We start from the raw sequence: 115343 nt of genomic DNA, 5'->3' as shown, positions 1-115343 counted from the left end.
GGCGTCGCGACGCTCTGGACCGGCTTCGCGGTGGGCTTCTGGACGCTGTTCGCCGCACGGGCGCTGCTCGGACTGAGCGAGGCGGCGGCCTTCCCGACCGCCACCCAGGCGATGAGCCGGTGGATCCCCCGTGACCGCAACGGCTTCGCGCAGGGTGTCGTGCACTCGGCTGCCCGTCTGGGGAACGCCCTGGCGCCGCTGGTGGTGGCGTACTTCATCGCGGTGAGCGGCTGGCGGCTGGCGTTCTTCGCGACCGCGGTGCTGTCGTTCGCGTGGGCCGTCGTCTGGTTCGTCTGGTTCCGCGACAAGCCCGAGTCGGCGAAGGGCATCACGCAGGTCGAACTGTCCGAGCTGCCGCCCGTCGAGACCCGTGCGACGCGGCCGCCCGTGCCGTGGCGCCAGATGGCGAAGCAGATCCTGCCGGTCACCTTCGTGGACTTCGGCTACGGCTGGACGCTCTGGGTGTTCCTGACCTGGCTGCCGACGTTCCTCAGCTCGACCTACGGCCTGGAGATCGGCGACTTCGCCCTGTTCACGACGCTCATCCTGTTGGCTGGCGTCGTCGGCGACACCGTCGGCGGCATGCTCAGCGACCGGATCATCCACCGCGGCGGGAACACGCGGAACGCGCGCCGGACGATCCTGGTGATCGGGCTGGGCGGCTCGCTGCTCTGCCTCATCCCGCTCGTCATCGGGCAGGGGCTGCTCGTCGCCACGATCTCGCTGGCGCTCTCGTTCTTCTTCCTCGAGCTCTGCAACGCGAACCTCTGGGCGATCCCGATGGACGTGGCCCCGCAGTGGTCGGGGACGGCCTCGGGGTTCATGAACACCGGCTTCGGCATCGCCGGTGTCCTGTCGCCGATCGTCTTCGGCTTCCTGATCGACGCCAGCGGGTGGCAGCTCCCCTTCGCCCTGTCCTGCGCCCTGCTGTTCGCCGCGGCGGTCGTCGCCTGGTTCATGAAGCCGCTGCGGCTCACCTCGCCGAACGGGGTGCTGGAGATCGGGACGCCGAAGGCGGAGCGGCCCCGGATCTGATCCGGACCTGGGGACGGACGGGAGGCCCGTGGCGGTGTCGCCACGGGCCTCCCGTCCGTCTCGGGGTCAGGGACTCAGGCGCGCGCCGCGCGTGCCGCGCGGGACGACAGCGACGGGCGGCCGGTCAGCGGCACGCTGAGCGGCGTCCAGCGGAACACCTCGGTCAGCGCCACCGACAGCACGACCACGAGCAGGTACGTCACGAGGGTGAGCCAGGGCTTCGGCACGAGCGCCTCGAGCGGGCTGGAGCCGTAGAGCAGCAGCCAGATCACGAGCGGGTGGCTGAGGAAGATGCCGAACGACCGGTCGGACGCGTAGTCGACCACCTTGGCGAGCCGACTGCCGGCGACGCGGCGGTCCGCCCAGGCCGCACCGATGGCCAGGAACGCGACGAAGACGACGGTGCTCCACACGGCCTCGACCGGCTGCAGCGGCGTGCCGGCGGCGTACGGCGAGTCGCCGGTCGCCATCTGCAGGACGAACACACCGATCGTCAGGACCGCGCCGCCCAGGAACGCCCACATGATGCCGCGCCGGTGGGTCCGGACGAAGCCGAGGAACCGGTCGGCGTGGTCGGCGGCGATCGCACCGGACACGATGAAGAACACGTACGAGAAGAAGAACTGCTTCTGGTACCCGTTCAGCCACGCGTCGCTCGCCGGGAAGTACTTGTACCCGGCAAAGACCACGAGCTGGACCACGAGCGCGACCACGAGCACCGTGACGTGGTGCCCGCGCGACTTCCGGACGAGCCACATGATCGCGGGCAGCAGCAGGTAGACCTGCATCGTCACGAGCAGGAAGTACAGGTGGTACTTCGCGGTCCCGGTGACGACCCCGGTGGCGAACGTCGTCACCAGTGCGGGCACGTCACCGCGCTGCCCCGGGTCGAGCAGCCAGGCCGAGGCCACGTACACGAACGACCAGGCCAGGTACGGCACCCCGACCAGCAGGAACCGCTTCGGCCAGAACACCGACATCGGCTTCGGCCGGATGGCGTAGCTGTAGACCAGGACGAACGCGGTCAGGGTGAAGAACACCAGCCGCGTGAAGTGCAGCAGCGCGAGCAGCCCGGCCAGCCCGACGTCGTCGGATGCCATCGTGTGGCTGGTGGTGTGCACGCCGAGCACGCACGCGAAGGTCAGGATCCGCAGGACGTCGACCTCGTACAGGTGTCGAGGTCGGCCGGCGGCGGTGCGGGTCGGCGTCTGCACGCCCGTGGGGGCGGGCTGGTCCCCGGCGGCAGCACGCGCCTGGGTCTCGGCCTGGGTCACGACGTCGCCGCCATCCCCCGCACGCGGGCACGCTGGATCTTGCCGGTGGGGGCGCGCGGCAGGTCCGGCACGACGACGATCTCGACCGGCCGGCGGAACCGTGTGAGGGACCGCTCGGCGCGCGCGGTCAGGTCGGCGACCAGCCCGTCGTGGTCGAGCGGCTCGTCCGGGTCCGGGTGCGGGATGACGTACGCGATCGGCACGCTGCCCAGCACGTCGTCCGGGCGTCCGACCACGACGGCCTCGAGCACCCGGGGGTCACCGAGCAGCACGTCCTCGACCTCGGACGGGTACACCTTCTCGCCGCCGCGGTTGATGACGTCGTCGGACCGTCCGGCCAGGGACACCCAGCCGTCCGCAGAGACGGAGCCCACGTCGCCCGTGGACAGCCAGCCGTCGGCGTCGAAGCGCTCGGCTGCTCGGCCGAACAGGTAGCCGTGCACGATCCCGGGGCCGCGGATCCAGAGCGCCCCGACCTGGCCTGCGGGCAGCACGGCACCGTCCTCGTCGCGGACCTGCACCTGGCTGCCGACCGGCACACCGACCGTGCCGGGTCGGGCGGGCGCGTCGAGCGGGGTCGCGGTGATCTGGCTCGCGCCCTCGGTCATGCCCCAACTGACCACGAGCGGGACGTCACCGAGTGCGGCGCGGACGGGGTCCGGCAGGGGCGCCGAGGCACTGCGTACGAAGCGCAGGCCATCGGGGAAGTCGAGGGGGCCGGTCTTCGCGAGCACGGCGAGGATCGCGGGCACCGCGTTCAGCCACGTGACGCGCCGTTCGGCCAGGAGCTCCCAGAACCCGGTCCGCCGGAACCGGCGGTCGAGCACCAGGGTCGCGCCGGCCACCAGCGTCGCCAGCAGTCCGACCACTTCGGCGTTCACGTGGAAGAGCGGCAACGAGTTGAAGCCGCGGTCCTCGCCGGTCAGGCGGTTGTGGTCCACCACGGCCCTGGCCACGAAGAGCAGCTGGCTCTCCGGCAGCTCGACGCCCTTCGGCGTGCCCGTCGATCCGGACGTGAACAGCACCACCGATCCCTCGCCGGGTGCGTCCGGAGCATCGGCGGGCAGGTCGCCGTCGCGGACGTCGGACGGGAGGCCCGTGGCCGGGTCGACGCGCGCCGCCGGCGCCCCGGGGACGGTCGCGTCCTGGTCACGGTCCGACACCACGATCGACGCCCCGCCGAGCAGGTCGGCGAGCCGCGCCGGCTCGGTGGTCGGCTGCCCGGTGTCCACCGGGACCGCCCGGCGGCCCGAGGCGAGCGCAGCGAGGTGGACCACGGCGAAGGCCAGCGGGTCCCCGACGTCGACCAGCACGGCACCCGAGTCGGCGATGCCGATCACGTCGAACGTGGACGACCAGGCGTCCACCGCGGCACCGAGCGCACCGTAGGTCAGGACCCGGTCGGAGCGGGCGTCTTCCAGGTACACGCGGTCGGCGTCGACCTGGGCGCGGTGCCGGATCAGCGCCCGGAGGCGCTCGGGTGGTGTTCCGCCGTCGTGCTGCATCACCTCAGACTAGGACGGCTTGCTATGACGCGCCGGAGGATGCGCGCACCGGCGCGAACCGGTGCAGCAGCCACTGCCAGAGGCCGAGCATGCGGGGCTGGCCCTCGGCGTCGAGCGGTGTCGTGTCCTTGATGGTGCGCGAGTGCGACTGGTCCGGCGTCCCGACCTGGATGTCCGTCAGGATCGCGTGCGGGTCCCAGCCCGCCGGGGGCGCCGCAGTGTCCGTGCGCCACGGTCCGTCCGGGCCGCCGTCGGTCGCGGGACCGTCCAGGCCGAGCACTGTCCACGACCCGCGGATCCGCGGGCCGAACACGTCGCGGACGTCGTCGATCGCGTACATCCGCGACGGTGGTGTGCGCCCGGGACTGTCCATCCAGGCGGCGTGGACCGGTCCGAGGGACTCGACGGGCGACGAGAACATCAGCGCGCCACGCACCGCTCGGATGTGGGCGATGAACGCTGCCTCGCCGCCGCCCTGGGAGTGCCCGGCGACGACGACGTCCTGCCATGCGATGTCCTGGTCGCTCGTGACGAAACGGCCCCACCCGCCGTTCGGGTCGACGTCGTCCAGGTGGGTGATGGCATCGCGGAAGCGGGACACGATCGACCCCGCGGACGACACGTCGCTGAACTCGGACGGCCGCGTGCCGTCGAAGCGGTTCCGCTGGACCTGGCCGTAGCACTCGGCGTCCGCTTCGCAGGTGCCCGACAGGGTCTTGCCGAGGTTCCAGTAGTCGAGCCCGAGCACGTGGTAGCCGTCGCCGAGCGCCGTCGTCAGGAAGCGCTGGTACTGCGCGGGCTTGGCGCGGGTGGCGGGCAGGAACAGCAGCAGGGGGCCGTCGTTCGCGGTCCGTGCAGCGAAGTCGTCACGGTTCGGCTCGAGGCGTTCGCCGTCGATCGCGCCGAGCCGGAACCGGTGGAACTCGTCAGCCGGGCCGTGCTGGTCGCCGTGTGCGGGGGCAGCAGCGGGTTCGCGGCCGTGCTGCTCGACCCGTTGCTCGGCCATGACGTTGGCGGCGACGAGCGTGCCACCGCCGATGGCGACGAGCACGATCGCGGCGAGCAGGAGCAGGAAGCGGTGCTTCATCCGACCAGGCGCTGCCAGACGGTGTCGGCCGAGGCGATGGTCTGCTCGATCGTGCCGGTGGCGTCGACCACGTGGTCCGCCAGGGCGAGCCGTTCCTGGTCCGACGCCTGCGCGGCGATCCGGCGCTCGGCTTCGGCCCGGGGCATCCCGCGGTGCTCGACGAGTCGGTCGGTGCGGACCGCCGCGGGCGCGTCGACCACGACGACCGCGTCGAACCGGAGCGGCCGGGACCCGCGGGCCTCTGCCAGCAGCGGCACGTCGTAGACGACCACGGCGTCCGGATCGGCGGCCCGGGCCGCGTCGAAGGCCTGTTGCGCGAGTCGCCACACCTCGGGGTGGGTGATCCCCTCGAGGTCCTTGCGGGCTGCGGCGTCCGCGAACACCACTGCGCCGAGCGCGGGGCGGTCGAGCGAGCCGTCCGGAGCGATCACGTCCGGACCGAAGCGCTCCGCGACCTGCGCCAGCCCGGGACTACCGGGAGCGACGGCGTCGCGTGCGAGCCGGTCGGCGTCGACGACGACCGCGCCGAGTTCCGCCCAGCGGGCGGACACGGTCGACTTGCCCGCGGCGATGCCGCCCGTGAGTCCGATGATGCGCACGACACCGAGCCTATGGGCGTTGTCTGCCGGAATGCCGGAAGCCCGGCACCCACGAAGGGGTGCCGGGCTTCCGGTTCGCGCAGGACTCGATCAGTTGGTCGAGCTGAGCTTCTCGCGGAGCGCCGCGAGCGAAGCGTCGTCGGCCAGGGTGCCCTGACCGGCCTGCTCGCTCGTGGTCGACGACGACGAAGCGGTCGCGGGGAGGTCGAACGTCCCCGATGCCTCGTCGGTGAGGGACTTGGCGACCTGGGCCTTGTGGGCCTCCCAACGAGCCTGGGCGGCCGCGTACTGGCCTTCCCATGCCTCGCGCTGGGTGTCGTAGCCCTCGAGCCACTCGTTGGTCTCCGGGTCGAAGCCGTCGGGGTACTTGTAGTCACCCTTGTCGTCGTACTCGGTCGGCATGCCGTAGAGCGCCGGGTCGAACTCGGTGCTCTCCGGGTCGACGCCCTCGTTGGCCTGCTTGAGGCTGAGCGAGATGCGGCGACGGTCGAGGTCGATGTCGATGATCTTCACGAAGACCTCGTCGCCGACGGAGACGACCTGCTCGGCGAGCTCGACGTGCTTGTTCGAGAGCTCCGAGATGTGGACCAGGCCCTCGATGCCGTCCGCGACGCGGACGAAGGCACCGAACGGCACGAGCTTCGTGACCTTGCCCGGTGCGATCTGACCGATCGCGTGGGTGCGGGCGAAGACCTGCCACGGGTCTTCCTGGGTGGCCTTGAGCGAGAGCGACACGCGCTCGCGGTCCAGGTCCACCTCGAGGATCTCGACGGTGACTTCCTGACCGACCTCGACGACCTCGCTGGCGTGCTCGATGTGCTTCCAGCTGAGCTCGGAGACGTGGACGAGACCGTCGACGCCGCCGAGGTCGACGAACGCACCGAAGTTGACGATCGACGAGACGACGCCCTTGCGGACCTGGCCCTTGTGGAGGTTGTTGAGGAACGTGGTCCGGGACTCGGACTGCGTCTGCTCGAGGAGCGCACGGCGCGACAGGACCACGTTGTTGCGGTTCTTGTCGAGCTCGAGGATCTTCGCCTCGATCTCCTGGCCGAGGTACGGCGTGAGGTCGCGGACACGGCGCAGCTCGATGAGCGAGGCCGGGAGGAAGCCGCGGAGACCGATGTCCACGATGAGGCCGCCCTTGACGACCTCGATGACGGTGCCGGTGACGACCCCGTCGGATTCCTTGATCTTCTCGACGTCGCCCCACGCACGCTCGTACTGCGCGCGCTTCTTGGACAGGATGAGGCGGCCTTCCTTGTCCTCCTTCTGGAGGACCAGGGCCTCGACCTCGTCACCGACGTTGACGACCTCGTTGGGGTCGACGTCGTGCTTGATCGAGAGCTCGCGCGAGGGGATGACACCCTCGGTCTTGTACCCGACGTCGAGGAGGACCTCGTCGCGGTCGATCTTCACGACGGTGCCGGAGATGAGATCGCCGTCGTTGAAGAACTTCAGGGTCTTCTCGACCTCGGCCAGGAAGTCATCAGCCGAACCGATGTCGTTGATGGCGACCTGCTTAGGAGCCTTGGTCGTAGTGGTTGTCATGTAGAGATTGCTCCGAACGGACATGAGTCGGGCCAGGGCGGCGCAGGAGTCTGTGTCCTGAGCGGTGCCGCCGTGGCGGATGGTGTGTGGCGCGGATTGCGCCGCACAAGTCTAACCGGGTGCGGGATGCCTCACAAGCACACCCCGCCGCCGTGTCGTGCTGTCTCGCCTGCTGGCCTGCGGTCAGTCGACGAGCGCCGACCGCAGGGTGTCGAGCCCGACCCCGCCGAGTGCGAGCGCCCGGTGGTGGAACGCCTTGAGGTCGAAGGCGCTTCCCTGGCGGGCGGCGACCTCGTCGCGGATCGACTCCCAGACGCGCTGCCCGATCTTGTACGACGGCGCCTGGCCGGGCCAGCCGAAGTAGCGGGCGACCTCGAACCGGATGAAGGCGTCGTCCATGTTGACGTTCTGCCGCATGAAGTCGAGCGCGTACTCCCACGTCCAGCCACCGCCGTCGGGGTTGGTCTTCTGCAGGTGCACCCCGATGTCGAGCACCACACGCGCGGCACGCATGCGCTGGCCGTCGAGCATGCCCAGGCGGTCGCCGTCGTCGTCGAGGAACCCGAGCTGCTCCATCAGCCGCTCGGCGTAGAGCGCCCAGCCCTCGACGTGCCCCGAGGGACCGGCGAGCTGGCGACGCCAGGTGTTGAGCTCGCCGCGGTTGTAGACCGCCTGGCTGATCTGCAGGTGGTGCCCGGGGACCCCTTCGTGGTAGACCGTCGTCTTCTCGCGCCAGGTCCCGAACTCCGTCACTCCCTGGGGCACGGACCACCACATCCGGCCGGCGCGCGAGAAGTCGTCGGACGGGCCCGAGTAGTAGATGCCGCCCTCTTGCGTCGGCGCGATCCGGCACTCCAGGCGCTTGATCGGGTCCGCGATGTCGAAGTAGGTGCCGTCCATCGCGCGGATCGAGGCGTCGCTGGTCTCCTGCATCCACCGTCGCAGGGCGTCGGTGCCGTGCAGGGTGCGGGCGGGGTCGGCGTCGAGGACCTCGATCGCGCGGGCGACGGACGCCCCGGACTCGATCCGTTCGGCGATCCGCTCCTGTTCGTCCCGCATCCGCGCGAGCTCCTCGATCCCCCACTCGTAGGCCTCGTCGAGGTCGACGACGGCGCCGAGGAACCGTCGCGAGTGCAGCTCGTAGGCGTCACGTCCCACGGCGTCGACGGGGGTGGCGAGCGGCATCAGCTCGTGTTCGAGGAACCCGCTCAGGGACCGGTACGCGGCCGAGGCGACCTCGGCGCCGCGCTGCAGGTCCGCCCGCAGCGACTCGGGCAACGGCGCCCCGTCGTCGAGCGCGGCGCCGTCGGCGAGCTGGCGGAAGAACCCGTCCGGTGCGCCGCTGCGTGCGGCCTGTTCCGCGACGAGCTCCACCTGGCGGCGTGCCGGCGTCACCCGCTCGCGCGTGCCTTCGAGCAGGGTCTCGCGCCATCCCTCGAGCGCGTCGGGCAGCGCGGCGAACCGGCTGGCGATGTCACGCCAGTCCGACTCGGTGGCGGTCGGCATCAAGTCGATCGCGTCACGCAGGGACTGCGGCGGACTGGCGATGACGTTGAGGTCGCGCAGGTGCAGCTGGCGGTCGTACGACTCGACGACCAGGTCGAGCTCGGCGCCGAGGTCGGTCTTCGTGACGCGGTCGACGTCGTCGGCCGGCGCCGCGGCGTCGAGTGCGGTCTTCGCGGACCGGGCGGCGGACGCCATGGCCGCGGCCCCGGCGGGCGAGGTGTCGCCGTACTCGCCGGTCCGGCCGGCGACACCGATGTAGGTGGCGATCGTCGGGTCGAGGTCGACCAGGGTGTCGACCCAGTCCTCGGCGACGCGGTCGACGGCGGACGGTTGGCGGACGGGGCGTTCATCGGTCATGCCCCGACCCTACCGAGCCGGTCCGACCACCGCGGTGCAGCGGTGGTCGTCACCCGGCGTCAGTGGGCCGCGGCCTCCCAGTTGGCGCCGAGACCGACGGAGACGTCGAGCGGGACCGTCAGTTCGGCGGCAGCGCCCATGCGGGTCCGGAGGATCTCCTCGACGCGGTCCTGTTCGCCGGGCGCGACCTCGAGGATGAGTTCGTCGTGCACCTGGAGCAGCAGGCGCGTGCCGAGGTCACCGTCGCGCAGGTCCGCGGCGACGCCGAGCATCGCGATCTTCATGATGTCGGCGGCCGAACCCTGGATCGGGGCGTTCAGCGCGGCCCGCTCGGCGTTCTCCCGCAGGACCCGGTTCGGGCTCTTCAGGTCGGGGAACGGACGACGGCGCCCGAAGATGGTCTCGGTGTAGCCGTCCTCGCGTGCCTGTTCGACCACGTTGCGCAGGTAGTCGCGCACCGCACCGAACCGGGCGAAGTACTCGGTCATCAGGGTGCGGGCTTCGCTCTGCTCGATGCGGAGCTGCTTGGACAGGCCGAACGCGCTGAGCCCGTACGCGAGACCGTAGGACATGGCCTTGACCTTGGTGCGCATCTCGGCGGAGACGTCGGCCGGCTCGACGCCGAACACCCGGGCTCCGACGAAGCGGTGCAGGTCCTCGCCCTCGTTGAAGGCCTGGATGAGCCCCGGGTCGCCGGACAAGTGCGCCATGATCCGCATCTCGATCTGCGAGTAGTCCGCCGTCAGCAGGGTCGTGTACGGCTCGGCGACGGCGAACGCCGACCGGATCCGGCGCCCCACGGCCGTCTTGACCGGGATGTTCTGCAGGTTGGGGTCGGTCGACGACACACGGCCGGTGCTGGTGCCGGTCTGCTCGTACCGCGTGTGGATGCGCCCGTCGACGACCGCGGCGTCGAGGGTGTCGACGATCTGCCGGAGCTTCGTCGCGTCGCGGTGCTGCAGCAGCAGCCCGAGGAACGGGTGCGGGTGCTGGTCCTGCAGGTCCGCCAGGCTGGCGGCGTCGGTGGAGAAACCGGTCTTGGTCTTGCGGGTCTTCGGCATCGCCAGCTCGGTGAACAGCACCTCTTGCAGCTGCTTCGGCGACCCGAGGTTGACCTCGTGGCCGATCTCGGCGAAGGCCTGCTGCGCGAGCTCGGCGGCCCGCTCCCCCAGCTCCTTCGACAGTCCGGTGAGCACCGGGCGGTCGATGCCGACGCCGGTGGTCTCCATCTGCGCCAGGACCGACACGAGCGGCAGTTCGATGTCGTCGAGGACACGGAGCGAGCCGGGGTCGATGCGGGCACGCAGTGCGGTCGTGACGCGGAGGCCGTACCAGGCTTCGACGCCGACGTTGACGGGTGCGGTCTCGGGGACCAGCTGGTTCGGGTCGGCGGTCGGCAGTTCCTCGCCGAGTTCCTGGTAGACCAGGTCACCGAGCGGCTGCCCCTGCTTGCCCGGGTTGGCGAGCCAGCCCATGATGCGCGCGTCGCCCGCGATGCCGTTGACGACGATGCCCACGGTGCCGAGCGCCTTGACGGCGGCCTTGGCGTCGTGGAAGTGCTTCGGCGCGTCCGAGGCGAACCACGCGGTCAGCTGCTCGTAGTCCTTGGCGCCGCTGCCGCCCGGCACGAGCACGGCGTCGTCGTGGGTGGCGATGCCGATCGCGCTGAGACGACCGTCGATCATCTCCACCGCGACGCCGTACCCGTTGTCGGCCGCCGCCGCGTTCCGGCGTTCGAGCCAGTAGCCGAGCTCTTCGTCGATCAGCGTCTTGACGGGCGGCGGTGTCACACCCGGGTCCGGGGCCGAGCCCTCGGCGGTGGAGTCGGCGCCCTCGCCGCCCCCGACGACCTTGAACACCCGGTCGAGCAGCGTGCGGAACTGCAGCTTCGCGAAGAGCTCACGCACCGCCGCTTCGTCGATCGGACGGAGCGCCACGTCGGCGGGGCCGACCGGCAGCGCGACGTCGGTGACCAGGCGGTTGAGCCGGCGGTTCAGGACCGCCCGGTCGCGCTGCTCGCGCAGGTTGTTGCCGACCACGCCCTTGATCTCGTCGGCGTGCTCGAGCACCCCGTCGAGCGAGCCGTACTGGGTGACCCACTTGACGGCGGTCTTCTCGCCGACCTTGTCGATGCCGATCAGGTTGTCGCTGGTCTCGCCCACGAGTGCGGCGACGTCCGGGTACTGGTGCGGTTCGATGCCGTAGCGCTCGTAGACCTTGTCGCGGTCGTAGCGCGTGAGTTCGGAGACCCCGCGGACCGACGGGTACAGCAGCGTGACGTCGTCGTTGACGAGCTGGATGGAGTCGCGGTCCCCGGACACGACGTAGACCTGGTACCCCTGGGCGGCGCCCTCGGACGACAGGGTGGCGAGGATGTCGTCGGCCTCGTAGTCCTCCTTCGTGACGGTCGTGATGCCCATCGCTTCGAGGGCCTGCTGCAGGAGCGGGATCTGCCCCTTGAACTCGGCCGGGGTCTCGGAGCGGGTGCCCTTGTACTCCGCGTACTCGCGGGTGCGGAACGAGAACCGCGAGATGTCGAACGCGACCGCCAGGTGGGTGGGCTTCTCGCGCTGCAGGAGCATCAGCAGCATCGAGATGAAGCCGTGGATCGCGTTCGTGTGCTGCCCGTCGCGGTTGACGAAGCTGTCCACCGGCAGTGCGTAGAAGGCCCGGAAGGCGAGCGAATGGCCGTCGATGACCATGAGGGTAGGCTTTGCGGAGTCCGACACCCGGACAGCCTACCGACGCCATCCGACACAGGAGTCAAGCGCGCGTGACCGACGAAGCGACCACCACCGGCCCCGTCGACGAGCGGCTCACCGACCGCGGCACGGGCGAACTCGGCGACAAGATGGGCATGGTCATCAGCGAGCTCACCGCCGAGCGCGCGGTGGGCACCATCCCGGTCGAGGGCAACCGTCAGCCGGCCGGGCTGCTGCACGGCGGCGCCTACGTGGTGCTGGCCGAGAGCCTCGGGTCGGCCGCGGCGAACGTGCACGCCGGGCCCGGACGCTACGCCGTCGGCATCGAGCTGAACGCCTCGCACTCGCGCAGTGCGACGAGCGGCACCGTCACGGGCACCTGCACCGCGATCCACCTCGGCAACACGCTCACCACGCACGAGATCGTGCTGACGGACGACCAGGGTCGCCGGTGCTCGACCGTCCGCATCACCAACATGATCCGCGAGCGGCGCTGAGCCCTCGCACGGCCACAGGGAGTCCGCCATGGACTGGAAGATCGAACTCGTCATGGTCCCCGTCAGCGACGTCGACCGCGCCCGCGACTTCTACGACCGCATCGGCTTCACCATCGACCACGACCAGCGGGTGTCCGACGACGTCCGCTTCGTGCAGGCGACGCCACCCGGGTCGGCCTGCTCGATCGCGTTCGGTGACGGCATCATGTCGCCGGACGTCGAACCCGGTTCCCTGAAGTCGATCCAGGTCGTCGTCCCCGATGCCGACCAGGCGTTGGCCGACCTGCGCGCGCTGGGGGTCGACGTCGTCGGGGTGGACGAGCTGGCCTGGGGCCGGTTCGTCTTCTTCACCGATCCCGACGGCAACGCCTGGACCCTGCAGCAGCTGCCACCCCGCCCCTGACACGACGACCCTGACACGACGACGCCGCCACCCGGATCGGGTGGCGGCGTCGGCAGCGCGTCGGTGCGTGACTACTTCTTCGCGCTGAGCTGCTCGATGATCGCCTTGGCGACGTCGTGCATGGTCAGCCGGCGGTCCATCGAAGCCTTCTGGATCCAGCGGAAGGCCTCGGGCTCGGTCAGGCCCATCTTCTCGTTGAGCAGGCCCTTGGCGCGGTCGACGAGCTTGCGGGTCTCGAAGCGCTCGACCAGGTCGGCGACCTCGGACTCCAGCGTGATGATCTGCTGGTACCGCGAGAGGGCGATCTCGATCGCGGGGAGCAGGTCGTTCGGCGTGAACGGCTTGACGACGTAGGCCAGCGCACCGGCCTCGGTGGCACGCTCGACGAGTTCCTTCTGGCTGAACGCGGTCAGCAGGACGACCGGAGCGATGTGGTTCTTCGACAGCTTCTCGGCGGCGGAGATGCCGTCGAGCTGGGGCATCTTGACGTCCATGATGACGAGGTCGGGACGCAGGTCGGTCGCCAGCTGCACGGCCGTCTCGCCGTCACCCGCTTCGCCCACGACGTCGAACCCGTTGTCGCGGAGGATCTCGACGATGTCGAGACGGATGAGCGATTCGTCCTCGGCGACGACGACTCGACGGGGTGCTGTTGCGGTTGTTGCTTCTGCGTCACTCACGCCGGAGAGCCTACTAGACGCGAGCAGTGCTGGCCGCAGCGGATGGCTGGTCGGTGAACAAGTCACCTTGGTACGAGTGGCGGGACGCGGTGAGCCGGACCAGCCCCGCACGCCGTGAGCGCCCTTGGTACGAGTGGCGGGACCCGGTGAGCCGGACCAGCCCCGCACGCCGTGAGCGCCCTTGGTACGAGTGGCGGGACGCGTGAGACCGGAACTGCCCCGCACGCCGTGAGCGCCCTTGGTACGAGTGGCGGGACTTGAACCCGCACGCCGTGAGGCAGAGCATTTTGAGTGCCCCGTGTCTGCCGATTCCACCACACTCGCAAGCACGCCGATGCTACCAGGCCGAGCCGGGCCTCCAGGCAGGTCAGCGGACCGTCAGCGGCCCTCGATCGCCTCGACGGCGGCCACCAGCCCCGCCCGGCGCGGGGACCGCGGCGGCAGCACGCCGAGCAGTGCACGGAGCACGTGCGTGTCCTCGGCGCCGTCGGGGGTGCGGGACCACGCGAGCAGCGCGTCGGCGGACCCGTCGGTCACGACCGCCTCGCGGAAGCGGCTGCGGACCAGGTCGCGGAGCGCGTCGACCCCCGGCGCGTCCGACCCCGGCAGGACCGGTCCCGGGTAGCGGCTGACGGCCTGGAGGCGCGCCCCGCGGTCGAGCGCCCGCAGCACGCCGTCGACGTCGGTGCGTACCCCGCCCACCCGGTACGGGCGCGAGGCCAGCGTCACGCAGGGAGCGCTCGTCGCGAGGACCCGGCGCAGGCGGACGAGCTCGGCGCGGAGCGTGGTGGTGGCGCCCGCGTCGCCGTAGACGGCCGCGGCGAGGTCGGCGGCGGGCAGCCCGCTCGTGGCCGTTGCGAGCACGGCGAGGATCTCGGAGTGCCGTGCGGACAGTGCCACGGTGCGGCCGCCGGCGCGCAGCACGGCGGTGTCGGCGCCGAGCAGCACGAGCTCGGCGTCCTCGGGCGTGGTGGTCCGGGTGCGGTCCGGCCGGCGCAGGGTCGCGAGCGCGAGCTCCGCCTCGGCGGCCGCGACGGTCGCGGTCACCAGCGGCAGGGTGTGGCGCTCGACGGCACGGTCGTCGCCGGTGACGTCGACGACGCCGATCGGCCGGCCGCCGGCGTCGTGCACGGGGACCGCGCTGCACGAGAACGGCTTGACGGCGGTCGCGTAGTGTTCCTCGCTGCGGATCTGCACGGGGCGGTCCAGGCGCAGGGCGGTGCCGGGCGCGCTGGTGCCGACGTGCTCCTCGGCCCAGTCCGCGCCCGCGACGAAGCCCATGTCCTCGGCGGCGCGGCGGGCTCCGGGCGCGCCGTCGACGAAGACGAGCCGGCCGGCCGCGTCTCCGACCGCGACGATGCACCCGGCGGCGCGCGAGTCGTCGAGCAGCAGCCGACGGACGATCGGCAGCAGGGTCGCGAGTGGCCCGCTGCGCCGGGCGGCGTCGAGTTCGTCGGTGCCCAGGGTGACCGCGGGCACGCCGTCGGGGTCGACCCGGGCGGACCGGCGCCAGGACTCGGCGACCAGGGGGCGGACGGACCCGGGACGGGGTGCGCGCATGCGTCCTCCGTCCGACCGGGTCCGCCCGTCGCGTCGTCGCGGCAGGTGCGGTCAGCCTACGTCGGCGCGCCCGACGGGACCAGTCCCAGGTCCTGCAGCTCGGCGTCGTCCAGCATGCGGGACCGGGTGAGGAACCGCTTGCCCTCGGGCACCTCGACCGAGAACCCGCCACCGCGACCGTCGACCACGTCGATGGTCAGGTGCGTGTACTTCCAGTACTCGAACTGGGAGCGGGACATGTAGACCTCGACGGGGTCGATGCCGTCGACGTCGACCGCACCGAGCAGCACGTCGCCGGACCCGGTCGTGAACATCCCGACCGGGTAGCACATCGGACTCGACCCGTCGCAGCAGCCGCCCGACTGGTGGAACATCAGTGGGCCGTGCCGGGCGGTGAGGGAGCGCAGGAGCTCCCCCGCCGCCGGCGTCACCGCGACGCGCGCCGTGGGGTGCGGCATCAGAAGAAGCCCATCGGACCCTCGGCGTACGACACCAGCAGGTTCTTCGTCTGCTGGTAGTGGTCGAGCATCATCTTGTGGTTCTCGCGCCCGACCCCGGACTGCTTGTACCCGCCGAACGCCGCACCCGCCGGGTACTGGTGGTAGGTGTTCTCCCACACGCGCCCCGCCTGGATGTCACGGCCGGCCCGGTAGAGCGTGGTGGCCTCGCGGCTCCAGACCCCGGCGCCGAGCCCGTACAGGGTGTCGTTCGCGATCGAGATCGCGTCGTCGTACCCGCTGAAGCTCGTGAGCGCCAGCACCGGTCCGAAGATCTCCTCCTGGAAGATCCGCATCGCGTTGTCGCCCTCGAACACGGTGGGCGTGACGTAGTACCCGCCGCTCAGCTCGCCACCGAGGTCCGCGCGTTCGCCACCGAGCAGCAGCTTCGCGCCCTCCTGCTTGCCGATGTCGATGTAGCTCAGGATCTTCTCGAGCTGGTCGTTCGACGCCTGCGCGCCGATCATCGTCGCCATGTCGAGCGGGTGGCCCTGCTTGACCGCGCGCACGCGGTCGAGTCCGTCGGCGACGAAGCCGTCGTAGATCTCCTTCGCGACGAGCGCCCGCGACGGGCACGTGCACACCTCGCCCTGGTTGAGGTTGAAGAACGCGAAGCCCTCGAGCGCCTTGTCGTAGAACGCGTCCTTCTCGTTCGCGACGTCGGCGAAGAACACGTTGGGGCTCTTGCCACCGAGCTCGAGCGTGACGGGGATCAGGTTCTGCGACGCGTACTGCATGATCAGGCGGCCGGTAGTGGTCTCCCCCGTGAAGGCCACCTTGCGGACGTCGGGGTGCTGGGCGAGCGGGGCGCCGACCTCGAACCCGAAGCCGTTGACGACGTTGAGCACCCCGGCGGGGATCAGGTCCTGGATCAGGTCGATGAGCACGTGGATCGACGCGGGGGTCTGCTCGGCGGGCTTCAGGACCACGCAGTTGCCGGCCGCAAGCGCGGGTGCGAGCTTCCACACCGCCATCAGGATGGGGAAGTTCCACGGGATGATCTGCGCGACGACCCCGAGCGGTTCGTGGAAGTGGTACGCGACGGTGTCGTGGTCGATCTCCCCCGTCGACCCCTCCTGTGCGCGGATGGCCCCGGCGAAGTAGCGGAAGTGGTCGATCGCCAGCGGGATGTCCGCGCCGAGGGTCTCACGGATCGGCTTGCCGTTCTCCCACGTCTCGGCGACGGCGAGCACCTCGAGGTTCTGCTCCATCCGGTCGGCGATCCGGTTCAGGATGTTCGCGCGCTCCGTGATGCTCGTCCTGCCCCATGCCGGGAACGCCTTCCACGCGGCGGCGACGGCCTTGTCGACGTCGGTGGAGTCGCCCCGTGCGACCTCGGTGAAGGTCTTGCCCGTGACCGGGGTCGGGTTCTCGAAGTACTGCCCACCGGTCGGTGGGACGTACTCCCCGCCGATGTAGTGGTCGTACCGCGGCCGGAACGCGACGAGGGATCCGTCCTCGCCCGGAGCGGCGTAGGTGGTCGGCGATGCTGCGATGGTCATGGTGGTGCCCTTTCGACGACGGTGTCGGTGGCCGCGCGGTCGGCGCGTCCGTGCGTGACGCTACGGGCGGGCAGGTTGCGTCCGGTTGCGACCCCGGACGGTAGGGTCCATGCCATGGGGACGGGACACCCGCTGGTGGACGGGATCGGCGACGGCTACGTGGTGAGCGAGTCCGTCCTGCCCGTCGTGGCACTGACGCCGATGCGGGCCGACCTGGTCGTCCGGGCTGCGGCCGACGGACATCGCGTCGTCGTCCTGACACCGGACACCGCGCGGCTCACCGAGTCCTTCCGGCAGGTGCTCGACGGCGCCGACGGCCGGTGGGTCGTCCGTGCCGAGGACGGCACGCTCCGCGACGGGTCGACCGGCACGGCGCTCGCCGGCGTCGCCGATGCGTTCCGGACGCCGACGGCCGCGGATGCCGTCGACCCGCGGTTCCTCGAGGTGCCCCGCCCGGAGCAGGTCCAGTTCGTCGTGTCGGCGTCGATCCGCCACCGTGCCGACGTCGGCGTGCGGCTGGGCCGCGCCTGGGAGACGTTCGCCGCGCTCGGGCCGGGGACGACACCGGTCGGGTGGGGCACGCACGAACCCGTTGAGGACGCCTGGGACAAGGACACGCTGACCGCGGCCGCCCGGGCGCGCATGCCGCACGAAGCCCGGTTCTCGGTCATCGGGTCCGCGGACGCACCCCTGGCCGGCTCGGTCACCGTCCGCCGCACCGACAAGGGTGTCGAGGAGGTCGTCACGGGCCTGGTCGGTGTCGGCGCCCCGGGCACGACCGGGGTGCAGCGTGCGCACGACGCCGCCACCGTCCTGCTCGCCGACCTGTGCCGGAGCGCGCTGCCACTCGTCGCGATGGTGTTCGCCCGCGTCGGGTCGGCGGACCTGACCGTGCGCCCGACCCTCGAGCAGGACCCGGAGCCGGTCGCGATGCTGCTCGGGGCACCGGCGGTGCAGGGCCTGGGGCTCGACGTCGACGAGATGCGGGAGCGCTTCGGTGCCGAGCGGGTCGGCCGACCACGTCTGCCGTCCCTGGTGCTGCGGTTCCGTGACGGGCCCTCGCGACCGGACGCCACCGGGTGGGAACGGCTCCGCCCCGTGGTCGACCACCTGGGCCGCGACGCCGTCGAACGACTCACCGGCCGCGACCTCGGCGCCGGCCCGACCCCGGAGGACGACCCACGTGCCCCGTGAGCTGACCATCCTCGGGCCGACCCTGCTCGGCGACGCCGAGTTCCGACCCGCCGCGGCCGCGGTGGACCCCGGGATCGGCATGCGCCTGGTCCGGGACGGTCTGGTCGCCCGGTTCACCGACGGCGACGGGCGCCTCCTGGCCACGGTCCAGCACCCGCGTCGGGTCCGCTCGACGTCCGAGGTCCGTCGCCTGCTGCCGGACGTGCCGACGCTGCCGCCCGAGGCCGACGGTGGCGGGTGGTGGTGGACGGACGTGTTCGTCCCGTTCGACGACGAGACCGAGCCGATCGGCAGTGCGCTGGCGACGGCGATCGCGGAGCGGGCGCACGGCGTCCTGTCCGCCCAGGACGCGAGGCGACGATGACCGACGACCCCCTCTTCACCAGCCTGTTCGCCGCGATGCAGGCGGCACCCGACGACGTGGCACTGCGCGGACAGGTCGCACAGCTGCTGCTGCAGCGCGGCCGTGCGGCCGAGGCCCTGCAGCACGCCGGGATGGTCCTGCAGCAGGATCCGGGCAACGCGCTCGCGCTGCAGGTCCTGACGGACGCGAGCACCGCACTGCGGCCTGGAGGCCCGGTGCCGGTCACCGAAGTCGCCACCGGCACCGAGCCTCCCGTCCGACCCGCGGAGGGCTTCGACTGGCGACGTGCCGAGGCGGAGCTGGGACGCAGCGTCCCGCCGCCGTTCGTCGAGCCGTCGGCGGACGACGCCGAACCCGCCGAGCCGGCCGAGCCGGCTGACGGACCCGAGAAGATCCGGGTGGAGGGCGACGGCGACCACGCCCTTGACGTCGAGATCGAGCGTCCCGACGTCACGCTCGCCGACGTCGGCGGACTCGAGGACGTGAAACAGCGCATCCGCGAGTCGTTCCTCGAGCCGATGCGGCACCCGGAGATCGCCGCCGCCTTCGGCAAGACCCTGCGTGGGGGGCTGCTGCTGTACGGGCCTCCCGGCTGCGGCAAGACCTTCATGGCCCGCGCGATCGCCGGTGAGCTCGGTGCGCACTTCGTGACCGCACGGATCGACCAGATCCTGGACCCGTACGTCGGCAACACCGAGAAGAACCTGCACGCGGTGTTCCAGGCAGCCAGGACCCGGGCGCCCGCCGTGCTGTTCCTCGACGAGATCGACGCGCTCGGCGCGCGCCGGTCGAGCATCGGCACCGGGTGGAGCGGGCTGCGGCAGATGGTGAACCAGCTCCTGCTCGAACTCGACTCGGTCGGCTCGGAGAACGACGGACTGTTCGTGCTCGCGGCGACGAACAGCCCGTGGGACGTCGACCCGGCGTTCCTGCGCCCCGGCCGACTGGACCGGATGACCCTCGTGCTGCCGCCCGATGCACCGGCACGCGAGGCGATCCTGCGGCACCACTTCGCACGCCGCCCGATCGCCGGCATCGACCTGGGCCAGGTGGTCGCAGCGACCGAGGACTTCTCCGGCGCGGACCTCGCCCACCTGGTGACCTCGGCCGCGGAGCAGGCGATGGCGAAGTCCGTCGCGGCCGGCGAGATCCAACCCCTGGGCATGGCCGAGGTCCGGCACGCGCTGACCCAGGTCCGTCCGTCGACGGGGTCGTGGCTCGTCACGGCGAAGAACGTCGCGGCCTTCGCGAACGCGGACGGACGCTACGACGAGCTCGTCGCCTACCTCAAGCAGAAGCGTGTCCTCTGACACCCCGGCGGGTGCGGCCGGTGCCGATGCCGCCGGTTCCGCGGCGTCCCGCGCAGGGTCGCTCCGCGCGCTCGGGCAGCTGGACACCGCAGAGCGTGTGCTGCGCGACGCACTCGACCGGGCCCCCGGTGACGCTGGACTGCTCGGCGAGTGGGCGGCGCTGCACCAGGCGCGTGGCGACCTGCAGCAGGCCGAGCTGGCCGCACGTGCGGCGGTCCAGGCCGCACCGGACACGCTGCCGCCGTACCTGCGCCTGGTCGCCGTCCTGATCGCAGCCGGTCGCGCGCCCGAGGCCCGGGACGTCACCGCCCGTCTCATCCCGGTGGCACCCGACGTGGCCGGTCTCTGGGCGCAGCACGCGATCGCGAGCATCGATGCCCGGGGACGCCGACTGCCCGAGGTGCGGCAGGCGTACGAGCGGGCGATCGAGCTCGAGCCGGACTCCCCCGACTGGTACGCCGTCGGCGCGGTCTGTGAGCGGGCGCACCGCAACTCCGACCGCGCGCGCGAGCTGGTCGTCGAGGGGCTGCAGCGCGCCCCGCAGCACCCGGGCCTGCTCGCCCTGCGCGCCGAGTACGCACCGGTCGCCGACCAGCCGGACCTGCTGCTCGACCTGCTCGTGACGAACCCGGGCGACGAGGAGTCCCGCGAGCTCCTCGACGCCGCGGTCACCTGGGAACGACGCGCTGCCGCCGCCGTGGCACTCGTCCCGGCGCTCGTGGCCGCCGTGCTGCTCGCCGCAGGACCCGGCGTGGTCGGCGCGGTCGCGACGACCGTGACGGCCGTCCTCGGTGCGGTCGGCGCGTGGGTCGTCCTGCGCCGCTACCGTCGTCGGCGCGACCGCCTCCCCGCGAGCTACCTGGGGACGCTGCCGCGGCGCGGGGCGGCGCTCGGACGGTGGGGCGGGGTCGGCGCCGCCGCACTCGTCGTCGTCGCGCTCGCCCTGCGATGGGCCTCCCCGGTCCTGCCGGGGCCGGACGGACTGCCCGCCGCACTGGCCGCGGGTGGTGCGACCGTGCTCGGACTGGCGTCGGTGGTCGTGCTGCTGCCCGGCGACGACCGCGTCCTGCGCACGGCCAGGAACCGGACCGGACGGGTCGCGTGGGGAACGGCCTGGCAGTTCGGCAGCCTGCGGCAGGAACTCGCGCTCTGGTCCGGGCTGGCGGTCGGCGTGCTCGGGATCATCGGGACGACGACGGCCATCGGCGCTGCTGCGCCGGACGGGCTGATCACCGCCGTCGCGTGGCCACTCGCACTCGTGACCGCGACGATGTCCGTCGAGGCGTTCCGCGCCGGCCGGTTCGCGGCGCAGCGGTACTTCCGGAGCCTGGGGATCCGCTACCGGCTGTTCGCCCTGGTCGTGCTGACGGCGGGACTGATCGGCACCGGCGCAGCCGGGCTGCAGGTGCCCGCGGACCGCGGGACGTCGGACGTGCCGGAGCCGGTGTCGTCGTACTCCGTGCCCGGGGTCCCGGACCGGACGGTGACGCCCGTGCCGGTGCCGTCCTTCTCGATCCCGTCGTTCGACCCGCCGACCGTGCCGCCGATCACCGGCGGGGGCTGACGGACCGGGCCGACCACAGGCCGCTCGTCTCGGCGCGGACCGGGTTCCGATCGTGCCGGAGCCGGCGCAGTACGCTGGAGCCGATGGACTTCACACCCTCGTACACCTTCCTGCAGGCGGTCCAGGTCCTGCATCAGCGGGGCTGGCAGTCGGTGCGGGTGTTCCCCGAGCTGTACGAGATCGGCGACTGGCGGTGCTGGCTCACTGCCTCGGGTTCCGGTTCGGGTCGGCGGCCGTTCCGGATGGCGGTCTACATCGGTTCCGAGGACTGGGAGATGCCGTTCGAGCACGACCCGTCCGAAGCACTCACCCCGGAACAGATCGCCGACGGGCTCGAACCGGGCCTCGACCCGCGAGCACGACTGGCGGACCCGTCCTACGGACCCTGGTTCGGCGAGCTCCTGCGACAGTGCGGCCCCCACGCGCTCCCGGTCTTCCGGGGCGGGGGGCTGGGACGCCGCTCCGGACCCGCCGTGATCGGGCAGGACGGTTCGCTCACCCTGCTCGACATCGCTCCGGAACCCCCCGAACCGATCCGCACGGCCGCCGCCGGCTGAGCCCGCTCCCGGCGAGCGGCCGTCGCGTCAGGACAACTCCGACGCGAACTTGCCGAGCGTCGTCGGTTCTCGGTGGGTCGGCTCGTGGCGGGCGACCAGCTCGGCGCACGCCTGTCGGAGCGCGTCCGGGTCGTCGGTCGCGACGCCGTCGACGAGTTCGTCGAGGACGGTCACGAGCATGCCACGGCGCTCGACCCAGACGTCTCCCACGAGCCGGAAGCGGGACCCGGGCAGGAACACGACCTCGTGTTCGTCGGGGTGCGCCGAGAACGGGGCGATGCTCCGTCCCGTCCGCGAACGGAACGCCACGAGACCGTCGACGCTGTCACCCTCGGTCGCGACGTCGGGGTCCGACGAGGTGGCGGTGAGGCCGCGCAGCGTGAACTCCCCCGCGAGACGGAACTGACCGGGCAGCCCGCCGCCGTGGAACACGATCCCCTCGGTTGCCGGGAGCTTGGACAGCGCCTGCAGCAGCACCTGCACACGTGCTGATGTGTCAACCACCCGCGCCCTCTCGCAGGGTGATCCGCCACTTGCCGTCCACGAGCTCCTTGCTGACGACCTCGAACTGCGTGTGCCGTTGGAACAGCACCTCGTCCTCGCGCATGACGTCCGAGAAGGGCTTGACGTTCACGCCGGTCTTCCCCTCGATCGTCAGCACCGTGTTCCCCGGGAAGGCCTTCGTCGGATCGGTCGACGTGCTGATGAAGCCCTCGTCGCTCCACGGCTTGCCGACCTGCAGGCCGTCCAACGTCGACGTGTCGAACTGCACGCCACGGTAGAAGGTCCCCTCGACGGGCGGGAGCTTCGCGATGGCGTCCGTCGTGCGGGAGATGTCCGCCTCGAGCGAGGCCGCGTCCGCTGGGGAGTGGAGGTCCCGCAGGTGGTCGTTCATGTCGCCGTAGTGCGAGGTCGTGTAGTCGTAGAGACCGAGCACGTCGTCCTTCGTGAGCGTCGGGTAGGCCTCTGAGACCGCGGTGGCCCACTCGTCCTCGGACTTGACGAAGCCGGTGCCGTCGTTCGTGCGGTACTGCTTGTTGACCTCGTCGAGTGCGGGCAACGGGGTGTCCGCCGGTGCTCCGGGCGGGGGTGCGTCGAGGCCGGTGTGCGGGGGGACGTGCTCGGTCGGCGGCGCATCGTGCGCAGCCGGCGGCACATCGTGCGCAGCAGGCGGCGCGTCGTGCGCAGCAGGCGGCACATCGTGCGCAGCCGGCGGCGCGTCATGCGCAGCAGGCGGCGCGTCGCGCGCAGGCGGCGGCGCGTCATGCGCGGCAGGCGGCGCGTCGTGCGCGACCGGAGGCACGTCGTGACCAGCGGGCGGCACGTCGTGCGTCACGGGCGGGACGTCCACCTTGGCAGCGTCTCCGGCCAGGTCGACGCTCGTCGTCGGCAGGTCGCCCTCGCGGGTCACCTTCGCGACGTCCCCCGCGTCCACGCCCTTGGCGACACCGGCCAGGTCCGTCCCCGTGATGCCCTTCGCCGCGTCGACGAACCCGTCGGCGCCGTGGGCAGCCCGGGCAGCGTCGTCCGCGAACCCGCCCGCACGGGCGACGTCGCCCGCGGCATCGGCGGCCGCCGCGGTCGCGTGGGCACCCGCGCTCGCTTCGCCGGCACCGGGGATGAACAGGGTGCCGATGTTGAACGCACTCGCGCCGGCCGTACCGCCCGGGTCGTCGACCCACGACTGCGCGATGTTGTAGCCGTCCCATGACGACGCGTTCCACCACTCGTCGGGGAGCTTCAGCCCGACGAGTCCTCCGACCGTGTCGGCCAGGGCGGTGGTGTCGTCGTGGCCCCAGTCGGACAGGAACTGCTGGGTGTCCTCCGGCAGGAAGTTCCCGAGCGGCGTGTTGCCGAGGGTGTTGACGACGGTGCCGATCGGGGACAGCGCCGACGCCAGGTGGCCGAGGCCGAGCCACGAACCCCCGAAGGTCTGCCCCGCGCGGTCGAACGCGTCGCCGACCATGTCGGAACGGCCGGTGATCCCCCCGGCGATCGCCTCGGCGTACCACGGGATCCCGGTGCCGTCCCAGCCGGTCAGCAACGAGCTCAGGCCCTTGGCCATCCCGCCCAGACCGTCCACGACGACGCCCTTGACCAGGTGCGCGGGGAACCCGGCGGTCTTCTCGCCGCAGGACTCCTTGCGGTCGCCGGTCGACCCCCACGGCGTGACGATGTCCTGCTGCCCGGCCCACGGCATCGACGCCTCGGCCGCCGCCATGACCTGCGCGGGGGTCCCGCTGGCGCTGCCCGGCAACGGAGCCAGGTCGGCGGCCCCGAGGATCGCGTTGGCGCAGGTCTGCTGCGCGGCGAGCCACTGCTCGGCGAGGTCGGCACCGCGGCGGATGAGCCGGTTGTTCTCGGCGACCATGTCCGGGTCCTGGTCCCACGAAGTGATCTCGACCTTGGTGCCGGTGATCAGGCTGACGCCGAGGGTGCTGACGGCCTGTGAGGCGATGACGTACCCGTCGTCCGAGTCCTGCACCTTCGGTTGGAAGTGCTTCGCGCGGTACACGAAGTCCTCGGCGTCGGTGCGCAGGGTGTCGAGCTTCGTCTTGATCGGTGTGACGGTCTCGGCGTACGTCGTGAGCGCCGCTGCGACGGCGGTGAGTCCGTCGCCCAGCGTCGTCGTCGCGGTGCCCACCGGGGTCATGACGTCGTACAGGTGTTCGGCGCCGTCGGACTGGTACGAGCCCGAGATCGCCTGCCACGCACGGACGGTGTCGCCGCCCCCCGTGGTGATCGTCGACCCGAGCGTGGCGACGGTGTTCGCGGAGGTGGTGACGTCGGCCGGCTGCAGCGCGGCACCGGGCAACGCGTCCGGGTCGATCAGGCTCACTGGTCGACTCCCAGGATCGACAGGTCGCCGTCGGCCGCGGCGATCCCGGCGTTGCGCTCCATCGTCGCAGCGATGTCGTCGTCCCCGTGCACCACGGCGTTCGTCGCGGCGACGGCTCCGTCGATCGCCGCCGGCACGTGCCGTGTGATGGTGGTGACGTGGCCCGACATGGCGTCGAAGAACCGGGTCAGCGCGCCGTTGACCAGCTCGGACTGCGCGGCGGTCGCCACGGACTGCACTGCGCCGTCGATCTGACCCAGCGCGTCCATCACGGGTTGGCTCGTCGTGGCCACGTCGGTCAGGACCGTCTTCACCCCCGCGGGGTCGACGTTGTAGGTCATTGCTCACACCCGTCCGCTCGACCGGTCAGGGCTCGAGCGGTCCCCTCGGTGTCGTCAGCCGATGCTGTCGACGGCGCTCTTGGCCTTCTGGATGGTCTGCTGTGCGGTCTGGTCGGTCGACTGCAGCGAGGTGCGGAGGGTCGCGATGATGCCGCGCACCTCGGTTGCGGCGTTCTTCCAGCGCAGTTCCTTCGACTGGTACTCGTCGGAGACACCGTCGGCCTGGTAGTCGCTCATCGCGGCGCGCACGTCGCCGTCGCGCTGGTCGATCAGCGCTTCGAGCTGGGCGGCGACGCGGTTGAAGTTGTCCTGCGCGCTCTGCGAGGCGGCGACGTCGTAGTCGCGGCGGTCTGCCTGGTTGCCTGCCATGGTTCTCCCCCTGGTCTCAGTGGCCGGCGCCGAAGCGCGCAGCGTCGAAGTTGACGGTGCCGGACGCCTGCGTGGCGTCGTCCGCCATCTGCTGGTCGCCCTGCCCGAACGCGGTGTCCATGCCACCGATGCCGCTCAGCACCGCGGCGAGGGCGGCGTTCAGCTCGTTCGCCACCTGGTCCGACTGCGACTTGAACCGGTCGAAGGCCGCGCGGCCCGCACCGTTGAACTTGCCCTGCAGCGGCTCGGCCGCGGCGAGCAGTGCCTTCACCTGGGACCCGAGGTCCTGGGATGCACTGCCGGTCTTCTTGCTCAGCTGGCCGAGTGTGTCGGCCCCCATCGCGAACTTCACGTCTGTTCCCCTCAGTCGGTCATGCGCTCGTGCACCAACGTCCACATTGTTGTCCATCGGAACGGGTCCTGCAAGGCGCGACGGCACGTTCCGGTCCCGACCTCGTGCCGACTGCTAGCCTCTCCTCGCTGCAGTCCTTGCGGATCCACGGGGAGGAACCGATGCCGAGTGCACTCGTCGGCTCGTTGAGCTGTGCCCGGTGCTCGCGCATCCTGGCCGCCGCCGAACGGTTCTGCACCCGCTGCGGTGCACCCCAGGTGGCTGCCGCGACCGGAGCGGCGACCGCGACCGGAGCCGGTCTGCTGGCCGGTGTGCTGCCCGCGTCCCCCACCCGACGTCGGACCGCCGGCGTCGTCGACGTCCTGGCCACGATCCTCCCGGCCGGTGCACTGCTGCTCGCGCTCGTCGGCACCGACCCGGCCGGCGCGGTCGGCGCGGGCCTCGGTCTGGCAGTCGTCGTCGTCCTGGCCCAGCTGGCCCTGCTCTGCCGGACCGGCCGGACCCTCGGACTCGCCGTCACCCGGCTGCGCCGTGTCGACGTGCTCAGCGCGCTGCCGCCCACGGTGACGACCGCGGTCCGCGGCGCGCTCGCGCCCTGGTCGCCGCACGCCACCCTGACCGCCGACGTCCGGCGCGGGCGCGACCCGCTGACACCGGCGATGCCGGCCCTGCACGTGCAGCAGCTCGGCCCGGCGGTCGTGCCCGCGGCACCCGCACCGGCCGAGGGACGTCGCGCCGCTCGCGCGCGTCACGACGGGACGCCCGAGGACCGGCGCGGTGGCCGCCGCCAACCGGCGCCGCACGCCGACGTCCGTCTGGTGCCGGTCTCCGGCGACGCCATCGTCGTGCGTGGCACCGTGCTGGTGGGCCGTCGCCCCGAGGCGGACGGCCCGGACGTGACCGTGCACGCCCTGCCCGACATGGCCCGCACGCTCTCCCGCAACCACGCCGTGCTCGAGTGGGCTGACGACCTGCTCTGGGTGACGGACCTGCACACCACGAACGGCACGACCATCACCTCGCCCGAGGGCGCGGTCCAACCGCTGGTGCCCGGGCAGCGGACGGCCGCGGCGACGGGCTGGCGGGTCGAGCTGGGCGAACGCGAGTACACGGTGACGGCCGGAGGACCGGCATGATGCCCGGACCCCGACGGCACCACCACGAGGAGACGACCGACCGTGCCTGACAACAACGACACGATCCTGCTGGAGTCGGTGCGGACGCACCGGGTCCGCCTGCGCGGGGCCTTCCTGATCGGCGAGCTGGCGGAACGCCGCACGGTCAACGACAACGTCCGACGCCTGGTGGGCAGCGTGGTGCTCGCCGCCGTGGTGTGCGCGGGATGCGTCGGCACCGCGTTCGTCCTCAACGCCATCCAGAACGGGCAGGCCGGGGGCCTCGGCGGGTCCACCGGGACGACCAGCACCGCGGCACCCACGAGCGGGAGCACCCGGTGACCGACTTCACGCGTCTCACCGTCGTCGGCGCCACCCGCCGCGCGACGCTCGTCATCCCGAGCGACGAGACCCTCGGGTCGCTGGTCCCGCGGCTCGTCGAGCTGCTGGACGAGCGGGTCGCCCCGGTCGCGCGACCGCTGACGCTGCTCCGGTCGACCGGCGAACAGCTCGACACCACGGCCTCGGCCGCGGACCAGGGCGTCGCCGACGGTGAGGTGCTGCGGCTGCTGCGACTCGACGAGGCCCCGCCACCGCCCGAGGTCAGCGACGTGACCGATGCCGTCAGCGACGCGCTCGGGTCCCGCTCGGGCCTGTGGGGTCCTGGACCGCGCCTGCTGGTGGGCGGCGTGGGCATCGGCGTGCTGACGCTCGCCGCCGGTGTCGCCGCCCTCGGCGTCCCCGGCCTCGGTGGCGTCCCGGCACTCGCCTGGGCCGTGTGCGTGGTCGCCGGGCTGGGGCTCGCCCTGGCCCGGGCCCGGACCGTGGCCTGGGCACTCCTCGCCGCGGCGCTGGGGCTGGCGTTCCCCACCGCGGTCGGTCTGGAGGCCCTGCTCGGCTCCGCCGGCCCGTCCGGCTCCGTCACGCTGGGACTCGCAGCGCCCACCGCGACCGCCGCCTGGCTCGCACTCTTCCTGGTCGCGGGCCTGGGCCGCCGCTCCGCGCCGGCCGCGCTCGGATCGGCGGTCGGTGTGGTCGGCGCTGGTGTGGCGACCCTGCTCGAGCGGAGTCCGATGACCGGCGCCGAGAGCGCCGGGGTCCTGGCGACCGCCGCGGTCGTCGTCATCGGACTCATCCCCTGGTACGCCATGTCCCTGTCGGGACTGACCGGCCTGGACGACCAGGTGATCACCGGGCGGCTCGCCCGCCGCGAGACCGTCCTGACGACCGTGGACCGGGCGTACCGCACGCTCACGTGGGCCACCTTCGCCGTGGCCGCCACACTCGCCGTCGCCCTCGTCGGCGTCGCCGAGGCGACCGGTCCCTGGGCGCAGTGGCTCGGGGTCGCGCTCGTGACCGTCACCGCCCTCCGGACCCGGGCGTTCCCGCTCGCCGCGCAGGTCGCGGCACTGTGGGCCGCGACGGTGCCGGCGATCGTGGTCGGCGTGACGGTCCACCTGCGCGGCGACGACGGAGCCCTGGCCCCCGCAGTCCTGGCCGGGCTCGCGGTCGTGGTCGCCCTCCTCGTGCTGGTGACCCCCGCCCGGCACCAGCGCGCGTCGCTCCGGCGTCTCGGCAACGTCGTCGAGTCGCTCGCGGTGATCGCGCTGGTGCCGCTGCTGATCGGGACGTTCGGCGTGTACGGCCAGCTCCTCGGGGCCTTCTGATGGGCGCGCTGCGCTCAGTCGTCGGCACCGCGCCCGCTGCGGTCCTCGGTGCCACGGCCTTCGGGACGGGTGTGCTCGAGCAGGCCGACCGTGCGATCCGCGCGCCGCTCGCCCTCAGCCGACGGCTCGGATTCGTGCAGCTCACCGGCGGGGTGGGTGCGTCGACGACGGCGTCGCTCGTCGCGAACCTGCTGGCCCGCCGCCGGACGGGACCGGTCCTGGGCGTCGATGCCGCAGGGGGCTCACGGTCGATGCTCTGGCACGCGGGGCTGCCCGACCTGCCCCCGACGGACGACGACGCCCGCCGGCGCGACCCGGCGAGCACGGCCGACGCCACCGCGGGTCTGGTCCGCGCCGGCTCCGGGCTGTACGCGCTCGACGTCCGCGAAGCCGGCACCGACGACGAGCTCGGGGCACCGCCCCGCCAGGCCACCGAGTCCCGCTGGGCCGAGGCGGTCGCCCCGGTGACGCGGTTCTTCGACGTGGTCTGCACCGACTGGGGCGTCCGGCTGCCGGGCGTCGACCTGACCGCCGTCGCCTACGCCAGCCATGCGGTCTGCCTGGTCGCCAGGACCGACCGGGTGTCGCTCGAGCGCGCGATGGCCGTCGTCGACGCGATCCGGTCGCTCGAGCACCGTCCCATCGTCGTCGTCGCCGCGGTCGACGTCGGCCGGTCCGGCTCGCGCGCTGTCGAGGCCGTCCGGTGGCCGGACGCGACCGTGCTGCGGATCCCGGCCGAGGCGGCACGACTCGCCGCCGTGCCCCGGTCCAGCCGCGACCTGACCGTCGCCACCCGTACCGCCCACGCCCGGCTCGCCGCGGCGCTGCTCGACACGAGGACCGTCGGCGCAACGACGGAACGGAGCGCACGATGACCCGACGACTCGTGCACCGGCCCACGCGCGTGAGCCGCCCGCTCCGCGACGAGCCGACCGAACCGCTCGCCCCGCCGCCCGCGCTACCGGAAGGACCCGTCGGCGGCATCCCGATCCAGACCCTGCTGCCCGTGGTCGGATCGCTGTCGTCGATCGTCATGATCGTCGTGCTGCGCAACGCCAACCCGGTGTTCATGGTGATCGGCGCCGTCGTCCTGGTCGTCGCCCTGGTCGGGGGCGTCGGCATGGCCGTGTCGCAGCGCGGGAACCAGGCGCGCACCCGACGGTCCCAGCGCGAGCGCTACCTCGACTTCCTCGAGCGGACCCGGACCGAGATGCGGTCCCGAGCCCGCGACGTCCGGGCGAAGGCCAGCGTGCTGAACCCGGAGCCGGACGCCCTGATCGAGGTCGTCCGTGACCCGGCGCGGCTCTGGGAACGCCGGCGCGGTCACGACGACTTCCTCGTCGTCCGCGGGGGCGTCGGTGACGTCCGCTGGTTCGACCTGGCGCTGCCCGACGACGAGAACCCGGTGCAGCCCTTCGACCCGATCATGCTGGACGAGGCGCGCACGGTCGTCCAGCACTACTCGACCGTCGCGGGCATGCCGGTGACCGTCGACCTGGACCGCGCCGGCCACGTCGCGGTGATCGGCGACCGGGACCGCGTGCTCGAGGTGGCACGCGGGATGATCGCCCAGCTGGCCACCCTGCACTCCCCGGAGGACCTGCACCTGGCACTCGTGCACCCCGGTGCCCGCGCCGACGACTGGCGCGGGTTCGACCTGCTGCCGCACGCCGTCGACGACGAGCTGCTCGACGGTGACGTGCCGGCGCGACGCATCGCCCCCGACGTGCAGTCGCTCCTCGGCGTCATCGGCGGCGAGCTGGCGGACCGGGCGCAGTTCGCCGCGACCGCCAAGCGCAGCTCGGGGACGAGCGACCAGGCCGAGAACGCCCGGCTCGTGGTGTTCGTCGACGACCACGGGCACATCGCCTCCGACCTGCCGGTGCCCGACGCCGACCTCGGTCTGTCGGAGCTGCAGGTCACGACGGTGCACCTGCTGTCGGACCGCCTGCACGAGCCGTCCGACGTCACCGTCCGGATCGTGGTCGAGGACGACGACGCCACCGTCACCGACGCACGGCGCGAGGCCGACGGCGAGGTCGTCGAGACCCGGTTCCGGATCGACCGGGTACCGGCGACGACCTTCGAGACGCTGGCCCGCGAGCTCGCACCGCTGCGGCTCAGCCTCACCGCGCAGGACGCCGCCGAGTCGGTCGACGGCATCGGTGTGACCGAGCTCCTCGGCATCACCGACCTGGCGGACGTCTCGCCGGAACAGGTCTGGGTGCCGCGGTCCCCGCGGGACTTCCTGCGGGTGCCGATCGGCCTGGACGACTTCGGCGCACCGGTGCTGTTGGACCTGAAGGAGTCCGCGCAGCTCGGGATGGGCCCGCACGGCATCTGCATCGGTGCGACCGGCTCCGGCAAGTCGGAGATGCTCCGGACCCTCGTGCTCGGCCTGGCGCTGTCGCACTCCCCCGAGGACCTCAGCATGGTCCTCGTGGACTACAAGGGCGGTGCGGCGTTCGCGCCGTTCGCGGGCCTGCCGCACATCGCCGGCATCATCGACAACCTCGAGGACGACGCCGGGCTGATCGAACGCGCACGCGCCTCGATCGCCGGCGAGGTCGTCCGGCGACAGCGGGTGCTGCGCGACGCCGACAACGCGCCGTCGATCACGCACTACCGCGAACTCCGGACCCAGCGACCGGAGCTCCCACCGCTGCCGCACCTGCTGCTCGTGATCGACGAGTTCGGCGAGCTGCTGACGGCAGAACCCGAGTTCATCGAGCTGCTCATGACGATCGGCCGGATCGGTCGGTCGATCGGCGTGCACCTGCTGCTCTCGAGCCAGCGGATCGAGGCCGGTCGGCTCCGCGGGCTCGACACGTACCTGTCCTACCGGCTGGGCCTACGGACGTTCTCGGAGGCCGAGAGCTCGACGATCCTCGACCGCCCCGATGCGTTCCACCTGCCGGCGATCCCCGGGTACGGCTACCTCAAGGTCGACACGTCCGTCTACCGGCGGTTCCGTGCCGGGTACGTCTCCGGGCCGGTCGAGGCGACCACCGTGCGGACCGAACCGGAGACGCGGCCGGAACCGGTCCTCCTGCCCGTCTTCAACACGCTCGCCTCCGACGCCGGTGACCACGGACCGGGTGAGACCGAGCTCCGCCGTCCGCAGACCGGACGCGCCCTCGTCGACGAAGCGGTGGAGCGCCTGCTCGACGCCGACCGCACCACCCGGCCGATCTGGCTGCCGCCGCTGCCGACGCGGCTCGCGCTCTCGCGGGTCATCACCGAGCGAGTGGACGACGTCCCGGCGCTCCGCATCCCGCTCGGTCTGCTCGACGACCCGTCCGAGCAGTCACAGCGTCCGTGGTACCTCGACCTCACGCGGGCCGGCGGGCACGCTGCCGTGATCGGCGCCCCGCAGTCCGGCCGTTCCACGATGCTGCGGTCGATCGCCGCGTCGACGGCCCTGACGGCGACCCCACAGCAGGTCAGCCTGTACGGGCTCGACCTCAGCGGAAGCGGGCTCGCCCGGATCGAGGCCTTCCCGCACGTCGGCGGTGTCGCGACCCGGGCGGACCCGGCGCGCATGCAGCGACTGCTCGAGGAGCTCCAGCTCATGCTCGCCACCCGGGAGCGCGCCTTCCGCGTGCACGGGGTGGACTCGCTCGACGCGCTGCGCGCCCGGCACGCGGCCGGCGGCCTGCCGGAGCTGCCGAGTGCCGAGGTCGTCCTGCTCGTCGACGGGTACGGGGCCGTCCGCGACGAGTACGAGCGCTTCGAACCGGTCCTCGGCGAACTGTTGCAGCGCGGATCCGGCCTGGGTGTGCACGTCGTCATGACCATGACCCGGTGGAACGAGCTGCGCATGGCCGTGCAGCCGCTCGTCGGGACCCGGGTCGAACTGCGCCTGAACGACCCGGCCGACTCGGTCGTGGACCGCCGGCTCTCGCAGACCATCCGCGCCGACCAGCGGGGCCGCGCGATCACCGAGGAGCGGCGCTTCGTCCAGCTGGCACTGCCGGTGATGGACGACGTGGACGACGACGACGTGGCGGACGCACTCGAGGCCCTGGCACGGCGCGCTGCTGACAGCTGGTCCGGCCCCGGGGCAGCGCCCATCCGCCTGCTGCCCGCCGACTACGAGCCGGCGGAGCTCCCCGACCCGTTCGCCGAGCCGGACCGCGTGCCCTTCGGGCTGCGCCAGGACACGATGCAGCCGGCGTTCCTCGAGCTCGGCGACCGCGACCAGCACCTGCTCGTCTTCGGTGACTCGCGGTCGGGCAAGTCGACGCTGCTGCGCGGGGTCGTCGAGGGGCTGGTCGACCGGCACTCCCCCGACGAGCTCGTCGTCGCCGTGATGGACAGCCGCGGCGCCCTCGCCGACGTCTGTCCCGACGACTACCTGGGTGGCCAGGCGTCGGGTGCGCTCGAAGCCCGGTCGCTCGCAGCGGCCATCGCCGAGGAACTCGCCAAGCGGCAGGCCTCGGCGCAGCGCGGCTCCGGACCGAGGATCGTCGTCGTCGTGGACGACTTCGACATCCTGGCCAGCGGTGGGACGCAGCCGCTCGAGCCCCTGCTGCCGTACCTGCCGTCGGCTCGTGACCTGCGCCTGCACGTGCTCGTCGCCCGCCCGGTGGCAGGTCTGCAGCGCGCGCTGTTCGACCTGACGCTCCAGGCGCTCCGCGACACCGGGGGCAGCACGTTCCTGATGTCCGGGGAACGGAGCGAGGGGCAGATCGCACCGCAGGTGTACGCCGAGCCGATGACCGCCGGGCGCGGGCGCATGCTGCGGCGTGGCGAACGCTCGTTCATCGCCCAGGTCGCGCACTTCCGCGCTCCGGGACAGCCCGACGAGGTCGACCGGTGACCGTCACCCCCGTCCGGATCGTCGTCGCCGGTACCGCCGGCGGGGTCGGCACGACCACGGTCGCGGCGCTGCTGTTCGAGGCGCTCCGCCGGGCCTCCGTCGTGGGGGCACCCGTGCTGTACGACCACTCGGGCGGCGACCTCGGACTGCGGCTGCCGAACGGCGACGACGTGTCCGCGGTCGAGGACACCGTCGCGGTGCACGACGTCGGGGCGCATGCACTGCGCGGCGGCATCGACGCCCTGGCGTCCCCGGCCGACCTGCTCGTCGTCGTGACCCCCGCCACGGTCGTCGGGCTCGCCGACGCCGCCCGGGTCCTCGAGGTCGCGACCACGCGCTCCGGTCGGACCGCGTCGACCAGGACCCTCGTCGTGGTGAACACCCCGTTCGGGTCCGACGTCGACCGTCGGACGCTCGACGAGTTCCGTCTCCGGCACGACCACAGCAGTGTGCTGCGCCTGCCGTCGGACCGGGCGCTGGGGATCGGCGGACGGATCCCGTCGTCGCGCCTGTCCGCCGCGACCCGTCGGGCACTGGCCGAGTTCGACCGGCGAACGGTCGGCATGCTCGCCACGCAACGTGGGCGCTGATCCCCGGGTACCGTCGGACTCCGACCGATCAGGGGAGGGAGATCACGTGGATTCCCGTGCCGTCCGCACGTTCCGGGCCTTCGTCATCGCCAGTGCCGCCGTGGCGATCGCGCTCGGGATCGTCGCGATCGTCTGGCCCCGACCGTCGCTCGTCGCCGTCGCGCTGCTGTTCGGCGTGTACCTGGTGGTCGCCGGCGTGCTGCGGGTCTTCGCCGCCGTCCGTGGGCACGGCACGTCACCGGTGTGGCGCTGGACGTCCGGCGTGGTCGGCGGTCTCGTCGCCGTCGCCGGGCTGGTCACGCTGCTGGACCCGCTCGTGCCGTTGGTCGTGTACGCCGTGCTGGCAGGACTGGGGTTCGTCATCGAGGGCATCGCGGCGTTGGTCGGCGGGTTCGTCGGACACCCCGGGTCGTCGCGCGTGCCAACCGTGGTGAGCGGCATCCTGTCGATCCTGGGCGGCGTCGCCGTCCTCATCGCCCCCGGGGTCGCGCTGACCCTGTTCATGCTGTTCGCGGGGATCGCGCTGTTGGTCGTCGGCGCGGGGACCCTGTTGCTGCTGCCACCACGAGCAGCAGCGCGCCGCGCCTAGGCTGCGCCCGTCCCGAACAGCAGCCCGAGCAGGTAGGTCACCACGGCGGCACCGAAGCCGATTGCCAGCTGTCGCACTGCCCGACGGAGCGGCGAGGCGCCACTGAGCACGCCGACGACCGCCCCGGTACCGAGCAGTGCGATCCCCACGAGCACCGCCGCGACCGCGATCGCCGCCCAGCCCTCGAGCCCGACCAGGTACGGCAGCACGGGGATGATCGCCCCGGACGCGAAGAAGCAGAAGCTCGAGATCGCCGCACTCATGCCGTTGCCGACCGCCTCGTGGTCGTCGGCGATGCGCGTCGGACCCGTCGCCGGTCCACTGCCCAGGCCCGCCAGCACGTCGGTGGCGTGCGCCTCGGCCTGGTCCTCGGGCATGCCGCGCGCCCGGTACACCAGGGCGAGCTCGTTCGCGTCGACGTCCAGGTGCGCCACGGCGTCGCCGGCATCCGGGTGCGGCGCGGACGCCTCGAGCAGTTCGCGCTGCGACCGGACGGACACGTACTCGCCAGCGCCCATCGACAGCGCCCCCGCCAGCAGCCCGGCGATCCCGCTCAGCAGCACGAAGTGCCGGTCGGCGCCGGCAGCGCTGATGCCGATGATGAGGGCGAGGTTCGACACCAGGCCGTCGTTCGCGCCGAAGACCGCCGCACGGAACGTGCCCGACAGGCGCATCCGACCGCGGTTCGCCAGCCCGCGCACGACCTCGCCGTGGATGCGTTCATCGGCCGCCATCCGCGCGGTCGCGTCGTCGTCGTCGGCGTACGGCGAGCGGTCTTCGGCACGCTGCATCAACGCCAGCACGAAGACGGACCCGAACCGCTTGGCCAGCGCGGCGAGCACCCGGGTGCGCAGACTCCCCCGCAGCGGCCGGCCGGCATCGTCGCCGAGCAGGTCGATCCAGTGCTGTTCGTGCCGGCCCTCGGCGTCGGCCAGGGCGGCGAGGATCTCGCGTTCCTCGCCGTCACGCCGTGCGGCGAGGTTGCGGTAGACGGCAGCTTCCGCGCGTTCGTCGGCCAGGTAGCGCCGCCAGCGACGCACGTCGGCCGGTCGTCGCTGCGCGTCGGTCTGGAGGCTCATGGCACCCATCCTGCCTGCTCACCGGACCGGTGGTCGCCACCACCGCCGGAACGCGACCGGGCGCGGACCGGCGGCTGCGAGCGCGTGGTGCGCCGTGCCTGTGGTCCGCGCCCGGTGGGAGCGTGCGACGCGCGTGTCAGTCGCGCACGTACGCCGGTGCTGCCTCGGCGTGCGCGTCGCCCACGCGGTGCACGCGCAGGTCGTTCGTCGAGCCCTCGATCCCGGGAGGCGACCCGGCCGTCACGATCACGCGGTCACCGGGCGCGGCGAGACCGTTCTCGAGCAGCACGTCGTCGACCTGGCCGAACAGCTCGTCGGTGTGGGTCTTCCGCTCGACCAGGAACGAGCGGACACCCCATGTGAGCGCCATGCGACGACGCGTGGCCTCGTTCGGGGTGAACGCGATGATCGGCAGACCGTGACGCAGTCGCGACATGCGGCGGGCCGAGTCGCCGGACTCGGTGAACACGCAGAGGTAGGACGCGGCGGTGAACTCGGCGATCTCGACCGCGGCGAGCGTGATGGCACCACCGAGGGTGCGCGGCTTCGTGCCGAGCGGTGCGATGCGCTCGAGGCCGTGGTCCTCGGTCGACTCGACGATGCGGGCCATGGTGCGGACGGTCTGCACCGGGTACTCACCGACACTCGTCTCACCCGAGAGCATCACCGCATCGGCACCGTCGAGCACGGCGTTCGCGACGTCGGAGGTCTCGGCGCGCGTCGGGATCGGGGACGAGATCATCGACTCGAGCATCTGCGTCGCGACGATGACCGGCTTGGCCATGCGGCGCGCGAGCTCGACGGCACGCTTCTGCACGATCGGGACGGCCTCGAGCGGCAGCTCGACGCCGAGGTCACCACGGGCGACCATGATCGAGTCGAACGCGTCGATGATCTCCTCGAGGGCGTCGACGGCCTGCGGCTTCTCGATCTTGGCGATGACCGGCAGGCGCTTGCCCTCTTCGTCCATGATCTCGTGGGCGCGGACGACGTCCGAGGCGTTGCGGACGAACGACAGCGCGATCAGGTCGGCGCCCTGCCGAATGCCCCAGCGGAGGTCCGCCTCGTCCTTCTCGCTGAGCGCGGGGACGTTCACGGCGACACCGGGCAGGTTGATGCCCTTGTTGTTGGAGACGGTTCCGCCGACGACGACCTCGGTGCGGACGCGGACGCCGTCGGTGTCGAGGACGCGCAGGCGGACCCGGCCGTCGTCGATCAGCAGCGGGTCGCCGGGCTTGACGTCCTGGGGCAGCCCCTTGAACGTCGTGCCGCAGATGTCCTTGGAACCGGGGACGTCCTCGGTGGTGATGGTGAAGACGTCACCGACGTCGAGGTGGTGCGGGCCGTCGGCGAACCGGGCCAGGCGGATCTTCGGACCCTGCAGGTCGACGAGGATCGCCACCGGCTTGCCGAGTTCCTCGGCGGCACGACGGACGTTCACGTAGTTGGCCTCGTGGACGCTGTAGTCACCGTGGCTGAGGTTGAGTCGAGCCACGTCGACACCCGCCTCGATGATCTCCTTGACGGTCTCGTAGTCCGAGGTGGCCGGTCCGAGGGTCGAAACGATCTTTGCGCGTCTCACTGGATTCCTTCGTGTGTGGTGGTGGGGCCTGCGTGCATGGTGTTCGTGGGGCTTCGCGGTACGAAGAGCGGCCACCAGCACCCTATCGAGTGCTGGTGGCCTGCTGCTCACACGGAGGTGGTCATCAGATGGAGATCGCCCGGTCCGTCGCCTTGACCGGAGCGGGCAGCATGGTCGTTCCCTCGAGGTACTCGTCGACCTTCGCCGCGGCCGCACGGCCCTCGGCGATCGCCCACACGATGAGCGACTGCCCGCGGCCGGCGTCCCCGGCGACGAAGACCCCCGGCTCGTTGGTCGTGTAGTCGGCACCGCGCGCGACGGCACCCGCGTCCGAGACGGGCAGGCCCAGCTGCGGCGCGAGCGTCTCGGTCTCCGGACCCGTGAAGCCCATCGCGATGAGCACCAGGTCGGCGGGGATCTCGCGCTCCGTGCCGGCCTTGGGGACGCGGCGACCGTCGAGGTACTCGGTCTCGGCGACGCGCAGGGCACGGACCTCGCCGGCCTCGTTCGCCAGGAACTCGACCGTCGACGCCAGGAACGTGCGCTCCCCGCCTTCTTCGTGGGCGCTCGTGATCTCGAACACGGTCGGGAACATCGGCCAGGGCTGGTCCTCGGGGCGCTCCTCGGGCGGCTGCTTGCCGATCGCCAGGTTCGTGACGCTCAGCGCGCCCTGCCGGTGGGCGGTCCCGATGCAGTCCGCACCGGTGTCGCCCCCGCCGATGACGACGACGTGCTTGCCCTCGGCCGTGATCTGGTTGTCGACGACCGTTCCGGCACCGGCGCGGTTCTGCTGGACCAGGTACTCCATCGCGAAGTGCACGCCCGCCAGGTCGCGACCCGGGATCGGCAGGTCACGCGGCACCGTGGCGCCGGTGGCCACGACGACCGCGTCGTACCGGGACTTCAGGTCGTCCCAGGTGATGTCGACACCGATCTCGACGCCGGCACGGAAGCGGGTGCCCTCGGCCTGCATCTGGGACAGGCGCGCGTCGATCTGGCGCTTCTCCATCTTGAAGTCGGGGATGCCGTAGCGCAGCAGACCGCCGATCCGGTCGTCACGCTCGTACACGGCCACCGTGTGACCGGCCCGCGTGAGCTGCTGTGCGGCGGCCAGTCCGGCGGGCCCGGAGCCGACGACGGCGACGGTCTTGCCGGTCAGGCGCTCCGGCGGGTGCGGCGTGACCCAGCCGTTCTGGAACGCCCGGTCGATGATCGAGACCTCGACCTGCTTGATGGTCACGGGCGGCTGGTTGATGCCGAGCACGCACGATGCTTCGCACGGCGCCGGGCACAGGCGTCCGGTGAACTCCGGGAAGTTGTTCGTCGCGTGCAGTCGCTCGATCGCCTGACGGCCCTCGCCGCGCCACGTCAGGTCGTTCCACTCCGGGATCAGGTTGCCGAGCGGGCAGCCCTGGTGGCAGAACGGCACACCGCAGTCCATGCAGCGGCCGGCCTGTCGCTTGAGCTGGCCGGACTCCTGCTGCTCGTAGACCTCTTTCCAGTCCATCAGCCGCACCGGGACGGGCCGACGCTTCGGCAGTTCGCGTTCCTGGACCTTCAGGAACCCCTTGGGGTCAGCCATGTGTTGCCTCCGGGGTGTTCGTGGTCGTCGCGGTCTCAGCCACCGGTGACCTCCATGATGCGGTTCCACACGACGTCGCCGTCGGGGTCGAGTCCTTCGTCGACGGCCTGCCTGCGGGTCTCGAGCACCGCGGCGTAGTCGCGCGGCAGGACCTTGACGAACGCGGACAGGTCGCCCGAGTCGAGCAGTCCCTGCGCCACGGTCGACCCGGTCTCGGTCGCGTGCCGCTGCAGCAGGTCGGTGAGGATCTCGACGTCGGCGCTGTCGAGCTGCTCGAGCCGGAGTTCACCGCTGGCGAGCGAGTCGGCGTTCACGTGCTCGTCGCGGAGCCCGAGGACGTACGCCGTCCCACCGGACATGCCCGCGCCGAGGTTCCGGCCCGTCTCGCCGAGGATCACCGCCAGACCACCGGTCATGTACTCGAGTGCGTGGTCGCCGACGCCCTCGACCACGGCGGTCGCACCGGAGTTGCGGACCAGGAAGCGCTCACCGACGATGCCGCGGATGAACATGCTGCCCTGGGTCGCGCCGTACCCGATGACGTTGCCCGCGATGACGTTCTCGCTCGGCTCGAAGCCGCCGCCCTCGGTGGGACGGACCACGATGTCGCCACCGGACAGGCCCTTGCCGACGTAGTCGTTGCTGTCACCGAACAGCCGCACCGTGATCCCCGCGGGCAGGAACGCACCGAGCGACTGCCCGGCCGACCCCCGCAGCGTGATGTCGATCGACCCGGCCGGCAGTCCGTGCTCGCCGTGGCGCAGCGTGACCTCGTGGCCGAGCATGGTGCCGACGGCACGTTCGGTGTTGCGGATCGGCAGGTCGAGGGCGATCGTCCCGCCGTGTTCGATGACGTCGGACGCCTTGTGGATGAGCTGCACGTCGAAGTGGTGCTCGAGCTCGTGGTCCTGATCGCGCTGGTGACGACGGGGCTCGTCGGCCGCGAACGCCGGACCGTGCAGCACCGGCGCCAGGTCGAGGCCGGACGCCTTCCAGTGCTCGACCGCGCGGTCCACGTCGAGCGCGTCCGTCGCGCCGATCGCCTCGTCGAGCGTGCGGAAGCCGAGCTCGGCCAGCAGCTCGCGGACCTCTTGTGCGATGAACTCGAAGAAGTTCACGACGAACTCGGGCTTGCCGGAGAACCGCTTGCGCAGTTCGGGGTTCTGCGTGGCGACGCCCACCGGGCAGGTGTCCAGGTGGCACACCCGCATCAGGATGCAGCCCTCGACGACGAGCGGCGCGGTCGCGAAGCCGTACTCCTCGGCGCCGAGCAACGCGGCGACGACGACGTCACGGCCGGTCTTCATCTGGCCGTCGACCTGCACCACGACGCGGTCGCGCATGCCGTTGAGCATGAGCGTCTGCTGGGTCTCGGCCAGGCCGATCTCCCACGGGGTGCCGGCGTGCTTGAGCGAGTTCAGCGGCGATGCGCCGGTACCACCGTCGTGTCCGGAGACGAGCACGACGTCGGCCAGGGCCTTCGTCACACCCGCGGCCACGGCACCGATGCCCGACTGGCTGACGAGCTTGACGTGCACGCGGGCCGAGGGGTTGGCGCGCTTGACGTCGAAGATCAGCTGCTTGAGGTCCTCGATGGAGTAGATGTCGTGGTGTGGCGGCGGCGAGATCAGACCGACGCCGGCGGTGGCGTGCCGGGTTCGGGCCACCCAGGGGTAGACCTTCTGCGGCGGCAGCTGCCCGCCTTCGCCCGGCTTGGCGCCCTGGGCCATCTTGAGCTGGATGTCGGTGGCGTGCGTCAGGTACATGCTCGTGACGCCGAAGCGCCCGGACGCGACCTGCTTGATCGCGCTGCGACGTTCGGGGTCGAGCAGCCGGTCGACGTCCTCGCCACCCTCGCCCGTGTTCGACCGACCGCCCAGACGGTTCATCGCGATCGCCAGGGTCTCGTGGGCCTCTTTCGAGATCGAGCCGTAGGACATCGCGCCCGTGTTGAACCGCTTGACGATGGACTCGATCGGCTCGACTTCTTCCAGCGAGACCGGCGTGCGCTGCCCGTGCTTGAAGCGGAACAGCCCGCGCAGCGTCATGAGCTGCTCGGCCTGGTCGTCGACGGACTTGGAGTACTCGCGGAAGATGTCGTAGCGGCGGGCGCGCGTGGCGTGCTGCAGACGGAACACCGTGTCCGGGTTGAACAGGTGCGGGGGTCCTTCGCGGCGCCACTGGTACTCGCCACCGGTCTGCAGCCGCTCGTGCGCCAGCACCGCGCCGTCGATCGGGTACGCCTGCGCGTGCCGCTCGGCGTTCTCCTGGGCGATCACGTCGATGCCGACACCACCCAGGATCGACGAGGTACCGGTGAAGTACCGGTCGACGAACTCCTGCGACAGGCCGACCGCCTCGAACGCCTGGGCGCCCGCGTAGCTGGACACCGTCGAGATGCCCATCTTCGACATGATCTTCAGGACGCCCTTGCCGAGCGCCTTGATCACGTTCTTGACCGCCTGTTCCGGCGTGATGCCCGCGAGCATGCCCTGGCGGACCAGGTTCTCGCAGGTCTCCATCGCCAGGTACGGGTTGATGGCCGAGGCGCCGTAGCCGATCAGGGTCGCGACGTGGTGGACCTCGCGCACGTCGCCGGCCTCGACGATGAGTCCGACCTTCATGCGCTGCTCGGTGCGGATCAGGTGGTGGTGCACGGCGGCGACCAGCAGCAGGCTCGGGATCGGTGCGTTCTCGGCGTTGCCGTCACGGTCGGACAGCACGATGAACTGCTTGCCGGACTCGATGGCGTCGTCGACCTCGGCGCAGACGGCCTGGATGCGCTGCTCCATCGCCTGCTCGCCGGCGTCGACCCGGTAGAGCCCGCGGATCGTGACGGTCAGGTGCCGACCGGACTCGGTCTCGAAGTGCTGGACCTTGGCGAGCTGGTCGTTGTCGATGACCGGGAAGTCGAGCACGATCTGCTTGGCGTGCTCGGGACCGGCGTCGAGCAGGTTGCGCTCGGGACCGAGCCCCATGCCCATCGAGGTGATGACCTGCTCGCGGATCGAGTCGAGCGGCGGGTTCGTCACCTGGGCGAACTGCTGCGTGAAGTAGTCGAACAGCAGTCGCGGCCGCTGGGACAGCACCGCGATCGGGGTGTCCGAGCCCATCGCACCGAGCGGTTCGGCGCCTGCGGCCGCCATGGGGCGCAGCAGGACGCGCACTTCTTCTTCGGTGTAGCCGAAGGCCCGCTGTCGACGGGTGACCGATGCCGGGGTGTGCACGATGTGCTCGCGCTCGGGCAGGTCGCGCAGGTTGATGCGCCCGGCTTCGAGCCATTCGCCCCAGGGGCCCGACGTGGCGAGCTCGCGCTTGACCTCGTCGTCCTCGATGATGCGGCCGGCCTCGGTGTCGACCAGGAACAGCCGACCCGGGCGCAGGCGCCCCTTGCGGACGACCTTCGACGCGGGCACGTCGATGACACCGGTCTCCGAGCCCATGACGATGAGTCCGTCGTCAGTGACCAGGAACCGACCCGGACGCAGACCGTTGCGGTCGAGCGTGGCCCCGACGAGCGAGCCGTCCGTGAAGGTGATCGCCGCGGGGCCGTCCCACGGCTCCATGAGCATGGAGTGGTACTCGTAGAAGTCGCGGAGCTCGGGGTCCATGTCGGTCTGGTTCTCCCAGGCCTCGGGCACCATCATCGACACCGCGTGCGGCAGGGATCGTCCGGACAGGGTCAGCAGCTCGAGGGTCTCGTCGAACGAGGCCGAGTCGCTGGCGCCGGGGCTGACGATCGGCAGTAGGGGCGCCATGTCGCCGAGCAGATCGCTCTCGAGCTGCGACTGCCGTGCGCGCATCCAGTTGCGGTTGCCCCGGACGGTGTTGATCTCGCCGTTGTGCGCGAGCGTGCGGAACGGCTGGGCGAGCGGCCACGACGGGAACGTGTTGGTCGAGTAGCGCGAGTGCACGATCGCCAGCTTCGACGCGAACCGCTCGTCGCTCAGGTCGGGGTAGAACGGCTCGAGCTGGAGCGTCGTGACCATGCCCTTGTAGACCATGGTGCGGCTCGACAGCGACATGAAGTAGATCTCCTGCTCGCGCTCGACGCGCTTGCGGAGTCGGAAGGTCTGGCGGTCGAGTGCGATGCCGCTGCGGAGCGCGCCCTGGTCGTCGTGCCACTCGGACACGACGAAGCACTGCTCGAAGGCGGGCATCGCCGCGCGGGCGAGCGACCCGAGCACCTCGGGCCGCACCGGGACCTCGCGCCAGCCGAGCACGCGCAGTCCCTCGTCCGCTGCGGTCGTCTCGACGGCGGCCTTGACCGCCGCGCGGTCGTCGGCGTCGAGCGGCAGGTACGCCGTGCCGACGGCGTACTCCCCCGCAGCGGGCAGCTCGACCGGGGCCACGGCGCGGAAGAACGCGTCCGGGACCTGGCAGAGGATGCCCGCACCGTCACCCGTGCCCGCGTCGGAGCCGACGGCGCCGCGGTGCTCGAGGTTGCGGAGGGCACCGAGTGCCGCGTCCACGATGTCGTGCCCGGGCGTGCCGCGGAGCGTCGCGACCATGGCCAGGCCGCACGCGTCCTTCTCGTTGGCCGGGTCGTACATGCCGACGGCATCCGGGACCGCGGAGAACCGCTGGTGCGCCGGTCGGAGGGCCGACCCGGGGGTCGAGGGGAGCTGGGATGGCAGGAACGCCATGGGGACCGTCCTCAGGAGAGGGTGGAACAGGGACAGCGATGGCCGTGTGCAGCGGTGCTGGGAGTGTGCCCGCTCACCGTCCGACCCCACGGGGCCGGGCCGTCAGGATCGGTCGGCAGCAGTGGCGACCGAGGCGGAACCGGCGGCGATGGGTGCGTCGTCACCGTGCTCGGAGTAGGTGTCCTCGGAGTCTACATCGGACGCGGAACGGGGCTGGCGACCCGGCATGTACGGGCTGATCTCCTTGCCCGTGTGCCGCTTCGACTGCACCCAGAAGATGACGAGGCCGATCAGGATCGCGGCGAACGACGCCCACACGTTGGTGCGGATGCCGAAGAAGGTCTCACTCGTGTCGACGCGGATCGACTCGAGCACCGAGCGACCCGTTCCGTACCAGATCAGGTAGAGCGCGAGGACGCGGCCCCACTGCAGCTGGAACTTGCGGTCGATCAGCATGATGACCGCGAAGCCGATGACGTTCCAGATGATCTCGTACAGGAACGTCGGGTGGAACAGGGTCCCCTCGGGCAGCCCGGTCGGGTAGGCCGCGTTGGACGACTCGATCTGCAGGCCCCACGGCAGGCTGGTCGGCATGCCGAAGAGCTCGTGGTTGAAGTAGTTGCCGAGCCGGCCGAACGCCTGGGCCAGCAGCATCGCCGGGGCGAGCGCGTCGAGGAAGGTGGTGAACCGCAGGCCGACCTGGCGGCAGCCGAAGTACGCCCCGACGGCACCGAGGATCATCGCGCCGAAGATCGCCAGGCCGCCTTCCCAGATGTAGAGGAACGACAGCGGGTCGCGCCCCGGACCGAAGTAGTCGCTGACGTGGGTGAACACGTGGAACAGCCGGCCACCGACGATGCCGAACGGCACGGTCCAGATCGCGATGTCGATGATGATCCACCGTTCGACACCCCGGGCATCGAGGCGGCTGTTCGTGACGACCACGGCCGCGACGATCCCGAGCAGGATGCAGATCGCGTAGGCGTGGATGCGGAAGTCGAGCGGCAGGGACCAGCCGAACACGTCGCGGAGCCAGGCGGTCAGGTCGAAGTACTGCCAGGCCGTGCTGGGGCTCGGGATGCTCAGGAGGGGCATGGAGGTACTGGCGCCTTTCAGTGCAGCTGTGGTGCCGATCCGGTTGCGTCGACCCCGCAACACTGTAGCGCGGGTGGTGCGCTGGTCAGGAACGAGCGAGCGCTGTCTGTGGAAACCGTGATGCGCAGCGGACGGGAGGCCCGGTCGGTCAGTGACGTGACGTCAGCGGCGCGCGGCGCCCGCCGACAGCTCGGCGGCGCGCTGGCCGACACCCGTGACCCCGAGGTCGGCGAGGGCCCGGACGAACGCCGACCCGACGATCGCCCCGTCGGCGTACTCGAGGACCTCGGTCACCTGGTCGGCCGTCGAGATGCCGAGGCCCACGCAGGTGCGGGCGACGCCCGCGTCGCGGAGTCGGGACACGACCGTCCGCGCGGCGACGTCGACGCCGGCACGAGCTCCGGTGACGCCCATGGTGGAGACCGCGTAGACGAAGCCACGGCTGGCGTCGACGGCCTGTTTCATGCGGACGTCCGACGAGGACGGCGCGGCCAGGAACACCCGGTCGAGACCGGTGCGCTCCGAGGCGCCCATCCACTCGCGGGCTTCGTCCGGCACCAGGTCCGGTGTGATGAGACCGGCTGCACCGGCGGCCACCAGGTCGTCGGCGAAGCGCTCGACCCCGTAGCGCAGCACGGGATTCCAGTAGGTCATCACCAGGACGGGCACGTCGGCGCGCTCGGTGATCCGGTGGACCGCGTCGAAGACCTGTGCGACGCGGAAGCCGTTCGCCAGGCTCTCTTCGGCCGCACGCTGGATGACCGGGCCGTCCATCACCGGGTCGGAGTACGGCAGGCCGAGCTCGATGACGTCGACGCCGTTCTCGGCGAGGGCCACGGCCGCGTCGACACTGGTGTCGATGTCGGGGTACCCGGCGGGCAGGTACCCGACGACGGCACCGGCGCGGTCGGTGTTCGCCTGGTCGATCGTCGACGCGACCGTCTTGTTCGTCACAGCTGCACCGCGTTCTCGTCGAGGACACCGAAGTACCGACTGGCCGAGGCGACGTCCTTGTCACCGCGACCGGACATGTTGACCAGGATGACCCCGTCGGGGCCGAGCTCCTTGCCGAGCTTCATCACGCCGGCCAGTGCGTGCGAGGTCTCGATCGCCGGCAGGATGCCCTCGGTCCGGCTGAGCAGGCGGAACGCCTCCATCGCCTCGGTGTCGGTGATGGGCTCGTACTGTGCGCGGCCGATCGACGCCAGGTACGCGTGCTCGGGTCCGACGCTCGGGTAGTCGAGCCCGGCGGAGATGCTGTGGCTCTCGATGGTCTGGCCGTCCTCGTCCTGCATCAGGTACGACTTGGCGCCCTGCAGCACGCCCTCGCGCCCGAGCGTGATGCTCGCCGCGTGACGGCCGGTCTCGACGCCGTCGCCACCGGCCTCGTAGCCGAGCAGCCGGACGTCGGCATCGTCGAGGAACGCCTCGAAGATGCCCATCGCGTTCGAGCCGCCGCCGACGCAGGCCGCGACCGCATCGGGGAGCCGACCGACCAGGTCGAGGACCTGCTGGCGGGCTTCGATCCCGATCACCTTGTGGAACTCGCGCACCATCTCGGGGAACGGGTGTGGGCCGGCGACCGTGCCGAGCAGGTAGTGCGTCGAGTCGACGTTGGCGACCCAGTCGCGCAGGGCGTCGTTGATCGCGTCCTTGAGCGTGCGGGAGCCGGTCTCGACCGGGATCACCTGGGCACCGAGCAGCCGCATCCGGGCGACGTTGAGTGCCTGGCGCTCGGTGTCCACGGCGCCCATGTACACGACGCAGTCCATGCCGAACAACGCGGCCGCGGTGGCCGTGGCGACGCCGTGCTGCCCTGCGCCGGTCTCGGCGATCAGCCGCGTCTTGCCCAGGCGCCGGGCGACCAGGGCCTGCCCGAGCACGTTGTTGATCTTGTGCGAACCGGTGTGGTTGAGGTCCTCGCGCTTCAGGATCACGCGGGCACCGCCGGCGTGCTCGGCAAAGCGCGGCACCTCGGTGATGATCGACGGCCGACCGGTGTAGTCGCGCTGCAGGGCGTCGAGCTCGGCGTGGAAGGCGGGGTCCGCCCAGGCTTCGCGGAAGGCGGCTTCGAGTTCGTCGAGCGCCAGCACGAGGGACTCGGGGACGAACCGTCCGCCGAAGTCGCCGAAGTACGGGCCGTGGAGGTCGCGGAGTGAGGTCACGATGGTGCTCCAGACGAGTCCGGCTCGGGGCCGGACCATCGAGGTGTCAGGCGTCGAGGAACGACGCGAGTGCAGCGGCAGGGTCGGCGCCGGTGACGAGCGCTTCGCCCACCAGGACGACGTCGGCCCCGGCGCGGCGGTAGTGCGCCACGTCGTCGGGGCCCTTGACGGCGGACTCGGCGACACGGACGACCCCGTCGGGGATCCGGTCGGCGAGCGAACCGAACAGGTCGCGGTCGAGGGAGAAGTCGGTGAGGTCGCGGGCGTTGACGCCGAGGATCCGGGCGCCGGCGTCGAGGCCACGCGTGACCTCGTCAGCGGAGTGGGCCTCGACCAGCACGCGCATGCCGAGCTGTTCCGCCAGGTCGTGGAGCTCGACCAGCTGCTGCTGCTCGAGGGCGGCCACGATGAGCAGCACGATGTCGGCACCCGAGGCACGGGCTTCGACCACCTGGTACGGGTCGGCGATGAAGTCCTTGCGGAGCACCGGCACCGACACGCGGGCCTTGACGGCTTCGAGGTCGGCGAGCGAGCCGAGGAACTTGCGCCCCTCGGTCAGCACGCTGATCGCCGAGGCACCACCGCGTTCGTAGTCCGCGGCGAGCCCGGCCGGATCGGTGATCGCGGCCATCGACCCGCGGGACGGGCTGGCGCGCTTGACCTCGGCGAGCACCTTGACGCGCGCACCGGGGGCCAGGAAGTCGAGGGCGTCGAGCGGCGACGCCACCCGGTCGAGGTCGCGTTCGACGTCGGCGTAGGGCCGGTCGAGTCGACGGGCGGCGGCGTCCTCGAGCGCGCCCGCGACGAGGGTCTCGAGCACGTTCGGCATGCGCGACCTACTCGTTGTGGTGCTTGGGGACGAACTTCGGGCCGTTGACGCCGTAGCCGGCACGACCCATCACCCAACCGACGATGAGTCCGACGACGACGATGCCCGCCGCGGCCCAGACGCCCCAGGCCAGGTCGAACCAGAAGCACAGCGTCCCGATCGTGAAGCCCACCAGCATGATGATGACGGACGTCCAGGCTGCCGGCGAGTGGCCTTCGCCGAGTTCTGCGGGCTCAGTGGTGCTCACGGTGCTCCTCGTGGTCGGGTGCGCCGTCGGTCGAACGGCGCGTCTCCGATCCTACCGCGTCGGTCGGGGCCGACCCGGACACGGTGCGGGGCGCGGACCGGTCGGTCACGGCGGCGTCGGTCGGGTCGACGCCCGCGCTCAGGTCGTCCCAGTCGACGATCGCGTCGCGCTGGACGGGCACCTTCGGCGCGGTGGCCTCCGGCGATGCGGCGTACTTGCGGCTGGGACCGGGCCACGAGCCCTGCACGACCAGCACGACGACACCGAGCAGCACGGCGAGCACACCGCCGGCGATCCCGACCACGGGCCACGCCGACACGTCCACGCTGGTCACGACACGGCGCACGGCGGACAGGTCGCTCACACCGGCGACGTCACCGATCGCGCCCTTCGCGGCACCGACCGGGTCCGCGAGCGCACTGATGCCGGAGACGACGATGCCGACGCCGAGCAGGACCTGGATCACGGCCAGCACCACGCGCACGACGCGCCCGGCGATGGTCATCGCCAGGAACAGCGCGAGCGACGCGATGGCGAACGCGGTGAACTGCGGAACGGCCGCGGAACCGTCGGCCACGACGGTCGACGACACCGCTGCGGCCGCGTCCAGGTGCACGGTGAACCAGGTCTGGGTCCACGACAGCATGACGATGCCGGCGACGACCAGCCCGGCCAGGACGACCATCGGTCGTGACCGGAAGCGCTTCACGAGCGCACCTCGCGCATCTGGTTCGCGGTGGCGACCGCGCGGAGCGGTGCCGCGGCCTTGTTGACGGCCTCGGCGTGCTCGGTCGCGGGGTCGGAGTCGGCGACGAGCCCGGCACCGGCCTGCACGTGGGCGACACCGTCCTGGATCAGGGCCGTGCGGATCGCGATCGCCAGGTCGGCGTCCCCCGCGAAGTCGAAGTACCCGACGACCCCGGCGTACGCCCCGCGCGTGGCGGGCTCGAGCTCGTCGATGATCTGCAGCGCGCGCGGCTTCGGCGCACCCGACAGCGTGCCTGCGGGGAACGTCGCACGGAAGACGTCGATGGCCGACTGGTCCGGCCGGATCTGCCCCTCGACACTCGACACCAGGTGCATGATGTGGCTGAACCGCTCGACGGTCATGAACTCGGTCACCGCGACGGTGCCCGGCTCGCAGACCTTCTGCAGGTCGTTGCGCGACAGGTCGACGAGCATCAGGTGCTCGGCGCGCTCCTTCGGGTCCTCGAGCAGGTCCTCACCGAAGCGGACGTCTTCTTCCGGGGTCGCCCCACGCGGACGCGAACCCGCGATCGGGTGCGTGATGGCCCGGCCACCCTGCACCTTCACGAGCGCTTCGGGCGATGCCCCGACGATCCAGAACGGCTTGCCCGCGGTGTCCTGCAGCGACAGGAAGTACATGTACGGGCTGGGGTTCAGCGTGCGCAGGACCCGGTACACGTCGAGCGGGTCGGCGGTGACCCGGTGGTCGAACCGCTGTGAGATGACGACCTGGAACACGTCGCCGTCGCGGATGAAGTCCTTCGAACGCACCACGGACGCCATGTACTCGTCCGGGGTCGTGCGGTGCGTGGGTGTCGGCTCGGCGATGTCGAAGGCCTGTGCCACGGTGGCGACGGTCGGCTGCACCAGGTCGGCCTGCATGCGGTCGAGGCGTTCCTGGGCGCCGGTCCACATCGCATCGGCGTCGTCGGTGCCGTCGTTGAGCGCACTCGCGACCAGCAGGACCAGGCCGGTCCGGTGGTCCAGCGCGACCATCTCGGCGACGAAGGCCAGCGACTGTCCGGGCACGTCGAAGTCGGCTGCGGGGACGTCCGGCAGGTGTTCGAGCTGGCGGACGGCCTCCCATCCGATGAACCCGACCATGCCGCCGACCAGCGGCGGCGTGCCGGGGACGCGCGGCGTGGCCCAGCGTTCGTGCAGTCGTGCCAGGACCTCGAGCGGCTGTCCGTCGAGCGAGCCGACGGCGCGGTCGGCGCTCATCCCGGTGTCGATCCACGCGGCGCGGTCGCCGTCCTGGGTCAGGACACCGAAGCTGCGCACACCGACGAAGGACCAGCGGGACCACAGGCCGCCCTGGCCGGCGGACTCGAGCAGGAACGACCCGGGGCGGCCGTCGGCCAGCTTGCGGTAGACGCCGACGGGCGTCTCGCTGTCGGCGTAGAGCGCACGGACGACGGGGACGACGCGGTGGCCGTCGGCCACCAGGTCGTCGAACTCCGGACGGGAGGTCGTGTGCGGCTTGTCGGGGACCGTTGCGGCGGGCGCGGGGGTCGTCGTGGTCATCGGGTCGCCTCCGTCGCGTCGGCCGCCGGGCTGTCGACCACAGGAGCCGCAGCTGCAGCCTGGGCTGCCGGCGCGGACGCCGTGACCGGGTCGAGCGGGTCGACGTCGAAGCAGCGGTGCGCACCGGTGTGGCAGGCCGCTCCGACCTGTTCGACGGTGACCAGCAGGGTGTCGTCGTCACAGTCCAGCGCCGCCGCACGCACGTACTGGGCGTGACCGGAGGTGTCGCCCTTGCGCCAGTACTCCTGCCGCGAGCGGGACCAGAAGGTCACCCGCCCCTCGGTCAGGGTGCGGCGGAGGGCTTCGCGGTCCATGTAGCCGAGCATGAGGACGTCCTTCGACGATTCTTCTTGCACGACTGCCGGGAGCAGCCCGTCCGCCCCGAAGTGCGCGCGGTCGAGGACCGCCTCGGTGGTGGTGCTGGTGCTGTCGGTCATCAGGCTCCTAGCGTACGGCGTGCCCGGACTCCCGCAGGGCGTCCTTGACGTCGCCGATGGTCATCTCGCCGCGGTGGAACACGCTCGCCGCGAGCACGGCGTCCGCGCCGGCGTCGACGGCGGGTGCGAAGTGCTCGACCCGCCCGGCGCCGCCCGAGGCGATCACCGGGACGCTCGACACCGCGCGGACGGCCCGGACCAGCTCGAGGTCGAAGCCGTTCTTCGTGCCGTCGGCGTCGATCGAGTTGACCAGCAGCTCGCCGGCGCCACGCTCGACCGCCTCGGTGGCCCACTGGATCGCGTCGAGGTCGGACTCGGTGCGCCCGCCGTGTGTCGTGACGACGAAGCCGGAGCGCATCCGGTCGGACCGCTTGACGTCGAGCGACAGGACGACGGCCTGGGCGCCGAACCGGTCGGCGATCTCCCCCACCAGGTCGGGGCGGGCGATCGCGGCGCTGTTCACACCGATCTTGTCCGCGCCGCACTGCTGCAGCCGCGAGACGTCGTCGACACTGCGCACGCCGCCGCCGACCGTGAGCGGGATGAAGACCTGCTCGGCCGTCCGGGTGACGGTGTCGTACATGGTCGATCGGTTCTCGACGGTGGCCCCCACGTCGAGGAACGTCAGTTCGTCGGCTCCCTGCTCGTAGTAGCGCGCGGCGAGTTCGACCGGGTCGCCGGCGTCCTGCAGGTCCAGGAAGTTCACGCCCTTGACGACGCGGCCACCCGAGACGTCCAGGCACGGCACGACGCGGACGGCGACCCCGCCACGACCTGCGGCAGCGGTGCTCGTGACGTCGGTCACAGGCGTGCGGCGTGGATCGGGCTGACCAGGATCGCGCGGGCACCGAGGTCGTACAGCGCGTCCATGATCAGGTTCGCGTCGTCGCGCGGGATCATCACGCGCACCGCGGACCAGTCCCGCCCGTGCAGGGGCGACACCGTCGGCGACTCGATGCCCGAGGCGACGGCCGTCGCCTGTTCGAGCAGGTCGGTCGGGATGTCGTAGTCGAGCATCACGTAGCCGCGCGCGACCAGGACACCTTGCAGCCGGCGGCGCAGGACGTCGATGCCGGGGATGGTCTCGTCGGTGCTGATGAGCAGCGCCGTCGACTCGAGGATGACCGGTCCGAAGATCTCGAGGCCCGCGGCACGGAGCGTGCTGCCCGTCGAGACGACGTCGGCCACCGCGTCGGCGACCCCCAGGCGCACCGCACTCTCGACCGCACCGTCGAGCTTGACGAGCGTGGCGGTCACGCCGTGACGTCCCAGGAACTCGCCGACCAGACCGGGGTAGCTCGTCGCGACCCGGACGCCGTCCAGGTCCTGCAGGTCGCTGTACCGACCGGGCGTGCCGGCGAACCGGAACGTCGAGTCGGCGAACCCGAGCGCGTCGACCTCGTGCGCCTGGGACCCGGAGTCGAGCAGCAGGTCGCGGCCCGTGATCCCGACGTCGAGCGCGCCGGACCCCACGTAGGTGGCGATGTCCCGCGGGCGCAGGAAGAAGAACTCGACGCCGTTGCGCTCGTCGAGCAGGTGGAGGGCCTTCGGGTCGCGGCGGCCGGCGTACCCGGCCTCGCGCAGCATCTCGGAGGCGGTCTCGGAGAGTGAGCCCTTGTTGGGCACGGCGATGCGGAGCATCAGGGTCTGCTTTCTGGTCGGCTGGGTCGGGTGACGGTTCTGTCGGGTGCGCCGGGGCACGTCCTACAGATGTCGCCAGACGTCCGCCGGGGTCAGGCCCTTGGCGATCATCAGGACCTGCAGGTGGTAGACGAGCTGGGAGATCTCTTCCGAGGTGCGCTCGTCGCCCTCGTACTCGGCCGCCATCCAGACCTCGGCCGCTTCTTCCACGATCTTCTTGCCGATCTGGTGCACGCCGGCATCGAGTTCGGCGACGGTGCCCGAGCCCTCGGGGCGCGTGGCGGCCTTGTCGGTCAGCTCCGCGAACAGGTCGTCGAACGTCTTCACGCTCCCAGGCTACCGTCCCGCGAGGGCACGGTGCGCCGCGTCGCGGAGGTCCTGGATGCGCGACGCCGGTTCGCCGCCGTAGACCGCCGATCCCGCGACCAGCGTGTCCGCACCGTTCCGCACCGCGGTCGGGACGGTGTCGACCGCGATGCCGCCGTCGACCTCGAGCCACACGTCGAGCCCCGACGCGTCGACCGCTGCCCGGGCGTCGGCGAGCTTCGGCATCACGTCGGCCATGAAGGACTGCCCGCCGAACCCGGGCTCCACCGTCATGACGAGGATCATGTCGTACGCGTCCAGGTGGGCCAGCACGGGGGCGATCGACGTGCCGGGCTTCACTGCGACGGCGGCACGGGCACCGTTCGACCGGATGGCGCGAGCCGTGGCCAGCGCATCCGTCGCTGCCTCGTAGTGGAACGTGACGCTCGCAGCGCCCGTCTCCGCGTACTTCGGTGCCTGCGTGTCGGCGTCGGTGATCATCAGGTGCACGTCGAGCGGGACGGGCGAGACCTGCTGCAGGCGCTCCACGATCGGCAGCCCCAGGGTCAGGTTCGGCACGAAGTGGTTGTCCATGACGTCGACGTGCACCATGTCAGCGGTGGCGATGCGCTCGAGCTCTCGCTCGAGGTTCGCGAAGTCGGCGGACAGGATGCTCGGCGAGATGCGGATCGTCACCCGCCAACCCTACCGACCACGGCTCAGTGCCACAGTGGGGACGACCTCCAGTCGTCTGGAGCCCCGGTCACCGTGAGTGGCACCTGTCCGGTCGCCGGCCACGATCCCAGGACACGGATGAGGTCGGCGTCCGGTCCGAGCTCGAGCGCACCGCGGAGGTACTGCAACAACGACAGCTGTCCGAAGGCCCGGTTGGTCACCGGAGCGATCGCATCGAGGGCCGGGACCAGACCAGGGGCTGGCAGCTTCGGGCGCTTCGAGTACACGCGGTTGAACAGACGGCCGTGGTGCGCGCAGGCGTTCCGGACGATGTTCAACGCGCGGAGCCACGAGACCAGCTGCGGCGCTCGGAGCCGGAACCGCGCGGCGACCTCCGACTGGACCGGGCTCGGCGACATCATCAGCAGACGGACGAGCGAGCCCCAGTCGAGGACCTCGACCGCGGCCCACACCGGAAGCACCCCGTCGTACGTGATCCGGTGGTGCATGACGAAGTCCTCGCGAGAGGACGCCACCTCGCGATCGAACCGCGCTCGCCAGGTCCGGTAGTCATCGCCCGTGCGCGCCAGCGTCCCGAGCACCTCCGGGCGCAGATGTGCGCAGACATCGAGTCGCCCGAGACCGTGCCCGAGGAACGCCCGCACCGACAGTTCGATCGGTGCTGCGGCTGCGAGGACAGCTGCGCGGAGCCGCTCGTCGAACTCATAGAGGTCGATCACTTCGCGGAAGGTGGCACCGGGCCGGAACTCGTCCAGGCGTCGACCATCACCGACGACACGGAAGGGGTACCAGTAGCCGCTGAGTCGGTAGTAGTTGACCCGCGCGAGCCAGTCCAGTGCCCACTCGCGGTCGTCGACGTACAGGCCCCGCTCCTGCAGGCGATGGAGCTGCTGGTCGTAGGTCTGGAAGGGCTTCGTCCGCCCCATGAACGCCCCCCTCGAACGAAGAGGACCGGCCCTGGACCTGCAGCAGCAGGCGGAACCGGTCTTGTCCCACCAACATATCACGAACGGGCGAGCGGCGCACCCTGGTCGCAAGTGCGTCTTCCTCCGCAGCCCGTTCCACCCGTAGGCTGCGGACATGACGGATGTTCAGCCAGAGTCCATCCTCGTGCAGGTCACGTTCGCCGGGGACGACGGTGCGCCGCTGACCGACGTGATCCGGAACCAGCAGGACGTGCTCGAGGTCCTGGACTTCGCGCTCTTCCTGACGCACGGCGACGTGGTGCGCTGGACCAACGGCGGCGGCCGGGGGCAGATCCGACTGGCGCGACTGGACCACGGCACGCCCGTCACGATGGACCTCGAGCTGGTGATGTCCGGCGGGCTCGGACTCACCCACGCCGACGCCCTGGCAGGTGTGACAGCCGCCGGCACCGTCCTGCTCACGGCCGCGGGCAGCGTGCGGGGTGACGCCGCCGTCGACACGCCGGACCGCTCGGCCCGTCAGACGGCCACGGATGCCGAGAAGCACGTCGTCGAGGCCATGGAGCGCGTCGCCTACGACGCCCGCGGCACGGACATGGCATGGCGGATCCGCGAGGCCGAGGAGCAGACCGTCACGAGCCCCGAGGGCACGACCGGCAAGGGCCTGCGCTTCGTCCGTGCCGCCGGGCGGCTCGCCCGCAGGGACGGGTTCGACTTCCGCGTCGAGTGAGTGCACGGCCGACCGCGCCGACGAAGCGCGGACGGCGTGTCACACCCGGCGGAACAGCGCGATGAACATCGCGTCGGTGCCCACCCGGTGCGGCCAGAGTTGCGCGGTCATGCCGTCCGCGACCTGCGGGTCCCGGGCAGCGACCGACCGCACGACCGCCGCGGTGTCGACCTGCTCGAGCACGTCGCCGTGCCGAGCCATCAAGGCGTCGACCTGCCCGCGCGTCTCGGCCAGGTGCGGCGAACACGTGACGTACGCCAGGGTGCCGCCCGGGGCCAGCACGCGCACGGCGGCGTCGAGCAGTTCCCGCTGCAGCTCGGCGAGTTCCTGGACGTCCTCGGGGACCTTCCGCCACCGCGCCTCGGGCCGACGTCGCAGCGCGCCGAGGCCGGTGCACGGCGCGTCGAGCAGCACCCGGTCGTAGGTGACGCCAGCGCCGTCCTGCCCGTACCGACGGGCGTCGCCCTCGACGACCGTGACCGTGTCGCCGAACTGGGCGAGGGCCTGCCGCACCAGCCCGGCACGTGCCGGGACGAGTTCGTTCGCGACGAGCGTCGCACCGCCCTGGGCCGCCTCGGCCGCCAGCAGTGCGGCCTTCCCCCCGGGCCCGGCGCACAGGTCCAGCCACCGCTCCCCCGCGCGGACCGCGGACGACCGGCTCAGCGCGAGCGCCGCCAGCTGCGATCCCTCGTCCTGCACGCGCAACCGACCCGCCGCGACCCCGGGCACCCGGGCGGGGTCGCCGGTCACGCCGCGGATCCCGACCGGCGACACCGGCTGGGCATCGGCCGCCGCAACGACGTCCGCGTCGGTCCGGACGGGAGGCTCGGCTGCGGCCGCGTCGTCGTCCTGCGCCGCGTCCGCGGTCGCCCGGAGCACCGCGGTCACCTCGGCGACGTCGGCGTCGGTCGCGAAACCGGGCAGCGCGGCGAGCTGGACGCGCGGAGCGACGTCGTCGGCCGCCAACAGCGCGACGAGCTCGTCACGGGACCGCTCGGCCGCCAGGGCATCGCGCAGCGACGCGACCACCCAGGCGGGATGCGACCAGCGCGTGGCCAGGAGCTCGTCGCCGGTCAGGCCGCGGGTGATCTCCGTGTCCCACTCCCCGGGCGTCTTCGCGGCGACCTTGCGCATGACGGCGTTGACGAACCCGGTTGCGCGGTGGGCGCCGACCTCGCGAGTCAGCTCGACGGTCGCGGACACCGCGGCGTGTGTCGGCGTGCGCATCGCGAGCAGCTGGTGGACCCCCAGGCGCAGCACGTCGAGCACGTCGGCCTCGACGTTCGCGACCCGGCGTCCGGAGGCGGCCTCGATGACGGCGTCGTACCGGCCGATCATCCGGATGGTGCCGTAGGTGAGTTCGGTGGCGAACCCGGCGTCCCGCGGTGACAGGGCGGCGCGTCGGATGCGCGTGGGCAGCAGCAGGTTCGCGTAGGCGTCGTCGACCTGCACCGCCCGGATGACGTCGAACGCCACGCGGCGGGCACTCGGGCCGCGCACCGTGCGGGACTGCTGCTCGCGATGCTGGTGGGGGCTCATGCCAGGACCTTCCCGTCGAGCGCGCCGAGGCCCCGGGCCCAGGCGGCGGCGTCCATCGGCTTCTTGCCCGCGGGCTGCACCTCGGTGAGCACCAGCGGACCGTCGGCGGTGCCGACCAGCAGCAGGCCGTTCTGCACCGTCAGCGCGCCCGGCGCGAGCGACGGGGCGGACTGCTCCGGGCCTCCAGGCAGGGAGCGCGTTGCGCGCAGCAGCTTGACGCGCGTGTCGCCCAGGTGCGCGAAGGCGCCGGGCTCGGGCGTGACCCCGCGGACGTGCGCGTGCACCGCTGCGGCGGGCCGGGCGAAGTCGACGTGGCCGTCCTCGATCGTGGTCTTCGGCGCGGTGGTCGGTTCGCCGATCTGCTCGGTGGCGATCGCGGTGCCGTCCGCGATGCCGTCGACGACGTGCGCGACGACCTCGGCGCCCGTGTCGGCCATCGCGGCGAGCACGTCGCCGGCGGTGGCCTCCGGGTCGATGGTGAACGGTTCGGACGCGAACACCGGGCCGGCGTCGAGGGCCTCGACCAGCTGGAAGACCGTGGCCGCGGTGCGGGTGTCACCGGCCATCACGGCGCGCTGGACCGGAGCCGCACCGCGGTACGCCGGCAGGTCGGAGAAGTGCAGGTTGATCCAGCCGTGCCGCGGGGTGTCGAGCGCGGCGCGTCGGAGCAGCGCGCCGTAGGCGACGATGACCCCCAGGTCGACGTCGAGTCCGGCGAGCTGCGCGGTGACCGTGTCGTCGACGCGGACGGCCTGGATCACGGGCAGGCCGAGCTCGGCCGCGACCTGGGCGACGGGTGTCGGAGTCAGGACCCGCTTGCGGCCCTGCGGTGTCGGCGGGCGCGTCAGCACCGCGGCGATCTCGTGGTCCGAGGCCGCGAGCCGACGGAGGGTGGGGACGGCCGCAGCGGGGCTGCCGGCGACGACGAGACGCATGGCCCCGATCCTCCCATGCCTCAGGTCGTCGTCACCGCCGCGCGGGACGCGGTGAACGCCCGGACGCAGGCGTCGATCTGCTCGTCCGTGTGGGCGGCGGACAGCTGGACCCGGATCCGCGCCCGCCCCGTCGGCACCACCGGGTAGCTGAAGGCCGTGACGTACACGCCGCGCGCCTGCATCTCGGTCGCGATGCGTGCCGTCAGCGCCGCGTCGTGGAACATCACCGGCACGATCGGGTGCTCGCCGGGCAGCAGGTCGAACCCGGCCTCGGTCATCGCGCTCCGGAAGCGCTCGGCGTTGTGCACGAGCCGGGCCCGGGCGTCGTCGGACCGCTCGATGAGGTCCAGCGCCGCGACCGTCCCCGCGACGATCACGGGTGCGAGCGCGTTCGAGAACAGGTACGGGCGGGACCGCTGCCGCAGCAGGTCCACGATCTCCTGCCGGCTCGACACGTACCCGCCCGACGCGCCACCCAGCGCCTTGCCGAACGTCCCCGTGTACACGTCGACACGGTCCGCGACGCCGCACAGCTCGGGCGTCCCGCGGCCGTGCTCGCCGACGAAACCGACCGCGTGCGAGTCGTCGACGATGACGAGCGCGTCGTACTGCTCGGCGAGGTCGCAGATCGCCGCCAGCGGAGCGATCGAGCCGTCCATCGAGAACACCCCGTCGGTCACGATCGCGCGGAACCGGGCGTCTCCCGCCGCGACGAGCTGCGCCTCGAGGTCCTGCACGTCGCGGTTGCGGTAGCGGAAGCGCTGCGCCTTGCTGAGCCGGACGCCGTCGATGATCGAGGCGTGGTTGAGCTCGTCCGAGATGATCGCGTCCTCGGCTCCGAGCAGCACCTCGAACAGGCCGCCGTTCGCGTCGAAGCACGACGAGTACAGGATGGTCGCCTCGGTGCCCAGGAAGGCCGACACCCGGCGTTCCAGGTCGAGGTGCAGGTCCTGCGTGCCGCAGATGAACCGCACGCTGGCCATCCCGTAGCCCCAGCGGTCGAGGGCGTCCTTCGCCGCCTCGACCAGGTCCGGGGAGTCCGCCAGCCCCAGGTAGTTGTTCGCACAGAAGTTGAGCAGCTCGGCGCCGTCGGCGCGGATCGACGCCCGCTGCGGCCCCGTGATCCCCCGCTCGTGCTTCGTCAGCCCCGCTGCCTCGATACCGGCGAGCTCGCCCGCCAGGTGGTCCTTGATCGCGCCGTACACCTAGATCTCCGTCCAGTCGATGACGACCTTGCCGCCGTCTGCCGTTGCTGCTGCGTCGAACGCCCGCTCCCACTGTCGTGCCGGGAACCGCTCGGTCACCAGGGACCCGATCCGGTCGCGCAGGGTGCTGCTGCTCTGCAGCATCGAGCTCATGGTCTGCCACGTCTCGAACATCTCGCGGCCGTAGATGCCCTTCACCGTGAGCATGTGCGTGACGACGAGCCCCCAGTCCACCGCGATCGCACTCGACGGCAACCCCAGCATCGCGATCCGGCCACCGTGGTTCATGTTCGCGACCATCGACGGCAGGGCACTCGGCGCACCGGACATCTCGAAGCCCACGTCGAACCCCTCGCGCATCCCCAGCGTGTGCTGCGCCCCGCGGACCACGTCGGCGGGGGTCTGCGTCGCGGTGCCGCGGACGTCGACGGCCAGGTCGGCGCCCATGTCCGTCGCCATCGCCAGCCGGTTCGCGCTGACGTCCGTGCCGACGACGAACCGGGCGCCCGCGTGCCGGGCGACGGCGATCGCCATCAGACCGATCGGGCCGCAGCCGGTGACCAGCACGTCCTCACCGACCACCGGGAACGCCAGGGCCGTGTGCACCGCGTTGCCGAGCGGGTCGAACATCGCACCGACCTCGGGGTCGACCGGACCGTGGTGCACCCAGACGTTCGCACCGGGCAGGGTCAGCAGCTCGGCGAACGCGCCGTCGCGCTGGACCCCGAGGCCCCTGGTGCGGATGCACATCTGCCGGCGACCGGCGCGACAGTTCCGACACGTGCCGCACACGATGTGTCCCTCGCCGGAGACCAGGTCACCGACCGCGACGTCGCGCACGGCCGGACCGACCTCGACCACCTCGCCGCAGAACTCGTGCCCGGGGACGAGCGGTGCCGTGACCGCCGAGGCCGCCCAGTCGTCCCACCGTCGGATGTGCAGGTCGGTGCCGCAGATCCCGGTGCGCAGCACGCGGATCAGGACCTCGTCCTCGGTCGGGACCGGATCGGGTCGTTCGGTCATCACCAGGCCGGGTGCGGCCTCGGGTTTGTACAATGCGCGCATGCGTCCACCTCGTCGTGGGTCTGCTGGTGAGCGACTCGTGATCGCTCACCCCCACCCTTCCACATCGGAACGGGTCCGTCGGCGCATGGGTACGTTCGCATGCATGGCAGACGTCCTCACCTCCAGCACCCGGTACGCGGGTTCCTCCATCCAGAAGGCCACGCTCGTCGTCGGGGTCGTGTTCCTGCTCGTCGGGATCGCGGGGTTCGTCCCCGGCCTGACCACCGGGTCGCTCGCAGGCGCCGGGCACGGCTCGATGGCGATGCTGCTCGGGCTGTTCCAGGTGTCCGTGCTGCACAACGTCGTCCACCTGTTGTTCGGTGTGGTCGGGCTGGTCGCGGCGACCAAGGCGACCGGCTCCCGCATGTACCTGGTCATCGGCGGCATCGTCTACCTGGTGCTGTTCGTCTACGGGCTCTTCACCGCGGGCCACGACTCCGGTGCCAACTTCGTGCCGCTGAACACCGCGGACAACTGGCTGCACCTGCTGCTGTCGGGCGGCATGGTCGCGCTCGGTGTGCTGCTGCCCCGGGTCGGGACGCGACCGGCCGCGCGCGCCTGACGGGACCCTGCTGGTCAGACCTCGGAGAACGGCTCGGCGTCGTCGAGTCGGACCCGCAGCGCCGGTGCTGCCCGTCGGCGGTTGCCGCCGGGCAGCACCCGCCGGGTCGACGACCGCCGGATCACCTCGGCCTTGAGCGTCGCCGCCACCTCGGCACCGTGCGCGTAGGGGAACCGCACGATCGCCCGGACGGTGTCCGGCGTGGGGTCGTCGACCGGCACCGGCCCGAGCACCGGCCCGACCGGGGCCTCGCCCAGGGCCTCGACCGCTGCCGTCACCGCTTGCTCGGTGCCGGTCAGGGTGGCGACACGGACCGCCGGCGGGAACAGGAGTTCGCGGCGGTCGACCAGCTCGTCGTGGGCGGGTCCGTCGAGCTTCCAGAGCGCCATCGCCGTGGCCAGCCGGCCGCCGATCCCGACCAGGTAGGTCTCGGCCCCCGGTGCGCCCTTGGCGGCCGCGTTCGTCCAGAAGCGCAGCACCTCTTCCTGCACGCGCAGGCCCTCGCGCGCCAGCATCCGCTCGCCGTCGAGCAGCAGCACGCACGCGAACCCGCCCGGTGTCGAGGGCTCGGCCCCGCGCGTCGCCACGACGACCGCCGGCTGCGCCGGGACCTCGTCGATCGGCCGTGAGCCGTCGGCGACCATGATCCGGGTACCCGGGAACGCCCGGCCGAGTTCGTCCGCGGTCCGCTGAGCCCCCTGCCCGACGGGCTTGAGCTTGCCGCCGCCGCACGTCGGGCAGCGGTACCCGACGGCCAGCGCACCGCAGAAGCGGCACTGCGGGACGGCGCCGTGCGTGGGGCTGCCGAGCGGTCCCCCGCAGACCCGACAGTGCGCCCGCTCGCCGCAGTCGGCGCAGACGAGTCCGGTGCCGAAGCCCGGGCTGGCGACCTGCACCAGGACCGGCCCGACGCGACTGGCCTCGCGCGCGGCACGCCAGGCGCTGCTCGGGATCCGTGCCTGGGCGGCGAACCCCTCGGCCGAGGCCTGCTGCAGGGTCGGGATGACCTTCGGCACGGCAGCCCGGTACGGCGTGACGTCGTCGAGCCAGTGCAGCTCGACGAGCCGCTGCACGTCGGTGCTGCGGGCGTGCGCCAGGAACAGCAGTGCGGCCCCGGACTGCGCTGCCCGCACGAGTGCGACGTCGCGCGTGTGCACGTAGGGGGCCCGTGGTTCGATGAAGGACGCGTCGCCGTCGTCCCACATCGCGATCAGCCCGAGGTCGTCGGCGGGCGCGTACATCGCCGTCCGGTTGCCGATCGCGACGACCGCGTGCGTCCGCGCCCGCAGCAGTGCCTTGGCCCGCTGCCCGTTCGTCTGCTTGGCGTCGAACCGGACCACCCGGTCGGACGGCAGGACCGCGAGCAGCGCGCGCTCGAGGTCCGTGAGGTCGCGGAAGTCCGGCACCGCGATCACCGCCGAACGCTCCCCCGCGACCGTGCGCGCAGCGGCCTGGGCCAGGGTCGCCGCCCAGCCGGGCACCCACACGGGGTCACCGCCCTCGACGTCGAGCTGCACCGGGTGCGGGATCGCCGACACCGCCGCGCGACCGTTCGAGGCCAGGGTGTCCTCGACCACGCCGGGCGCGTAGCCCGTGACCGCCGGCGGGACCACCGGGTCGGGGACGTGGTCGGGGTCGCGTGCCAGCCAGGCCTTCTCGGCCCGGACCTGCCGTGTCGGCACCGCGAGTCGGAGCACGTCCGAGGCGACACCGGCCGCGCGGTCCGCAACGGCGCGCGCGAGCTCCCAGATCTCCGGCGCGAGCACCGGCACGGGGCTGACGAGCGTCTCGATCGCGCTCAGCTCACCCGGCCAGTCCCCCTCGGAGACCACCTCGACGACGTACGCGTCGGAGATCCGAGCCCCGGTGCGCAACGGCACCTTCACCCGGACCCCGGGCACGCACGCGTCCTGCAGCTCGTCCGTCACCCGGTAGTCGAACAGCCGGTCGAGCTGCGGGAGCGGCGAGTCCAGGACGACGCGCGCGACGGTGGTCACACGGTGCCCTAGACGGCGGCGGTGACGAGTCCTGCGGCCTGGCGGAGTTCGTCGACGCGGTCGAGCTGCTCCCAGGTGAACCCGGGGAGCTCACGGCCGAAGTGGCCGTACGTCGCGGTCTGCGCGTACCGCGGCACGAGCAGGTCCAGGTCACGGATGATCGCCGCGGGACGCAGGTCGAACACCTGGGCGATGGCGGCCTCGATCGTGGCGTCGTCGACGTGCCCGGTGCCGAAGGACTCGACGTACAGGCCCACGGGCTTGGCGCGGCCGATCGCGTAGGCGACCTGGACCTCGAGCCGGTCGGCGAGCCCCGCGGCGACGGCGTTCTTCGCCACCCACCGCAGCGCGTACGCAGCGGACCGGTCGACCTTGGACGGGTCCTTGCCGCTGAACGCGCCGCCGCCGTGGCGGGAGGCCCCACCGTACGTGTCGACGATGACCTTGCGACCGGTGAGTCCGGCGTCGCCCTGCGGCCCACCGATCTCGAACCGACCGGTGGGGTTCACGATGACCTCGACGTGCGCGGAGTCGAGCTCGACCAGGTCGAGCACGGGACGGATCACGTGCTCGGTGATCGCCGCGGTCAGGTCGTCGAGCGTGACCGACGGGGAGTGCTGCGTCGACACGACGACGGTCTCGACGGTCTTCGGCACGACGCCGTCGTACCCGACCGTCACCTGGGTCTTGCCGTCCGGGCGCAGGAAGGGCAGCTCGCCCGACTTGCGGACCGCGGCCAGTCGCTCGGCCAGGCGGTGCGCCAGCCAGATCGCGACGGGCATGTACTCGGGGGTCTCGTTCGTGGCGAACCCGAACATGATCCCCTGGTCGCCCGCACCCTGGCGGTCGAGGGGGTCGACACCGGCGCCCGAACGCGAGTCCAGCGACTCGTCGACGCCCTGCGCGATGTCCGGCGACTGTGCACCGATCGACACCTCGACGCCGCACGTGGCACCGTCGAAGCTGACCTCGGACGAGTTGTACCCGATGCCCGTGATGACGTCACGGACCAGCTTCGGGATCTCGACGTAGCCCGAGGTCGTGACCTCGCCCGCGACGTGCACGAGCCCGGTCGTGACCATCGTCTCGACCGCGACCCGAGCGTGCGGGTCGACGGCCAGCAGCGCGTCGAGGATGGTGTCCGAGATCTGGTCACAGATCTTGTCGGGGTGGCCTTCGGTCACCGACTCGGACGTGAACAGGCGCAGCGTGCTGGACGTCACCGGGCTCAGACGGTGGGCTGCGGCTGCTGCTTGGTGACGGTGAGCTTGTCCTCGTTGATCTCGTGGAGGGCCACCGACAGCGGCTTGTCGTCGATCGTCGAGTCGACGAGCGGACCGACGTTGTCGAAGAGCGAGCCCTCGTGCAGGTCGGCGTAGTAGTCGTTGATCTGGCGCGCACGCTTCGACGCGAAGATGACGAGCGCGTACTTCGACTCGACCTTGGACAGCAGGTCGTCGATGGGCGGGTCGATGATGCCCTGGGGGTTGGCCATGGTGTCTCCTGTCAACGTTCGTGTCGCACCCGATGGGTACAGGGCGCTCCCGGCTAGGGCGCAGTGAACAAGTCTACGACCTGTCGTGCCGCGGTGCCGACATCCGAGTTCACGATCCGCACGTCGAACTCGTCCTGGGCGGCGAGTTCGACCTTGGCCGTCTCGAGCCGACGGGCCTGCTCTTCGCCCGACTCGGTGCCGCGGCCGATGAGCCGCCGCACGAGTTCTTCCCACGTCGGCGGCAGCAGGAACACCAGGACCGCCTCGGGCATGGCGTCGCGGACCTGCCGGGCACCCTGCAGGTCGATCTCGAGCATGACCTTGTCGCCGGCGTCGAGCGCGCGGTCGATCGGCGGGCGGGGCGTGCCGTACCGGTACGAGTTGTGCACGGTCGCCCACTCGAGCAGCTCGCGGTCGCGGATCATCCGGTCGAACTCGGCATCGTCGACGAAGTAGTAGTGCACGCCGTCCACCTCGCCCGGACGGGGCTTCCGGGTGGTGGCCGACACGCTCAGGTTGACGTCCGGGAAGTGCTGCCGGATGTGCGCACTGACCGTGCCCTTGCCGACCGCGGTGGGTCCGGCCAGCACGACGAGCTTCGACGTCCCGCGCTTGCCACCCCGGGCGGCCAACCAGTCGGACAGCGCGCCACGCTGTCGGGTTCCCAGCCCACCGAGCCGCTTCGACGGCGCGATCCGGAGCGCGCCCATCACCGTCTCGGCACGCGCCGGACCGATGCCGCTCAGGCTGGTCAACAGGTCACGGACGCGCAGGGTCTTCTCGGCGGTGGCCGTGTCGTCGTCGCTCCATGCAGCACGGGCCACGTCGAGGGCCGAACGCTCTCCCGAGGCGACCTGGGACTTCACCGCGGCCCGGGCGCGTCGCGCTGCCACGGCGGCACGAGCCGCTGCGGCCCGGTCGACCTCGGGCGGGTTGCGGTGGGCGGGCAGGTGCGCGCGGTCGTCGCTCATGCGGCGGATCCGGTGGTCGTGAGTGCGGCGCGGATGCGGTCGGCGCGGTCGGTCACGCGCGCCGTGACACCGTCGGGCCCGTCACCGAGCAGCCCGCGGGACTCGCTGACCAGGACCTGCTCGGCACGCGACCCGTAGAGCGCGCGGAGGTCCTCGATCCGGGCACCCTGCGCGCCGAACCCGGGCGCGAGCACGGGTGCCGTCCCGATCTCGTGCTCGTCGATGCCGAAGTCCGTCAGGTCGAGGGTGGCGCCGAGCACGAGCCCGACGTCCCCGATGCGCTGGTCGGCCACGGCCGGGTTGTCGTCTGCCACGTCCAGAACGATACCGGCCGCCACGCTCCGTCCGGCGCGCGGCCCCTCGGCGAGCACGGCCGTCTGCAACACACGGGCCTCGGCGTTGCTCGTCGCGGCCAGGACGAACACGCCGGCAGCGTTGGCACGCGCGACGTCGATCGTGCCGCGCAGCGAGCCGTAGCCCAGGTACGGCGAGACCGTCATCGCGTCGGCCGCGAACGGCCCGTCGCGGTCCAGCCACGCCAGGGCGTAGTCGTCACCGGTGCTGCCGATGTCGCCCCGCTTGACGTCGGCGACGACCAGGAGGCCCGCATCGCGTGCCCGACGGATCGTCGCGTCGAGCGCACGGTAGCCGGCCACCCCCGCGGCCTCGAAGAACGCGACCTGCGGCTTCACCACGGCGGCGCGGCCGACGGCCGCGTCCACCAGGACGCGGCCGAACGCGGTCAGACCGGCCTCGTCACGACCGAGCCCCCACGCCGCCAGGGTGGCGGCATGGGGGTCGATCCCGACGCACAGGGCCGACCGCGACCCGATGGCGGCCGCGAGCCGGACGCCGAACGGTGCCGGGCCTCCCGTCGGGGTGGACGTCACCAGCCCGCCCGCTCGAGCGCGTAGTCCTGCAGGCTGCGGACGCTGTGCGCGGTGCCGATCGTCTCGATCGCGGCGACGGCCGCACCGAGCTGCGCGATCGTCGTGAACAGCGGCTTGTCGGCAGCGACGGTCGCCGCGCGGATCTCGTACCCGTCCGCGCGACCCGACGCGCCGCTCGGCGTGTTGATCACGATGTCGACCTCGTTGCGCGCCAGCAGGTCGACGACGCTCTCGCCGCCCTGGCTGTACTTGCCGACGACGTCGACCAGGATGCCGTTGCGGCGGAGCACCTCGGCCGTGCCCTCGGTCGCGGTGATCGTGAAGCCGAGCTGCTGCAGGCGGTGCACCGGCAGCACGATCGCGCGCTTGTCGGTGTCGGCGACGCTCACGAAGACCGTGCCGCTCGTCGGCAGACCGCCGTACGCCGCGATCTGCGACTTCAGGAACGCCCGCGGGAAGTCACGGTCGATGCCCATGACCTCGCCGGTGGACCGCATCTCCGGGGAGAGCACCGAGTCGACGACCTGGCCCTCGACCGTGCGGAAGCGCCGGAAGGGCAGCACGGCCTCCTTCACGGCGACGGGCGCCTGCGCCGGGACGAAGGCGCCGTCGCGCTCGGGCAGCAGCCCCTCGGCGACCAGGGCGTCGACCGAGGTGCCGGTCATGATCCGGGCGGCGGCCTTGGCCAGCGCGATGCCGAGCGCCTTCGAGACGAACGGCACGGTGCGGCTGGCGCGCGGGTTCGCCTCGAGCACGTAGAGCACGCCCGCCGCGATCGCGAACTGCACGTTCAGCAGTCCCCGCACGCCGATGCCACGCGCGATCTTCTCGGTCGCGTCCACGACCGCCTGGATCTCGCCGCGGCCGAGACCGACCGGCGGCAGGGTGCACGAGGAGTCACCGGAGTGGATGCCGGCCTCTTCGATGTGCTCCATGATCCCGCCGATGTACAGGCGCTCACCGTCGAACAGGGCGTCGACGTCGATCTCCACCGCGTCGTCGAGGAACCGGTCGACCAGCAGGGGCAGCTCCGGGCCGATGATCGCCTGGTCGGCCATCCGGGCGAAGTAGTCGGCCATCGCGCTCGAGTCGTAGACGATCTCCATGCCGCGGCCACCGAGAACGAACGACGGGCGGACGAGGACCGGGTAGCCGATCCCCTCGGCCACCGCGGTCGCGCTGTCGAGGTCGTGCGCGGTGCCGTTGCGCGGAGCGAGCAGCCCCGCCGCGTCGAGGATGGCGGAGAACTGCCCGCGCTCCTCGGCGGAGTCGATCGCCGTCGGGCTGGTGCCGAGGATCGGGATGCCCGCGGCCTCGAGCGGCTTCGCGAGCCCGAGGGCCGTCTGACCGCCGAGCTGCACGACGACGCCGACCAGCTCGCCGGATGCCGCCTCGGCCTGGATGACCTCGAGGACGTCCTCGGTGGTCAGCGGCTCGAAGTACAGCCGGTCCGAGGTGTCGTAGTCGGTGGAGACCGTCTCGGGGTTGCAGTTGATCATGATCGTCTCGAACCCGGCGTCGCTCAGCGCGAAGGACGCGTGCACGCACGAGTAGTCGAACTCGACACCCTGGCCGATGCGGTTCGGCCCGGAGCCCAGGATGACGACCTTCTTGCGGTCCGACGCGGCGACCTCGGTCTCGGTGTCGTAGGACGAGTAGTGGTACGGCGTCAGGGCCGGGAACTCACCGGCACACGTGTCCACCGTCTTGAACACCGGGCGGATGCCCATCTGGTGCCGGGTGTCGCGCACCTGCTGCTGGGTGACCGGCCGGTCGGCGGTGCTGCGCAGCGAGGCGATCTGCACGTCGCTGAAGCCGTGCTCCTTCGCCCAGCGGATCGTGTCCGCGTCGAGCTCGGCGGCGTCCCGGACCTCGGCCGCGACCTCGTTGATCAGCACGATCTGGTCGAGGTACCACGGGTCGATCGCGTTCGCGGCGAAGACCTCTTCCACCGTCGCACCGGCGTACAGGGCCTGCTGCACCGTGACGATGCGCCCGTCGGTCGGGACCTTCGACTTCTCGAGCAGGGCGTCCTTGTCGAGCTCGGCCGCCGGGGTGTCCCAGTGGAAGCTCGACCCGCGCTGCTCGAGCGAGCGCAGCGACTTCTGCAGCGCCGTGGTGAAGTTCCGGCCGATGGCCATCGCCTCGCCGACGCTCTTCATCGTGGTGGTCAGGGTGGCGTCGGCGGCGGGGAACTTCTCGAACGCGAACCGCGGGGTCTTCACGACCACGTAGTCGAGCGTCGGCTCGAAGCTCGCCGGGGTGACCCGGGTGATGTCGTTCTGGATCTCGTCCAGCCGGTAGCCGATCGCCAGCTTGGCGGCGATCTTGGCGATCGGGAAGCCCGTCGCCTTCGACGCCAGGGCGCTCGAGCGCGAGACACGCGGGTTCATCTCGATCACGATGATCCGGCCGTTCGACGGGTCCACCGCGAACTGGATGTTGCAGCCACCGGTGTCGACACCGACGCGACGGATGATGTCGATGCCGATGTCGCGCATGTTCTGGTACTCGCGGTCGGTCAGCGTCAGCGCGGGCGCGACGGTGATCGAGTCGCCGGTGTGCACGCCGACCGGGTCGACGTTCTCGATCGAGCAGACCACGACGGTGTTGTCGAAGTTGTCGCGCATCAGCTCGAGTTCGTACTCCTTCCACCCCAGGATCGACTCCTCGAGCAGGACCTCGGTCGTCGGACTCGACTGCAGGCCGTCACCGACGAAGCGGACGAGGTCGGCCTCGTTGTACGCGAAGCCCGACCCGAGCCCGCCCATCGTGAAGGACGGACGGACGACCAGCGGGTAGCCGAGGTCCTTCGCGAACTCCTTCGCTTCTTCCAGCGTGTGGGCGATGTGGCTGCGCGCGACGTCGGCACCGGACTCGAGCACGAGCTCCTTGAAGAGCTGGCGGTCCTCGCCGCGCTGGATGGCGTCGACCTTCGCGCCGATGAGCTCGACCCCGTGCTTCGCCAGGATGCCGGCCTCGTCGAGTGCGATCGCCGCGTTGAGTGCGGTCTGGCCACCGAGCGTCGGCAGGATCGCGTCCGGCTGCTCGATGCGGATGATCTCCTCGATCGACGCGTTCGTGATCGGCTCGATGTAGGTGGCGTCGGCGAAGTCCGGGTCGGTCATGATCGTCGCCGGGTTCGGGTTGACCAGGATCACGCGGATGCCCTCGGCACGCAGCACGCGGCAGGCCTGGGTGCCGGAGTAGTCGAACTCGGCGGCCTGACCGATGACGATCGGGCCGGAGCCGATGACCAGGACGGACGAGATGTCGGGGCGCTTGGGCATCAGTTGCCCTCCTTCGTGACGTCGGCGGCGGGGGTGGTGGCGTCGGCGGTTGCGGCATCGAGCCCGGTGCCGTTGCGGCGGGCGAGCACCATGTCGCGGAAGCGGTCGAACAGGTACATGCTGTCGTGCGGTCCGGCGGCGGCCTCGGGGTGGTACTGCACGCTGAACGCGGGGATGTCGAGCGCGCGCAGGCCCTCGACCACGTCGTCGTTGAGCGAGTAGTGCGAGACCTCGACCCGGCCGAAGCCGCTCGGGGACTCGAGGACCTGGCCGACGGGGGCGTCCACCGCGAAGCCGTGGTTCTGGCTCGTGATCTCGACCTTGCCCGTCGTGGTGTCGAGCACCGGCTGGTTGATGCCGCGGTGGCCGAAGGGCAGCTTGTAGGTGCCGAAGCCGAGTGCGCGTCCGAGCAGCTGGTTGCCGAAGCAGATCCCGAAGAACGGACGGCCGTCGCGCAGGCTCTCCTGCAGCAGTTCGACCTGGGCGTCCGAGGCCGCGGGGTCACCGGGGCCGTTCGAGTAGAACAGGGCGTCCGGGTCGAGCTCGCGCAGGCGGTGGATGTCGACGTCCTGCGGCAGGACGTGCACCGCGAAGCCGCGCTGGGCGAGGTACCGCGTGGTCGACGCCTTGACGCCGAGGTCCAGCACCGCCAGCGTGCCGATCTGCTCGCCGACGGCGTCGACGACGTACTCGGTGTCGGTGGACACGGCGGCGGACAGGCTCTGCCCCGCCATGTCGACCTGCTCGCGGACGGCGGCCAGCTGCTCGTCGGCAGGCAACGCCGCGTCGGCCCCGCTGAACACGCCGCCCTTCATCGCGCCGGCGTCGCGGATGCGCCGGGTCACGGCCCGGGTGTCGATGCCGGAGATCCCGACGATGCCGTCGCGGACCAGGTGGTCGTCGAGCGACGCGGTGGCGCGGTGGTTGGACACCACGCGGCTGGGGTCGCGGACGACGTAGCCGGCGACCCAGATGCGCCGGGACTCCGGGTCCTCGTCGTTCACCCCCGTGTTGCCGATGTGCGGCGCGGTCTGCACCACGATCTGCCCGGCGTAGGACGGGTCGGTCAGGGTCTCCTGGTAGCCGGTCATCCCGGTCGCGAACACCACCTCGCCGAGGGTGCGTCCGCGGGCGCCGTAGGCCCAGCCGTCGTGTCGGGTGCCGTCCTCGAGGACCAGCACGGCCCGTTCGCGTGTCATCAGTTCGTCCCTTCGCCCGCGGTGTGCGGGTGGTTGTGCTTCGTCGACAGTTCCTGCAGGGCGACGAGCGGTGCTCGGTCGTCCTCGGGGAACCGGAAGTAGGTGTCGAGGTCCGTCGCACCTGCGGCGCCGGTCGCCGTCCATCGCAGACGGACCAGTCCCCCGGGTTCGACCACCCGGTCGATGGCCCACGTGGCGCGGTCGGCGCCGCGCAGGTGGTCGGCGGCGACCCAGCGGTCGTCCGCCCCGGCCAGGTGCAGCACGACGCCGTCGGCGTGCACCGTCACGCCGCCGCGGCCACGGAAGCCGAGTCCGCCGGCGGTGATCCGTTCGAGGGGTTCGTCGGCGCGGGTCGTCGCGACGGAGAACCCGTCCCACGATCCGACCAGCGTCCCGGGGGCGTCCGGCACACGGACGGGAGGCACGGCTTCCGTCTGCTTCCTGGCGCGCGTCCGCCAGGTGCGCGCCATGGCGACGAACAGCGCGACCACGGCGAGCAGGATCACCGCACCGAGCAGCCAGCGCGCCGCGTCACCGCTCATGCGGGCACCTGCTCGGAGCGGGCCGCCACGGCGTGTGCGGCGACCGTCTCGGCGTCGAGCAGTGCGCCGTCGAGCACGGTCGGGTACCCCCGGTGGAAGGTCGCGACGACCCGACCGGGCAACGGCATCCCCAGGTAGGGCGAGTTCTGCGACTGGCCGGCCAGGTCGGCGACACTGAACGTGCGCGTGGCGGCCGGGTCGTACAGCGTGAGCTCGGCCGGCGCTCCGGCAGCGATGGCCTGCCCGTGACCGGCGACCTGTCCGATGCGGGCGGGAGCGCTCGACAGCACGCGCGCCACGTCGGCCCAGTCCAGCAGCCCGGGCTCGACGACCGCGGCGTGCACGACGCTCAGCGCGGACTCGAGCCCGACCATGCCGTTCGCCGCCGCGGGCCACTCGCAGCACTTGGCTTCGGACGTGTGCGGGGCGTGGTCGGTGGCGACGATGTCGATCGTGCCGTCGGCGAGTGCGGCGCGCAGGGCGTCCACGTCCTCGCGGGCACGCAGCGGCGGGTTCACCTTGTACCGGGCGTCGTACCCGGAGGCACCGTCGACCCCGGCGATCAGGTCCTCGGTCAGCACGAGGTGGTGCGGGGTCACCTCGGCCGTGACGTCGATGCCGCGGGACTTGGCCCAGCGGATGACCTCGACGCTGCCGGCCGTCGAGACGTGGCAGACGTGCAGCCGGGCGCCCACGTGGTCGGCGAGCAGCACGTCGCGGGCGATGATCGCCTCTTCGGCCACGGCCGGCCACCCGGCCAGGCCGAGTTCGGCGGACAGGCGGCCCTCGTTCATCTGCGCGCCGATGGTCAGCCGGGGCTCTTGCGCGTGCTGCGCCAGCACCCCGCCGAAGCCCTTGACGTACTCGAGCGCGCGGCGCATCAGCAGCGGGTCGGACACGCACGACCCGTCGTCGGAGAACACCCGGACCCGGGCGCGCGAGGTCGCCATCGCGCCGATCTCGGAAAGGTGTGTTCCCCGCAGTCCCTGCGAGACCGCGCCGATCGGCCGGACGGTGACGTAGCCGGCATCCTCGCCCAGGGCCTGCACCTGCTCGACGACCCCGGCCGTGTCGGCCACGGGGCTGGAGTTCGCCATCGCGTTGACGGCGGTGAAGCCGCCGACGGCCGCGGCACGCGAGCCGGAGAGCACCGTCTCGGACTCCTCGGCACCGGGCTCGCGCAGGTGGGTGTGCAGGTCCACGAGACCGGGCAGGGCGATCAGGCCGTCCGCGTCCACGATCGTGGCGCCGGCCGCGTCGAGACCGGACCCGACCGCTCGGATCACCCGGCCCTCCAGACGGATGTCGGCACGCGAGCCGTCGACGAGCTGCGCGCCGCGGATGAGGTGGGCGGTCATGCGACGGACTCCTTCGTGTCGTTCCCAGTCGGCTTCGTGTCGTTCCCGGTCAGCGCCAGGTACAGGACGGCCATGCGGACGCTGACGCCGTTCGCGACCTGCTCGACGACAGTCGAGCGGGGGTCGTCCGCGGCGACGCCGGCGATCTCGAGCCCGCGGTTCATCGGTCCCGGGTGCATGATCAGCGTGCGCTCCGACAGTCGTGCGGCGCGGGACGCCGTCAGCCCGAAGTGGCGGGTGTACTCGCGCTCGTTCGGGAAGAACGCGTCGTGCATCCGCTCCTGCTGGATCCGGAGCGTCATCACGACGTCCGGGTCCTCGGCCAGTGCCGCGTCGAGATCGTGGTGCACCGCGGCGCCGAACGGCCGGTCGACCGCGGGCAGCAGCGTCGGGGGCGCGACGAACGTGACGTGTGCGCCGAGCGTGCGGAGCAGCCAGGCGTTGCTGCGGGCGACGCGGCTGTGCAGCACGTCGCCGACGATCAGGACCCGCACACCGTCGAGTCCCTGCCCCCGCGAGTCGGTGCCGTGCAGGCGGCGACGCATCGTGAAGGCGTCGAGCAGCGCCTGGGTGGGGTGCTCGTGCGTGCCGTCGCCGGCGTTCACCACGGGGACGTCGATCCAGTCCGCGTCCGCCAGCACCCGCGGGGCGCCCGACGCACCGTGGCGCATCACGATCCCGTCGATGCCCATCGCGCCGAGCGTCTGCACGGTGTCCTTGAGCGACTCGCCCTTCGAGACGCTCGAGCCCTTCGCGGCGAAGTTGATGACGTCGGCCGACAGGCGCTTGGCGGCGGCCTCGAACGAGATGCGCGTGCGCGTGGAGTCCTCGAAGAACAGGTTGACGACGGTCTTGCCGCGCAGGGCCGGCAGCTTGCGGACCTCGCGCTGGTTCACCTCGGCCATCTCCTCGGCGACGTCGAGGATGTGCACCGCGTCGGCACGCGACAGGTCGGCGGTGGAGAGCAGGTGCTTCATGCGCCGGTCCCCCGCTCGGTCTGCTCGATGACGACTTCGTCGGTGCCGTCGGTCTCGGTCAGCCGGAGCGTGACCCGCTCGTCGGACGCCGTCGGCAGGTTCTTGCCGACGTGGTCGGCGCGGATCGGGAGTTCGCGGTGCCCGCGGTCGACCAGGACCGCGAGCCGGACGGCCCGGGGGCGACCGATGCCCTGCAGCGCGTCGAGCGCTGCCCGGACGGTGCGGCCCGAGTACAGCACGTCGTCGACGAGCACGACGACCTTGCCGTCGATGCCGCCGGCCGGGATCGTGGTGCGGTGCGGTGCGCGACCGATGCCGTGGCCCAGGTCGTCACGGTGCATCGTGACGTCGAGTGCGCCGACCCGCTCGGTGCCGATGCCGCCGCGGGCCGAGGCCCACTCGGGCTCGATGTCGGCCAGGATGCGGCCGAGGCGCTCGGCCAGGACGGCACCGCGGGTCGGGATGCCGAGCAAGACCAGGTCCGAGCCACCGTGGTTGGCTTCGAGGACCTCGTGCGCGATGCGTGTGAGAGCACGCGTGATGTCGGACTGCTGCAGGACCGTTCTGGTGCCCACGCCGACCTCCTTCCCCGCCTCTCAGGACGGCATTTAAAGGATGCTGACGCGCTCAAGCCTAGCGGGACTCCGGGTCTCCTGCGACCGTCCGACCGGACGGTCCGTGGTCGTCGGCGGCGGCGGTGTCGTGCTCGCCGTCGGCGGGCCCTCGCCCGCCGTCCGGACCTCGCCCGCCGCCGGCCGCACCGCGCCCGCCGCCGGCACGCTCTCGCCCGCCCGCGACGGCGCCGAGCACGCCGTTGACGAACCCGGCGGATTCTTCGGTCGACAGCGACTGGGCCAGCTCGACCGCCTCGGAGATCGCCACGGCGTCGGGGACCTCCGCGTTGAACCGGAGCTCCCACACGCCCATGCGCAGGATGCACCGGTCGAGCACCGGCATGCGCGGGATCGACCAGCCCTGGGCGTGGTCCACGATGACGGCGTCGATCTCGGCACGGGCCTCGTCGATGCCGGTCACGACCTGTCGGGCGTAGTCCCAGCTGGACGCACGCTCGGGCTGGTCGAGGTGGCGGACCGTCTCGGTCGCCAGGACGTCGGCGATCGGCAGCTCACGCACCTCGGCCACGTAGAGCATGTCGAGCGCGCGCTTGCGGGCCTTGGAACGAGCGCTCATTCGTTGACGCGGCCCAGGTAGTTGCCGTCACGCGTGTCGATCTTCACCTTGGTGTCGGTCTCCAGGTACAGCGGGACCTGGATCTGGTAGCCGGTGGCCTTGATCGTCGCGGGCTTCGTGCCACCCGACGAACGGTCGCCCTGCAGACCCGGCTCGGTCTCGATCTCGGTGACGATCGACGTCGGCAGCTCGACGTACAGCGGGTTGCCCTCGTTCATCGCGATGGTGACCATCGCGGACTCGAGCAGGAAGTTCTTGGCGTCGCCGACGACCGTCGCGGGGACCGGGATCTGGTCGTAGGTGTCGGTGTCCATGAACACGTACGAGTCGCCGTCCTCGTAGAGGAACTGGTAGTCGCGGCGGTCCACCGTGGCGGTCTCGATCTTGGCACCGGCGTTGAAGGTGCGGTCGACGACCTTGCCGGAGACGACGTTCTTCAGCTTGGTGCGGACGAACGCACCACCCTTGCCGGGCTTGACGTGCTGGAACTCGACGACCGACCAGAGCTGCCGTTCGATGATGAGAACTGCGCCGTTCTTGATGTCAGTGGTACTGGCCATGGGTGTCGATGTCCAATTCGTGTTGAGGAATGAAGGTGTGCGGGCCGCCGGGGCCCCGGACGAGTGTAGCCGACCGTGTCAGTCGCGCCGTCGAGCCCGCCAGGCGTCGATCGCTGCCCACCCGAGCAGCACGACCGTCGCGCCGCCGAGCAGTCCGCCCGCTGCCGCCGTGCTGAGCACCGCGGCAGGACGACTCGGCATCGTCAGGTAGACGAGCGACAGGATCCCCGCGCCGGAGCCGAGCAGGACGAGCAGGATCCGCCGGATCATGCCCGAGACCGTCCGTCGGTCGCGCTGGTCGGCGAGCAGTCGGATGTTCACCGACAGGCGGTTCTGCTCGATCGCTTCGCCGATGCGGTCGACTCGTCGTGGCAGACGGCGCACCGTCGACACCAGGCCGAACAGCTCGCGCGCGGCGATGCCCCCCAGGACGTTCGGCCGCAGCTGGTCGCGGATCTGCTCGGTCGCCAGGTTGCGCGACTCGTCGAGCAGGTCGAACGACGGCAGCAGCGTGCGGAGCGTGCCCTCGAAGATGGCCAGTGCGCGAGCGGCGGCGACGAAGTCCGGCGGGGGCTTCAGGCGGTAGCGGCCGAACACCTCGACCGCGTCGTCGACGGTCTGCACACCGATGCGGGCGCCCGGGCCGAGCTCGTCCGCGACGAACCGTGCGATGTCACGGCGGAAGTCGGCTTCGTCCTCGGCGCGTCGCACCGGCGCCATGCGCAGCACGGCGTCCGCGATGCGTGTGGTGTCGTTCTGGATGTAGGCCGCGACGAGCTCCTGTACGACGTCGCGCAGGGTCGGGTCGAGTCGTCCCACAGAACCGAAGTCGATGAGCGCGGGTCGGCCGTCGGGCAGCAGCAGGACGTTCCCCGGGTGCAGGTCGCCGTGGTAGATCCCGTCGAACACGACCTGCCGCAGGAACACCCGCAGGATGGCCCGCATCGGTCCGTCCAGGTCGCGGTCGGCCCGGGACGCGCGGATCGCGCTCAGCGTGTCGCCCTCCAGGAACTCCATCACGAGCACCCGACGCCCGGACAGCTCGGGGTAGGACCCGGGGAACCGGACCTCGTCCGGACGGGCACTGCGTTCCTGGGCCGCGCGCAGGGTCTCGAGGTTCCGCAGCTCGGACCGGAAGTCCACCTGCCGGATCAGGTCGTCGGCGTACTGCTGCGCGACGTCCCGCACGCCCACCTGTCGGGCCTCGGCCGAGGTGCGCGCCATGAACGTGACCACCCGCAACGCGATGTCGACGTCACGACGGACGGCGTCGTCGATGCCCGGACGCTGCACCTTGACCGCGACCGCCGTGCCGTCGTGCAGCCGTGCCCGGTGGACCTGCGCGATGGACGCCGCGGCGACGGGCGTCGTGTCGAAGGACTGGAAGAGCTCGTCGACGGGCGCGTGCAGCTCGTTGGCCAGGAGTTCGGCGACCTCGGCCGGGTCGGCCGGCGTGACGCCTTCCTGCAACGAGGCCAGACCGTCGGTCCACTCGTCGGGAAGCAGGTCGTCCCGCGTGGACAGCAGCTGCCCCATCTTGACGAACCCGCCCCCGGCTTCCTCGAGCGCCAGCCGCAGGTGTTCGGCCTGGCTGCGACGCTCGTCGGAGGTCTCCGGGTCGCGCGTGAAGTCGAGTCGGCGGAAGGGCACGAGGCCATGTCGGCGGGCGATGGACAGCAGTTCGGCGAAGCGGCGCGCGCGGGTCCGGAGGGTTCCTGCGTCGACGGCCTGTCCGCCGCCGAGGTCGCTCAGGCGGGGAGGAGTGGGCACCGGTCCAGCATGCTCCCCTGGCCTGGGGTTCTGCAGACGACTCCTCCACAGGCCGGGAGGCCCGGCTCGTCACACACAGGCGGGCCCTGCCCCGGCAGGTGGGCGCCTCCACCGCAGCAGGCTGGTCCCATGGACACAGCACTCATCGCCGCCGTCGTCGCCGCAGCGGCGTCGATCGCGGCCGCCGTCGTCAGCTGGTTCGGCGCGTTCCAGGCTCGTCGTGCGACAGACCGGGACCACGCGTGGAAACGGCTCACCTGGGCGATCCGCGCGACGCGGAACCAGGCGGAGTACGACATCTCGAGAACTGTGTTGCAGCGCCTGATCGACGTACCGTGGGCGCCCAAGCCGGACCAGGAACTCGCACGTCGAGCGCTTCGTCGGCACGTACTCGACGACGACCGACCGGGCCACCATCCCGCACACGACACCGAGGACACCTGATGCCGCTGTTCGCCCCACTCCCCGACCGCCCGCGGTTCGACGTCCACGGCACCGAAGAAGACGACAAAGTGCTCGATGCCTGGCAGGAAGGAGCGACCCTCGACGAATGGAACGAGTACGACCGCACGGGCGTCCTCACCGTGTCGATGCGGGTCAAGTGGTGGTGGCGCCGGACACTGCGGGTGCTGCGGTAGGCAGGGCTAGACACCGACCTCCTGGTATGCGGTGAACAGCAGGTGGTCCTCGGGCCCCTCGAGCGTCACGGGCTTGCCGACCCCGTCCAGCACGATGAACCGCAGCATGCCGGCGCGGGCCTTCTTGTCGCGCCGCATCGTCGCCAGCAGCGACTGCCAGCGCCCGAGGGGGTACGTCGTCGGCAGGGACAGCGAGTCGAGGATCGCGCGGTGCCGGTCCACGGTGGCGTCGTCCAGATGTCCGGTCAGTCGGGCGAGCTCGGCGGCGAAGACCATGCCCACCGACACGGCCGCCCCGTGCCTCCACTGGTAGCGCTCAGCGTGCTCGATCGCGTGCCCCAGGGTGTGCCCGTAGTTCAGGACCTCGCGGCGGCCCTGCTCGGTGAAGTCGTCGGACACCACCTGGGCCTTGAGCTCGATCGCGAGCTCGACGACCCGTCGGAACTCCGGCGTGGTCGGGTCCGTCGCACGCTCGACGTCGGCCTCGATGACGTCGAGGATCTCGGGGCCGGCGATGAACCCGGCCTTGACGATCTCGGCGAAGCCCGTCAGCACGTCGTTGCGCGGCAGCGACCGGACCAGGTCCAGGTCCGCGACGACCGCACGGGGGGCCCAGAAGGCGCCGACCAGGTTCTTGCCCTCGTTCGTGTTGATGCCGGTCTTGCCACCGACGCTGGCGTCCACCATGCCGAGCACGCTCGTCGGGATCGCGACGTACGGCACCCCGCGCAGCCAGGTCGCCGCCACGAAGCCGGCCAGGTCGGTGACGGCCCCGCCGCCGAGCCCGATGACGGCGTCGGTGCGCGTGAAGTCCGACTGCCCCATCACCTGCCAGCAGAACGCGGCGACCTCGACCCGCTTGGCCGCTTCGGCATCGGGGACCTCGGCGATGAGCGCCTGGAGGCCGGCGTCCACCAGCAGCACGCGCAGCTGTTCGGCGCGCGCGCCGAGCGTCGGGGCGTGCACGATGAGCACCTTGGCGACCCGCGGGCCGAGCAACGCCGGCACGGAGCCGAGCAGCCCGTTGCCGACCGCGACGACGTAGCCGTCGTCGCCGCCGACGCGGATCTCGGTGGTGCCCTCGGGCAGGGTCGACTCGGTCACGGTGCTCCTCGTGGTGTTCAGTGTGCGGACTGCAGCCAGCGCAGGACGTCGTCGACGACGTGCGACATCGGCCGCCGCGAGGTGTCCACGACGGTGTGCGCGAGTGCTGCGTAGGTGGCGGCGCGTTCGTCCATGATGGTCTGCCAGGCGTCGATGCCGCCGGACGCCAGCAGCGGTCGGTCGGATCCGTTGATGCGCTCGGCGACGGCCTCGGGTGAGACGGTCAGCAGGACGATGCGTGCTCCGGTCAGGGCGTCCCGGGTGGCGGCGTGCGTGACCGCTCCCCCGCCGACGGCGATCACGCCACCGGTCGCCAGGGCCTTGCGCACCGCCTCGGCCTCGAGCTGCCGGAACGCGGGTTCACCGCGACCGGCGAAGATCGCCGGGATCGGGCCGTGCTCGCGCACGATGACGCGGTCGGTGTCCGTGAACGGCACACCGAGTCGCCGCGCGACGCGCTTGCCGACGGTCGACTTGCCCGCCCCCATCGGTCCGATGAGCACGACGGGCGCCGCGGCCGGTTCGGCGACGTTCACCAGGCCGTGGAGTGTGCTGCCGGCTCGGTGCGACGGGAGCGCAGGGTCTCCGGGATCGAAGCCAGGTAGGACTCGAGGTTGCAATTGGTCTCGGCGACGTTGTCTCCGCCGAACTTCTCGAGCACGGCGTCGGCGAGCGTGAGCGCGACCATGGCCTCGGCGACGACGCCGGACGCCGGCACGGCGCAGACGTCCGAGCGCTGGTGGTGCGCCGACGCGTCTTCGCCGGTGGCGACGTCGATGGTGTGCAGGGCGTGCGGGATGGTCGCGATCGGCTTCATCGCGGCGCGCACGCGCAGCACGGTTCCGGTCGACATGCCGCCCTCGGTCCCGCCCGCACGGTCGCTCGTCCGGATGATCTCGCCGTCCTCGCGGTACAGCTCGTCGTGCGCTTCGGAGCCCCGGCGACCGGCGGTCTGGAAGCCGTCGCCGACCTCGACGCCCTTGATCGCCTGGATCCCCATGATCGCCGCTGCGAGTCGTGCGTCGAGACGGCGGTCCCAGTGCACGTGCGAGCCGAGCCCGGGCGGGACGCCGTAGAACAGGACCTCGACCACACCACCCAGGGTGTCGCCGTCCTTCTTGGCTGCTTCGACCTCGGTCACCATGCGCGCCGAGGTGTCGGCGTCGAAGCACCGCAGCTGGTCCTCGTCGAGCCGGTCGACGTCGTCGGGCTGCGGCAGCGCCGTGCCGTCCGGAACCCGGACCGTACCGACCTGCAGCGTGTGCGCGACCGACCGCATGCCGAGCTCGGCAAGGAACGCCTTGGCGACGGCGCCGAGGGCGACGCGCGCGGCGGTCTCGCGAGCCGACGCACGCTCGAGGATCGGACGGGCCTCGTCGAAGCCGTACTTCTGCATGCCGACCAGGTCGGCGTGGCCCGGGCGTGGCCGGGTCAGCGGGGCACTGCGGCCGCGCGACAGCTCTGTCTCCTCGACGGGCTCGGGGTTCATCACCTCGACCCACTTGGGCCACTCGGTGTTGCCGATGCGGATCGCGATCGGGCTGCCCAGGGAGTAGCCGTGGCGGACGCCGCCGGACACGTGCAGTTCGTCCTGCTCGAACTTCATGCGGGAGCCGCGACCGTACCCGAGCTTGCGCCGTGCGAGATCGGTGCGGATGGACTCGAACGACACGGGGACGCCGGCCGGCAGGCCCTCGAGCATCGCGATCAGTTCGGGTCCGTGGGACTCACCTGCGGTCAACCAACGAAGCATGGTCCCATCCTCCCACAGGCGTCGTGCGTGCGACGCCTGTGGGAGGAGCGGCCGCCTACTGGTAGGACGGGTGCGCGCGGAGCCAGGCCTGGAACTGCTTGACGGCGTCCTGGTGCTGCGCGTAGGTGTCCGAGAACACCGTCTCCCCGGATTCCAGGTCGACCGTCACGAAGTACAGCCAGTTGCCCGTCGCCGGCTGGGTGACGGCCTTGATCGCGATGTCGCCCGGGTTCGAGATCGGCCCCGGGGGCAGACCGTCGTGCACGTAGGTGTTGTACTTGTTGGACGCGTCCTGGCGCTCGGCGTCGGTGGTCGTCACCCGGTGCGTGTTGCCGGTGCCGTACGCCACCGTGGCGTCCGACTGCAGCTTCATGCCCTGGTCGAGACGGTTCTGGAACACCCGCGCGACCTTCGGGTAGTCCGCCGCCAGGCCGGCTTCCTTCTGCACGAGCGACGCGAACACGATGACGTGCTCCTGGTCCGCTTCCGCGACGCCGGCGTCCTTCAGGTGCTGCTTCATGGTGTCGACCATCGACTGGAAGTACTGCTTGGCCGTCCAGCCCGGGTTGATCGGGTACGTGGCGGGGAACAACCAGCCCTCGAGCGACGTGACACCGCTCGGCAGTCCGTACGCCGACACGTCCTGGGCCGCCGCCGAGACCTGCGCCTGGGACAGCCCGGCCTTCGAGACCATGCCGGCCTCGATGTCCTTGAGCACCGTTCCCTCGGGGATGACGATCGAGGCGGTGACCTTGTTGGCCTTGTCCTGCAGTGCGGCAAGGGCGGCCTTGGAGCTCATGTGCTTCTTGAGCGCGTACGAACCGGGCTGGAACTGCACGTCGCTCGACGTCAGCAGCAGCTTGTAGAACGCGGTCGAGGTCTTCACGACACCGCTGCGCTGCAGGGTCTTGGCGACGTCCTCGCCGATGTCACCCTGCTTGATCGTGATCGTCACCTTCGACGTACCCGACCCGGTGTAGTCGTCCGACTCCTGCGCACCGGTGATCGCCCCGATCAACCCCTGCACCTTCGGCGCGGCGAACACGTAGGCACCGATGCCGGCCGCGATCACGACGGCGACGATGACGATCCCGGCGATGAGTCCGCCGCGCGAGCGTCGGCGCGGCTCACGTGACGGTCGGGAGGATCCCCCGCCGCCGCCACGGCGCCCACGTCCGCCGCCTCCCGCGGCGCCACCGCCGTCGGCCGGCCCGCCACCGGCGGGCGCGTCCTGCAGGAGCGCGTGCACCTCGGGGTGGAGCTCGTCGGCGGAGCGGGCGACGGGCGCGTCAGCGGGACTGGCCGGTGCCGTGCGGGCCGGACGGTCCGCGCTGTCCTGCGCCGTGGACCCGGGTACCGGGGCCGACGCTGCAGCCCGAGCACGGGCCTCCCGTCGGGAGAGTGGCTGGACGGCCGCTCCGTCGTCCGCCGGGGTGGTCGGGGACCGGTCGTCGTGGTCGTCGGATCTGCCGTCGACAGCGCGCTTGCCCTGTCGTTCGGCGTCGTTGCCGGAGGCGATGATCGCGTTCCAGTCCAGGTCGTCTGCCAACGGTCCTCGGTCTCTTCGGTGCGGACTCCGCGGCGGCTCCGTCACTTCGGTGATGACGGGAGGGCAGCCTGCTCGGGGAGCGTGGCCCCGGGAGGGGCACCTGACGAACGCTCGTGGTCGAGCGCATGTTGCAGAATGATAACAGCGGCCGCTTGGTCGATCACGGCACGGGAGTTCTTCGTGTTCCGGCCGGCCTGGTGCAGGCCACGCTGGGCCGTCACCGTCGACATCCGCTCGTCGACGAGCCGCACCGGCCGGTGCGCGGCCAGACGTGCGGCGAAGTCGCGGGCATCGGTGGTCGACGCGGTGTCGCCCCCCGACATCGACAACGGCAGCCCCACCACCAGCTCGAGTGCGTCGTACTCGTCCGCGATCGCCAGGATGCGCCGGATGTCGGTCTTGCCGTCGCGCCGGACGGTCTCGACCGGTGTGGCGATCAGACCGTCGCGGTCACACACCGCGACGCCGATCCGGGCGCGCCCGACGTCCACGCCGAGGCGACGCCCGGATCGCATGGTCACCGTCAGCCCGCGAGCCGCGCGGTGACGGCACCGAGCGCAGCCGGCAGTGCCGCCGCGTCCGTCCCACCACCCTGGGCCAAGTCGGGCTTGCCGCCACCGCCGCCGCCAAGGACCCCGGCGGCTTCCTTCGCGAGCGGACCGGCCTTGACGCCGGCAGCGCGTGCGGCGTCGTTCGTCGCGACGATGACCGCCGGCTTGCCGTTGACGACCGCGCCGAGCACGACCACGGCGGCAGCGTCACCGAGCTGGGCACGCACGCCGGTCGCGAGCGCACGCAGGTCGTCGGCGGACTGCAGCCCGTCGACCGACTCGGCGACGACCGTGGTGCTGCCGATCGTCGTCGCGAGACGCGCGATGGCGGGCACGCGCTGCTGCAGGTTCGCCGACTCGAACTCGGCCACGCGCTTCTGTGCGACGCGCAGGTCCTCCATCAGGGACTGCACGCGCGCGGGCAGGTCGTTCCGCGGGGCCTTCAGCGCGCTGGACAGCTGCGAGACGATCGTGCGCTCGACCGCCAGCTCGCGGAAGCCCTCGAGGCCGACCAGGGCCTCGACGCGGCGGTTCGTCGAGCCGACACTGGCTTCACCGACCAGGTTGACCAGGCCCACCTGTGCGCTCGAGGCGACGTGCGTGCCGCCGCAGAGTTCGCGCGACCACGGGCCGCCGATGTCGACCATGCGGACCTCGGCGCCGTACTTCTCACCGAAGAGCGCCTGCGCGCCGAGTTCCTTGGCCTGGTCGAGCGGGAGGATCCGCGTGGACACCGGCAGGTCGGAGCGGATCGCCGTGTTGACGACCTCTTCGATCTCGGAGCGCGTGTCGAGCGAGATGGGCTGGCTCCACGAGAAGTCCAGGCGCATGTAGCCGGCCTTGTTGTAGGACCCGGCCTGCAGCGCCTCGGGGCCGAGGATGTCCCGCAGCGCAGCGTTGACCAGGTGCGTGGCAGAGTGGGCCTGGGTCGCACCGCGGCGGTACTCGGCATCGACCACCGTGGTGGCAGCGTCACCGACACCGACCTCGCCCGAACGGACCTGGACGGTGTGGCTCCAGAGACCGGACACCGGACGCTGGACGTCCAGCACCTCGAGGTCGAAGCCGTTGCCGACGATCGAGCCCTGGTCGGCATCCTGCCCGCCGGACTCGGCGTAGAGCGCGGTCTCGCTGAGGATCACCTCGGCGATGTCACCGGCCACCGCGCGGTCGACGCTGACACCGCCGACGATGATGCCGAGCACGTTCGACTCGGCCTGGAGCTGGTCGTACCCCAGGAAGGTCGTCTCGCCCGCAGCACGGAACGCGCTGTAGACGCTGAGGTCTGCCAGCGCCGTCTTCTTGCTCTTGGCGTCGGCCTTGGCACGGGCGCGCTGCTCGGACATGAGCGTGTCGAACGCGCCACGGTCGACGTGGACCCCGGCTTCTTCCGCCATCTCCATGGTCAGGTCGATGGGGAACCCGAACGTGTCGTGCAGCAGGAACGCGGTGTCGCCACCGATCGCGGGCTGGTTGTCCTGCTTGGCGCGGTCGACCGCGACGTCGAGGATCGTGGTGCCCTGCGCCAGGGTGCGCAGGAAGGTCTCTTCTTCGGCGTAGGCGATGCGCGCGATGCGGTCGTAGTCGGACGCGACCTCGGGGTAAGCGTCGCGCATGGCGTCGCGCGACGCCGGGAACAGCCGGGGGAAGGTCGCCGTCTCGACACCGAGCAGCCGCATGGCGCGAACCGTGCGGCGCAGCAGGCGACGGAGGATGTAGCCGCGGCCCTCGTTCGACGGCGAGACACCGTCGGCGATGAGCATCAGCGACGAGCGGACGTGGTCGGCGATGACGCGCATGCGGACGTCGTCCTCGTGCACCGCGCCGTACTGCCGACCGGACACCGCGGCGGCTTCGTCGAGCACCGGACGGACCTGGTCGATCTCGTACATGTTGTCGACGCCCTGCTTGATGAACGCGACGCGCTCGAGCCCCATGCCGGTGTCGATGTTCTTGTTCGGCAGCTCGCCGGTGATCTCGAAGTCGTACTTCGAACGGACGTCGGCGATCTGGTACTGCATGAACACGAGGTTCCAGATCTCGACGTAGCGGTCGTCGTCGGTCGCCGGACCACCGTCGATGCCGTAGGCGGGCCCGCGGTCGAAGAAGATCTCCGAGCAGGGGCCGGCCGGGCCGGGCTGCCCCGTCGACCAGTAGTTCGTGTCCTTGCCGAGGCGCTGGATGCGCTCGTCGGGCAACGACGAGTGCTGCTTCCAGAAGGCGATCGCCTCGTCGTCGTCCTCGTACACCGTGACCCACAGGTCGTCGGGCGAGAAGCCGAGCCCACCGTCGGACTCGGCGCCCGTGAGGAACTCCCAGGCGTACTGGATCGCCTGTTCCTTGAAGTAGTCCCCGAACGAGAAGTTGCCGTTCATCTGGAAGAACGTGCCGTGCCGCGGGGTCTTGCCGACCTCTTCGATGTCGTTCGTGCGGATGCACTTCTGCACGCTGGTCGCCCGCGGGTAGGGCGCCGGCACGAGACCGGTCAGGTACGGGATGAACGGCACCATGCCCGCGACGGTGAACAGCAGCGACGGGTCGTCCGAGACGAGCGAGGCGGACGGGACGACGGTGTGGCCTCGGTCACCGAAGTACTGGAGCCAACGGCGGCGGATCTCTGCGGTCTGCATGGTGCTTCCTGGGGACGAGAGGGCGGGACTGGAGGACGTGTCAGACGTCGGTGCGGAGCTCGGCTTCACGGGAGCGGTACCCGTCGGCCACGGCACTGCGGAACGCGGTCGTGCGGGCGTCGACCTCGGCGAAGAACGTCGCGCCGACCGAGGTCCTGCTGACACGGTGCGCGACGAGGAACCCGATGACGACGCCGACGACGACGAAGAACAGCTGCTTCACGGTGCCTCCCTCCAGCGCACGCCGAGGCGCGCGTCCGACCAGCCTAGTCGCCGCTCCGGGAACGCCGAACGGCGGGCCGTCCGTTGTGGACGACCCGCCGTTCAGGTTGGGCTGTGGATCAGCTGGAGCCGATCAGCGAGCCGCGTAGTACTCGACGACGAGCTGCACTTCACAGGTCACGGGGACCTCGGCGCGCTTCGGACGACGCACCAGGCGGGCCTGGAGCTTGTCGATCTCGACCTCGAGGTAGCCCGGCACCTTCGGGAGGACTTCCTGGTGGCCACCGGCAGCGGCGACCTGGAAGGGCTCGAGCGACTCGGAGCGCTGCTTGACGTGGATCAGCTGGCCCTCCTTGACGCGGAAGGAGGGACGGTCGACGAGCTTGCCGTCGACCAGGATGTGACGGTGCACGATCAGCTGACGGGCCTGCGAGGTGGTGCGGGCGAACCCGGCACGCAACACGAGGGCGTCGAGGCGCTGCTCGAGCAGCTCGACCAGGTTCTCACCGGTCAGGCCGTTCGTCTTGCGGGCCTCTTCGAAGACGATGCGGAGCTGCTTCTCGCGGATGCCGTACTGGGCGCGCAGACGCTGCTTCTCACGGAGGCGGACGGCGTAGTCGCTGTCCGCACGACGGCGCGTACGGCCGTGCTCACCGGGCCCGTAGGGGCGCTTCTCGAGGTACCGGGCTGCCTTCGGCGTCAGCGGGATGCCGAGCGCGCGAGACAGGCGGGTCTTGCTGCGGGTACGTGACTTGGTAGACACAGGGTCCTTTTCTCTGTACGAACTGAACTGAACACGGGTCTCGGCACGCGCACGTGCCGACGAACCCCGTGAAGGGATCCAGAGGGATGAGCCTGTGGGATCGGACGGCTACAGTCCGAACCTCTGCCCCCGTGCCGTCAGCGGACCGTTGGGTCCTGACGACACTCTGTCCCCGACGCAGCCGCACGCGGGAACCAGGACGTAGGCCCGTCAACGATAGCAGGCTCTGGGCGCGTGCCCAAGCAGCGCCGTCACTGTCCGCGGGTGATCTTCCGGAGACGGTCGAGCCGCGGGCCGACCTCGCGCTCGTAGCCGTTGGTGGTCGGCGTGTAGTACTCGGTGCCCACGAGCGCGTCCGGCAGGTACTGCTGCTCGGCGACCCCGTGCTCGGCGTCGTGCGAGTAGACGTAGCCCTTGCCGTGCCCCAGACGCTTCGCGCCGGCGTAGTGGGCGTCCCGCAGGTGGTTCGGCACGACGCCCATCCGACCGGCCTTGACGTCCGCCATCGCCTGGTTGACGCCGTTGTACGCCGCGTTCGACTTCGGCGCGGTGGCCAGGTAGACCACGGCCTCGGCGAGCGGGATCCGCCCCTCGGGCATGCCGATCAGCTGGACCGCCTGGGCCGCCGCGACGGCGATGGGCAGGGCCTGCGGGTCGGCCATCCCGATGTCCTCGGACGCCGAGATGATGATCCGGCGGGCGATGAAGCGTGAGTCCTCGCCGGCCTCGATCATGCGCGCCAGGTAGTGCAGGGCAGCGTCGACGTCGCTCCCCCGAACGGACTTGATGAAGGCGCTGATCACGTCGTAGTGCTCGTCGCCCTGGCGGTCGTAGCGGAGCAGCGCCCGGTCGACCGCAGCCGCGACGGTGTCCGCGTCGATGACCGGCACCCGATCGGCGTCGGCGGCGCGGCCGTCGCCCTGGTCGTCGGCGTCGGGGTCGGCAGCGGTGTCGTCGGGGTCGGCAGCGGTGTCGTCCGCGTCCTGGTCGTCGGCGTCGGGGTCGTCGGCGTCGTCTGTGTCCTGGTCGTCGTGTCCCTGCAGCGCCCCGGCGGACGCCGCGGCGGCTTCGAGGGCGGTGAGGGCACGGCGTGCGTCACCGGACGCCAGCCGGACGATCGCCGCACGTGCTTCGTCGCCGAGCACCACCGATCCCCCGAGCCCGCGGGGGTCCTCGACCGCGCGGTCGACGAGCATGCCGAGATCGGCGTCCGTCAGGGGCTTCAGCGTCAGCAGCAGCGAGCGGGACAGCAGCGGTGAGATCACCGAGAACGAGGGGTTCTCGGTCGTCGCCGCGATGAGGATCACCCAGCCGTTCTCGACGCCCGGCAGCAGGGCGTCCTGCTGGGCCTTGCTGAACCGGTGGATCTCGTCGAGGAAGAGCACCGTGGTCGATCCGTACAGGTCGCGGTGTGTGAGGGCCTTCTCCATCACCTCGCGCACGTCCTTGACGCCGGCGGTGACCGCGGACAGTTCGACGAACTCGCGACCGGACTGCCGGGCGATCGCCTGGGCCAGGGTGGTCTTGCCGGTGCCCGGCGGCCCCCAGAGGATGACCGACACACCACCGGGGTTGTCCCGCGTGCCCGTGGCGAGCTGGACCAGCGGCGATCCACGACCGAGCAGGTGCTGCTGCCCCGCGACCTCGGCCAGGCTGGTCGGACGCATCCGGACCGCGAGCGGCACGGACCCCTGCGCCAGCCCCGCCCGACCACCCGTCGTCGGCGCGTTCATGCCCGATCGGTGCGTTGCCATGCCCTCAATCGTAGGTCCGCAGACCGACACCGGGCGGCGGGGAGGTCCGGGGTCGGTCCGCTACGCTCGGTGCACACTGCGACGAGAGGGCAGACCAGCACCGTGGCACCGAAGAACCAGGCGCGCGAGACCCGCGAGGCCCGTGAGCGTCTCCGACTGTACGAAGCACGGCAGGGCCTGCACGACCGGCAACGTCGCCGTCGTGTGCGGGACAACCTGATCGGTGTCGGCGCACTGGTCGTCGTCGCGGCCATCGCCACCGGGTCGCAGCTCGCGTTCGCGGGGTCGCACGGCTCGCCGAAGGCGGACCCCAGCGCGAGCGCGACCGCCACCCCGACTCCGTCGGCCAGTGCCACACCGGCGAACACGGGCGACGTGCCGAGCAAGACCATCGCGAAGGGCAGCACCTGGACCGGGTCGCTCACCCTGAACAAGGACGTCCGGCTCGGCATCGAGCTCGACGGCAAGGCCGCCCCGCAGGCCGCCAGCGTCGAGATCGACCTGATCCGCAAGCAGTTCTACGAGGGCACGAAGTGCCACCGGCTCGCCGACAGCGCCGACTTCGAGTTCCTGCAGTGCGGGTCGGCGAACGGCGACGGCACCGGTGACGCCGGGTTCCAGTACGGGCCGGTCGAGAACACGCCGAAGGACGACGTGTACCGCACGGGCACGATCGCGATCGCACGCAGCTCCACCACGTACTCGCAGTCCACGCAGTTCTTCATCGTGTACGGCGACACGAAGCTCGACGGCTCGACGGGCGGCTACACCGTCGTCGGCAAGGTCACCAGCGGGCTGGACGACCTGCAGCGCGAGATCACCTCGAAGGGCATCACCGACGCGGGTGACGACGGCACCGGCACCCCGAAGGTCGCCACGACCATCACCGGCGCCACGATCGAGCGCGAGCAGTAGTCCGCGCGGCCCGGCTGTCCACAGTCTCCCGACCCGCGGACCGCCGAGCCCGCTGGTGCAATAGGGTGGCCTCCTGACCGTGCCGACGGTGACGTCGGTGATGCACGACCACGATCGAGGCGAGACCTGTGGGATCTGACGAAGCAACGACCTGGGGGCGGGTCGACGATGACGGCACCGTGTACGTCCGGTACCAGGACACCGAGCGTGTCGTGGGTGAGTACCCGGACGCCACCCCCGAAGAAGCGATCGCCTACTTCGCGCGCAAGTACGCCGACCTCGAGGGGCAGGTGAAGATCGCCGAGCAGCGCGTCCAGCGCGGGGCATCGGCGAACGACGTGGCCCGCACCGTCGAGCACCTGAGCGCCCTGGTCGCCGAAGCGCGCGTCGTGGGTGACATCAAGGCGCTCGAAGACCGTGTGGCGGCACTGTCCGAGCAGCTCGGCTCGCTCACCAAGGAGCAGGAAGAGCAGGCCAAGCAGGCACTCACCGAGGCGCTCGCGTTCCGGACCGGCCTGGTCGAGGAAGCCGAGGCACTCGCAGCGGTGGACCCGGCTCGCGCGCAGTGGAAGCAGATCACCGCGCAGCTCGACGACGTGTTCGCCCGGTGGCAGCAGCACCAGCACGACGGCCCGCGCATCCCCAAGAACGACGCGAACGAGCTCTGGAAGCGGTTCCGCTCCGCGCGGTCGACCGTTGACCAGCACCGTCGTGCGTTCTACTCCGAGCTCGACGCGCAGCACCGCGACGCCCGCACCCGCAAGCAGGAACTCGTCCAGCAGGCCGAAGCCCTGGCCCCGCGCGGCTCCGACGCGATCCCGACGTACCGCCAGCTGCTCGACGACTGGAAGAACGCGGGCCGCGCCGGCAAGCGCCACGACGATGCCCTGTGGGCGCGGTTCAAGGCCGCCGGTGACGTGCTGTTCGAGCAGCGCCACGCCGAGAGCTCCGCAGAGAACGAGGAGTACTCGGCCAACCTCGAGGCCAAGCAGGCCCTCCTGACCGAAGCCGAGCCCCTGCTGCAGCAGCGCGACCGCGTCGCCGCGCGCAAGACCCTGACGGACATCCAGCGTCGCTGGGACGAGGTCGGTCGGGTCCCCCGCAACGACGTCCGTCGCATCGAGGACCGCCTGCGTGCCGTCGAGGACCACGTCCGTGGGCTCGAGGACGCCCACTGGCGCGAGTCCAACCCGGAGCGCAAGGCCCGCACGACCGGGCTCGCCAGCCAGCTCGAGGACGCGATCGGCAAGCTCGAGGCCGAGCTCGCCTCGGCGCAGGCATCGGGGGACGCGCGCAAGATCAAGGACGCCCGAGAAGCGCTCGACGCCCGCAAGATCTGGCTCGACGCACTGGGCAGCTAGCACCCACCACGCGCGACGAAGCCCCGCGTCCGGATCGGACGCGGGGCTTCGTCGTGCGTGGCAGCCGGCTCAGACCGGCGTCGGCAGCCCGAGCAGCAGCCGGATGTCCAGGTCGTCCTGCCGCATCTGTGCCGCGAGTTCGTCCATCGACGAGAACTTGACCATCCCGCGCACGTAGGACACGAACAGGACCGAGATCGTGTCGTCGTACAGGTCCAGGTCGACGTCGAGCAGGTGTGCTTCGATCTGCTTGGCCGGCACGCCTTCGAACGTGGGGTTGTTGCCGACCGACACCGCTGCCGGGTAGGTCGTGCCGTGGTGCAGCACCCGGGCGGCGTAGACCCCGTCGGCGGGCACGAACCCCTCGCACGCCGGGTCGAGGTTCGCCGTCGGGTACCCCATGGCCCGGCCGCGCTGGTTGCCGTGCACCACGGTGCTGCGGACCGCGTGCTCGCGGCCGAGCAGTCGCGCGGCCTCGGCGACGCGGCCGTCCCCCAGCAGCTCGCGGATCCACGTGGAGGACACGCGCCGTTCCCCGTCCGGGCGGACGTCGTCGATCAGGTCGACGTCGTCGATGAGCTCGACGTCGAAGCCGTGCTGCCGACCCAGGGCCCGCAGGAGCGCGACGTCACCGACGCCCTTGGCCCCGAACCGGAAGTCGCTGCCGACGAACACCAGCCGGGCGTGCAGGGTGTCGACCAGGATGCGGGACACGAACTGCTCGGGCGACCAGGACTGCAGTTCCTCGTCGAAGCGCAGCAGCAGGGTGGCGTCGACGCCGACGGCTTCGAGCAGTTCGCGCCGCTGGGCGATGCTGGTCAGGGCGGGCGGGACCTTGACGGGGTCGATGACGGTGAGCGGGTGCCGGTCGAAGGTCACGACGGTGGAGACGAGCCCCTGCCGTCGTGCGGCCTGCTCCAGGTGCGCGATGACCGCACGGTGGCCGACGTGCACGCCGTCGAACTTGCCGATGGTGACGGCACTCGGACCGAAGGCCTGGGCGACGTCCGCCACGTCTTCGTAGTACTGCATGCTGCTCCCCCGCTTACTCGCCGGCCACCGGGGCGGGCGCGGACTCGGGTGCCGGGGCGCCCGCCGTGCGGTGGTGCTTCCGCAGCCACCACAGCCCGGCGATGGGCAGGACCAGGGGTGCGAAGGCGTAGCCCATGCCGTAGTAGGACCAGATCGTCAGGTCGGGGAACAGCTGGCGGTCGAACAGGGACAGCGTGCCGATCACCAGCACCCCCGTCATCTCGAACACGATCGTGACGCAGGCCACGCGGTACCAGAACCGACCGGGCACGATCAGGGCGATCATCGCGACGATGTAGACGACCGCGGCCACGGCGCTGAGCGTGTACGAGAACGGGGCGAACGAGAACTTCTCGGCGATCTGCACGATGCTGCGACCGGTCGCCGCGAGGGCGAGGATGCCGTACACGGCGATGAGGACGCGACCGATGCCGGTCGCGAGGGAGGACTTGGTCGCCATTGCACCGATCCTACCGATCAGCGCTGACACCACCGACCGCGCCCGGTCAGTTCAGGGCGAACCAGATCTGGTACATCCGGTAGACCATCACGGCCACGGTGAACCCGCCGGCGCCGAGCACCACCGTGCTCCATCGCGTGCGGTCGATGAGCGCCCACACGATCGTCGCTGGTGGGACCAGCAGCACGGACACCGCGTACACCCAGAACTCGAGCACGTTGCCCTTCGGCGGGTTGCCGACCGCCGGGGCGACGAGCGACACCACCAGCTGGGCGATCAACAGCAGCTCGACCAGCACGAGCGACCCGACCGTGTAGTCGTTGGGCTTCCATCCGACGAAGCCGACCACCACCGCGAACAGGCCCACGACGACCGCCAGCACGAGCTGCACCCACATGAACCACTCGATCACGCCGTGGCTCCGTTCGTCGGGAAGTTGGTGATGACGCGCAGCAGCCCACGGCGCACCGAGACCAGGCCGACCAGCCGGTCGTCCCGTGCGGTGACCGCGGCCACGGGACCGTCGGTGTCCGGGTGGTCGGCGCTGATCCGCTTGCCGTCGGCCAGGTCCTTCGCGGCGATCGCGTCGAGTGCGACGACCGGGAACAGCTGCCGGGCGATGTCGGCAGGCCGGGCGAGCGCTGCATGGACGTCGACGGCCTCGTCCTCGAGGTCGATGGCGTCCGCGACCGAGAACGGCCCGACCAGGGTGCGACGGAGCGCGGTCAGGTGGGCACCGGTGCCGAGCGCGGCGCCGACGTCACGAGCGAGGGCCCGCACGTAGGTGCCGGACGTGCAGGACACGACCACGTCGAGGTCGACGACGGCGGTCTCCACACCGTCGACGGTGACGACCCGGTCGTTCCGCCCCGTGACGTCGAACTGCGACACCGTCACCGACCGCGCCGTGAGGGTGACCGCTTCACCCTTGCGAGCGAGGTCGTACGCCCGCCGTCCGTCGACCTTGATCGCACTGACGGTCGACGGGACCTGGGAGATCGGACCACGCTGTGCGGCCACCGCACGTTCGACCGCCTCGTCGGAGACGTCGGCGTCGGCGACACCGAGCGCGGCCACGGGCGTGCCGTCCGCGTCGTCGGAGTCGGTCGCGACGCCGAGCCGGATCGTGGCCGTGTAGGTCTTGTCGAGCCCCACCAGGTGGGTCAGCAGCCGGGTGGACGGACCGGCTCCGAGGAGCAGCAGTCCGGTGGCCATCGGGTCGAGTGTGCCGGCGTGCCCGATCTTCTTCAGGTCGAGGCGACGACGTGCGATCGAGACCGCCCGATGACTGGAGATCCCCTGCGGTTTGTCGACGAGGAGGATGCCGTCGGGAGCGGTTTCGAGCACCCGGCGAGCGTACCAGCGACGCCCAGGCCGCGCCGTCCGACGCGGGCGGTCAGCAGGCGTCGTTCCACTCGCGGCGCGGGTGTTCGGGGTCCGTGACGTCGAGCACCGCCGAGGCGGCGATCTTGACGTCAGCGCGACGCTCGAGCCGGCCGGTCTCCTGCTCCACCCACAGCGACCAGCGCCACAGTCCGCGCGCACCCGTCCCCAGCACCCCGTGCCCGTGGACGACGAGCACGCCCGCGCCGGCGCCCGCGCCACGGAACGGTGCGACCAGCCCGCTGCGCAGTTCGTCGACGTCGGCGGACGGAGCCGCTGCGGCCATCGCCGACACCCCGTGGGACTCGAAGCCCTGCACGAGCCCCGCGGCGACCCGTTCGAGGTCGACGCCGTCCTGCCCGTCGACGCCGATGACGGTGCGGTTGGTGCCGACCTGCGCGATCACCTCGTTCGCGATCGCGGCCATCGTGTCGGTCTCTTCGGGTGCCCAGCGTGCCATGCACCCACCGTAGGCTGTCGTGGTGAACGCGAGCGGAGCCTCCCGGCAGTCTGTGGACGACCCGTCGGGCCGGACCCAGCCGGACGGGCAGTCTGTGGACGACCCGTCGGGCCGGACCCAGCCGGACATCGCGACCCCGTTGGTCGCCTGGTTCCGCGCCGAGGCGCGCGACCTGCCGTGGCGACGGCCCGGCTTCCCGGCCTGGGGCACGCTGGTCAGCGAGATCATGCTGCAGCAGACACAGGTCGCGCGGGTGGTCCCCCGACTGGAGGCATGGCTCACCCGGTGGCCGACGCCGCGCGACCTCGCGGACTCGCCTCCGTCCGACGCGGTGCGTGCCTGGGACCGGCTCGGCTACCCCAGACGGGCGCTCGCGCTGCACGCGGCGGCGACCGTGATCGCCGAGCAGCACGACAACGTGGTGCCGCGGGACGTCGATGCGCTGCTCGCCCTGCCGGGGATCGGGGACTACACCGCCCGGGCCGTGGCCGTCTTCGCGTACGGTGACCGGCACCCCGTCGTCGACGTCAACGTGCGCCGCGTGCTGGCCCGGGCGCTGCTCGGGGAGGGGCAGCCCGGGCCGGCGAACGCCAAGCGGGACCTGCCGCTGATGGCATCGGTGCTGCCCGAGGAGCGCGACGCCGCGGCCGCCACGAACGCCGCCGTGATGGAACTCGGTGCGCTGGTCTGCGTCTCGCGCTCCCCCGCCTGCGACGTCTGCCCCATCGCGGACCGCTGCGCGTGGCGCGCAGCCGGGTACCCGGAGCACGACGGGCCCCGCGCGCCGAAGCAGGCGAGGTTCGCCGGCAGCGACCGCCAGGTCCGCGGGCTGATCATGGCCGAACTCCGCGCCAGCGACGTCCCGGTCAGCCCGGACGAGATCGCTCCGGTGTGGCCGGACGCCGCTCAGCGCGACCGGGCCCTGGCGTCACTGGTCCGCGACGGTCTGGCCGTCGGCGACGACGCGACGGGCTACCGGTTGCCGGACGCCTGAGCGGTCGCTACGAGGCGGGTGCGTCCTCGTCGTCCTCGTCGTCCTCGTCGTGCTTGTACGGGTCGGCGTCGCCCGCGTACGTCGCGCCGGCCGAGGCGCTGCGGACCTGCTCGTCGCGCATCTTCGCCTGGGCCAGCAGGTCCTCGAGGTGCGCCGAGGTGTCCGGCAGGGCGTCGGCGATGAACTCCAGCGACGGGGTGAGCCGCGCCGTGATGTTCTTGCCGACCTCGGTGCGGAGCAGACCGGTGGCGGCCTTGAGCGCTGCGGCGGAGTCGGCGCGTTCCTCGTCGGAGCCGTACACGGTGTAGAAGACCGACGCATGCTGCAGGTCACCGGTGACGCGGACGTCGGTGATCGTCACGAAGCCGAGACGCGGGTCGCGCAGGCCCTTGTCGATCCGGCGGGCGACCACCTCTTTGATGCGGTCCGCCATCTTGCGTGCGCGCTGCGGGTCAGCCATGGGTGCCTCCTGGGGCGGTTGCGGGACGCGGTCCCGCCGGTGGTTCGTGGTCGAACGGTCGTTCGTGGTCGAACGGTGGAACGGGGTGAGCCCCGGCCTCCCCGTGGGGAAGCCGGGGCTCAGGGTCGGTCACACGATCAGTCGCGCGGCTTCTCGACGAGCTCGGTGGTCTCGATCTCGTCACCGGTCTGGATGTCGTTGAACTTGCCCAGACCGATACCCGCCTCGAAGTCCGTCCGGACCTCGGTGACGTCGTCCTTGAAGCGACGGAGCGACTCGATGGCCAGTCCGTCGGCCAGGACCACGCCGTCACGGATGACGCGCGCCTTGGCGTTGCGCGTGATCGTGCCGGAGCGGACGATGACACCCGCGATGTTGCCGAACTTCGAGGACCGGAAGACCTCGCGGATCTCGGCGACACCGGACTGCACCTCTTCGTACTCGGGCTTGAGCATGCCCTTGAGGGACTGCTCGATGTCCTCGAGTGCGTTGTAGATGACCGAGTAGAACCGGACGTCGATGCCCTCACGCGCCGCACGCTCACGGGCCTTGACGTCCGGACGGACGTTGAAGCCGATGACGATGGCGTTGTCGATCGTGGCGAGGTCGATGTCCGACTCGGTGATCGCGCCGACACCGCGGTGCAGGATGCGCAGCTGGACGCTGTCGTCCACCTCGATGTCCAGGAGCGACTGCTCGAGTGCTTCGACAGCACCGGAGACGTCACCCTTGATGATGAGGTTGAGCGAGTCGACCTTGCCCTCTTCGAGTGCACGGGTGAAGTCCTCGAGCGAGATGCGCTTGCGGGCCTTGGCCAGCTGGGCGTTGCGCTCGGCCGCTTCACGCTTCTCAGCGATCTGACGGGCGGTGCGGTCTTCTTCCGTGACCAGGAAGGTGTCACCGGCGCGGGGCACCGAGGACAGACCCTGCACCTGGACCGGACGACTGGGCGTCGCGGCGGTCACCGGGTTGCCGTCCTCGTCCGCCATCGCACGGACGCGGCCGTAGGCCGTGCCCGCCACGATCGCGTCGCCGACGTGCAGCGTTCCGGACTGGATGAGCACCGTGGCGACCGCACCGCGACCCTTGTCGAGTCGGGCTTCGATCGCGACACCGCGGGCGTCCTTGTCGGGGTTCGCCCGCAGGTCGAGCCCGGCGTCAGCGGTGAGCAGCACGGCGTCCAGGAGGTCCTGGATGCCGATGTTCTGCCGCGCGGACACGTCGACGAACATGACGTCCCCGCCGTACTCCTCGGCCACCAGGTTGTACTCGGTGAGCTGCTGGCGGACCTTGGCGGGGTTGGCGCCTTCCTTGTCGATCTTGTTCACCGCGACCACGATCGGCACGTTCGCCGACTGGGCGTGGTTCAGCGCCTCGATCGTCTGGGGCATGATGCCGTCGTCCGCCGCGACCACCAGGATCGCGATGTCCGTCACCTGCGCACCACGGGCACGCATGGCGGTGAACGCCTCGTGACCAGGGGTGTCGATGAAGGTGATGGGACGTTCGATGCCCTCGTGCTCGGCGACGATCTGGTACGCACCGATGTGCTGCGTGATGCCGCCGGCTTCGCCCTCGACCACCTTGGAGTTGCGGATGGCGTCGAGCAGTCGGGTCTTTCCGTGGTCGACGTGGCCCATGACGGTGACGACCGGGGGACGCTGCTGCAGGACGGAGTCGTCCTCGTCGGCGTACTCGGCGTCGATGTCGATGTCGAAGCCCTCGAGGAGCTCGCGGTCTTCGTCTTCCGGCGACACGATCTGGATCTTGTAGCCGAGCTCGTCGCCGAGGACCTCGAAGGTCGCCTCGTCGAGGGACTCCGTGGCGGTCGCCATCTCACCGAGGTGGAACAGCACCGTCACGAGGTTGCCCGGGCTGGCGTCGATCTTGTCCGCGAAGTCCGAGATGCTCGCACCACGGCGCAGACGGACGACCGTGTTGCCGTCGCCGCGCGGGACCTGCACACCACCGAGCGACGGCGCCTGCCGCATCTCGTACTCGGCGCGCTTCGTCCGCTTCGACTTGCGGGCACGGCTCTTGCCGCCACCACGACCGAACGCACCGGCGGTACCACCACCGGGACCACGGCCACGGCCACCGCCACCGGCGGGACGCGGGCCGCTGAAGGCCGGACGCGGGAAGCCACCACCGGCACCGCCACCGGCACCGGGACGACCGCCACCGGGGCCGCCACGACCGCCGCCACCCTGGCCCGGGCGCTGCCCGAAGCCGTTGGGACGGTTGCCCTGACCGGGACCACCCGGACGCGGAGCGCCCGGACGGGGAGCACCGGGACGCGGCGGCTGGGGACGGGGGATCCCGCCAGCACCGGCCGCGCCAGCGGGACGCTGGCCCATGCCCTGGTTGGACGAGTACGGGTTGTTGCCGGGGCGCGGCGGGCGCGAGCCCATGCCCTGGCTCGACGCGTAGGGGTTGTTGCCGGGGCGGGCACCCGGCTTGGGGCCGCCCGGCTTCGGGCCGGCAGCCGCGGCGGCGGGCTTGGCCGCACCGGGCTTGACGGCGTCGTTCTTGGGCGCGCTGTCGGCGTCACCGGAGTCCGAGGGACCCTCGGTGGTCTCGGCGGCTGCGGCCTTGCGTGCCGCCTCGGCCTCGGCCTGTCGCTGCGCGACGGACTTCGGTGCTGGGGTGACGGGGACGTCCTCGGCCGCCTGGGGGGCGACCTCGGGCTCGGGTTCCGGTGCCGGGCGCTTGGGGCCGGGCTTCGGGCCACCGGGCTTCGGTGCGGACGAGGTGGCAGCCGCGGGTGCGGCGGCCGATGCTGCGGGCGCCGCGGATGCCGAGGCACCCTCTGCCTGCAGGGCGGCACGGAGCTTCCGTGCCACGGGGGGCTCGACACTCGAGCTCGGTCCCTTGACGAACTCGCCCAGCTCCTTGAGCTTCTCGAGTGCGGTCTTGCTGTCGACGCCGAGCTCGCTTGCGATCTCGTGTACGCGTGGTTTCGCCACTGTTCTCCTTCACGGGTCCCACCCCGTCAAGGGCAGGACTCACTGGGTGATGGGTCTCATTTCGAGCCGCTCATCAGTTGTCCATAAGCCGTTCAGCCTGTTCTGTCGTGTCCGGGTGCTCTTCCGCGTCGATCTGCTCGGCGAGGTGGGGTTCCACCTCGGGCAGACGCCGCAGGTACTCGAGCACCGCAGACGTGTCCGGTTCACGATCCAGCCGCAGCGCCCGGCGGAAAGCCCGACGCTTGACGGCCAGCTCGTACGCTTCGACCGTCGGTGTGAGCCACGCTCCCCGCCCCGGCATGACTGCCTTCGGATCCGCCACCACACGGCCGTCGCTCAGGGCGACGACTCGGAGGAGGGAAGATCGGGATGCGCGACGACGACTGCCGATGCACGTTCTGACGGCGACCACTCTACTCCCTGCCTCCGATGACCGCGATCCGGCGCGCCCGGATCCGCATCGCCACGGGCGAAACGCCGCACGCGACGCCCCGCCCGATCGGTTCTCTAGGACTCGTCGTCGTCCAGGATCGAGCCCTGACGACCTGATTGGATGTCGATCAGGACTCGTCGTCGTCCAGGATCGAGTCCGGTTGGATGTCGATCCGGGCTCCGGTGAGCTTGGCGGCCAGGCGGGCGTTCTGCCCTTCCTTGCCGATCGCGAGCGACAGCTGGTAGTCCGGCACCAGGGCACGGACCGCCTTGGTCGACGCGTCGAGCACGAAGGCGCTGGTCACCTTGGCCGGCGACAGCGCACTGGCCACGAACGTCGCCAGGTCGGGCGACCAGTCGACGATGTCGATCTTCTCGGTGCCGAGTTCGGTCGTGACGGCACGCACGCGCGCACCGAGCTCGCCGATGCAGGCACCCTTGGCGTTCACGCCGGGCTCGTTCGCCTTGACCGCGAGCTTGGTGCGGTGTCCGGCTTCGCGGGCGAGGGACGTGATCTCGACCACACCCGAGGCGATCTCCGGGACCTCGAGCGCGAAGAGCTTGCGGACCAGGCCCGGGTGGGTGCGGGACACGGTGATCTGCGGCCCCTTCATGCCCCGGCCGACGCTGGTCACGTAGACGCGGATGCGCGAGCCGTGCGTGTAGGACTCCCCCGGCACCTGCTCTTCCGGCGGCAGGATCGCCTCCACGGTGCCCAGGTCGACGTGCACCATCCGCGGGTTCGGGCCCTGCTGGACCACGCCCGCGACGATGTCGCCTTCTTTCCCGCGGAACTGTCCGAGGATCTTGTCGTCGCCGATGTCGCGCAGTCGCTGGTTGATGACCTGCTTGGCCGCGAACGCCGCGATGCGGCCGAAGTCGCTCGGCTGGTCGACGGCCTCGCCGACGACGGTGCCGTCCTCATCGCGCTCGGGCACGAAGACGCTGACCTCACCGGTCTTCCGGTCGAGCTCGACGCGGGACTGCGCGTCGGCCGGCTCGCCGTTCTCGTCGGTGTGCTTGTGGTAGGCCGTGAGGATGGCCGACTCGATGATCTGGACGAGTTCTTCGAACGGGATCTCCCGTTCACGCTCCATGAGTCGCAGGACTGCGAGATCGATCTTCACCGAGGGGCCTCCGTATTCAGATGAGTCGCTCCGGCGCACTGGAACCGCGCAGAAGTCGGCGTCCAGAGTACCGCACTGCGGCGCTCCGCCCTGCGCGGATGGGAGGCACGGTGCCAGCTGGCACCGGGCCTCCCGTCCGATGGGTGGTCGCGTCGACGACGCGAGCCGCTAGATCGCGCGGACCGCCGGCAGCAGCTCGGCGACCGGCACCTCGGTGCGCTCGCCGCTCGCGCGGTTCCACAGCTCGACGATGCCGTCGGCAGCGCCACGACCCGCAACGACGACGATCGGCATGCCCAGCAGCTCGGCGTCGCGGAGCTTCACGCCCGGCGAGACCTTCGGACGGTCGTCGTACAGCACCTGGTGGCGATCGGCCTCGAGCTGCTCGATGATGCTGGCCGCCAGGTCGTACGCCGTGGCGTCCTTGCCCGTCGCGACCACGTGCACGTCGAACGGGGCGACGTGCTTGGGCCAGGCCAGGCCCTTGTCGTCGTTGTGCGCCTCGGCCAGGATCGCCAGGATGCGGGTGACCCCGATGCCGTACGAGCCCATCGTGACGGTGGCGAGCTTGCCGTTCTCGTCCTGCACCTTGAGCCCGAGCGCCTCGGCGTACTTGCGGCCGAGCTGGAAGACGTGCCCGATCTCCATGCCGCGGGCGGTCTCGAGCGGACCGGAGCCGTCGGGTGCCGGGTCGCCGGCACGGACGTCGGAGACCTCGGCGACACCGTCGGCGGTGAAGTCGCGGCCCATCACCAGGCCGGCCACGTGCACGCCGCGCTCGTTCGCACCGGTCAGCCAGCTCGTGCCCTCGACCACGCGGGGGTCGACGAGGTAGCGCAGCCCCGTTGCGCTGTCGGCGCCGAGCACCTGCGGGCCGATGTAGCCCTTCACCAGGCCCTTGTGCTTGCGGAAGTCGTCGTCGCCGGCGGCTTCGACCTCGGCCGGGGCGAAGGCCACCTCGGCGCGCTTCAGGTCGACGTCGCGGTCGCCGGGCAGACCGACCACGACGACCTCGCGCGTGCCGTCCAGGTGGGTGAGCGCGAGCACGACGTTCTTGAGCGTGTCCGCAGCGGTCCACGGTGCACCCTCGCGGGGGGTCACCTGGTTGGCGTGCGCGACGAGCGTGTCGATCGTGGGGGTGTCGGCGGGCGGCAGCAGCACGGCGTCGGGCTGACCGTCGATCGGCAGCGCGTCTGGCACCGGCGTGACGTAGGCCTCGACGTTGGCGGCGTACCCGCCCGCGCTGCGGACGAAGGTGTCCTCGCCGACGGCGATCGGGTGCAGGAACTCCTCGGACTTCGAGCCGCCCATCGCGCCAGCGTCGGCCTTGACGATGACGTGTTCGAGGCCGAGCCGGTCGAAGATGCGGACGTAGGCGTCGCGCATCGTCCGGTAGCTGGCGTCGAGCCCCTCGTCGGTGACGTCGAACGAGTAGGCGTCCTTCATCGTGAACTCGCGGCCGCGCAGCAGACCAGCACGCGGGCGGGCTTCGTCGCGGTACTTGTCCTGGATCTGGAACAGCGTGACGGGCAGGTCCTTGTACGACGAGTACAGGTCCTTGACCAGCAGCGCGAACATCTCTTCGTGCGTGGGGGCCAGCAGGTAGTCGGCGCCCTTGCGGTCCTGCAGGCGGAACATGCCGTCGCCGTACTCGGTCCAGCGGTTCGTCGCCTCGTACGGCTCGCGCGGCAGGAGCGCGGGCAGCAGGACCTCTTGTGCCCCGGCCGCCTGCATCTCGTCGCGGATGATCCCCTCGATGCGGGCGCGGACGCGCAGACCGAGCGGCAGCCAGGCGAAGATGCCCGGGGCCTGGCGACGGACGTACCCGGCGCGGACGAGCAGCTTCGCGCTCGTCACCTCGGCGTCGGAGGGGTCGTCGCGGAGCGTGCGGAGGAACAGATGTGAGAGCCGTGTGACCACGGACGCAAGCCTAGCGGCGGTGGTGGCGGGGCCGCGACGGACGGGAGGCCCATGGCGCGGTCGCCACGGGCCTCCCGTCCGTTCAGTGGTGCCGGCCGGACCGGCGCCCGCTACGAGGTGACGACGAGCGGCTTGCCGGTGCCGGCAGCCGGGCCCATCTCGTCGGCCAGGCGGTTGGCCTCGTCGATCAGGGTCTGCACGATCTCGGCTTCCGGCACGGTCTTGATGACCTGCCCCTTGACGAAGATCTGGCCCTTGCCGTTGCCGGACGCGACACCCAGGTCGGCTTCGCGCGCTTCGCCGGGGCCGTTGACGACGCAGCCCATGACGGCGACGCGGAGCGGGACGGTCATGCCCTCGAGCCCCGAGGTGACGTCGTTGGCGAGCTGGTAGACGTCGACCTGCGCGCGGCCGCAGCTGGGGCAGGAGACGATCTCGAGCTTGCGCTCGCGCAGGTTGAGCGACTGCAGGATCTGCAGGCCGACCTTCACCTCTTGCGCGGGCGGCGCCGAGAGCGACACACGGATGGTGTCACCGATGCCCTCGCCCAGCAGGATGCCGAACGCCGTGGCGCTCTTGATCGTGCCCTGGAACTCGGGGCCGGCCTCGGTCACGCCGAGGTGCAGCGGCCAGTCGCCGCGCTCGGCGAGCTGGCGGTAGGCCTTGACCATGATCACCGGGTCGTTGTGCTTGACCGAGATCTTGAAGTCGTGGAAGTCGTGCTCTTCGAACAGCGAGGCTTCCCACACGGCGGACTCGACGAGCGCTTCGGGCGTCGCCTTGCCGTACTTCTGCAGCAGGCTGGGCTCGAGCGACCCGGCGTTCACGCCGATGCGCAGGCTGACGCCCGCCGCCTTGGCCGCCGCGGCGATGGCGCCGACCTGGTCGTCGAACTTGCGGATGTTGCCCGGGTTCACGCGCACCGCGGCACAGCCGGCGTCGATCGCCTGGAAGACGTACTTGGGCTGGAAGTGGATGTCGGCGATCACCGGGATCTGCGACTTCTTCGCGATGATCGGCAGTGCGTCGGCGTCGTCCTGCGTCGGCACGGCCACGCGGACGATGTCGCACCCCGAGGCGGTCAGCTCGGCGATCTGCTGCAGCGTCGCGTTGATGTTGGTCGTCTGGGTGGTGGTCATCGACTGCACGGAGACGGGGGCGTCGCCGCCGACCAGCACCTTGCCGACCCGGATCTGCCGGGACTTGCGGCGCGGGGCGAGGGTTTCCGGGGCCTTGGGCATACCGAGATTCACAGCGGGCACGTGGTCGACTCTACGCGCTCGGTCCGACAGCGCGACGCACCGGTCGGCGGGCTCACAGCGTGTCGACGACGGTGACCAGCGGCGCGTACAGGCGCATCGCGTCGAGCGCACGGGCGTGGTCGGCGTCGCTGGCCCCGGCGCACGCGTCCGCGACGACGGTCACGCGGACGCCGGCGTCGGCCGCCGCCAGGGCCGTCGACAGCACGCAGCAGTCGGTGGAGACGCCGGCGAGCACCAGGTGCGGGTGCTCCCCCACCACGGCCTGGAGGCTGCTCCCCCACTTGCCGAAGGACGTCGCGGTGACGACGGGGCCGTCCAGTGCCGCCAGCGGCTCGGTCAGGTCGTACACCGGGTCGTCGGCGGGCACCAGGGCGAACGGCCACTCGCGGTAGTAGTCGACCCAGGCGCCGGTCGGGTGCTCGGGGGCGACGAAGCGGGTCCGGACGACGCGGTCGGGGAACCGGCACAGCAGGCGCTCGATCGCGGCGGCAGCCCGGTCGTACCCGGGCGTCGACCAGGGGCTGTCGCCGGTGAACACGTGCTGCATGTCGATGACGACGAGCCAGGCGCCGGTGGTGTCGAGGGGCGCGTCGGTGGCGTCGAGCGGCGCGCCGGTGGTGGTGGGCGGCATCCCGTGGTCCGCGCTCACGCGCTGTGCTCCTGGCGTCGGATCGAGCCCCGTGTGGCGAGGGTGCCGAGGAACCCGACCACCAGTGCGACCAGCACGCCGAGGTTGGCGTACGCCCACGCGCCGGTCCGCCCGCCCAGGCCGAACGGCTCGAGCAGGTAGCCCTGCCAGTTGAGCCACGAGGGCACCCCGTACGTGTTCGTGACGAGGCCCCAGCCCAGGGCGGTCCCGAGCAGGACCAGGCCGATCGCACTCCAGCGGACGTCGCCGTACCGCCCGCGTCGGTCGAACAGCTCGTCCTCGGCGTACGCCGTCCGGCGCAGCAGGACGTCGGCGACGAAGACACCGCACCACGCGGCGACCGGCACGCCGAGGGTGACCAGGAACGCCTGGAACGGCGAGATGAAGTCCGATGCGAAGAACACGACGTAGATCGCGCCGGCGATCATGAACACACCGTCCACCCCGGCGGCGACGGGCCGCGGGATCCGGACGCCCGCGCTCAGCAGCGCCAGGCCCGACGAGTAGATGTCGAGGACCGCGCCGCCGACCAGCCCCAGGATCGCCACGATCGCGAACGGGACGAGGAACCAGACCGGCAGCAGGGTGGTCAGCGCACCGATCGGGTCGGCGCCGATCGCGGTGTTCAGCTGCTTCGACGACCCGGCGAGCAGGACCCCGATGACGACGAGGATCGCCGGTGCCAGGGCGCCGCCGAACGTCGTCCAGCCGACCACGCCGCGCGTCGAGGCCGTGCGGGGCAGGTACCGCGAGTAGTCCGCGGCGGCGTTGACCCAGCCGAGGCCGAACCCCGTCATCACCAGGACGAGGGCCCCGATGACCTGCTGGGCGCTGCCAGCCGGCAGCGCTGCGAGGGCGCCGAGGTCGATGGACGGAGCAGCCAGGACGATGTAGACGACGGTCAGCACGGCGGTGATGACCGTGATCCAGGTCTGCAACCGCATGATCACGTCGAACCCGGCGATGCCCGCGCCGATGACCAGCGCGGCGACGACCACCAGGGCCACGAGCTTCGTCACCACACCGTCGTCCCAGCCGAGCTCGCGGAACACCGTCGACGTGGCGAGCACGGCCAACGAGGCCAGCGCGGTCTCCCATCCGACGGTGAGGACCCAGCTGAGGAACGAGGGCAGCCGGTTGCCGCGGACCCCGAACGCGGCGCGGCTGAGGACCATGGTCGGTGCCGAGCCGCGCTTGCCGGCGATGGCGACGATCCCGCACAGCAGGAACGAGAACACCACACCGACGACCGTCACGATCGTCGCCTGCGCCAGGGAGATGCCGAAGCCGAGCACGAACGAGCCGTAGCTCAGGCCGAGCACCGAGATGTTGGCGGCGAACCACGGCCAGAACAGTCCGCTCGGGCGGCCCTTGCGTTCGGACTCGGCGATGACGTCGGTGCCCTGCAGTTCCACGGTCCGGACGTCGGGCGCTGTGCTCATGCGCCGAGCGTAGTGCTACCCGAACAGGTTGACCGGCCGCACGATGTCGGCGTAGATGAGCAGGGCGCTCATGCCGGCGAGCAGCACGACGACGACCATCGTGAGCGGCATGGTCTTCGCCAGGTCGATGGGGCCCGGGTCCGCCTTGCCGACGAGCTTGAACGACCGGCGCTTCACCGACTCCCACAGGGCGCCCGCGATGTGGCCACCGTCGAGCGGCAGCAGCGGCACCATGTTCAGCACGAACAGGCCGATGTTCAACGAGGCCAGCAGCCCGAGGATCGTGTAGACCTTGTCGACCACCGGGACGCCGCTCATCGAGGACACCGTGCCGATCGCCCGGCCGACGCCGACCACCGACACGGGGCTGTCCGCCGAACGGGCCTGGGACCCGAAGGCCGCGTTCCACACGGCGACCAGGCGCTGCGGCAGGTCGATGATCAGGTGCGCGGACGCCCCGATCTGTGCACCGGTCGCCGGCAGCACCGCGGCGGGCGACTGCCGCACCAGGGTCTGGCCGATGGACACCCCGACCACGCCGACCTGCTGCGTCTTCGCGGTGCCGTCGGCCTGCTCGACGATCTTGCCCGAGGCGTCGTACACGTCGCGCGTCGCGAGCGCCGGCGTGACCTGCAGGGTCTTCCGCTCACCGTCACGCTCGACGACGACCGTGACCTGCTTGCCCGCGGACTTCTGGAAGACGTCCGAGACCTGCGTGATGGTCGGGTCCTGGGTACCGTCCACCGCGACGACGACGTCACCGGCACGGATGCCGGCTTCCTTCGCCGGTGAGACCGCGTCGCCCGACGAGCACCGGGTCGACTGGGTCGTCGGCAGGACACAGTCGACGCTCGACGTGAAGGTCGTGGTGGGGGCGCCGAAGCCGACCAGCAGCACGCCGAACAGGACGACGCCGATCACCAGGTTCATGGCCGGGCCGGCGACCATCACGATGATGCGCTTCCACGGCGTCAGCCGGTAGAACGCCCGCGAGTCGTCGCCACCGGACTCGGCGATCTGCTCGGCGCTGGCCTGGCGGGCGTCCTGGACGAACGCGCTGTACATGCCCGTGTTCGTGATCGCGCGACCGGACGCCCGAGGCTTGAGCATGCCGACCATCGAGATGTAGCCACCGAGCAGGATCGGTCGGATGCCGTACTCGGTCTCACCCCGTCGGAACGACCAGATGGTCTTGCCGAAGCCGAGCGAGTACTGCGTCACCTTGACGCGGAACAGCTTCGCGAAGGCGAGGTGACCGAGCTCGTGGAGCCCGATCGAGACCAGCAGGCCGACGATGAAGACGACCACGCCGAGGACGAAGAGGAGCACGGATCCGACGGTCACCGCAGCAGCGTACGGGACGTTGCCGGTGAACGAGCCGAGCGTGCGCTGCGGGGTCCGCCGGGCCTCCTGTCCGTTGCCGGACCAGCGTCAGCGGGCCAGTGCGCGGTCCGCCGCGTCGCGTGCCCACCGCTCGGCTGCCAGGACGCCCTGCAGCGAGGACTCCCCCGGCGTGTGCGACTCGACGACGCGCTCGACCGTGTCGACGATGTCGAGGAAGCCGATCGCTCCGGCGTGGAACGCGGCGACGGCCTGCTCGTTGGCGGCGTTGAAGACCGCCGGGAACGTGCCGCCGAGTTCGCCCACCCGCTTGGCCAGCGCGACCGCGCCGAACGCATCGGCGTCGAGTGGCTCGAACGTCCACGTGCTGGCGGTGGTCCAGTCGAGCGGGACGCCGACGTCCGGGACCCGGTCGGGCCAGGCCAGGCCGAGGGCGATCGGCAGCCGCATGTCCGGCGGCGACGCCTGGGCGATCGTCGAGCCGTCGGTGAACTCGACCATGGAGTGCACGATCGACTGGGCGTGCACGGTCACGTCGATCCGGTCGTAGGGAACGCCGAACAGCAGGTGCGCCTCGATGACCTCGAGGCCCTTGTTGACGAGCGTCGCCGAGTTGGTCGTCACGACGAGGCCCATGTCCCACGTGGGGTGCGCGAGCGCCTGCGCCGGGGTGACGTCGCGGAGCTCGTCGCGCGAACGGCCCCGGAACGGACCGCCGCTGGCCGTGAGGACCAGCCGCCGGACCTCGGACTCGGCGCCGGACCGCAACGCCTGGGCGATCGCGGAGTGCTCGCTGTCGACGGGGACGATCTGGCCGGGCGATGCCGCGGCCTGCACGAGCGGACCGCCGACGATCAGGCTCTCCTTGTTCGCCAGTGCGAGCGTCGCGCCCGTCTCGAGCGTCGCGAGCGTCGGACCGAGCCCCACCGAACCGGTGATGCCGTTCAGGACGACGTCCGCCTCGACGTCGCGGACCAGCCGCTCGGCATCGGCGGCACCGACAGCGGTCGCCCGGACGCCGAAGGCCTCGGCCTGGTCCTGCAGCAGTGCGGTGTTGCGGCCCGCGGTCAGTCCGACCACCTGGAACCGGTCGGGGTTGCGGCGGACGACGTCGAGCGCCTGGGTGCCGATCGACCCGGTGCTGCCGAGGAGGACGACGCGCCGGCGCTCAGTGGGGGTCTGCATGGGACTCAATGTACCGATGCGGGAGGGTCTATTCGTCTTCTCGGATATCGACTGCGCAAGCGTCGAGCACACCGATATGTTGCCGATGACCAGATCGGTCCTGAGGGAGGACATCATGAACAAGAAACTCGCCGCCGTGACCTGCGCCGCCATCGTCGCCGCAGGACTCGTGATCGCGCCCCAAGCGGCCAATGCGACAGCCGCGACGTCACCGCCACAGGAGGTCAGCATTCGTCTCGCCGTGCTGGCCACGACACAGTCACCAGCCGAGGCGGAGCGGATCCTCACAGGCGGTGGGAGCGTCGAGGCACTCGTCGACCCGGACACCGGCCGGGTCCTCGCAGCGTTCCGGTCAACCGAGCGCGCACTGGCGTCCGTCGGACCGGGATGCACGACCGCGAGCGCGTGCATGAACTCGTCGACCGGAACACCCTACGGGTACACCGGGAGTGGCACGAAGACCGGCACTTGGAGGAACATCGTGCGGGTGAGCGCGGGCGACCGCCGGACGAGCTATTCCGCATCGAACGGAGCGGGCTACAACTACAACCCGGGGGTCTCGGTCAGCTGGAGCAAGCCGGTCACGGTCGTCAAGATCGCTCGCTGACGACGATCTTGAACCAGCAGGGCCGGCGGCGCATCGTGCGCCGCCGGCCCTCAGAAAAGGCGATGTCAGCCCTTGGCGAGGAGATCGACGACGAAGACGAGCGTCGCGTTCTTCGGGATGTTCGAACCTTCTCGGGGGTTGGCGCCGTAGCCGTCCTCGGGCGTGACGACGATCATCACCTGCGAGCCGATCTTCTGGCCGACCAGACCCTTCACGAAGCCCTGGATGAGTCCACCGCTCGAGATCGTGAAGGTCGTCGGGGCGCCCTTCGACCACGAGGAGTCGAACTCCTTGCCCCCCTTGTAGAGCACGCCCTTGTACTGCACCAGCGCGGTGTCGCCCTCGGCGATGGTGGCTCCGTCGCCCTGCTTGATGACCTCGGCGGTGGTCGTGGTCGGTGCGTCGACGTCGGGGATCGTGATCTCCGGCTCGCCGTCCGCCTTGTCCTTCACCGTGGGGAGCTTCGGGTTCTGGGTCTGCGGGGTGCCGGTGGACTTCGTCGGGGTCTGCGCGATGACGTCGGCCACGACGACGATGTTGCCGCCGGTGTTGAAGCCGAGCGCTGCCGAGGCACCGATCGCAGCGATGCGGTCCCCGACGTGCGCGCAGGACAGCAGGGCGCCGAAGCCACTGCCACCGACCGACAGCACCTGGGCGTTGCCCTGGTCGAAGCCCACGGTGCCGAGCTTCTTGACGTCGGACGCCTGGTAGACGCTGTAGGCGACCTGGACGTAGTCGCCCTCCTTCAGGTCGGCGCCGGTGCCCTTGGTCACGGTCGTGGCCTGCGGCGGTGACGCCTTCAGGCCCTTGTCGAAGGTGACCGTGGGCGCGGTCGTGCCGCCGAAGTCGCCCGAGACGTCGATCGCGGCGGACGCCTTGCCGGGCTTCGGGCAGCTGGTGATCGCTGCGGTCGAGGCGCTTGCCGAGGCGGACGGGGACGACGAGGCGCCACCCGAGCCGGACCCCGAACAGGCGGCGAGGCCCAGGACGACGACGGGAACGAGGGCGATCGGGAGCAGGCGGAGACGCTTCACGGGGAGTCAGTCTGCCGCACGTGTCGAAGAGTCCGCTCCGAGTGCCGCGTCGGAGTCCGTCTCCCGCACTCGGACGAGCGCCTCGTGGTGGACCGGGAACGCCACGGAGCGCGCGATGAAGCACAGGCCGTTCGCGGTGGCGTGCGCGGCTTCGGCGTCGGCGACCCGGTCCGGCTCGGCGATCGTGACGACGGGGTGCAGCGTCGCGCCGGTGATCTCTCCGGAGCCGTCGCGGTTGAGGTTGAGCGCTGCCGTGGCACGGTCCTCGTACGCCAGCACCGTGAAGCCCTCGGTGACCGCGACGTGCAGGTAGCTGAGCATGTGGCACTGCGCCAGCGCCGCGGTCAGGAGTTCCTCGGGGTTCCAACGGTCGCGGTCGCCCCGGAAGGTCGGGTCGGCCGAGCCGAGCAGGTCGTGCTTGCCCGACGCGGACACCACGTGGTCACGTCCGTACTCACGGTACCCGGTCGTGCCGGTGCCCCGGTCTCCGGTCCAGCGCACCGATACCTGGTAGGTGTGGTCGTGCATGTCGGCTCCTGTCGTGGCGGTGGTCGTGTCCGTCGTCCGTGCCTGAGCGGCTCGGGCCGCTCGGTACGATCACTGCATGACGGAGAACACCGAGGTCCGCACCGACCGCCATCCTCTCACCGCCGAGGGGTCCGTCGAGCTGGCGGTGCTGGAGCGCTCGGGGTTCGACGAGAGCCGGCACATCGGCGCAGGGATCGTCGTGGACGCCTCGGGCGCGGTCATCGACTCGGTCGGGGACGTCAGCGCGAGCATCTACCCGCGCTCGACCATGAAACCGTTCCAGGCCCTGGCGATCCGTCGCAGCGGCGCGGTGTTCCAGGCCGAAGAGCTGGTCCTGACGACGGCGAGCCATGCGGGCACGCCCTCGCACCAGGCAGTGGTCGAGCACATGCTGCACGCCTACGACCACGTCGAGGACGACCTGGGGTGCCCGCCGGACATGCCGTACGACCGCGCGACAGCGCGGGGGATGACCGGGCCACGGCGCCTGACCATGAACTGCTCGGGCAAGCACGCGGGCATGCTCGCCGCGTGCCGGGTGAACGGCTGGGACGAGTCGACGTACCTGGAGATCGACCACCCGATGCAGCAGGCCGTGCGTGCCACGGTCGAGGACCTGACCGGCGAGACCGTCGACGTGGTCGGCATCGACGGGTGCGGGGCGCCGGTGTTCCCCTTGACCTTCGGCGCCATGGCGCGCGGCATCGCCACCGTCGTGCAGCGTCGTGACGCTGACACCGCCGCGCTGACGGACGCCGTGCTCGCGCACCCGTGGGCGATCGACGGCGTCGGACGCGCGAACACCGTCACGATCGAGCGGCTCGGTCTGGTGGCCAAGCTCGGCGCCGAGGGCGTCATGATGATGGCGATGCCGGGCGGAGCGGCCGTCGTGGTGAAGGTGCTGGACGGGGCCCTGCGAGCTGGCACGCTCGCTGCGCTGACGCTGCTGGAGCGGAACGGCGTCGTCGCAGCCGAGGGGGTGGCGGACGTCATGGACGCCACGGGCGAGAAGGTGCTGGGTGGGGGCGTACCCGTCGGCGCCGTACGGATCGGGGCCGGGCTGCGCTGAGCGGCGCCACGGTTCGGCCGGCGGTGTGGGCCCGTTGGCGGTCGCCGGCGCTGTGTGCCCGTTGGGGGCCGCCGGCGCTGCAGGCGTCACGTGGCGCCTGGTCGTTCGAGGGCGGGCAGCGCGGGCGCGATGCGCTGTCCTCGTGCTGACCGGGGGTCTGGCCGTGCCGAACACCCGTACCGCGTGACGTCGAGCGTGGGGCCGGCCTGCCGCGGGACGGAGCCCAGATCAGGCACCAGGACCACGGAACCGATCCGCACCCCCCGGTCGTCGAGCAGCACCGCCACAGCCGTGCCCGGGCCGAGTCCGGTCGCCGCACGACGGACGGCACCCGGCAGGACTCGGCCGTCGTCCGGCGAGGGCAGGTCGTCCGCCAGGGCCGTCCGGACGTCGTCTGCGGCCGAGGCGCACCGCGCCACGGCGATCACCACCGCGGAGAAGACCGCCACGGCCAGGGCCCCGTGTCCGATCACCACGATGCCCGTCGTGCTGTCGAGGGTGACCGGCGTGCCGTCGTGCTCGAGCCCGACCGGGACCGACCACGGCGTGCTGGACACGCTGGCCCTGGCACGGTCCGATGGGTCCCAGGGCTCGCTGGGCGTGTCCGGATCGTCGATGGGGTCGACCCACGGCACCGGGTCGACGGGGTCGAACCACGGCACCGGGTCGACGGTGTCGACCACCGGTGGCGACCGGTCCTGGTCGTCGGTCCGCACGACCAGGGCGACGAGCCCGAGGACGACGGCGCAGGCGATCACCCCGCCGTGCGCAGCGCCCGCGGTGCGGGTCACGCCGGTCGTGGTCGCGACGATGCTCGGCGCGAATGCGAGCAGGACCGCGACCACGACGAGGGCCACGCGGAGGATCAGGGTCGACACGGGACGATCTCAGCGCAGCGTCACATCCCGGGGCAGGACACCGGCGTCCACGGTGGATGACCGCGGACGCCGGACGGCCTGTGGAGGAAGACCTACTGCACGAGGAAGAACTGCTCGCCGATGTCCACCCGCGCGCCGCGTTCGACGCGGTAGCGGCGTCCGGGTTCGCACCGACGGATCGAGCCGTCGATGTGGCGGATGACCGAGCCGTTCCCGGAGAACCGGTCGGACACCCACAGGTCGTTCCCGTCCCGACCGATCTCCAGGTGGGTCTTGGACACCGACTTGCCGGGGTCGTGGATCGTCAGCAGGTCGTCGAACCGTTCGCCGGGCTCGGCGCGCGGCAGTCGGCCGAGCAGCCCGGTGCCGTGCACACCGATCCGCTCGCCGGTGCTGAAGTGCAGCATGAAGGGGGCCCGGGCCGGGGTCTTCGTGACGATCCGGGTCTGGTCGACGTCCTCGTCCGCGTCTGCGTCCACATCCGCGTCTTCGCCTTCGACTTCGTCCGCGTCTTCGACTTCGTCTTCGTCGAGCTGTGCGGCCTCGTCCGCGTCGGAACTCGACGGGTACGCGTCAGCGGAACGCGTCGGGAGGGCCGGACCGGGCATGCCCGGCACTGGCGGCAGCGGCGCCGCCGTCGGAGCCCAGGCCGCGGGCTCGTCGTCGAGCGGGTCGGTGGACGAGGGCGCGGGTGACGTCGGCATCGGAGGCACGCGCAGCTGGTCGACGTCAGGACGGCCGGCGACACCGGGCTCGGACACCTCGTCGTCGGGCTCGACCGCTTCGTCGGAGTTCGGCTCGTCGAGCACCGCGTCGTCGGCGGTCGATGCGGCCGTCGCTGCCCAGTCCGGCCGCGCGAGCGGCAGCGGCACGACCGGTCCGGTGAACGCCGCGGTCACCGCTGGCCGGACCGCGCCGCACTCGTTGCAGAAGATGTCGTCGGGCTCGAGGTGGTGGCCGCAGACGTGACACGTCGTGGGGTGGGTCGCGGGCTGGACCAGGGGCGTGGGGCGCGGCGCACGGCGCTCGACGAGTGGTTCGACCACCGCGGTGTCGCCGGCGCGCGGTGTTTCCGCGACGGGGTCGGCATCGACCGGGACGTCATCGACGGGTGCGCTGGCGTCCTGCGGACCCGCGTCCGGTGCCGGCGGAGCTCCGTTCCCGGGCGACGCCGGGATCGACGGTCCTGCGGGCGGTGCCGATGCACCCTCGACCGGACCAGCACCGTCGCCGTCGCCGGAGTGAGCATCGGTCGTCGTCGGGGCGTCATCGCCGGGACGGCCGATCCACCACGACGGAGCGCTCGGCGCCGGCGTCGGGTCCTGCGGTGCGGCCCAGAACGGCGCCGACGGCTCGGCAGCGACGGCCGGCGGGGCGACCACGTCGGGTGCCGGGGCCCCGGTCCGTGGTGCCAGACGGGTGACCTCGGGGTCGTCCTCGGGCTGCAGGGGCTCCGCGGGGAACGCGTCGGGATCGAGGGTCGGCTCGTGCCCTTGCTGCGCACCCGACCGGTCCGTCCTGGGTGGTTCGCCGGCGCCGGTCCACTCACCGAGCCCGCTGCCGGCACCGTGCACGTGCGTGGGGGCCGACCGGGGCGCGAACGTGTCCGGGGTCTGCACCGGCACGGGTGCGACGGGCTCGGAGCGGCGGCGGTCCTCACCGGTGAGCCAGGCGCGCGTCGCCGGGTCGAGCGTGGACTCCGGCAACCAGGCTTCGGCCGCGGGGTCCTGACGTCGTCCGTGCTGGTCGGGCTGCTGGAGTGGCGGCGGGGTCGCACGGTCGGCCTGCTCGGGAGCGACGGCCCGTCGGCTGGCAGCGGTGTTCACGGCTCGACCGCACTCACCACAGAAGATCGCTCCGTCGGGCAGCACCGATCCGCAGTGTTCGCATCTGATCACTGGTTGCCTCTGTCCTCATCCGACCCGCTGCGTCGCTCGGCGGGCCTTGCAACATCGTAGCCACCGTCCGCTCCGAGTCCGGCTGACACCCGCGCGGCTCGGCGGTCGAGCGCCCGGTGCAGGCGCGCGACGTGGACCGGACTCCGCAGGGACCGCGTCGACACCGCCGTCCGCCAGCGCTCGCGCCGAGTGCGTCCGGCACCGAGGTGCGCGATCGCGGACTCGGTCGCGTCCCACATCCGGTCAGCGGCGTGGTCGTCGGCGTCGCTCGGCCCGAAGACCGCGCGGTCCGCCAGCGCCGCCAGGCCGCTCCCCCGGTCGCCGGGGGCTCCCACGGCGACCTCGCGCCGGGTGGCGGTGACCGGGACGTCCTGTCCGCGGTCCAGCAGGGCGTCGCGGTACTCGTCCCACGCGCCGATGATCCGTCCCCTGGCGGTCGTGGCCCGGCGACGTCGGCGACGACGGACCGCCTTGATCGCCACGATCACGCCGAACGGCAGGAGCACGAGCGCGACGAACCCCAGTGTGCCGAGGATCCACGGCAGCGCTGCGAGCAGGACCTGCAGCCAGAGCGGCGGCTGGTCCGGGGTGTTCCGGTCGCTCTGCGGTGGTGCCTGGGTGTCCTGGTCCTGCTGTTCGGCGGGGGGCGGCGGCACGACCGTCTGAGGCCGTGTGACCGGCTTCGGGGTCTGCTGCTGCTCGTCGGGGATCGTCCGCACCGTCGGGTTGGGGTTGACCGTCACCCAGCCCCACTGCGCCGTGTCGACCTCGATCCGGGCAGTGACGTCCGATCCGCGGAACGTGGTGGTCCCCGACCCGCCGGCAGTGGTGCTGCCGGTCCCCGAGTCGCCGCCGGCCGCGAAGCCCATCACGACCCGCGTCGGGAACCCGATCTCCTCGGACATCAGCGCGGCGGCCACGGCGTACTGCTCTTGGTCGCCGAGCATGAGCGGCGACGTCAGCAGCTCCTGGATGCGGTCGGCGCCGTGGCCGGACCGGCTGACCCGGTCGTCCCCGACTCCGTGGCTGACGTACCCGTTCCGTTTGAGGGCCTTGATGACGGCCACGAGCTTCGCACCGTCCGACTGCACGTCGCCGGCGGTCGACTCGACGGTGTCACGGACGGCGTCCGGCACGTTGGTCGCCGTCGGGACCGTGGCGTCCCCCGGCCGTGCTGCAGCGAGCTGTTCGTCGGTCGGCTGGTCCGGGACGACCGCGCGCAGGTCGTACCGTGTGCCGTCCTGCACACCTCCGACCACGGCGCCCGTGGCGGTCGAGGCGTTGTAGAAGAAGGCGCCACGGGTGCGATCGGCAGCGCTCCCCCGGAAGTCGACCTGCTCGAGGTCGCCCACCGTGGGCAGCCACACCCCGCGGTACCCGTCGATGCGCACGCCGACGTCGATCGACCGTCCCGTGACGTTGCGCACGTCCACCGAGGTCGGGACGCGCTCGAACGTGCCCGAGGGCGAGGAGCCGTCCGTCCCGCCGACCCGGTAGGTCACGCCGTCGTACGTGTCCAGGGTCGCGATCCGCACGAACCCGTTGCGCGGCAGGCCCGTCACCTGCAGCTGCGCCGCGTCGGCCTCGGTCGACTCCTCGTAGGCGCGGAAGCCGCTGAGCGGGCTGACGTAGTCGCGAGGGTCGAACGGCTTCACGACGTCGGTCCGTGCGACCGTGCGGGCCGTCGTGGGCGGGGCGACGAGTCCCAGGCCCGTGGCGACGACGGCGGCCGCCAGGATGGTCCCGGTGCCCACGAGCGCCGGCCGCAGGACCGAGCGGCGCACGGCCACGGGCGCACCGATGGTGCGCGCGACCGCGGCCGCCCGCCGGACGTGCCGGACGGTCAGCGCCCACACGAGTGCGACCCCGGTCAGGGCCACCGCGACGGCGATGGACGTCTCGAGCCGCGTCGATCCGACCACCACACCGGCCGCGAACAGGACCAGAGCCGGGATGCTCGCGAGTTCCTGCCGGGAGGCCCTGGTCGCGCAGCTGACACCGGTGACCGTGGCCACCAGGAGCGTCAGGAAGAACGGCACCAGCAACGCCTCGTAGGTGCCGACCGGCAGACTGATGGTGACCAGGCGCTTCCAGCCCAGGGCCACGCCGGAGAACAGGTCCAGCAGCCCCTGCCCGGTGGGCAGCAGGCCGGCGGCCTCGCTCGGCACGGCGGCGGGCACACCGGTCACCACGAAGGCCGCGATCGTGGCCACGGCGACCGCGGCGGTCGGGAGCCGGTACACGGCGCCGACGAGGGCGATGGCGGTGCCCGCGACGACGGCCGTGACCGCGGCGACGATCATCCCCTGGTCGCGGTAGACCGGCCACCACGCGACACTGGCGATCGCGAGCAGGACCCAGACGACGACGGTGCCACCGACGAGTCGGACGGGAGAGACCCGGCGAGCGTCACGGCGCGCCTGCCGGCGGGTGTCCCGCCGCGGGCGCGGGGGTGCGACGGGCGGGGCGCTCACGCGGCCGCCGATCGGTGCAGCGCGATCCTCAGGTCGTCGAGGTACCCGATCGTCATCACCGTCAGGCCGGGTACCCGGACGAAGCGCGGGACGGACTCGGGTTCGCAGATGACCGCGACGACCTCGACCCCGATCGGGAACCGTGTCGCGGCCAGGCGGAGCGCGGGCAGCTCGACCGTCGACCCGACGACCAGGAACGCGACGGAGATGCCGGCGGTGTCGGTGCCCACGATCCGGGCGACCTCGGCCACGGGCAGGCAGGCGTCCGCCAGGGCGACGGACGCGAAGTCGTCGAG

Annotated in this window: 104 protein-coding genes, 1 tRNA gene and 1 pseudogene (2 of these 106 only partly in view); 24 read left to right on the top strand and 82 right to left on the bottom strand. The window is 71.5% G+C overall.

What is annotated here, in order from left to right:
• Positions 1 to 1035, top strand: partial view of an MFS transporter gene (locus MT346_RS06920; RefSeq protein ID WP_243562075.1) — the 3' portion only. It extends 291 nt beyond the left edge of the window; only the last 1035 of its 1326 coding nucleotides appear in the window; its start codon lies beyond the left edge, outside the window; the stop codon is at positions 1033 to 1035.
• Between the two features lie 74 nt (positions 1036 to 1109).
• Here MT346_RS06920 and MT346_RS06915 read toward each other — a convergent pair whose 3' ends face one another.
• The 7 genes from MT346_RS06915 to polA form a co-directional block, all read right to left on the bottom strand.
• Complete coding sequence (locus MT346_RS06915; protein ID WP_243562074.1) at positions 1110 to 2309, bottom strand: acyltransferase; 1200 nt, start codon at positions 2307 to 2309, stop codon at positions 1110 to 1112.
• The gene (locus MT346_RS06910) at positions 2306 to 3814 is read right to left on the bottom strand and encodes a class I adenylate-forming enzyme family protein (RefSeq protein WP_243562073.1); all 1509 of its coding nucleotides are present in this window, start codon (positions 3812 to 3814) and stop codon (positions 2306 to 2308) included. The genes MT346_RS06915 and MT346_RS06910 overlap by 4 nt, the downstream gene beginning before the upstream one ends.
• A gap of 22 nt (positions 3815 to 3836) precedes the next feature.
• Positions 3837 to 4901 carry a hypothetical protein gene (locus MT346_RS06905; RefSeq protein WP_243562072.1) on the bottom strand — a complete coding sequence of 355 codons (1065 nt, stop codon included), beginning with the start codon at positions 4899 to 4901 and terminating at the stop codon, positions 3837 to 3839.
• Positions 4898 to 5500 (bottom strand): dephospho-CoA kinase, encoded by a 603-nt coding sequence (coaE, locus tag MT346_RS06900; protein WP_243562071.1) that lies wholly within the window; start codon positions 5498 to 5500, stop codon positions 4898 to 4900. Before coaE ends, MT346_RS06905 begins: the two co-directional genes overlap by 4 nt.
• A gap of 90 nt (positions 5501 to 5590) precedes the next feature.
• Complete coding sequence (rpsA, locus tag MT346_RS06895; protein ID WP_243562070.1) at positions 5591 to 7051, bottom strand: 30S ribosomal protein S1; 1461 nt, start codon at positions 7049 to 7051, stop codon at positions 5591 to 5593.
• 183 nt (positions 7052 to 7234) lie between these two features.
• A complete protein-coding gene (locus tag MT346_RS06890) occupies positions 7235 to 8914 on the bottom strand; it encodes a DUF885 domain-containing protein (RefSeq protein WP_243562069.1) in 1680 nt (559 codons plus the stop codon).
• A 59-nt stretch (positions 8915 to 8973) separates the two neighbouring features.
• On the bottom strand, positions 8974 to 11616 hold the full coding sequence (gene polA, locus MT346_RS06885; protein WP_243562068.1) for a DNA polymerase I: 2643 nt from the start codon (positions 11614 to 11616) through the stop codon (positions 8974 to 8976).
• 149 nt (positions 11617 to 11765) lie between these two features.
• Here polA and MT346_RS06880 point away from each other — a divergent pair, with 149 nt between their 5' ends.
• Positions 11766 to 12113 carry a hotdog fold thioesterase gene (locus tag MT346_RS06880; protein WP_279396816.1) on the top strand — a complete coding sequence of 116 codons (348 nt, stop codon included), beginning with the start codon at positions 11766 to 11768 and terminating at the stop codon, positions 12111 to 12113.
• A 28-nt stretch (positions 12114 to 12141) separates the two neighbouring features.
• A complete protein-coding gene (locus MT346_RS06875; protein ID WP_243562066.1) occupies positions 12142 to 12516 on the top strand; it encodes a VOC family protein in 375 nt (124 codons plus the stop codon).
• 71 nt (positions 12517 to 12587) lie between these two features.
• Here MT346_RS06875 and MT346_RS06870 read toward each other — a convergent pair whose 3' ends face one another.
• The 5 genes from MT346_RS06870 to MT346_RS06850 form a co-directional block, all read right to left on the bottom strand.
• Entirely contained in the window at positions 12588 to 13196 is a 609-nt protein-coding gene (locus MT346_RS06870; protein WP_071300697.1) for an ANTAR domain-containing response regulator, read from the bottom strand.
• A 239-nt stretch (positions 13197 to 13435) separates the two neighbouring features.
• A tRNA-Leu gene (locus MT346_RS06865) sits at positions 13436 to 13520 on the bottom strand.
• A 54-nt stretch (positions 13521 to 13574) separates the two neighbouring features.
• Positions 13575 to 14756 (bottom strand): GAF domain-containing protein, encoded by a 1182-nt coding sequence (locus MT346_RS06860; protein ID WP_243562065.1) that lies wholly within the window; start codon positions 14754 to 14756, stop codon positions 13575 to 13577.
• 56 nt (positions 14757 to 14812) lie between these two features.
• A complete protein-coding gene (locus MT346_RS06855; protein ID WP_243562064.1) occupies positions 14813 to 15214 on the bottom strand; it encodes a DUF779 domain-containing protein in 402 nt (133 codons plus the stop codon).
• The gene (locus MT346_RS06850) at positions 15214 to 16755 is read right to left on the bottom strand and encodes an aldehyde dehydrogenase family protein (protein WP_243562063.1); all 1542 of its coding nucleotides are present in this window, start codon (positions 16753 to 16755) and stop codon (positions 15214 to 15216) included. The genes MT346_RS06855 and MT346_RS06850 overlap by 1 nt, the downstream gene beginning before the upstream one ends.
• 114 nt (positions 16756 to 16869) lie before the next feature.
• On the opposite strand from MT346_RS06850, the gene MT346_RS06845 reads away from it, so the two are divergent.
• From MT346_RS06845 to MT346_RS06825, 5 genes are all read left to right on the top strand, one after another.
• Positions 16870 to 17949 (top strand): DUF6177 family protein, encoded by a 1080-nt coding sequence (locus MT346_RS06845; RefSeq protein ID WP_243562062.1) that lies wholly within the window; start codon positions 16870 to 16872, stop codon positions 17947 to 17949.
• Complete coding sequence (locus MT346_RS06840) at positions 17939 to 18313, top strand: hypothetical protein (protein WP_243562061.1); 375 nt, start codon at positions 17939 to 17941, stop codon at positions 18311 to 18313. The genes MT346_RS06845 and MT346_RS06840 overlap by 11 nt, the downstream gene beginning before the upstream one ends.
• Entirely contained in the window at positions 18310 to 19623 is a 1314-nt protein-coding gene (locus tag MT346_RS06835; RefSeq protein ID WP_243562060.1) for an AAA family ATPase, read from the top strand. Before MT346_RS06840 ends, MT346_RS06835 begins: the two co-directional genes overlap by 4 nt.
• Entirely contained in the window at positions 19613 to 21187 is a 1575-nt protein-coding gene (locus MT346_RS06830; protein WP_243562059.1) for a tetratricopeptide repeat protein, read from the top strand. The genes MT346_RS06835 and MT346_RS06830 overlap by 11 nt, the downstream gene beginning before the upstream one ends.
• Before the next feature lie 83 nt (positions 21188 to 21270).
• The gene (locus MT346_RS06825; RefSeq protein WP_243562058.1) at positions 21271 to 21744 is read left to right on the top strand and encodes a hypothetical protein; all 474 of its coding nucleotides are present in this window, start codon (positions 21271 to 21273) and stop codon (positions 21742 to 21744) included.
• 27 nt (positions 21745 to 21771) lie between these two features.
• Here the strand turns inward: MT346_RS06825 and MT346_RS06820 are convergent, their stop codons facing one another.
• From MT346_RS06820 to MT346_RS06800, 5 genes are read right to left on the bottom strand one after another with little or no spacing between them, the layout of a single operon-like run.
• Entirely contained in the window at positions 21772 to 22248 is a 477-nt protein-coding gene (locus MT346_RS06820) for a hypothetical protein (protein ID WP_243562057.1), read from the bottom strand.
• Positions 22241 to 24583 carry an ADP-ribosyltransferase gene (locus MT346_RS06815; RefSeq protein WP_243562056.1) on the bottom strand — a complete coding sequence of 781 codons (2343 nt, stop codon included), beginning with the start codon at positions 24581 to 24583 and terminating at the stop codon, positions 22241 to 22243. Before MT346_RS06815 ends, MT346_RS06820 begins: the two co-directional genes overlap by 8 nt.
• Positions 24580 to 24924 (bottom strand): DUF6507 family protein, encoded by a 345-nt coding sequence (locus tag MT346_RS06810; RefSeq protein WP_243562055.1) that lies wholly within the window; start codon positions 24922 to 24924, stop codon positions 24580 to 24582. The genes MT346_RS06815 and MT346_RS06810 overlap by 4 nt, the downstream gene beginning before the upstream one ends.
• Before the next feature lie 54 nt (positions 24925 to 24978).
• Positions 24979 to 25293 carry a pore-forming ESAT-6 family protein gene (locus MT346_RS06805; RefSeq protein WP_243562054.1) on the bottom strand — a complete coding sequence of 105 codons (315 nt, stop codon included), beginning with the start codon at positions 25291 to 25293 and terminating at the stop codon, positions 24979 to 24981.
• Positions 25294 to 25309: 16 nt separating this feature from the next.
• Positions 25310 to 25645 (bottom strand): WXG100 family type VII secretion target, encoded by a 336-nt coding sequence (locus MT346_RS06800; RefSeq protein ID WP_056124291.1) that lies wholly within the window; start codon positions 25643 to 25645, stop codon positions 25310 to 25312.
• Positions 25646 to 25806: 161 nt separating this feature from the next.
• Between MT346_RS06800 and MT346_RS06795 the strand changes: the two genes are divergently transcribed.
• The 7 genes from MT346_RS06795 to MT346_RS06765 are packed head-to-tail and all read left to right on the top strand — an operon-like array spanning position 25807 to position 34428.
• Positions 25807 to 26781, top strand: a complete 975-nt coding sequence (locus MT346_RS06795; RefSeq protein WP_243562053.1) for an FHA domain-containing protein — start codon at positions 25807 to 25809, stop codon at positions 26779 to 26781.
• A 42-nt stretch (positions 26782 to 26823) separates the two neighbouring features.
• A complete protein-coding gene (locus MT346_RS06790) occupies positions 26824 to 27102 on the top strand; it encodes a hypothetical protein (RefSeq protein ID WP_243562052.1) in 279 nt (92 codons plus the stop codon).
• Positions 27099 to 28427 (top strand): type VII secretion integral membrane protein EccD, encoded by a 1329-nt coding sequence (eccD, locus tag MT346_RS06785; RefSeq protein ID WP_243562051.1) that lies wholly within the window; start codon positions 27099 to 27101, stop codon positions 28425 to 28427. The genes MT346_RS06790 and eccD overlap by 4 nt, the downstream gene beginning before the upstream one ends.
• Positions 28427 to 29302 (top strand): hypothetical protein, encoded by an 876-nt coding sequence (locus MT346_RS06780; RefSeq protein WP_243562050.1) that lies wholly within the window; start codon positions 28427 to 28429, stop codon positions 29300 to 29302. Before eccD ends, MT346_RS06780 begins: the two co-directional genes overlap by 1 nt.
• Entirely contained in the window at positions 29299 to 33249 is a 3951-nt protein-coding gene (gene eccCa / locus MT346_RS06775; protein WP_243562049.1) for a type VII secretion protein EccCa, read from the top strand. The genes MT346_RS06780 and eccCa overlap by 4 nt, the downstream gene beginning before the upstream one ends.
• Positions 33246 to 33839, top strand: a complete 594-nt coding sequence (locus MT346_RS06770) for a hypothetical protein (RefSeq protein WP_243562048.1) — start codon at positions 33246 to 33248, stop codon at positions 33837 to 33839. Before eccCa ends, MT346_RS06770 begins: the two co-directional genes overlap by 4 nt.
• 46 nt (positions 33840 to 33885) lie before the next feature.
• Complete coding sequence (locus MT346_RS06765) at positions 33886 to 34428, top strand: HdeD family acid-resistance protein (protein ID WP_243562047.1); 543 nt, start codon at positions 33886 to 33888, stop codon at positions 34426 to 34428.
• Here the strand turns inward: MT346_RS06765 and MT346_RS06760 are convergent.
• The 17 genes from MT346_RS06760 to MT346_RS06680 form a co-directional block, all read right to left on the bottom strand.
• On the bottom strand, positions 34425 to 35516 hold the full coding sequence (locus tag MT346_RS06760) for a VIT1/CCC1 family protein (protein WP_374202512.1): 1092 nt from the start codon (positions 35514 to 35516) through the stop codon (positions 34425 to 34427). The two genes, MT346_RS06765 and MT346_RS06760, sit on opposite strands and share 4 nt — an antisense overlap.
• Positions 35517 to 35643: 127 nt before the next feature.
• Positions 35644 to 37089, bottom strand: a complete 1446-nt coding sequence (pyk, locus tag MT346_RS06755) for a pyruvate kinase (protein ID WP_243562045.1) — start codon at positions 37087 to 37089, stop codon at positions 35644 to 35646.
• A 124-nt stretch (positions 37090 to 37213) separates the two neighbouring features.
• On the bottom strand, positions 37214 to 38671 hold the full coding sequence (locus MT346_RS06750) for a glutamate synthase subunit beta (protein ID WP_243562044.1): 1458 nt from the start codon (positions 38669 to 38671) through the stop codon (positions 37214 to 37216).
• A 35-nt stretch (positions 38672 to 38706) separates the two neighbouring features.
• Positions 38707 to 43317 (bottom strand): glutamate synthase large subunit, encoded by a 4611-nt coding sequence (gene gltB, locus MT346_RS06745; RefSeq protein ID WP_374202511.1) that lies wholly within the window; start codon positions 43315 to 43317, stop codon positions 38707 to 38709.
• A 102-nt stretch (positions 43318 to 43419) separates the two neighbouring features.
• Positions 43420 to 44412 (bottom strand): prolipoprotein diacylglyceryl transferase, encoded by a 993-nt coding sequence (gene lgt / locus MT346_RS06740; RefSeq protein WP_243562043.1) that lies wholly within the window; start codon positions 44410 to 44412, stop codon positions 43420 to 43422.
• A 162-nt stretch (positions 44413 to 44574) separates the two neighbouring features.
• Positions 44575 to 45366, bottom strand: coding sequence for a tryptophan synthase subunit alpha (gene trpA, locus MT346_RS06735; RefSeq protein WP_243562042.1), 792 nt, complete (start codon positions 45364 to 45366; stop codon positions 44575 to 44577).
• The gene (gene trpB, locus MT346_RS06730) at positions 45363 to 46616 is read right to left on the bottom strand and encodes a tryptophan synthase subunit beta (protein WP_243562041.1); all 1254 of its coding nucleotides are present in this window, start codon (positions 46614 to 46616) and stop codon (positions 45363 to 45365) included. Before trpB ends, trpA begins: the two co-directional genes overlap by 4 nt.
• Before the next feature lie 7 nt (positions 46617 to 46623).
• The gene (trpC, locus tag MT346_RS06725; RefSeq protein WP_243562132.1) at positions 46624 to 47397 is read right to left on the bottom strand and encodes an indole-3-glycerol phosphate synthase TrpC; all 774 of its coding nucleotides are present in this window, start codon (positions 47395 to 47397) and stop codon (positions 46624 to 46626) included.
• A 16-nt stretch (positions 47398 to 47413) separates the two neighbouring features.
• Positions 47414 to 47653 carry a DUF6704 family protein gene (locus MT346_RS06720; protein WP_243562040.1) on the bottom strand — a complete coding sequence of 80 codons (240 nt, stop codon included), beginning with the start codon at positions 47651 to 47653 and terminating at the stop codon, positions 47414 to 47416.
• Positions 47640 to 48362, bottom strand: a complete 723-nt coding sequence (locus tag MT346_RS06715; RefSeq protein ID WP_243562039.1) for a Trp biosynthesis-associated membrane protein — start codon at positions 48360 to 48362, stop codon at positions 47640 to 47642. The genes MT346_RS06720 and MT346_RS06715 overlap by 14 nt, the downstream gene beginning before the upstream one ends.
• Entirely contained in the window at positions 48359 to 49924 is a 1566-nt protein-coding gene (locus MT346_RS06710; RefSeq protein ID WP_243562038.1) for an anthranilate synthase component I, read from the bottom strand. Before MT346_RS06710 ends, MT346_RS06715 begins: the two co-directional genes overlap by 4 nt.
• Complete coding sequence (hisI, locus tag MT346_RS06705) at positions 49921 to 50361, bottom strand: phosphoribosyl-AMP cyclohydrolase (RefSeq protein ID WP_243562037.1); 441 nt, start codon at positions 50359 to 50361, stop codon at positions 49921 to 49923. Before hisI ends, MT346_RS06710 begins: the two co-directional genes overlap by 4 nt.
• Positions 50362 to 50368: 7 nt before the next feature.
• A complete protein-coding gene (gene hisF / locus MT346_RS06700; RefSeq protein WP_243562036.1) occupies positions 50369 to 51166 on the bottom strand; it encodes an imidazole glycerol phosphate synthase subunit HisF in 798 nt (265 codons plus the stop codon).
• Positions 51163 to 52002 carry an ATP phosphoribosyltransferase gene (hisG, locus tag MT346_RS06695; protein ID WP_243562035.1) on the bottom strand — a complete coding sequence of 280 codons (840 nt, stop codon included), beginning with the start codon at positions 52000 to 52002 and terminating at the stop codon, positions 51163 to 51165. Before hisG ends, hisF begins: the two co-directional genes overlap by 4 nt.
• Before the next feature lie 63 nt (positions 52003 to 52065).
• A complete protein-coding gene (locus tag MT346_RS06690; protein ID WP_243562034.1) occupies positions 52066 to 52329 on the bottom strand; it encodes a phosphoribosyl-ATP diphosphatase in 264 nt (87 codons plus the stop codon).
• Positions 52330 to 52338: 9 nt separating this feature from the next.
• Positions 52339 to 53004 (bottom strand): ribulose-phosphate 3-epimerase, encoded by a 666-nt coding sequence (gene rpe, locus MT346_RS06685; RefSeq protein WP_243562033.1) that lies wholly within the window; start codon positions 53002 to 53004, stop codon positions 52339 to 52341.
• Positions 53005 to 53027: 23 nt separating this feature from the next.
• Positions 53028 to 53930: an Abi family protein gene (locus MT346_RS06680; RefSeq protein WP_243562032.1), complete on the bottom strand. Its 903-nt coding sequence runs from the start codon at positions 53928 to 53930 to the stop codon at positions 53028 to 53030.
• 154 nt (positions 53931 to 54084) lie between these two features.
• Here MT346_RS06680 and MT346_RS06675 point away from each other — a divergent pair, with 154 nt between their 5' ends.
• Entirely contained in the window at positions 54085 to 54660 is a 576-nt protein-coding gene (locus tag MT346_RS06675; RefSeq protein WP_243562031.1) for a hypothetical protein, read from the top strand.
• Positions 54661 to 54699: 39 nt separating this feature from the next.
• Here MT346_RS06675 and MT346_RS06670 read toward each other — a convergent pair whose 3' ends face one another.
• The 4 genes from MT346_RS06670 to tdh are packed head-to-tail and all read right to left on the bottom strand — an operon-like array spanning position 54700 to position 59404.
• Positions 54700 to 56199 (bottom strand): RsmB/NOP family class I SAM-dependent RNA methyltransferase, encoded by a 1500-nt coding sequence (locus MT346_RS06670; protein WP_243562030.1) that lies wholly within the window; start codon positions 56197 to 56199, stop codon positions 54700 to 54702.
• On the bottom strand, positions 56196 to 57134 hold the full coding sequence (fmt, locus tag MT346_RS06665) for a methionyl-tRNA formyltransferase (RefSeq protein WP_243562029.1): 939 nt from the start codon (positions 57132 to 57134) through the stop codon (positions 56196 to 56198). The genes MT346_RS06670 and fmt overlap by 4 nt, the downstream gene beginning before the upstream one ends.
• Before the next feature lie 20 nt (positions 57135 to 57154).
• The gene (locus MT346_RS06660; protein WP_243562028.1) at positions 57155 to 58339 is read right to left on the bottom strand and encodes a glycine C-acetyltransferase; all 1185 of its coding nucleotides are present in this window, start codon (positions 58337 to 58339) and stop codon (positions 57155 to 57157) included.
• Entirely contained in the window at positions 58340 to 59404 is a 1065-nt protein-coding gene (tdh, locus tag MT346_RS06655) for an L-threonine 3-dehydrogenase (RefSeq protein WP_243562027.1), read from the bottom strand.
• Positions 59405 to 59507: 103 nt separating this feature from the next.
• Between tdh and MT346_RS06650 the strand changes: the two genes are divergently transcribed.
• Positions 59508 to 59966 carry a DUF4383 domain-containing protein gene (locus MT346_RS06650; protein WP_243562026.1) on the top strand — a complete coding sequence of 153 codons (459 nt, stop codon included), beginning with the start codon at positions 59508 to 59510 and terminating at the stop codon, positions 59964 to 59966.
• Between the two features lie 14 nt (positions 59967 to 59980).
• On the opposite strand, the gene MT346_RS06645 is transcribed toward MT346_RS06650, so the two are convergent.
• From MT346_RS06645 to MT346_RS06580, 14 genes and pseudogenes are all read right to left on the bottom strand, one after another.
• The gene (locus MT346_RS06645) at positions 59981 to 61963 is read right to left on the bottom strand and encodes a primosomal protein N' (protein WP_243562025.1); all 1983 of its coding nucleotides are present in this window, start codon (positions 61961 to 61963) and stop codon (positions 59981 to 59983) included.
• Positions 61964 to 61971: 8 nt separating this feature from the next.
• On the bottom strand, positions 61972 to 63186 hold the full coding sequence (metK, locus tag MT346_RS06640; RefSeq protein ID WP_243562024.1) for a methionine adenosyltransferase: 1215 nt from the start codon (positions 63184 to 63186) through the stop codon (positions 61972 to 61974).
• Between the two features lie 5 nt (positions 63187 to 63191).
• Complete coding sequence (gene rpoZ, locus MT346_RS06635) at positions 63192 to 63458, bottom strand: DNA-directed RNA polymerase subunit omega (RefSeq protein ID WP_056124209.1); 267 nt, start codon at positions 63456 to 63458, stop codon at positions 63192 to 63194.
• Between the two features lie 53 nt (positions 63459 to 63511).
• Positions 63512 to 64429 (bottom strand): guanylate kinase, encoded by a 918-nt coding sequence (gene gmk, locus MT346_RS06630; RefSeq protein ID WP_243562023.1) that lies wholly within the window; start codon positions 64427 to 64429, stop codon positions 63512 to 63514.
• Complete coding sequence (gene pyrF, locus MT346_RS06625) at positions 64426 to 65319, bottom strand: orotidine-5'-phosphate decarboxylase (protein ID WP_243562022.1); 894 nt, start codon at positions 65317 to 65319, stop codon at positions 64426 to 64428. The genes gmk and pyrF overlap by 4 nt, the downstream gene beginning before the upstream one ends.
• Positions 65316 to 68609: a carbamoyl-phosphate synthase large subunit gene (gene carB / locus MT346_RS06620; RefSeq protein WP_243562021.1), complete on the bottom strand. Its 3294-nt coding sequence runs from the start codon at positions 68607 to 68609 to the stop codon at positions 65316 to 65318. The genes pyrF and carB overlap by 4 nt, the downstream gene beginning before the upstream one ends.
• Positions 68609 to 69808 (bottom strand): glutamine-hydrolyzing carbamoyl-phosphate synthase small subunit, encoded by a 1200-nt coding sequence (gene carA / locus MT346_RS06615; RefSeq protein ID WP_243562020.1) that lies wholly within the window; start codon positions 69806 to 69808, stop codon positions 68609 to 68611. Before carA ends, carB begins: the two co-directional genes overlap by 1 nt.
• The gene (locus MT346_RS06610) at positions 69808 to 70350 is read right to left on the bottom strand and encodes a hypothetical protein (protein WP_243562019.1); all 543 of its coding nucleotides are present in this window, start codon (positions 70348 to 70350) and stop codon (positions 69808 to 69810) included. Before MT346_RS06610 ends, carA begins: the two co-directional genes overlap by 1 nt.
• Positions 70347 to 71708 carry a dihydroorotase gene (locus tag MT346_RS06605; protein WP_243562018.1) on the bottom strand — a complete coding sequence of 454 codons (1362 nt, stop codon included), beginning with the start codon at positions 71706 to 71708 and terminating at the stop codon, positions 70347 to 70349. The genes MT346_RS06610 and MT346_RS06605 overlap by 4 nt, the downstream gene beginning before the upstream one ends.
• On the bottom strand, positions 71705 to 72685 hold the full coding sequence (locus tag MT346_RS06600) for an aspartate carbamoyltransferase catalytic subunit (protein WP_243562017.1): 981 nt from the start codon (positions 72683 to 72685) through the stop codon (positions 71705 to 71707). Before MT346_RS06600 ends, MT346_RS06605 begins: the two co-directional genes overlap by 4 nt.
• Positions 72682 to 73260, bottom strand: coding sequence for a bifunctional pyr operon transcriptional regulator/uracil phosphoribosyltransferase PyrR (pyrR, locus tag MT346_RS06595; protein ID WP_243562016.1), 579 nt, complete (start codon positions 73258 to 73260; stop codon positions 72682 to 72684). Before pyrR ends, MT346_RS06600 begins: the two co-directional genes overlap by 4 nt.
• A gap of 208 nt (positions 73261 to 73468) precedes the next feature.
• Positions 73469 to 73876 (bottom strand): annotated as a pseudogene (gene nusB, locus MT346_RS06590) (transcription antitermination factor NusB); the annotation flags it as partial.
• Entirely contained in the window at positions 73873 to 74436 is a 564-nt protein-coding gene (gene efp, locus MT346_RS06585; RefSeq protein WP_243562015.1) for an elongation factor P, read from the bottom strand. The gene efp and the pseudogene nusB, both read right to left, overlap by 4 nt.
• 78 nt (positions 74437 to 74514) lie before the next feature.
• On the bottom strand, positions 74515 to 76206 hold the full coding sequence (locus MT346_RS06580; RefSeq protein WP_243562014.1) for an AarF/ABC1/UbiB kinase family protein: 1692 nt from the start codon (positions 76204 to 76206) through the stop codon (positions 74515 to 74517).
• A gap of 129 nt (positions 76207 to 76335) precedes the next feature.
• Here MT346_RS06580 and MT346_RS06575 point away from each other — a divergent pair, with 129 nt between their 5' ends.
• Both MT346_RS06575 and MT346_RS06570 read left to right on the top strand, forming a co-directional pair.
• On the top strand, positions 76336 to 76650 hold the full coding sequence (locus MT346_RS06575) for a hypothetical protein (RefSeq protein WP_243562013.1): 315 nt from the start codon (positions 76336 to 76338) through the stop codon (positions 76648 to 76650).
• Positions 76650 to 76844 (top strand): hypothetical protein, encoded by a 195-nt coding sequence (locus tag MT346_RS06570; RefSeq protein ID WP_243562012.1) that lies wholly within the window; start codon positions 76650 to 76652, stop codon positions 76842 to 76844. Before MT346_RS06575 ends, MT346_RS06570 begins: the two co-directional genes overlap by 1 nt.
• A 6-nt stretch (positions 76845 to 76850) precedes the next feature.
• On the opposite strand, the gene aroB is transcribed toward MT346_RS06570, so the two are convergent.
• From aroB to MT346_RS06525, 9 genes are all read right to left on the bottom strand, one after another.
• On the bottom strand, positions 76851 to 77948 hold the full coding sequence (aroB, locus tag MT346_RS06565; protein WP_243562011.1) for a 3-dehydroquinate synthase: 1098 nt from the start codon (positions 77946 to 77948) through the stop codon (positions 76851 to 76853).
• A gap of 17 nt (positions 77949 to 77965) precedes the next feature.
• Positions 77966 to 78487: a shikimate kinase gene (locus MT346_RS06560; RefSeq protein WP_374202515.1), complete on the bottom strand. Its 522-nt coding sequence runs from the start codon at positions 78485 to 78487 to the stop codon at positions 77966 to 77968.
• Positions 78481 to 79701, bottom strand: a complete 1221-nt coding sequence (gene aroC, locus MT346_RS06555) for a chorismate synthase (protein WP_243562010.1) — start codon at positions 79699 to 79701, stop codon at positions 78481 to 78483. Before aroC ends, MT346_RS06560 begins: the two co-directional genes overlap by 7 nt.
• 55 nt (positions 79702 to 79756) lie before the next feature.
• Positions 79757 to 81250, bottom strand: a complete 1494-nt coding sequence (gene mltG / locus MT346_RS06550) for an endolytic transglycosylase MltG (protein WP_243562009.1) — start codon at positions 81248 to 81250, stop codon at positions 79757 to 79759.
• Positions 81251 to 81291: 41 nt separating this feature from the next.
• Positions 81292 to 81765: a Holliday junction resolvase RuvX gene (gene ruvX / locus MT346_RS06545; protein WP_243562008.1), complete on the bottom strand. Its 474-nt coding sequence runs from the start codon at positions 81763 to 81765 to the stop codon at positions 81292 to 81294.
• Positions 81766 to 81773: 8 nt separating this feature from the next.
• Positions 81774 to 84431 (bottom strand): alanine--tRNA ligase, encoded by a 2658-nt coding sequence (alaS, locus tag MT346_RS06540; protein WP_243562007.1) that lies wholly within the window; start codon positions 84429 to 84431, stop codon positions 81774 to 81776.
• A gap of 40 nt (positions 84432 to 84471) precedes the next feature.
• Positions 84472 to 84654 carry a hypothetical protein gene (locus MT346_RS06535; RefSeq protein ID WP_243562006.1) on the bottom strand — a complete coding sequence of 61 codons (183 nt, stop codon included), beginning with the start codon at positions 84652 to 84654 and terminating at the stop codon, positions 84472 to 84474.
• Positions 84655 to 84786: 132 nt separating this feature from the next.
• Complete coding sequence (rpsD, locus tag MT346_RS06530) at positions 84787 to 85416, bottom strand: 30S ribosomal protein S4 (RefSeq protein WP_071300659.1); 630 nt, start codon at positions 85414 to 85416, stop codon at positions 84787 to 84789.
• A gap of 251 nt (positions 85417 to 85667) precedes the next feature.
• The gene (locus MT346_RS06525) at positions 85668 to 87149 is read right to left on the bottom strand and encodes a replication-associated recombination protein A (RefSeq protein WP_243562130.1); all 1482 of its coding nucleotides are present in this window, start codon (positions 87147 to 87149) and stop codon (positions 85668 to 85670) included.
• Positions 87150 to 87272: 123 nt separating this feature from the next.
• On the opposite strand from MT346_RS06525, the gene MT346_RS06520 reads away from it, so the two are divergent.
• Positions 87273 to 88085 carry a peptidylprolyl isomerase gene (locus MT346_RS06520; protein ID WP_243562005.1) on the top strand — a complete coding sequence of 271 codons (813 nt, stop codon included), beginning with the start codon at positions 87273 to 87275 and terminating at the stop codon, positions 88083 to 88085.
• Positions 88086 to 88213: 128 nt separating this feature from the next.
• Positions 88214 to 89446 (top strand): DUF349 domain-containing protein, encoded by a 1233-nt coding sequence (locus tag MT346_RS06515; protein ID WP_243562004.1) that lies wholly within the window; start codon positions 88214 to 88216, stop codon positions 89444 to 89446.
• A 69-nt stretch (positions 89447 to 89515) separates the two neighbouring features.
• On the opposite strand, the gene MT346_RS06510 is transcribed toward MT346_RS06515, so the two are convergent.
• From MT346_RS06510 to MT346_RS06490, 5 genes are read right to left on the bottom strand one after another with little or no spacing between them, the layout of a single operon-like run.
• Positions 89516 to 90478 carry a bifunctional riboflavin kinase/FAD synthetase gene (locus MT346_RS06510; protein WP_243562003.1) on the bottom strand — a complete coding sequence of 321 codons (963 nt, stop codon included), beginning with the start codon at positions 90476 to 90478 and terminating at the stop codon, positions 89516 to 89518.
• 13 nt (positions 90479 to 90491) lie between these two features.
• The gene (locus tag MT346_RS06505) at positions 90492 to 90938 is read right to left on the bottom strand and encodes a hypothetical protein (RefSeq protein ID WP_243562002.1); all 447 of its coding nucleotides are present in this window, start codon (positions 90936 to 90938) and stop codon (positions 90492 to 90494) included.
• 46 nt (positions 90939 to 90984) lie between these two features.
• Positions 90985 to 91350, bottom strand: a complete 366-nt coding sequence (locus MT346_RS06500) for a hypothetical protein (RefSeq protein ID WP_243562001.1) — start codon at positions 91348 to 91350, stop codon at positions 90985 to 90987.
• Positions 91347 to 92285: a tRNA pseudouridine(55) synthase TruB gene (gene truB, locus MT346_RS06495; protein ID WP_243562000.1), complete on the bottom strand. Its 939-nt coding sequence runs from the start codon at positions 92283 to 92285 to the stop codon at positions 91347 to 91349. Before truB ends, MT346_RS06500 begins: the two co-directional genes overlap by 4 nt.
• 49 nt (positions 92286 to 92334) lie before the next feature.
• On the bottom strand, positions 92335 to 92781 hold the full coding sequence (locus tag MT346_RS06490) for a hypothetical protein (RefSeq protein ID WP_243561999.1): 447 nt from the start codon (positions 92779 to 92781) through the stop codon (positions 92335 to 92337).
• A 94-nt stretch (positions 92782 to 92875) separates the two neighbouring features.
• Here MT346_RS06490 and MT346_RS06485 point away from each other — a divergent pair, with 94 nt between their 5' ends.
• A complete protein-coding gene (locus MT346_RS06485; RefSeq protein ID WP_243561998.1) occupies positions 92876 to 93775 on the top strand; it encodes an A/G-specific adenine glycosylase in 900 nt (299 codons plus the stop codon).
• A 7-nt stretch (positions 93776 to 93782) separates the two neighbouring features.
• On the opposite strand, the gene rbfA is transcribed toward MT346_RS06485, so the two are convergent.
• The 10 genes from rbfA to dxr all read right to left on the bottom strand — a co-directional run bounded on the left by rbfA (position 93783) and on the right by dxr (position 106559).
• Positions 93783 to 94235, bottom strand: a complete 453-nt coding sequence (gene rbfA / locus MT346_RS06480; RefSeq protein ID WP_243561997.1) for a 30S ribosome-binding factor RbfA — start codon at positions 94233 to 94235, stop codon at positions 93783 to 93785.
• Between the two features lie 137 nt (positions 94236 to 94372).
• Entirely contained in the window at positions 94373 to 97201 is a 2829-nt protein-coding gene (infB, locus tag MT346_RS06475) for a translation initiation factor IF-2 (RefSeq protein WP_243561996.1), read from the bottom strand.
• Positions 97202 to 97274: 73 nt separating this feature from the next.
• The gene (locus MT346_RS06470) at positions 97275 to 97613 is read right to left on the bottom strand and encodes a YlxR family protein (RefSeq protein ID WP_243561995.1); all 339 of its coding nucleotides are present in this window, start codon (positions 97611 to 97613) and stop codon (positions 97275 to 97277) included.
• Between the two features lie 148 nt (positions 97614 to 97761).
• A complete protein-coding gene (gene nusA / locus MT346_RS06465) occupies positions 97762 to 98760 on the bottom strand; it encodes a transcription termination factor NusA (protein WP_243561994.1) in 999 nt (332 codons plus the stop codon).
• Between the two features lie 168 nt (positions 98761 to 98928).
• Positions 98929 to 100680, bottom strand: a complete 1752-nt coding sequence (locus MT346_RS06460) for a proline--tRNA ligase (protein ID WP_243561993.1) — start codon at positions 100678 to 100680, stop codon at positions 98929 to 98931.
• Between the two features lie 110 nt (positions 100681 to 100790).
• Positions 100791 to 101921, bottom strand: coding sequence for a flavodoxin-dependent (E)-4-hydroxy-3-methylbut-2-enyl-diphosphate synthase (gene ispG, locus MT346_RS06455; protein WP_243562129.1), 1131 nt, complete (start codon positions 101919 to 101921; stop codon positions 100791 to 100793).
• A 73-nt stretch (positions 101922 to 101994) separates the two neighbouring features.
• The gene (locus tag MT346_RS06450; RefSeq protein ID WP_308221879.1) at positions 101995 to 102591 is read right to left on the bottom strand and encodes a cysteine hydrolase; all 597 of its coding nucleotides are present in this window, start codon (positions 102589 to 102591) and stop codon (positions 101995 to 101997) included.
• On the bottom strand, positions 102588 to 104033 hold the full coding sequence (locus MT346_RS06445) for a cytosine permease (protein ID WP_243561992.1): 1446 nt from the start codon (positions 104031 to 104033) through the stop codon (positions 102588 to 102590). The genes MT346_RS06450 and MT346_RS06445 overlap by 4 nt, the downstream gene beginning before the upstream one ends.
• A gap of 15 nt (positions 104034 to 104048) precedes the next feature.
• A complete protein-coding gene (locus tag MT346_RS06440; protein ID WP_243561991.1) occupies positions 104049 to 105377 on the bottom strand; it encodes an RIP metalloprotease in 1329 nt (442 codons plus the stop codon).
• 87 nt (positions 105378 to 105464) lie between these two features.
• Positions 105465 to 106559 (bottom strand): 1-deoxy-D-xylulose-5-phosphate reductoisomerase, encoded by a 1095-nt coding sequence (dxr, locus tag MT346_RS06435; protein WP_243561990.1) that lies wholly within the window; start codon positions 106557 to 106559, stop codon positions 105465 to 105467.
• On the opposite strand from dxr, the gene MT346_RS06430 reads away from it, so the two are divergent.
• The gene (locus tag MT346_RS06430) at positions 106558 to 107166 is read left to right on the top strand and encodes a hypothetical protein (RefSeq protein WP_243561989.1); all 609 of its coding nucleotides are present in this window, start codon (positions 106558 to 106560) and stop codon (positions 107164 to 107166) included. The genes dxr and MT346_RS06430 overlap by 2 nt on opposite strands.
• Before the next feature lie 65 nt (positions 107167 to 107231).
• On the opposite strand, the gene MT346_RS18360 is transcribed toward MT346_RS06430, so the two are convergent.
• Both MT346_RS18360 and MT346_RS06420 read right to left on the bottom strand, forming a co-directional pair.
• A complete protein-coding gene (locus tag MT346_RS18360; RefSeq protein ID WP_243561988.1) occupies positions 107232 to 108200 on the bottom strand; it encodes an FKBP-type peptidyl-prolyl cis-trans isomerase in 969 nt (322 codons plus the stop codon).
• Positions 108201 to 108206: 6 nt separating this feature from the next.
• On the bottom strand, positions 108207 to 108728 hold the full coding sequence (locus MT346_RS06420) for an OsmC family protein (protein ID WP_243561987.1): 522 nt from the start codon (positions 108726 to 108728) through the stop codon (positions 108207 to 108209).
• Positions 108729 to 108804: 76 nt separating this feature from the next.
• Between MT346_RS06420 and MT346_RS06415 the strand changes: the two genes are divergently transcribed.
• On the top strand, positions 108805 to 109797 hold the full coding sequence (locus MT346_RS06415; protein WP_243561986.1) for an asparaginase: 993 nt from the start codon (positions 108805 to 108807) through the stop codon (positions 109795 to 109797).
• A gap of 86 nt (positions 109798 to 109883) precedes the next feature.
• Here the strand turns inward: MT346_RS06415 and MT346_RS06410 are convergent, their stop codons facing one another.
• The 4 genes from MT346_RS06410 to MT346_RS06395 form a co-directional block, all read right to left on the bottom strand.
• Entirely contained in the window at positions 109884 to 110675 is a 792-nt protein-coding gene (locus tag MT346_RS06410) for a hypothetical protein (RefSeq protein ID WP_243561985.1), read from the bottom strand.
• A 92-nt stretch (positions 110676 to 110767) separates the two neighbouring features.
• Positions 110768 to 112501 (bottom strand): hypothetical protein, encoded by a 1734-nt coding sequence (locus tag MT346_RS06405; RefSeq protein WP_243561984.1) that lies wholly within the window; start codon positions 112499 to 112501, stop codon positions 110768 to 110770.
• A gap of 68 nt (positions 112502 to 112569) precedes the next feature.
• Positions 112570 to 115047: a transglutaminase domain-containing protein gene (locus MT346_RS06400; protein ID WP_243561983.1), complete on the bottom strand. Its 2478-nt coding sequence runs from the start codon at positions 115045 to 115047 to the stop codon at positions 112570 to 112572.
• Positions 115044 to 115343 carry the end of a DUF58 domain-containing protein gene (locus MT346_RS06395; RefSeq protein ID WP_243561982.1) on the bottom strand. It continues 1113 nt past the right edge of the window, so the window shows 300 of its 1413 coding nt (coding positions 1114–1413); its start codon lies beyond the right edge, outside the window; it ends in the stop codon at positions 115044 to 115046. Before MT346_RS06395 ends, MT346_RS06400 begins: the two co-directional genes overlap by 4 nt.

Source organism: Curtobacterium sp. VKM Ac-2922, assembly GCF_022815645.1.
Taxonomy (GTDB): Bacteria; Actinomycetota; Actinomycetes; order Actinomycetales; family Microbacteriaceae; genus Curtobacterium.
The sequence above is the reverse complement of the archived record's forward strand: the minus strand, read 5'-3'. Positions and strand labels throughout refer to the sequence as shown.

Excerpts from the sequence above, each read along its gene's own strand:
- MT346_RS06415 (WP_243561986.1), top strand. The coding sequence starts at position 108,805 with ATGACGGAGAACACCGAGGTCCGCACCGACCGCCATCCTCTCACCGCC.
- MT346_RS06795 (WP_243562053.1), top strand. The coding sequence starts at position 25,807 with ATGCCGAGTGCACTCGTCGGCTCGTTGAGCTGTGCCCGGTGCTCGCGC.
- MT346_RS06875 (WP_243562066.1), top strand. The coding sequence starts at position 12,142 with ATGGACTGGAAGATCGAACTCGTCATGGTCCCCGTCAGCGACGTCGAC.
- MT346_RS06670 (WP_243562030.1), bottom strand. The coding sequence starts at position 56,199 with ATGAGCCCCCACCAGCATCGCGAGCAGCAGTCCCGCACGGTGCGCGGC.
- MT346_RS06850 (WP_243562063.1), bottom strand. The coding sequence starts at position 16,755 with ATGACCATCGCAGCATCGCCGACCACCTACGCCGCTCCGGGCGAGGAC.
- MT346_RS06750 (WP_243562044.1), bottom strand. The coding sequence starts at position 38,671 with ATGGCTGACCCCAAGGGGTTCCTGAAGGTCCAGGAACGCGAACTGCCG.
- gmk (WP_243562023.1), bottom strand. The coding sequence starts at position 64,429 with ATGAGCGACGACCGCGCGCACCTGCCCGCCCACCGCAACCCGCCCGAG.
- trpB (WP_243562041.1), bottom strand. The coding sequence starts at position 46,616 with ATGGTCCGGCCCCGAGCCGGACTCGTCTGGAGCACCATCGTGACCTCA.
- fmt (WP_243562029.1), bottom strand. The coding sequence starts at position 57,134 with ATGCGTCTCGTCGTCGCCGGCAGCCCCGCTGCGGCCGTCCCCACCCTC.
- ispG (WP_243562129.1), bottom strand. The coding sequence starts at position 101,921 with ATGCCCAAGGCCCCGGAAACCCTCGCCCCGCGCCGCAAGTCCCGGCAG.
- polA (WP_243562068.1), bottom strand. The coding sequence starts at position 11,616 with ATGGTCATCGACGGCCATTCGCTCGCCTTCCGGGCCTTCTACGCACTG.
- MT346_RS06570 (WP_243562012.1), top strand. The coding sequence starts at position 76,650 with ATGCCGCTGTTCGCCCCACTCCCCGACCGCCCGCGGTTCGACGTCCAC.
- rpsA (WP_243562070.1), bottom strand. The coding sequence starts at position 7,051 with ATGACAACCACTACGACCAAGGCTCCTAAGCAGGTCGCCATCAACGAC.
- MT346_RS06420 (WP_243561987.1), bottom strand. The coding sequence starts at position 108,728 with ATGCACGACCACACCTACCAGGTATCGGTGCGCTGGACCGGAGACCGG.
- MT346_RS06845 (WP_243562062.1), top strand. The coding sequence starts at position 16,870 with ATGGGGACGGGACACCCGCTGGTGGACGGGATCGGCGACGGCTACGTG.
- MT346_RS06710 (WP_243562038.1), bottom strand. The coding sequence starts at position 49,924 with ATGACCACGACGACCCCCGCGCCCGCCGCAACGGTCCCCGACAAGCCG.
- gltB (WP_374202511.1), bottom strand. The coding sequence starts at position 43,317 with ATGGCGTTCCTGCCATCCCAGCTCCCCTCGACCCCCGGGTCGGCCCTC.
- MT346_RS06860 (WP_243562065.1), bottom strand. The coding sequence starts at position 14,756 with ATGCGCGCACCCCGTCCCGGGTCCGTCCGCCCCCTGGTCGCCGAGTCC.
- MT346_RS06910 (WP_243562073.1), bottom strand. The coding sequence starts at position 3,814 with ATGCAGCACGACGGCGGAACACCACCCGAGCGCCTCCGGGCGCTGATC.
- eccCa (WP_243562049.1), top strand. The coding sequence starts at position 29,299 with ATGACCCGACGACTCGTGCACCGGCCCACGCGCGTGAGCCGCCCGCTC.
- MT346_RS06510 (WP_243562003.1), bottom strand. The coding sequence starts at position 90,478 with ATGCAGTACTACGAAGACGTGGCGGACGTCGCCCAGGCCTTCGGTCCG.
- aroC (WP_243562010.1), bottom strand. The coding sequence starts at position 79,701 with ATGCTTCGTTGGTTGACCGCAGGTGAGTCCCACGGACCCGAACTGATC.
- hisG (WP_243562035.1), bottom strand. The coding sequence starts at position 52,002 with ATGCTCCGCATCGCCGTGCCCAACAAGGGCTCACTCTCCGAGACCGCC.
- MT346_RS06825 (WP_243562058.1), top strand. The coding sequence starts at position 21,271 with ATGGACTTCACACCCTCGTACACCTTCCTGCAGGCGGTCCAGGTCCTG.
- MT346_RS06430 (WP_243561989.1), top strand. The coding sequence starts at position 106,558 with ATGGGACTCAATGTACCGATGCGGGAGGGTCTATTCGTCTTCTCGGAT.
- MT346_RS06835 (WP_243562060.1), top strand. The coding sequence starts at position 18,310 with ATGACCGACGACCCCCTCTTCACCAGCCTGTTCGCCGCGATGCAGGCG.
- MT346_RS06780 (WP_243562050.1), top strand. The coding sequence starts at position 28,427 with ATGGGCGCGCTGCGCTCAGTCGTCGGCACCGCGCCCGCTGCGGTCCTC.
- MT346_RS06855 (WP_243562064.1), bottom strand. The coding sequence starts at position 15,214 with ATGCCGCACCCCACGGCGCGCGTCGCGGTGACGCCGGCGGCGGGGGAG.
- MT346_RS06610 (WP_243562019.1), bottom strand. The coding sequence starts at position 70,350 with ATGAGCGGTGACGCGGCGCGCTGGCTGCTCGGTGCGGTGATCCTGCTC.
- carB (WP_243562021.1), bottom strand. The coding sequence starts at position 68,609 with ATGCCCAAGCGCCCCGACATCTCGTCCGTCCTGGTCATCGGCTCCGGC.
- MT346_RS06675 (WP_243562031.1), top strand. The coding sequence starts at position 54,085 with ATGACGGATGTTCAGCCAGAGTCCATCCTCGTGCAGGTCACGTTCGCC.
- MT346_RS06805 (WP_243562054.1), bottom strand. The coding sequence starts at position 25,293 with ATGGCAGGCAACCAGGCAGACCGCCGCGACTACGACGTCGCCGCCTCG.
- carA (WP_243562020.1), bottom strand. The coding sequence starts at position 69,808 with ATGACACGCGAACGGGCCGTGCTGGTCCTCGAGGACGGCACCCGACAC.
- rbfA (WP_243561997.1), bottom strand. The coding sequence starts at position 94,235 with ATGGCTGACCCGCAGCGCGCACGCAAGATGGCGGACCGCATCAAAGAG.
- dxr (WP_243561990.1), bottom strand. The coding sequence starts at position 106,559 with ATGCAGACCCCCACTGAGCGCCGGCGCGTCGTCCTCCTCGGCAGCACC.
- MT346_RS06760 (WP_374202512.1), bottom strand. The coding sequence starts at position 35,516 with ATGGGTGCCATGAGCCTCCAGACCGACGCGCAGCGACGACCGGCCGAC.
- efp (WP_243562015.1), bottom strand. The coding sequence starts at position 74,436 with ATGGCCAGTACCACTGACATCAAGAACGGCGCAGTTCTCATCATCGAA.
- ruvX (WP_243562008.1), bottom strand. The coding sequence starts at position 81,765 with ATGCGATCCGGGCGTCGCCTCGGCGTGGACGTCGGGCGCGCCCGGATC.
- MT346_RS06605 (WP_243562018.1), bottom strand. The coding sequence starts at position 71,708 with ATGACCGCCCACCTCATCCGCGGCGCGCAGCTCGTCGACGGCTCGCGT.
- lgt (WP_243562043.1), bottom strand. The coding sequence starts at position 44,412 with ATGCCCCTCCTGAGCATCCCGAGCCCCAGCACGGCCTGGCAGTACTTC.
- hisI (WP_243562037.1), bottom strand. The coding sequence starts at position 50,361 with ATGACCGACAGCACCAGCACCACCACCGAGGCGGTCCTCGACCGCGCG.
- MT346_RS06680 (WP_243562032.1), bottom strand. The coding sequence starts at position 53,930 with ATGGGGCGGACGAAGCCCTTCCAGACCTACGACCAGCAGCTCCATCGC.
- MT346_RS06505 (WP_243562002.1), bottom strand. The coding sequence starts at position 90,938 with ATGGCGACCAAGTCCTCCCTCGCGACCGGCATCGGTCGCGTCCTCATC.
- MT346_RS06525 (WP_243562130.1), bottom strand. The coding sequence starts at position 87,149 with ATGAACGCGCCGACGACGGGTGGTCGGGCGGGGCTGGCGCAGGGGTCC.
- MT346_RS06890 (WP_243562069.1), bottom strand. The coding sequence starts at position 8,914 with ATGACCGATGAACGCCCCGTCCGCCAACCGTCCGCCGTCGACCGCGTC.
- rpoZ (WP_056124209.1), bottom strand. The coding sequence starts at position 63,458 with ATGGCCAACCCCCAGGGCATCATCGACCCGCCCATCGACGACCTGCTG.
- MT346_RS06810 (WP_243562055.1), bottom strand. The coding sequence starts at position 24,924 with ATGACCTACAACGTCGACCCCGCGGGGGTGAAGACGGTCCTGACCGAC.
- alaS (WP_243562007.1), bottom strand. The coding sequence starts at position 84,431 with ATGCAGACCGCAGAGATCCGCCGCCGTTGGCTCCAGTACTTCGGTGAC.
- MT346_RS06490 (WP_243561999.1), bottom strand. The coding sequence starts at position 92,781 with ATGGCACGCTGGGCACCCGAAGAGACCGACACGATGGCCGCGATCGCG.
- tdh (WP_243562027.1), bottom strand. The coding sequence starts at position 59,404 with ATGCGCGCATTGTACAAACCCGAGGCCGCACCCGGCCTGGTGATGACC.
- MT346_RS06880 (WP_279396816.1), top strand. The coding sequence starts at position 11,766 with ATGGGCATGGTCATCAGCGAGCTCACCGCCGAGCGCGCGGTGGGCACC.
- MT346_RS06600 (WP_243562017.1), bottom strand. The coding sequence starts at position 72,685 with ATGAAGCACCTGCTCTCCACCGCCGACCTGTCGCGTGCCGACGCGGTG.
- MT346_RS06445 (WP_243561992.1), bottom strand. The coding sequence starts at position 104,033 with ATGAGCACAGCGCCCGACGTCCGGACCGTGGAACTGCAGGGCACCGAC.
- MT346_RS06575 (WP_243562013.1), top strand. The coding sequence starts at position 76,336 with ATGGACACAGCACTCATCGCCGCCGTCGTCGCCGCAGCGGCGTCGATC.
- MT346_RS06650 (WP_243562026.1), top strand. The coding sequence starts at position 59,508 with ATGGCAGACGTCCTCACCTCCAGCACCCGGTACGCGGGTTCCTCCATC.
- MT346_RS06905 (WP_243562072.1), bottom strand. The coding sequence starts at position 4,901 with ATGAAGCACCGCTTCCTGCTCCTGCTCGCCGCGATCGTGCTCGTCGCC.